The sequence below is a fragment of the Pedobacter antarcticus genome, assembly GCF_900103515.1.
GTDB classification, from domain to species: domain Bacteria; phylum Bacteroidota; class Bacteroidia; order Sphingobacteriales; family Sphingobacteriaceae; genus Pedobacter; species Pedobacter antarcticus.
This window is the reverse complement of the sequence record NZ_FNGZ01000007.1, coordinates 1-115343: the sequence shown is the minus strand read 5'-3', so window position 1 is coordinate 115343 and position 115343 is coordinate 1. Positions and strand designations below refer to the sequence as shown.

At 37.7% G+C, this 115343-nt stretch carries 110 protein-coding genes (1 of these 110 running past the window's edge); 63 read left to right on the top strand and 47 right to left on the bottom strand.

From position 1 onward, the window contains the following. The 5 genes from BLR53_RS14645 to BLR53_RS14625 all read left to right on the top strand — a co-directional run. Positions 1-514: the 3' portion of a TetR/AcrR family transcriptional regulator gene (locus BLR53_RS14645; protein ID WP_037441249.1), read on the top strand. Its footprint begins 107 nt before the window's first position; the window shows 514 of its 621 coding nt (coding positions 108-621); its start codon lies beyond the left edge, outside the window; the stop codon is at positions 512-514. Then, entirely contained in the window at positions 511-1827 is a 1317-nt protein-coding gene (locus BLR53_RS14640; RefSeq protein ID WP_037441246.1) for a TolC family protein, read from the top strand. The genes BLR53_RS14645 and BLR53_RS14640 overlap by 4 nt, the downstream gene beginning before the upstream one ends. A gap of 20 nt (positions 1828-1847) precedes the next feature. Beyond that, positions 1848-2912, top strand: coding sequence for an HlyD family secretion protein (locus BLR53_RS14635; protein WP_037441244.1), 1065 nt, complete (start codon positions 1848-1850; stop codon positions 2910-2912). Between the two features lie 5 nt (positions 2913-2917). Beyond that, positions 2918-4465, top strand: coding sequence for a DHA2 family efflux MFS transporter permease subunit (locus BLR53_RS14630; protein WP_037441241.1), 1548 nt, complete (start codon positions 2918-2920; stop codon positions 4463-4465). Between the two features lie 283 nt (positions 4466-4748). Then, the gene (locus BLR53_RS14625) at positions 4749-7334 is read left to right on the top strand and encodes a phosphoenolpyruvate carboxylase (RefSeq protein ID WP_074590777.1); all 2586 of its coding nucleotides are present in this window, start codon (positions 4749-4751) and stop codon (positions 7332-7334) included. Positions 7335-7470: 136 nt separating this feature from the next. Here the strand turns inward: BLR53_RS14625 and BLR53_RS14620 are convergent, their stop codons facing one another. The 9 genes from BLR53_RS14620 to BLR53_RS14580 all read right to left on the bottom strand — a co-directional run bounded on the left by BLR53_RS14620 (position 7471) and on the right by BLR53_RS14580 (position 15259). Further along, positions 7471-8055: a carboxymuconolactone decarboxylase family protein gene (locus tag BLR53_RS14620; protein WP_074590774.1), complete on the bottom strand. Its 585-nt coding sequence runs from the start codon at positions 8053-8055 to the stop codon at positions 7471-7473. A 73-nt stretch (positions 8056-8128) separates the two neighbouring features. Next, complete coding sequence (locus BLR53_RS14615; protein WP_037441235.1) at positions 8129-8674, bottom strand: peroxiredoxin; 546 nt, start codon at positions 8672-8674, stop codon at positions 8129-8131. Positions 8675-8815: 141 nt separating this feature from the next. Then, a complete protein-coding gene (locus BLR53_RS14610) occupies positions 8816-11161 on the bottom strand; it encodes a S9 family peptidase (RefSeq protein WP_074590771.1) in 2346 nt (781 codons plus the stop codon). Between the two features lie 80 nt (positions 11162-11241). Beyond that, complete coding sequence (gene ygiD, locus BLR53_RS14605) at positions 11242-12069, bottom strand: 4,5-DOPA-extradiol-dioxygenase (RefSeq protein ID WP_037441231.1); 828 nt, start codon at positions 12067-12069, stop codon at positions 11242-11244. Between the two features lie 84 nt (positions 12070-12153). Next, entirely contained in the window at positions 12154-12726 is a 573-nt protein-coding gene (locus BLR53_RS14600) for a YceI family protein (protein ID WP_037441229.1), read from the bottom strand. 78 nt (positions 12727-12804) lie between these two features. Next, positions 12805-13311 (bottom strand): DUF3347 domain-containing protein, encoded by a 507-nt coding sequence (locus BLR53_RS14595; protein WP_037441228.1) that lies wholly within the window; start codon positions 13309-13311, stop codon positions 12805-12807. Between the two features lie 7 nt (positions 13312-13318). Continuing rightward, entirely contained in the window at positions 13319-14131 is an 813-nt protein-coding gene (locus tag BLR53_RS14590; RefSeq protein WP_074590769.1) for a hypothetical protein, read from the bottom strand. Between the two features lie 9 nt (positions 14132-14140). Next, positions 14141-14680 (bottom strand): heavy-metal-associated domain-containing protein, encoded by a 540-nt coding sequence (locus tag BLR53_RS14585; RefSeq protein WP_037441223.1) that lies wholly within the window; start codon positions 14678-14680, stop codon positions 14141-14143. 180 nt (positions 14681-14860) lie between these two features. After that, a complete protein-coding gene (locus BLR53_RS14580) occupies positions 14861-15259 on the bottom strand; it encodes an HYC_CC_PP family protein (protein WP_074590767.1) in 399 nt (132 codons plus the stop codon). 160 nt (positions 15260-15419) lie between these two features. On the opposite strand from BLR53_RS14580, the gene BLR53_RS14575 reads away from it, so the two are divergent. Further along, on the top strand, positions 15420-16139 hold the full coding sequence (locus BLR53_RS14575) for a peptidylprolyl isomerase (protein ID WP_074590765.1): 720 nt from the start codon (positions 15420-15422) through the stop codon (positions 16137-16139). 13 nt (positions 16140-16152) lie between these two features. Beyond that, complete coding sequence (locus BLR53_RS14570) at positions 16153-16929, top strand: exodeoxyribonuclease III (protein WP_037441401.1); 777 nt, start codon at positions 16153-16155, stop codon at positions 16927-16929. Positions 16930-16949: 20 nt separating this feature from the next. On the opposite strand, the gene BLR53_RS14565 is transcribed toward BLR53_RS14570, so the two are convergent. From BLR53_RS14565 to lpxD, 6 genes are all read right to left on the bottom strand, one after another. Beyond that, positions 16950-17513, bottom strand: coding sequence for a 5-formyltetrahydrofolate cyclo-ligase (locus BLR53_RS14565; RefSeq protein ID WP_037441214.1), 564 nt, complete (start codon positions 17511-17513; stop codon positions 16950-16952). A gap of 98 nt (positions 17514-17611) precedes the next feature. Continuing rightward, positions 17612-18172, bottom strand: coding sequence for an elongation factor P (efp, locus tag BLR53_RS14560; RefSeq protein WP_074590763.1), 561 nt, complete (start codon positions 18170-18172; stop codon positions 17612-17614). 157 nt (positions 18173-18329) lie between these two features. Continuing rightward, positions 18330-18947, bottom strand: a complete 618-nt coding sequence (locus tag BLR53_RS14555) for an ABC transporter ATP-binding protein (RefSeq protein ID WP_037441212.1) — start codon at positions 18945-18947, stop codon at positions 18330-18332. 2 nt (positions 18948-18949) lie between these two features. Beyond that, entirely contained in the window at positions 18950-19735 is a 786-nt protein-coding gene (lpxA, locus tag BLR53_RS14550; RefSeq protein WP_037441211.1) for an acyl-ACP--UDP-N-acetylglucosamine O-acyltransferase, read from the bottom strand. Further along, positions 19732-21144 (bottom strand): bifunctional UDP-3-O-[3-hydroxymyristoyl] N-acetylglucosamine deacetylase/3-hydroxyacyl-ACP dehydratase, encoded by a 1413-nt coding sequence (locus tag BLR53_RS14545; protein ID WP_074590760.1) that lies wholly within the window; start codon positions 21142-21144, stop codon positions 19732-19734. The genes lpxA and BLR53_RS14545 overlap by 4 nt, the downstream gene beginning before the upstream one ends. A gap of 26 nt (positions 21145-21170) precedes the next feature. Then, entirely contained in the window at positions 21171-22217 is a 1047-nt protein-coding gene (gene lpxD / locus BLR53_RS14540; protein ID WP_037441209.1) for a UDP-3-O-(3-hydroxymyristoyl)glucosamine N-acyltransferase, read from the bottom strand. Between the two features lie 374 nt (positions 22218-22591). Here lpxD and BLR53_RS14535 point away from each other — a divergent pair, with 374 nt between their 5' ends. After that, positions 22592-23857: a site-specific integrase gene (locus tag BLR53_RS14535; protein ID WP_074590758.1), complete on the top strand. Its 1266-nt coding sequence runs from the start codon at positions 22592-22594 to the stop codon at positions 23855-23857. On the opposite strand, the gene BLR53_RS14530 is transcribed toward BLR53_RS14535, so the two are convergent. Next, positions 23803-24168, bottom strand: coding sequence for a hypothetical protein (locus tag BLR53_RS14530; protein ID WP_074590756.1), 366 nt, complete (start codon positions 24166-24168; stop codon positions 23803-23805). The two genes, BLR53_RS14535 and BLR53_RS14530, sit on opposite strands and share 55 nt — an antisense overlap. A 367-nt stretch (positions 24169-24535) precedes the next feature. Between BLR53_RS14530 and BLR53_RS14525 the strand changes: the two genes are divergently transcribed. The 12 genes from BLR53_RS14525 (at position 24536) to BLR53_RS14470 (ending at position 34167) form a co-directional block, all read left to right on the top strand. After that, entirely contained in the window at positions 24536-24913 is a 378-nt protein-coding gene (locus BLR53_RS14525) for a single-stranded DNA-binding protein (RefSeq protein WP_074590753.1), read from the top strand. Positions 24914-24957: 44 nt separating this feature from the next. Beyond that, complete coding sequence (locus BLR53_RS14520; protein WP_074590751.1) at positions 24958-26031, top strand: DUF932 domain-containing protein; 1074 nt, start codon at positions 24958-24960, stop codon at positions 26029-26031. Between the two features lie 52 nt (positions 26032-26083). Then, complete coding sequence (locus BLR53_RS14515; protein ID WP_074590749.1) at positions 26084-26566, top strand: DUF1281 family ferredoxin-like fold protein; 483 nt, start codon at positions 26084-26086, stop codon at positions 26564-26566. 11 nt (positions 26567-26577) lie between these two features. After that, positions 26578-26913, top strand: coding sequence for a molybdenum ABC transporter ATP-binding protein (locus BLR53_RS14510; protein ID WP_074590747.1), 336 nt, complete (start codon positions 26578-26580; stop codon positions 26911-26913). Positions 26914-26923: 10 nt separating this feature from the next. Next, on the top strand, positions 26924-27118 hold the full coding sequence (locus BLR53_RS14505; RefSeq protein WP_074590745.1) for a hypothetical protein: 195 nt from the start codon (positions 26924-26926) through the stop codon (positions 27116-27118). An 11-nt stretch (positions 27119-27129) separates the two neighbouring features. Then, positions 27130-27741, top strand: a complete 612-nt coding sequence (locus BLR53_RS14500; protein ID WP_074590743.1) for a PRTRC system protein E — start codon at positions 27130-27132, stop codon at positions 27739-27741. Between the two features lie 17 nt (positions 27742-27758). Next, positions 27759-27977: a PRTRC system protein C gene (locus BLR53_RS14495; protein ID WP_074590740.1), complete on the top strand. Its 219-nt coding sequence runs from the start codon at positions 27759-27761 to the stop codon at positions 27975-27977. 112 nt (positions 27978-28089) lie between these two features. Continuing rightward, the gene (locus BLR53_RS14490) at positions 28090-29169 is read left to right on the top strand and encodes a hypothetical protein (RefSeq protein ID WP_244889529.1); all 1080 of its coding nucleotides are present in this window, start codon (positions 28090-28092) and stop codon (positions 29167-29169) included. Beyond that, positions 29166-29891 carry a PRTRC system protein B gene (locus BLR53_RS14485; RefSeq protein WP_074590736.1) on the top strand — a complete coding sequence of 242 codons (726 nt, stop codon included), beginning with the start codon at positions 29166-29168 and terminating at the stop codon, positions 29889-29891. The genes BLR53_RS14490 and BLR53_RS14485 overlap by 4 nt, the downstream gene beginning before the upstream one ends. Beyond that, positions 29888-30694, top strand: coding sequence for a PRTRC system ThiF family protein (locus BLR53_RS14480; protein ID WP_074590734.1), 807 nt, complete (start codon positions 29888-29890; stop codon positions 30692-30694). The genes BLR53_RS14485 and BLR53_RS14480 overlap by 4 nt, the downstream gene beginning before the upstream one ends. A 342-nt stretch (positions 30695-31036) precedes the next feature. Next, complete coding sequence (locus BLR53_RS14475; protein WP_074590732.1) at positions 31037-32029, top strand: hypothetical protein; 993 nt, start codon at positions 31037-31039, stop codon at positions 32027-32029. Positions 32030-32172: 143 nt separating this feature from the next. Beyond that, positions 32173-34167 (top strand): ATP-binding protein, encoded by a 1995-nt coding sequence (locus tag BLR53_RS14470; RefSeq protein ID WP_074590730.1) that lies wholly within the window; start codon positions 32173-32175, stop codon positions 34165-34167. A 30-nt stretch (positions 34168-34197) separates the two neighbouring features. Here BLR53_RS14470 and BLR53_RS14465 read toward each other — a convergent pair whose 3' ends face one another. From BLR53_RS14465 to BLR53_RS14390, 16 genes are all read right to left on the bottom strand, one after another. Next, entirely contained in the window at positions 34198-34590 is a 393-nt protein-coding gene (locus BLR53_RS14465) for an ANTAR domain-containing protein (RefSeq protein WP_074590728.1), read from the bottom strand. 280 nt (positions 34591-34870) lie between these two features. Beyond that, complete coding sequence (locus BLR53_RS14460) at positions 34871-35167, bottom strand: helix-turn-helix domain-containing protein (RefSeq protein WP_074590726.1); 297 nt, start codon at positions 35165-35167, stop codon at positions 34871-34873. Then, the gene (locus BLR53_RS14455) at positions 35151-35459 is read right to left on the bottom strand and encodes a helix-turn-helix domain-containing protein (RefSeq protein WP_074590724.1); all 309 of its coding nucleotides are present in this window, start codon (positions 35457-35459) and stop codon (positions 35151-35153) included. The genes BLR53_RS14460 and BLR53_RS14455 overlap by 17 nt, the downstream gene beginning before the upstream one ends. 170 nt (positions 35460-35629) lie before the next feature. Next, positions 35630-35917 (bottom strand): molybdenum ABC transporter permease, encoded by a 288-nt coding sequence (locus tag BLR53_RS14450; protein WP_074590721.1) that lies wholly within the window; start codon positions 35915-35917, stop codon positions 35630-35632. Between the two features lie 125 nt (positions 35918-36042). Further along, the gene (locus BLR53_RS14445; RefSeq protein ID WP_074590719.1) at positions 36043-36492 is read right to left on the bottom strand and encodes a DUF3872 domain-containing protein; all 450 of its coding nucleotides are present in this window, start codon (positions 36490-36492) and stop codon (positions 36043-36045) included. Between the two features lie 12 nt (positions 36493-36504). Continuing rightward, a complete protein-coding gene (locus BLR53_RS14440; RefSeq protein ID WP_074590717.1) occupies positions 36505-37065 on the bottom strand; it encodes a conjugal transfer protein TraO in 561 nt (186 codons plus the stop codon). 21 nt (positions 37066-37086) lie between these two features. Continuing rightward, on the bottom strand, positions 37087-37980 hold the full coding sequence (gene traN / locus BLR53_RS14435) for a conjugative transposon protein TraN (protein ID WP_074590715.1): 894 nt from the start codon (positions 37978-37980) through the stop codon (positions 37087-37089). A gap of 24 nt (positions 37981-38004) precedes the next feature. Then, complete coding sequence (gene traM, locus BLR53_RS14430; RefSeq protein WP_074590713.1) at positions 38005-39321, bottom strand: conjugative transposon protein TraM; 1317 nt, start codon at positions 39319-39321, stop codon at positions 38005-38007. Then, positions 39308-39595 carry a nitrogen regulatory IIA protein gene (locus BLR53_RS14425; RefSeq protein WP_074590710.1) on the bottom strand — a complete coding sequence of 96 codons (288 nt, stop codon included), beginning with the start codon at positions 39593-39595 and terminating at the stop codon, positions 39308-39310. The genes traM and BLR53_RS14425 overlap by 14 nt, the downstream gene beginning before the upstream one ends. 21 nt (positions 39596-39616) lie before the next feature. After that, on the bottom strand, positions 39617-40048 hold the full coding sequence (locus BLR53_RS14420) for a hypothetical protein (RefSeq protein WP_074590708.1): 432 nt from the start codon (positions 40046-40048) through the stop codon (positions 39617-39619). Positions 40049-40059: 11 nt separating this feature from the next. Further along, on the bottom strand, positions 40060-40683 hold the full coding sequence (gene traK / locus BLR53_RS14415; protein WP_074590706.1) for a conjugative transposon protein TraK: 624 nt from the start codon (positions 40681-40683) through the stop codon (positions 40060-40062). A 21-nt stretch (positions 40684-40704) separates the two neighbouring features. After that, positions 40705-41700: a conjugative transposon protein TraJ gene (traJ, locus tag BLR53_RS14410; RefSeq protein WP_074590704.1), complete on the bottom strand. Its 996-nt coding sequence runs from the start codon at positions 41698-41700 to the stop codon at positions 40705-40707. Positions 41701-41702: 2 nt separating this feature from the next. After that, the gene (locus BLR53_RS14405) at positions 41703-42335 is read right to left on the bottom strand and encodes a DUF4141 domain-containing protein (protein WP_074590702.1); all 633 of its coding nucleotides are present in this window, start codon (positions 42333-42335) and stop codon (positions 41703-41705) included. A gap of 27 nt (positions 42336-42362) precedes the next feature. Further along, positions 42363-44867, bottom strand: a complete 2505-nt coding sequence (locus BLR53_RS14400) for a TraG family conjugative transposon ATPase (RefSeq protein ID WP_074590700.1) — start codon at positions 44865-44867, stop codon at positions 42363-42365. After that, the gene (locus BLR53_RS14395) at positions 44864-45196 is read right to left on the bottom strand and encodes a DUF4133 domain-containing protein (RefSeq protein WP_074590698.1); all 333 of its coding nucleotides are present in this window, start codon (positions 45194-45196) and stop codon (positions 44864-44866) included. Before BLR53_RS14395 ends, BLR53_RS14400 begins: the two co-directional genes overlap by 4 nt. Before the next feature lie 11 nt (positions 45197-45207). Beyond that, complete coding sequence (locus BLR53_RS14390; RefSeq protein WP_074590696.1) at positions 45208-45513, bottom strand: DUF4134 domain-containing protein; 306 nt, start codon at positions 45511-45513, stop codon at positions 45208-45210. Positions 45514-45718: 205 nt separating this feature from the next. Between BLR53_RS14390 and BLR53_RS14385 the strand changes: the two genes are divergently transcribed. Genes BLR53_RS14385 through BLR53_RS14375 form a run of 3 tightly spaced genes read left to right on the top strand, consistent with a single transcriptional unit; the run spans position 45719 to position 50032 of the window. Further along, positions 45719-46015 carry a helix-turn-helix domain-containing protein gene (locus tag BLR53_RS14385; protein WP_074590872.1) on the top strand — a complete coding sequence of 99 codons (297 nt, stop codon included), beginning with the start codon at positions 45719-45721 and terminating at the stop codon, positions 46013-46015. A 22-nt stretch (positions 46016-46037) separates the two neighbouring features. Further along, on the top strand, positions 46038-48119 hold the full coding sequence (locus tag BLR53_RS14380) for an ATP-dependent endonuclease (RefSeq protein WP_074590694.1): 2082 nt from the start codon (positions 46038-46040) through the stop codon (positions 48117-48119). Continuing rightward, on the top strand, positions 48101-50032 hold the full coding sequence (locus tag BLR53_RS14375; RefSeq protein ID WP_074590692.1) for a UvrD-helicase domain-containing protein: 1932 nt from the start codon (positions 48101-48103) through the stop codon (positions 50030-50032). Before BLR53_RS14380 ends, BLR53_RS14375 begins: the two co-directional genes overlap by 19 nt. Before the next feature lie 40 nt (positions 50033-50072). Here BLR53_RS14375 and BLR53_RS14370 read toward each other — a convergent pair whose 3' ends face one another. The 3 genes from BLR53_RS14370 to BLR53_RS14360 are packed head-to-tail and all read right to left on the bottom strand — an operon-like array spanning position 50073 to position 51924. Next, positions 50073-50708 carry a conjugal transfer protein TraD gene (locus tag BLR53_RS14370; RefSeq protein ID WP_074590690.1) on the bottom strand — a complete coding sequence of 212 codons (636 nt, stop codon included), beginning with the start codon at positions 50706-50708 and terminating at the stop codon, positions 50073-50075. A gap of 3 nt (positions 50709-50711) precedes the next feature. After that, positions 50712-51152 (bottom strand): DUF3408 domain-containing protein, encoded by a 441-nt coding sequence (locus tag BLR53_RS14365; RefSeq protein ID WP_074590687.1) that lies wholly within the window; start codon positions 51150-51152, stop codon positions 50712-50714. 4 nt (positions 51153-51156) lie between these two features. Further along, positions 51157-51924, bottom strand: a complete 768-nt coding sequence (locus BLR53_RS14360; protein WP_074590685.1) for a ParA family protein — start codon at positions 51922-51924, stop codon at positions 51157-51159. Positions 51925-52619: 695 nt separating this feature from the next. On the opposite strand from BLR53_RS14360, the gene mobA reads away from it, so the two are divergent. The 29 genes from mobA to BLR53_RS14215 all read left to right on the top strand — a co-directional run bounded on the left by mobA (position 52620) and on the right by BLR53_RS14215 (position 83657). Continuing rightward, positions 52620-53057: a conjugal transfer protein MobA gene (mobA, locus tag BLR53_RS14355; protein WP_074590682.1), complete on the top strand. Its 438-nt coding sequence runs from the start codon at positions 52620-52622 to the stop codon at positions 53055-53057. 2 nt (positions 53058-53059) lie between these two features. Then, positions 53060-54334 (top strand): conjugal transfer protein MobB, encoded by a 1275-nt coding sequence (gene mobB, locus BLR53_RS14350; protein ID WP_074590680.1) that lies wholly within the window; start codon positions 53060-53062, stop codon positions 54332-54334. 73 nt (positions 54335-54407) lie between these two features. After that, positions 54408-54782 carry an ArsR/SmtB family transcription factor gene (locus tag BLR53_RS14345; protein WP_074590678.1) on the top strand — a complete coding sequence of 125 codons (375 nt, stop codon included), beginning with the start codon at positions 54408-54410 and terminating at the stop codon, positions 54780-54782. Next, a complete protein-coding gene (merTP, locus tag BLR53_RS14340) occupies positions 54779-55372 on the top strand; it encodes a mercuric transport protein MerTP (protein ID WP_074590676.1) in 594 nt (197 codons plus the stop codon). Before BLR53_RS14345 ends, merTP begins: the two co-directional genes overlap by 4 nt. A gap of 6 nt (positions 55373-55378) precedes the next feature. Further along, on the top strand, positions 55379-55585 hold the full coding sequence (locus tag BLR53_RS20245) for a GDCCVxC domain-containing (seleno)protein (protein WP_074590674.1): 207 nt from the start codon (positions 55379-55381) through the stop codon (positions 55583-55585). A 201-nt stretch (positions 55586-55786) separates the two neighbouring features. After that, positions 55787-57787: a conjugal transfer protein MobC gene (gene mobC, locus BLR53_RS14330; RefSeq protein ID WP_074590671.1), complete on the top strand. Its 2001-nt coding sequence runs from the start codon at positions 55787-55789 to the stop codon at positions 57785-57787. Positions 57788-57868: 81 nt separating this feature from the next. Beyond that, a complete protein-coding gene (locus tag BLR53_RS14325; protein WP_074590670.1) occupies positions 57869-58198 on the top strand; it encodes an ArsR/SmtB family transcription factor in 330 nt (109 codons plus the stop codon). Between the two features lie 59 nt (positions 58199-58257). Beyond that, the gene (locus tag BLR53_RS14320) at positions 58258-58722 is read left to right on the top strand and encodes a DUF6428 family protein (RefSeq protein ID WP_074590668.1); all 465 of its coding nucleotides are present in this window, start codon (positions 58258-58260) and stop codon (positions 58720-58722) included. 19 nt (positions 58723-58741) lie between these two features. Beyond that, positions 58742-59356: an arsenate-mycothiol transferase ArsC gene (locus tag BLR53_RS14315; protein ID WP_074590666.1), complete on the top strand. Its 615-nt coding sequence runs from the start codon at positions 58742-58744 to the stop codon at positions 59354-59356. A 3-nt stretch (positions 59357-59359) separates the two neighbouring features. Beyond that, complete coding sequence (gene arsB, locus BLR53_RS14310) at positions 59360-60403, top strand: ACR3 family arsenite efflux transporter (protein WP_074590663.1); 1044 nt, start codon at positions 59360-59362, stop codon at positions 60401-60403. 215 nt (positions 60404-60618) lie between these two features. Beyond that, entirely contained in the window at positions 60619-61182 is a 564-nt protein-coding gene (locus BLR53_RS14305; RefSeq protein WP_074590661.1) for a helix-turn-helix domain-containing protein, read from the top strand. Positions 61183-61268: 86 nt separating this feature from the next. Next, positions 61269-63809 carry a heavy metal translocating P-type ATPase gene (locus tag BLR53_RS14300; protein ID WP_074590659.1) on the top strand — a complete coding sequence of 847 codons (2541 nt, stop codon included), beginning with the start codon at positions 61269-61271 and terminating at the stop codon, positions 63807-63809. Positions 63810-63830: 21 nt separating this feature from the next. Further along, complete coding sequence (locus tag BLR53_RS14295; RefSeq protein ID WP_074590870.1) at positions 63831-64085, top strand: heavy-metal-associated domain-containing protein; 255 nt, start codon at positions 63831-63833, stop codon at positions 64083-64085. Positions 64086-64256: 171 nt separating this feature from the next. Beyond that, positions 64257-64646 carry a hypothetical protein gene (locus tag BLR53_RS19975; protein ID WP_176763548.1) on the top strand — a complete coding sequence of 130 codons (390 nt, stop codon included), beginning with the start codon at positions 64257-64259 and terminating at the stop codon, positions 64644-64646. Between the two features lie 95 nt (positions 64647-64741). Continuing rightward, positions 64742-65611, top strand: a complete 870-nt coding sequence (locus tag BLR53_RS14285) for a DUF3347 domain-containing protein (protein ID WP_074590868.1) — start codon at positions 64742-64744, stop codon at positions 65609-65611. Between the two features lie 12 nt (positions 65612-65623). Further along, complete coding sequence (locus BLR53_RS14280; protein ID WP_074590654.1) at positions 65624-66145, top strand: DUF305 domain-containing protein; 522 nt, start codon at positions 65624-65626, stop codon at positions 66143-66145. A gap of 39 nt (positions 66146-66184) precedes the next feature. Further along, complete coding sequence (locus BLR53_RS14275; RefSeq protein ID WP_074590866.1) at positions 66185-66844, top strand: DUF3347 domain-containing protein; 660 nt, start codon at positions 66185-66187, stop codon at positions 66842-66844. Positions 66845-66846: 2 nt separating this feature from the next. After that, complete coding sequence (locus BLR53_RS14270) at positions 66847-67296, top strand: heme-binding domain-containing protein (RefSeq protein WP_074590652.1); 450 nt, start codon at positions 66847-66849, stop codon at positions 67294-67296. Continuing rightward, positions 67275-69590, top strand: a complete 2316-nt coding sequence (locus tag BLR53_RS14265) for a multicopper oxidase family protein (RefSeq protein ID WP_244889527.1) — start codon at positions 67275-67277, stop codon at positions 69588-69590. Before BLR53_RS14270 ends, BLR53_RS14265 begins: the two co-directional genes overlap by 22 nt. A 222-nt stretch (positions 69591-69812) precedes the next feature. Then, positions 69813-70220, top strand: a complete 408-nt coding sequence (locus tag BLR53_RS14255) for a Fur family transcriptional regulator (protein ID WP_074590647.1) — start codon at positions 69813-69815, stop codon at positions 70218-70220. A gap of 58 nt (positions 70221-70278) precedes the next feature. Then, a complete protein-coding gene (locus BLR53_RS20340) occupies positions 70279-70608 on the top strand; it encodes a DUF6660 family protein (protein ID WP_425312224.1) in 330 nt (109 codons plus the stop codon). 234 nt (positions 70609-70842) lie between these two features. Further along, positions 70843-75210, top strand: a complete 4368-nt coding sequence (locus BLR53_RS14250) for a CusA/CzcA family heavy metal efflux RND transporter (protein ID WP_074590645.1) — start codon at positions 70843-70845, stop codon at positions 75208-75210. Between the two features lie 6 nt (positions 75211-75216). Continuing rightward, positions 75217-76494: an efflux RND transporter periplasmic adaptor subunit gene (locus BLR53_RS14245; protein WP_074590642.1), complete on the top strand. Its 1278-nt coding sequence runs from the start codon at positions 75217-75219 to the stop codon at positions 76492-76494. 11 nt (positions 76495-76505) lie between these two features. Continuing rightward, the gene (locus tag BLR53_RS14240; protein ID WP_074590638.1) at positions 76506-77105 is read left to right on the top strand and encodes a methyltransferase family protein; all 600 of its coding nucleotides are present in this window, start codon (positions 76506-76508) and stop codon (positions 77103-77105) included. Next, positions 77105-79135 carry a heavy metal translocating P-type ATPase gene (locus tag BLR53_RS14235; protein ID WP_074590634.1) on the top strand — a complete coding sequence of 677 codons (2031 nt, stop codon included), beginning with the start codon at positions 77105-77107 and terminating at the stop codon, positions 79133-79135. The genes BLR53_RS14240 and BLR53_RS14235 overlap by 1 nt, the downstream gene beginning before the upstream one ends. A gap of 81 nt (positions 79136-79216) precedes the next feature. Next, entirely contained in the window at positions 79217-79528 is a 312-nt protein-coding gene (locus BLR53_RS14230) for a hypothetical protein (protein WP_074590630.1), read from the top strand. An 87-nt stretch (positions 79529-79615) separates the two neighbouring features. Beyond that, positions 79616-81787 (top strand): TonB-dependent receptor, encoded by a 2172-nt coding sequence (locus BLR53_RS14225; protein WP_074590625.1) that lies wholly within the window; start codon positions 79616-79618, stop codon positions 81785-81787. A gap of 5 nt (positions 81788-81792) precedes the next feature. Beyond that, a complete protein-coding gene (locus tag BLR53_RS14220) occupies positions 81793-82587 on the top strand; it encodes a cation efflux transmembrane domain-containing protein (protein ID WP_074590620.1) in 795 nt (264 codons plus the stop codon). A gap of 242 nt (positions 82588-82829) precedes the next feature. Continuing rightward, a complete protein-coding gene (locus BLR53_RS14215; protein WP_074590618.1) occupies positions 82830-83657 on the top strand; it encodes an RteC domain-containing protein in 828 nt (275 codons plus the stop codon). Positions 83658-83673: 16 nt separating this feature from the next. Here BLR53_RS14215 and BLR53_RS14210 read toward each other — a convergent pair whose 3' ends face one another. Beyond that, positions 83674-89058 (bottom strand): N-6 DNA methylase, encoded by a 5385-nt coding sequence (locus BLR53_RS14210; RefSeq protein WP_074590615.1) that lies wholly within the window; start codon positions 89056-89058, stop codon positions 83674-83676. Next, on the bottom strand, positions 89045-89482 hold the full coding sequence (locus BLR53_RS14205) for a DUF1896 domain-containing protein (RefSeq protein WP_074590612.1): 438 nt from the start codon (positions 89480-89482) through the stop codon (positions 89045-89047). The genes BLR53_RS14210 and BLR53_RS14205 overlap by 14 nt, the downstream gene beginning before the upstream one ends. 215 nt (positions 89483-89697) lie before the next feature. Here BLR53_RS14205 and BLR53_RS14200 point away from each other — a divergent pair, with 215 nt between their 5' ends. From BLR53_RS14200 to BLR53_RS14180, 5 genes are read left to right on the top strand one after another with little or no spacing between them, the layout of a single operon-like run. After that, complete coding sequence (locus tag BLR53_RS14200; RefSeq protein ID WP_074590608.1) at positions 89698-89886, top strand: helix-turn-helix transcriptional regulator; 189 nt, start codon at positions 89698-89700, stop codon at positions 89884-89886. Continuing rightward, entirely contained in the window at positions 89883-92894 is a 3012-nt protein-coding gene (locus BLR53_RS14195) for a type I restriction endonuclease subunit R (RefSeq protein WP_074590604.1), read from the top strand. The genes BLR53_RS14200 and BLR53_RS14195 overlap by 4 nt, the downstream gene beginning before the upstream one ends. Further along, on the top strand, positions 92887-94092 hold the full coding sequence (locus BLR53_RS14190; protein WP_074590602.1) for a restriction endonuclease subunit S: 1206 nt from the start codon (positions 92887-92889) through the stop codon (positions 94090-94092). The genes BLR53_RS14195 and BLR53_RS14190 overlap by 8 nt, the downstream gene beginning before the upstream one ends. A 4-nt stretch (positions 94093-94096) precedes the next feature. Beyond that, complete coding sequence (locus BLR53_RS14185; RefSeq protein ID WP_074590600.1) at positions 94097-95224, top strand: AAA family ATPase; 1128 nt, start codon at positions 94097-94099, stop codon at positions 95222-95224. Between the two features lie 14 nt (positions 95225-95238). Further along, positions 95239-96864, top strand: a complete 1626-nt coding sequence (locus tag BLR53_RS14180) for a type I restriction-modification system subunit M (protein WP_074590598.1) — start codon at positions 95239-95241, stop codon at positions 96862-96864. A 68-nt stretch (positions 96865-96932) separates the two neighbouring features. On the opposite strand, the gene BLR53_RS14175 is transcribed toward BLR53_RS14180, so the two are convergent. The 7 genes from BLR53_RS14175 to BLR53_RS14145 form a co-directional block, all read right to left on the bottom strand. Continuing rightward, on the bottom strand, positions 96933-97814 hold the full coding sequence (locus BLR53_RS14175) for an ORF6N domain-containing protein (RefSeq protein ID WP_074590596.1): 882 nt from the start codon (positions 97812-97814) through the stop codon (positions 96933-96935). Further along, positions 97814-99901 carry a type IA DNA topoisomerase gene (locus BLR53_RS14170; protein WP_074590594.1) on the bottom strand — a complete coding sequence of 696 codons (2088 nt, stop codon included), beginning with the start codon at positions 99899-99901 and terminating at the stop codon, positions 97814-97816. The genes BLR53_RS14175 and BLR53_RS14170 overlap by 1 nt, the downstream gene beginning before the upstream one ends. Before the next feature lie 6 nt (positions 99902-99907). Beyond that, positions 99908-101365: a DUF3945 domain-containing protein gene (locus BLR53_RS14165; RefSeq protein WP_074590591.1), complete on the bottom strand. Its 1458-nt coding sequence runs from the start codon at positions 101363-101365 to the stop codon at positions 99908-99910. Between the two features lie 100 nt (positions 101366-101465). Further along, positions 101466-101759, bottom strand: a complete 294-nt coding sequence (locus BLR53_RS14160) for a helix-turn-helix domain-containing protein (protein WP_074590589.1) — start codon at positions 101757-101759, stop codon at positions 101466-101468. A gap of 26 nt (positions 101760-101785) precedes the next feature. Further along, the gene (locus BLR53_RS14155; protein WP_074590587.1) at positions 101786-102139 is read right to left on the bottom strand and encodes a helix-turn-helix domain-containing protein; all 354 of its coding nucleotides are present in this window, start codon (positions 102137-102139) and stop codon (positions 101786-101788) included. 245 nt (positions 102140-102384) lie between these two features. Then, positions 102385-103230 (bottom strand): RteC domain-containing protein, encoded by an 846-nt coding sequence (locus BLR53_RS14150; RefSeq protein ID WP_074590584.1) that lies wholly within the window; start codon positions 103228-103230, stop codon positions 102385-102387. A gap of 358 nt (positions 103231-103588) precedes the next feature. After that, entirely contained in the window at positions 103589-104818 is a 1230-nt protein-coding gene (locus BLR53_RS14145) for an HD domain-containing protein (RefSeq protein WP_037441208.1), read from the bottom strand. A gap of 101 nt (positions 104819-104919) precedes the next feature. Between BLR53_RS14145 and porX the strand changes: the two genes are divergently transcribed. Genes porX through BLR53_RS14130 form a run of 3 tightly spaced genes read left to right on the top strand, consistent with a single transcriptional unit; the run spans position 104920 to position 108174 of the window. Next, positions 104920-106473 (top strand): T9SS response regulator signal transducer PorX, encoded by a 1554-nt coding sequence (gene porX / locus BLR53_RS14140; protein WP_074590582.1) that lies wholly within the window; start codon positions 104920-104922, stop codon positions 106471-106473. A 7-nt stretch (positions 106474-106480) separates the two neighbouring features. Continuing rightward, positions 106481-106906, top strand: a complete 426-nt coding sequence (gene tsaE / locus BLR53_RS14135; RefSeq protein ID WP_074590580.1) for a tRNA (adenosine(37)-N6)-threonylcarbamoyltransferase complex ATPase subunit type 1 TsaE — start codon at positions 106481-106483, stop codon at positions 106904-106906. A gap of 41 nt (positions 106907-106947) precedes the next feature. Next, positions 106948-108174, top strand: coding sequence for an alanine dehydrogenase (locus BLR53_RS14130; protein WP_037441195.1), 1227 nt, complete (start codon positions 106948-106950; stop codon positions 108172-108174). Positions 108175-108177: 3 nt separating this feature from the next. On the opposite strand, the gene BLR53_RS14125 is transcribed toward BLR53_RS14130, so the two are convergent. Then, positions 108178-109350: an MFS transporter gene (locus BLR53_RS14125; RefSeq protein ID WP_037441192.1), complete on the bottom strand. Its 1173-nt coding sequence runs from the start codon at positions 109348-109350 to the stop codon at positions 108178-108180. A gap of 54 nt (positions 109351-109404) precedes the next feature. After that, positions 109405-110733: a D-alanyl-D-alanine carboxypeptidase/D-alanyl-D-alanine-endopeptidase gene (locus BLR53_RS14120; protein WP_074590577.1), complete on the bottom strand. Its 1329-nt coding sequence runs from the start codon at positions 110731-110733 to the stop codon at positions 109405-109407. Between the two features lie 97 nt (positions 110734-110830). Here BLR53_RS14120 and BLR53_RS14115 point away from each other — a divergent pair, with 97 nt between their 5' ends. The 3 genes from BLR53_RS14115 to BLR53_RS14105 all read left to right on the top strand — a co-directional run bounded on the left by BLR53_RS14115 (position 110831) and on the right by BLR53_RS14105 (position 114699). After that, positions 110831-113338: a zinc-dependent metalloprotease gene (locus tag BLR53_RS14115; protein ID WP_074590862.1), complete on the top strand. Its 2508-nt coding sequence runs from the start codon at positions 110831-110833 to the stop codon at positions 113336-113338. Positions 113339-113479: 141 nt separating this feature from the next. Then, on the top strand, positions 113480-114403 hold the full coding sequence (locus BLR53_RS14110; protein ID WP_051759908.1) for a hypothetical protein: 924 nt from the start codon (positions 113480-113482) through the stop codon (positions 114401-114403). A 104-nt stretch (positions 114404-114507) separates the two neighbouring features. Beyond that, positions 114508-114699, top strand: a complete 192-nt coding sequence (locus tag BLR53_RS14105) for a cold-shock protein (RefSeq protein ID WP_037441187.1) — start codon at positions 114508-114510, stop codon at positions 114697-114699. Between the two features lie 392 nt (positions 114700-115091). Here the strand turns inward: BLR53_RS14105 and BLR53_RS14100 are convergent. Next, on the bottom strand, positions 115092-115343 hold a 252-nt coding region (locus BLR53_RS14100), incomplete at its 5' end, for an integrase core domain-containing protein (RefSeq protein ID WP_143007859.1).

The window sequence follows — 115343 nt, the reverse complement described above, 5'->3', positions numbered from 1 at the left end:
CGCAAATCTCTCCATGATCAGTTACTATTTTGGTTCGAAGGAAGGTGTGTTTCTAGAAATTATGAGTGAACGTATCAAAGGCTTCAATGCGGAACTAATCCGTATTGCAACAGAGCCGGTCACTGCTAAAGAAAAAATGCTATGGATCATCGAAGGTTACACCAGAAGGATTCTTTCTGGCATTGCTTTTCATAAGATCATGCACAGAGAGCTCACCCTGGAGCAAAGGCCTGAACTATCTACTAAAATTAAAGAAGCAATTAAAACTAACCTCCGGGTAATCGAAGAGATTATAGAGGAGGGTATAAATGCCGGAGAATTCCGGCAAACAGATACCCGGATGGTCATTTCCACCATTATGGGGACAATCAGTCATGTTGCCCTGACTCCATCCAAACTTATTCCATGCAGTGTTCTGGATATCAGTAAACCAGAAGAAAGAGAATTGATCAGCCAGAGAGTAATCAAACATCTGCAGGAATTAATAATCATGTATTTAACACCCCAACAATGATAAACAGAACGCTAAAACTGAGTTGCCTCGCGCTCTTAATGCCGGGTATACTTTATGCCCAAAATCTTAAAAAGATCACACTCCCAGAGGCTGTTCAGCTGGGGATTGAAAACAGCAAGAATCTTAAACTCTCGCAAAACAAAATAGAAGAAGCAAGAGCAAGACTAGAGGTCGTTAAAGACAATGCGCTGCCAACAGCAGATGCAAGTTTCCTGTACAATCATGCTGAAATTCCAACACACAAATTATCGATTGGAGGTGCGACTCCTTTTACACTGCCCAACCGTGCCGATGCATTTATCGGAACAGCAGCAGTGCAAGAGTTAGTTTATGGTGGTGGTAAATTAAAATACGCGAGAGAAAGCACACGTCTGCTGGCAGAGGTTGCTGGGCTGGATGCCGATAGAAATAAGGAAGAAGTGAGTTATGCAGTAATTGATACTTATTTCTCTTTATACAAGCTGATGCAAAGCAAAAAAGTTGTTGCGCAGAACCTGGCCTCTATTGCGAGTCAGCTAAAACAGGCTCAGCGTTTCTTTGAGCAGGGTATTGTCACCAAAAACGATGTACTGAGGTTCCAGTTACAACAATCAAATATTACCCTGACCGACCTGGAAATTGAAAGCAACCGCAAGGTGGTTAATTATAACCTGGATATTCTTCTGGGTTTACCAGAAGATACAGAACTGGAAATCAGCAATCCGGAATTGACCAGCCAGCAACTTGCCTCCCTGAGCTCATATATGGATCGCGCATTGTCCAGCAGACAGGAACTTCAACAATTGGATCTGCGTAACCGTGCTGCCGAATCAGACCTTAAGTCTGTTAAGGCGAATACACTACCTACCGTTGGTGTGGGCGCAAATCTATACTATATTAATCCAAGCGGTAAATTTATCCCTCCGGTTAATCAGTATATCATGCCCGTTACTTTGGGTGCTACATTATCCTGGAATATCGGAAGCCTCTGGACGAATAAAAACAAGGTAAGTGAATCCAGAATCCAGCAGAAAAACATCCAGATCCAAAAAGAGATAGAGTCTGATCAGGTAAAAACTGAAGTAAATAGAAATTATCAGGGCTACCAACTTGCGCTCAACAAAATCAGCATACTGGAAACCTCCATTGCCCAGGCCGTAGAAAATGACCGCTTGCTGGAATCCAAATACAAAAATAATGTCGCTTCTGCCATCGACAGAATTGATGCAGAGACATTGCTTTACCAAGCTAAAATAAATCTGGAAATCGCTAAAGCAGATGCCGGATTAGCTTACTACACTTTATTAAAATCAACAGGAAAAATTTCTCAATAATATCATAATCATCTAGAGTAATGACAACAGAATCGACAACGGAACCAACAATTGAGGCAAAAAAGAAAAGCAAAATTGTTCCTATAATATTAGCTGTGCTGATAGTTATTGGCGCCATATTCGGCATAAAAGAGTACATGTATTACAGTAAACACGTAGATACCGACGATGCACAGATCGATGGAGACATCAGTCCGGTAGTTGCACGCGTGGGAGGTTATGTGAATGAGATTAAATTCGAAGAATATACCCGTGTAGAAGAGGGACAGGTACTGGTTACCCTTGATGACAGGGATTACAAAGTGAAACTGGAACAGGCTATGGCCGGACAACAGGGCGCAAATGCCAACGTAGGTGTTTCAGAATCTCAAATTGTTGCAACTTCGGCCAATACAAGTACAGCCAAAGCGAATATTGAATCTGCTAAAGTAAAATTATGGCAGGCGCAAAAAGATTATGAACGTTACGCCAATCTGGTAAAAGACGGTTCAATCACCCAGCAACAGTTTGATCAGGCAAAAGCAACACGCGACGTTGCACAGGCCAATTTTAATGCATCACAAGATCAGTATACTGCTGCATTAAAACAGGTTGGGACAACCAAATCACAATTACAAGTGAGCAGTAATGGCGTTACACAGCGTCAGGCAGAGGTAGATTTCGCGAAATTACAGCTTTCATATACCGAAATCAAAGCACCAGCGACAGGATTTGTCTCTAAAAAAAGCATTCAGAAAGGTCAGCTTGTTCAGGCAGGTCAATCTTTATTCTCTATTATCAATGAGAACAGTCTATATGTAACTGCAAATTTCAAAGAAACGCAGTTAGAAGAGATTCGTACAGGCCTTAAAGTGGACATTGTAGTAGATGGGTATCCTGACCAGAAAATAGACGGTGAAGTTTATAACTTCTCCCCCGTTACAGGTGCTAAGGGCTCATTACTTCCTCCAGATAATGCAACTGGTAACTTCGTAAAAGTAGTACAGCGTGTCCCGGTAAAAATCAAAATTAAGGCAACTAAAGAAATGCTTGACAAATTACGTCCGGGCATGAGCGTTAAAGTTTCCGTTTCCACAAAAGACTAAATCAAATGGCCGAGCAAGGTTTAAAAAAATGGATAATTACGTTTACGGTAATCACCGCTTCATTACTGGAGCTGATTGATACGACAATTGTAAACGTAGCCTTACCACAAATTCAGGGTAACCTGGGAGCAACCTTAGAGGACGTAGCCTGGTTATCGACAGGTTATGCCGTAGCTAACGTTATCGTTCTGCCGATGTCAGGTTGGCTGGGGAGCAGATTTGGACGTAAAAATTACTTTCTAACATCAATTATAGTATTTACCATAGTCTCATTCCTCTGTGGTAATGCAACTTCACTGGAAGAGCTGATCTTGTTCAGAGTGCTGCAGGGCCTTGCCGGAGGTGGATTAATTTCTACCGCACAAGCTATCCTTCTGGAAACCTGGCCAAGGGAAGATGTCGGAATCGCTACAGCGCTCTTTGGATTGGGTGCTGTTGTCGGCCCTACTGTAGGGCCAACAATTGGTGGATATATTTTGGATATCAGCTCCTGGCCCTGGATTTTCTATGTGAATATTCCCGTCGGAATTCTCGCCGCCTACTGTACCTATACATTTATTCGAGCGACCCCTAAAGATGGTCAGGGGCAGCCTGTAGATTGGTGGGGCATTGGTTTACTTGCAGTTGCAGTCGGTAGTTTGCAAACTGTACTTGAAAAAGGCGAAAGTGAAGACTGGTTTGCCACACCCTATATTATTGCGCTGACAGTAGCGTCAGTATTTGGCTTATTGCTCTTCATATGGCGTGAACTCACTACGGATCACCCGATTGTAAACTTCAAGATCATGCGTCACCGAAGTTTTTCCATCGGGATGTTCACTTCATTTATCCTTGGTTTCGGTTTATATGGCTCCGTATTTGTATTTCCGGTATTCTGCCAGAACCTGTTAGGGTTCTCGCCATTGCAAACCGGTGAATTACTTTTCCCCGGCGGACTTTGTACAATAGCGATGATGCCTTTTATCGGGATATTCCTTAAAAAGGGAATCCCTGCACAGTTTATGGCTACCATAGGTATGTTCCTGTTCTTTGTGTTCTGCGACATGCTAAGCAAGTCGACCTTATCTTCGGGTACGAACGACTTCTTTCTGCCGCTGGTTATCCGTGGCGTTGGAATGGCACTGCTTTTTGTTCCTTTGACAACTCTGGCTATTCAGGATTTAAAAGGAGCTGAAATCGGACAGGGTTCGGGTTTAAATAATATGATGCGTCAGCTGGGTGGATCATTTGGTATCGCTGCACTGACTACTTTAATCCATACCCGTCAGGGTTTTCACCGAAACAACCTTTTAGTGAATATCAATGAGAGTAATCCTGCATTTACAGAACGTTTCCAGGCTTATATCTCTAATTTCATGGCGAAAGGATACAGTATGTTTGATGCCAAAATTATGGCGACCAAAGCTGTCGAAGGTGTGGTAACCAAACAAAGTCTGCTGCTAACTTATAGTGACGCTTACTGGGTTGCAGGACTAGTGTTATTATGTTCGATCCCGCTGCTATATCTGCAGAAATTTAAAAAGAATGTAGAAATACCGGTAGATGTTCATTAAAACAAACCCTATTCAGGGCACGTTCAGATAGTGCGTGAATGGTAATTATATCTAAAAAAGAAAGGCTGCCCTTCTGGACAGCCTTTCTTTTTTTTCAAAAAAATCACAATTTCTGCTTTGTCGCTACACAACAAACTGGTTTTATATAATTAAATATGCTAAACCTTAACGGAAGCAATTTATAGTAAATACTTAGTTTGGCAAAATAATTTTATTTTAAAATTTATTCTATAGATCTTCCAGTCATTTTCCTTAGATTAAGCTCCCAAAAATAAAGCTTAATATGACGCAGAAACAGAAAGTGACTAGCCAGAAAGAGGCCATATTTAATAATGAAGTTGTATCAAGATTTGAATTGTACAACAGCCTGTTCCTTACTTTGCCCTTTTATAAGGTCAAGGATACAGGAACTCTTCTACCGCTTTTCATTAAGTATTGTGAAGATGGAGTCAAACAACATCAGACACCAGCCGAAATTATCACTGCTTTCTTTGAAAAATATACGCAAGCCAGCTCCGCAACAGATGTAAATGACCTGTTATTCCGTTTTATACAGTATATAGAACGTCAGGTGGTACTCTTTGATGCAGTAGAAGATGCTTCTTTCCAAAAACTGAATACAGCGGAAGACCAGGGTTCACTAAGTTCGCTGCTCCGTAAAAGTGCATTCAATACAGAACTGCATGACCGCACAGCGAAACTTATCGAAGATTTTTCACTTCGGCTGGTATTAACTGCACATCCTACTCAGTTTTATCCGGGCAGTGTACTCTCTATTATTACCGACCTCACCACAGCCATCAAAACGAATGATATTGATAGTATCAACCAGCTGTTGCAACAATTGGGTAAGACCCCATTTTTCAATAAAAAATCTCCGACACCAGTAGATGAAGCACTTAGCTTAACCTGGTATCTGGAAAATGTGTTCTATTTCGCTGCTGCAAATATCCAGTCCGAAATAGACAGTGCGCTGGAAGAAATTCAGATACCGAGCAAAAAGGTCATAGAAATGGGTTTCTGGCCCGGTGGTGATCGAGATGGCAACCCCAACGTGCAGGCTAAAGATACCCGCGAAGTGACACGCATGTTACGTCAGGTTCTTTTCCGCTGTTACTACAGGGATTTCAGGAAACTGAAACGCCGTATTACGTTTCGTGGTGTAGAAGAAAAAATACATCAGATACAGGATGTACTCTACAAAAATGCATTCGATCCCGCGATCGAACCAAAAGATATCTCTGCAGAACTTGCGGCGGGATTACAGGATATAAAAGACACACTGTTAGAATTTCATGACGGGCTATTCGCTGATCTGGTAGATGACCTGCTGCGTAAGGTCGCTTTATATGGCAGTTACTTCGCTTCTCTTGACATCAGACAAGATAGCCGGGTACTTCGTGATGTACACGCCTGGTGCCGTCAGCATAAACCGATCCTGTCATTGTTCCCGGAAAATTATGATGAACTCTCAGAGGACGAGAAAATCGGTCACTTATCTTTTAAAAGTGCGAAAATACACCATGGTGAAGACACAGCACCGCTAATTAGCGATACGCTGGATACGATTACGGATATCCGCACCATTCAGCAGCAGAACGGACCACTGGCCTGTCACCGCTTTATTATCAGTAACTGCCAGCAGGCTTCAGATATCCTGCAGCTAATTGAATTATTCCTTTGGAACGGTTGGACAGTGGAAGATCTGGACATCGACTTTGTACCGCTTTTTGAAACCGTGCATGACCTGAAGGATGCACCTGCCATTATGGAAACACTTTATAAGCATCCATTCTATCAGGAGCACCTTGCCAGAAGAGGTAATCAGCAACAGATTATGCTGGGCTTCTCAGATAGTACAAAAGACGGAGGTTACCTGATGGCCAACTGGTCAATCTTTAATGCCAAGGTTGCATTAACAACAGTTTCAGAACAGCATAACGTTAAACTGGCCTTCTTTGACGGCCGAGGAGGACCTCCATCGAGAGGCGGAGGTAAAACACACCGTTTCTATGCTTCTATGGGTAAAGAAATAGCAAACAATCACTTGCAGTTAACCATCCAGGGGCAGACTATCAGTTCTCAGTATGGCTCTATTGACAGTGCAGGATTTAATATCAGCCAGCTTGTTAACGCCGGTATATCATCGGGGCTAAGAGAAAAACATAATATTCTGCTTGATCCCGAACATAAAGATGTACTTGACCAAATGGCTGATGACAGTTTTGAATCATTTGTGGCTTTACGTCAGCATCCTTTATTCCTTACTTACCTCGAACGTTACTCTCCATTAAGCCTGCTGTCCAAGATCACCATCAGCAGCAGACCGGTAAAACGGAGTTCAGGAGAGAAGTTAAGGCTGGAAGATCTACGCGCAATCAGCTTCGTAACTGCTTGGGGGCAACTTAAACAAAATGTCCCTGGTTTTTATGGGATCGGAACAGCTTTAAAAAATCAGGAAGACGCCGGCAACTGGGATCAAATAACGCGGACCTATCAGGAAAGCGGGTATTTCAAGACCATTATAGATAACTGTATGATGTCGATGAGCAAGTCTGACTTCTCCATTACAGCGCATTTTGCCAAAGACCCGGAATTCGGAGCCTTCTGGACTATGCTTCACGAAGAATATGAGCGCTCTAAAGCCATGTTACTAAAACTGGCAGGCCATCAGACTTTGATGGAGAATTACCCTGTTGAGAAGCGCTCTATCGCGGTCAGGGAGAAAATTGTACTTCCACTGGTACTCATACAGCATTATGCACTTGAAAAACTGCAGGAAGAAGCAACAGCTTCTACAGCAGCTTATGAGAAACTGGCAATCAGAACCGTTTATGGTATTGTCAATGCAGGCAGAAACTCTGCATAGCAAAGACAAAATCAAAAGCCCTTTCTGCTACTGCAGTGCCCCAAAATGTTAGACACTTTTTGGGGCACTGCAGTAGCAGAAAGGGCTTTTTCGATACAGATTTGTATTTCAGACCGCGGCCAGCTAAGACTTAGCCTTAATAAATAACTTTTCCGGCTGAAGTTACGATCGAGGCGATGCGTACTGCATCAAATACACGCTCTTCAGATGCGCCTAAATGCAGGATAGAGTTTTCGTGAGCATTCACACACATTTCACATCCATTTACCGCTGACACCGCCAGGCTCATCAGTTCAAAGAACTCTTTACCTGTTACCGGGCTACTCATTAACTGCATGCGTACGCGTGCAGGGATCTGTGTATATTTTTCTTTCCCTGTAAAGTGACGGAAACGATAAAACACGTTATTTAGTGCCAGTAAAGAAGCGCAGCCTGCTGCTTCAGCTATTTCCTCAGGAGTAGCATCTTTGGAAATTGAATATTGCTCAAAGAAATCAATAAGAACTTTGTTATTATTGTTCACTGCGATACTTAATGCGACTAAACCACATTCTTTTTCCGACAGATGGGCAGAAGTTAAAGTACTGCTGAAATTGAGTTTCAGGTCCCTTACATATCTGGAGTTACCTTTTTCAAGCAAGGTTAAGCTCTCATTTCTATATTCAGCTGGCAGGCCGACAATAGCCAGCAGCTCTTGTACAGTTTCAGTTATTTCAGACATTATTTTTCAAATTATAGGGTACAGAAAAGCCCCTGCAAAAAGCATTTACAGGGGCTTTTTGAATCAAAATTAATTAAACAGTTAAAGTCGCTTCACCTTTTTCCCAGTTGCATGGGCAAAGTTCGTCAGTTTGCAAAGCATCCAGCACACGGATAACTTCTTTTACATTACGACCAACGCTTAAATCGTTAACACTAGCCCAACGGACAATACCCTGTGGGTCAATGATGAAAGTAGCACGGTAAGCAATTTTTTCAGTTGGCTCTAAAATATCAAGTGCTTCAGCTAAAGATTTTGAAGTATCAGCCAGCATTGGGAATTTCAAACCACGTAAATCATCATGGTTATTTCTCCACGCTAAGTGAACATTTTCTGAATCAGTAGAAGCACCGATCAGCGTAGTGTCACGGTCACGGAACTCACCGTAGTTCGCATTGAATTCAGCGATCTCAGTAGGGCAAACAAATGTAAAATCTTTTGGCCACCAGAACATACAAGTCCACTGGTTATTCTCATTTACTAATGCATCAGAAGTTAATGTTTCGAATTCTTTTCCTTTTTCTAAACTTACAACAGCCGGTTTTGAAAATGCCGGGAATTTTTCACCTATGTTAATCATAATATTCTTTTTTTTCGTTGCACAAAAATACGTCAATAAATGGGATTTATCAACCGTATTCAGGACTTTACAGATACTTAATATTGATAGACAGATAGACAAAAACTATATGTATACCAGCGGCCTATTAAGCCCATAAAACTACTTTTTAAGCGTCGTTTCAAATAATTTAAAGATTCGCTTGTACTCATCTGTCCAACTCGAAGGCTGTACAAATCCATGGTCTTCAACTGGGTAAACCGCTAGCTCCCAATTGTTCTTACCCAGCTCGATAAAACGCTGGCTCAAACGTACAATATCCTGAAAATGAACGTTCACGTCTACCATACCATGCGCCATCAATAAATTGCCTTTTAACTTGTCAGCAAAATAAATTGGGGAACTCTGTTTATAGGCAATCGGGTCGTTAGCCGGCTCATTCAGAATATTTGCGGTATAGCCATGGTTATAATGTGCCCAATCTGTAACCGAACGCAGTGCAGCACCGGAAGCAAAGACATCAGACTCATTAAATAGCGCCATCAGTGTAATAAAGCCGCCGTATGAACCACCATAAAGGCCTACATGCGCAGGATTGACATTGTATTTTTCTACCAGTAATTTAACGCCGTCTGCCTGATCGGTAAGATCCTTTCCACCCATATGGCGGTAAATGCCCGTACGATGATTTCTGCCGTATCCAGCACTCCCGGTATAGTCAATATCTATTACTGTATATCCCTGATCAGCCAGCAGATTATGGAACATATATTCTCTGGAATACTGGCTCCACCAATAGTGTACATTCTGCAGATAACCGGCACCATGCACAAAGACAACTGCCGGACGGTTAGGGTGCGGTTTAACAGCAGGATATATGCGTGCATATACATCATCGCCATAACGGTTTTTAAACGACACCATTTCCGGCTCTTTCCATTGATAGGCTTTAAATTCTGCTGAAGTAGAAGCCGTCACCTGACGTGCCTGAGCACCTGGTTTATTTTCCTGAACGTACAGTTCCCATGGTTTATTCATATAGGAATAATTGATGGCAAGCCATTTTTCATCAGGTGAAAGCGTAACCTCATTACCGCCTTTCATACTGGTAATCCGGACCGGCTCTCCCCCCTGCACACCAATTTTATAGAAATGTGAAATCCCCGGATGCTCAATATTACCGGAAAAATAAAGTGTTTTTGCATCAGCAGATAACTGCAGGTTTTTCACTTCCCATTTACCATTTGTGAGTTGCTTTTTAGTTCCCGCAGCCACATCAGAAATGTAAATATGCGAATATCCACTAGCCTCACTCTGGAAAGCTATTTTTTGATTATCGATCCAGAAAATCCCTCTCGCACCAATTCCAGGACCCGCAATCCATGCTTCGTCCCGCTGTCTGTCTACCAGGCTCAGTTGTCCCGTAGCAGCATCTAGTTTCAGAATCCAGAAATCTTTGTTGTCCTGTGATCTCGCTGCTATAACAGCAGTATTCCCTTTCTGATTCCAGAAGGGCCCGAATATATTAATAGCTCTGTCTGCATTTTTACGTTTGGCGGCTTCCAGCTTCTCCGGATAATCTTTCAGATAATCAGGCAGATCCTTTATTCCGGGTATTTGTGCAGTCTGAATCTGGTAAACCGTGTCACGCTCCCTGTCATAGACGTAAGGAGTGTATACAGGAAGAGGTTCCCCAACCTTGGTTCTGCCGGGAATATCTGTTGTATAACCCGATTCAGTAACAAAAGCAGGGACAATGGTCTGATGGCCTTTCTCCGGCATGCTCACCAACCTGTAAGTTATGAAACGTGCATCCGGGCTAACAACCAGTCCATTTAAAGCTGCGTCTTTCAAATCAATTGCACGCAAAGGTTTTTCCGGAATCAATGCTGCTCTAAAGCCAAATGGTTCAGCTTTCTTTTGCTTTTTTAATACGTCAAATAATTCCAGCTGATCTTTTTTTAACCATCCATCCTGACTATCTGCGGCTGTTTTTGCTTCTCCTTTTTTGTTCCTGACAAAATTTGTCAGTTGCTTTAATTCCCCGGTACGATGATTTAAAACAAATAAATTATCCCCTCTCTGGAAGGCTACAGAACCATTTGTAAGAAACGCTGCATTGGATTCTCTTTCTACTGTCTGCGTAAGGCGAACTTTACGCCCGTTTTTAACTTCAAGCAGGTAAAGATCCCCTCCTTGCTCGACTAATCCGAGTGATCGGTCTGAATTGTAGGTATATTCGAGCTGAATAGCTGCGTCAGCTACTTTGAGGTCGGCCTTGACTGGCTGCGTAGATCCGATCTGTACTTTATACAGTTCATCTTTCTCTTTATTTTCCGGATTCCAGTCAAAATAGACTGCTTTACTATCACCGGACCACCGATAATTGGAAGGAGCTGTTCCGAGCCATTTCTGGTCCCGCATAATATAGTCCACTGTCAGTGGCTGAGTTTGCTGCGCAGAAGCTGCAGTAGTACCCAGTAAGAAAAACAAGTAAAATTTCTTCATCAGTTTAGGTTATGCCTGCAATTTAGTAGAAAAATGGCCTGCAATAACGCTGAAGAGAAAGGTTTTATAAATGTTACAGTCTATCCGATTCGGACGGAAGTCATCGTTAACGAGCCACCTACAGCTTGGTCATTGAATAAACTTACCTGATCCTGCGGTAACTGCAAACCAAGCGCATAAAGTAAAGGCAGATAATGTTCCGGAGTGGGTATAGCGAGCATTGCGGCTTTACCGAGCTGCTGATAGGCCATGAGCGGGCGGTGGTCTCCATTCATAATCAACTGTTTAAACTGCTCATTTATATCCAGTGCCCAGTCATATCCGCCACCATCAATCATACTCCAATTCATCATGCGTAGATTGTGCACCATATTTCCACTGCCCATAATCAAAACTCCTTTTCTGCGCAGTGCAACCAATTCTGCAGCCATCTCATAATGTGCTCTTGGATCTTTTCTGTAATCAATACTGAGCTGCAGAATAGGAATATCAGCCAGAGGAAACATGTGCTGTAAAACTGTCCAGGCACCATGGTCCAGGCCCCAATCATGATCGAGCTCTACTTTTGTACTAGAAATTAACCCTGCCGTCTCAACAGCAAGCGCAGGATCGCCGGGGGCAGGATACTGTAAATCAAATAACGCTTGCGGAAATCCCCCGAAGTCATGAATAGTCTGAGGAAAGTCCATTGCAGTAACTGCAGTACCATTAGTAAACCAATGTGCGGAGACCACAATAACGGCTTTTGGTACCGGTATCGTTCTTCCCAATTCAGCCCAGGAATTACTAAAAGCATTGGTTTCTATGCCGTTCATCGGAGAACCATGTCCGATAAAAAGAACAGGCATTAAAAGGTCCTGTACCGGCAGGCTGGCATTCATTTGACGGATTGTTGAAAGATTAGCCATGATTAAAGGTATGTCATAAATGAAAAAGGGGGATGGAAAAACTTAAAAGCTTCTCCATCCCCCTTTTGAGGTTATTCAAAAAGCTTATTTAGCTTGTGCAAACTCAAGATTTAGATTAATTTTAATATCCTTTGCTACAGCCATTCCAGTCGGATCGTACTTAATGTTAAATGCAGTACGGTCTATAGTTGTACTAGCTTGAAATCCAGCGATCGTTCCACCTTGCTGATTTTTAGCTGTTCCGCCATAAACAACATTAAATTTAACGTCTTTGGTTACATCACGGATTGTCAGTTTACCATTAAGCTCGTAGTTATTATCTTTCAATTTTTTGAAAGACGTACTTACGAAAGTCATTTCAGGATATTTTTCGGCATTAAAGAAATCGTCAGATTTTAAGTGCTTATCACGCATCTCTACAGTAGTACTGATACTGTTCACATCTACAGTGAAATTGATCTTAGCATCTGTAAGGTCTGCTTTTGATGCTTCGATAGTTCCTGAAAACTTGTGAAACGCACCATTAACAAATGATATTCCCATATGTCTTACTTCGAAATTAACGAAGGAATGCATCGGGTCGGTGGTCCATTTAGTTTGTGCGAAAGTTGCTGCACTAAGGCTAAGCGCCACAAAAAATAAGAATAACTTTTTCATAATGATAGGGTTTATTTTAATACCCGCAAAGCTACGGCCAATAAAGTCCCGCCAGATTGATCTATGATAAGAAATACATTACTTCAATGTAGCGGTAACTGAACCACAGTCGTACATAGCACTTCCATAATATGGATTCTGTACAGCTTTGACCTCATTAAGCCAAGTATATTTACCCATCGGACAAAACTGAACGTAAACTGCGTCATTATTCAATTTCAGCCCCTTAACCAACGCAAGCATTGGTTCACTTACGCCCATAAAACTTTTACGCTGCTCTTTCAGGTCTTTCGATCCGGCAATTTCTCCTGCACTTTTTACAGCTGGAGCTGATTCTTTCATCCATAGTTGATGTTGGGCGTCGGAAGAAAACCCAGTATGCGGGACCTCTTTAATTACCTCCTGTAGCTTAGACGCTGCCACTGATGCTGCAGGCGCGTCGTCTTTCGCAAGTGCATTTTTTAGTACATAATACTGTTGGAGAACAACATTGAACTTCGTTTGAACTTCGGATTTCTGAGCCATTACAGGCTGCATAAAAGCGCTTAATAACAGCGCAAAACAAATTACCAGTGATTTTTTCATTTCTATTTTATTTTAAAGCATTAAAAAAGTTAAACTCAGCACGAACCAGGAACATGTTTTTAGTAAAGCGGTTGTCCATTTTACCGGCTACTTCAAAGCGGTAACCCAGATCTATTCTTGTCCGGCTATTCAGGATAACCTGCAACGCAGGGGCCAGGTCAAGATAAGAATGTCCGGTTTCCGGATTGGTTTTACCCAACATTTCGAAATACAGGTTAAAGTTCGGCTGATTATAGTTTTTGTAGACAAAAGGTAGCATCAGATAACCAGAAGACAGGCTATAGCCCAGCATCTGGCTGGCAACCGGAAGATTTGTATTTCCCCGCAGTTCGCCCAGATCAAACGCCTTTGTATAACTTACTGTCGCTGAAAGTGCCAGTTTGTGAAGTAACTGTGTAAAGATCAAACCTCCCTGGACACCACTATTGTCCCCTTCGAGGTTAATATCTTCGGTATAAACCTTTCTTTTACTGGTACTCAATCTTCCAAAAGCAGCAGCCCTGAAGTGCTGCTGCGCATCATCAATAGAAAGAAAACGATATTTACCATAAAGACTTCCTCCCTCGAGCCTGTACCGGTTATCCATGTCCGACAAAAATGCCTGACCGTGAACCATCAGCTTTTTATTAAAGCTTAGCATGAGTTCAGGCATAGTTCGGTTTGCCCTGCTGTTAAAAGAACCCTCCTGGGTAACCCTTATACCGATAGATTTGGCGGCCATATTACTCGCAGGTTCCGTAAAAACATAAAGCTCCTGTGCGCGCAGCCCGGTTTGAAAAAGCAGCAACATTCCTACTGCAACAAACAATAATTTCCTCATCTCTGCGACTTAAATACTCAGGTGATAAACCCTGGTTTCTTTACCCTGGATAACTTCTTTTCCCGTAGCATAACTGTCTACTTTAAGCTGAGCAGCTTTTTTACGGAATGCAGAGGAAGAAATAAAGTCTTTATCCAGTACCTTTACAACCACCGGACCATTCAGGGTTTTACTTTTTGCATTGACAATCCTGAATACTGTTCCATCGAGCTGAGCAAGCCCCTTTTCATCTATTGCTGTCTGATTGAAATGGATGGTAGCAGAAAGATCTCCGATAGAGAAGCCCGCATCCTGAACTTTATTTTTAATTTGATCCAGGTTTACGTCCTGATCCTTTTTAAAATTGATGACAAATACATTCCGGTTCAGGTCCGGAGTAATATCTTCAATAAAACTCAGGCTTTTCAAAGAAGTTTCAGTTGCCCTGGAGCACATAGAGCATGTTAAACCGTTAACTTGCAGTTCAGCTTTTGAAATTTCTTGTGCTGAAGTTTTTAAACCTGTAAATAATAATGCCGAAGCAGCTATTGCATATGCGATAAGTTTCATCTGTATATTTTTTAGAATGATCCTGTCTGGGTTACAAAATCTGGATTTAGCCTATATCCGACCAGTTTTTGACGTGAGAAAACGACGGTATAAGTTCAGACTTAAAGTCCTGACAGTTTAAATAATTGAATTGAAAGAGAGGTTCAGAAAAGGAACCTTAACAAGCAAAATATTCCTGGTCTAATTCCGGAATACACAATTATAGGCATACAGAGAAACTCTACTGGATAAAGGGGGTACTTTATCTGCCTTTCCACTAAATAATACTGGTAATACTGCACGAATCATTTCTGAAAGAAATGGTGCAAGGAATAAAGTTACGCCATAATTTTTAGGCAGGCTAACTTTAACTCCGGATTCATGGCTGTCTTTAATCTTCGCATCAACCGCTGTATTTTTACAGCAGGTATTAGTTTGATCAGGCTTCTCTGAGGCCTTACAACCTTTACAGTGTTCCTTTGCAGTAAACTGGACAGCAGCAAGATCACCCCCGCAGAAATGCAGGCTAAGGGCTATACCAATTACGCTAATCAGGTAAAAGGCACATAAACCCATGGCTATTTTTTGTCTCAGTTTCATGATATGCAAATGTAGGGGATATAACGAGTAATTCCAAATAAGCTAATTAGCTTTAAACCCATCAGGTTAAGGTTATAGTCATTGCAGGGACATATAAAATGACTAATAATTTGTATTCCCCTCCATTCAGCTGTAAATTCGTTAAAATTTCAAGGCCTTTATGAAATACATCTATACCTTTTTACTCTGCTGTTTGCTTGGACAGGCTTACGCTGCAAAACCAGTTCACCAGTACATCAGGATTAATACCGCAGATGGCGAAATTATCATCATGCTTTATAACAGCACGCCAAAACACAGGGACAATATGGTAAAACTGGCTAAAAGCGGGTTCTATAACGGAACCTTGTTCCACCGGGTAATAGCCGGATTTATGATTCAGGGTGGAGATCCTGACTCCAAAGCAGCAAAGCCAGAAGCCGAATTAGGCGAGGGAGATACAGGATACACGGTTGATGCAGAATTCAGAGACAGCCTCTTCCATAAAAAAGGAGTCCTTGCTGCGGCAAGAGACAACAATCCGGCAAAAGCATCAAGTGGTTGTCAGTTTTACCTTGTACAAGGTAAGATATTCAACCCGGCAGGGCTGGACAGCCTGGAGAACGGCCGTTTAAAATTTAAAATCCCCGCATACCAACGTGAAATCTATCAGACCGTAGGCGGAACGCCTCATCTGGATAGAAATTATACTGTATATGGTGAAATTATTACGGGTATAGCCGTGCTGGATAAGATCGCAGCCTGTCAGACGGGACCAAATAACAGACCTGTGTCTAATCAGGAAATGCAGGTAAGCCTATTAAAAAGAAGACAGGCAAGAAAGCTGGAACGGACTATGAAACGTTCGCCAGAAATTAAGCCAATAGCTTTTAATCTTTAAAATAACCTATAAAATGAAGATAATCACTTATAATGTGAACGGAATACGTTCTGCTTCCACCAAGAATTTTTTCGGCTGGCTGCAATCCACAGATGCAGATATGGTTTGTTTGCAGGAGGTAAAAGCAATGCCGGAACAAATCCCGGAGATTATAGCCCTGATTGAAAGCCTGGGATATCATCATTACTGGTTCTGTGCAGAAAAAAAAGGATACAGCGGTGTTGCATTACTAACGAAGATCAAACCGCTCCACGTTGAATACGGTTGCGGAGAGGAATGGATTGATAAAGAAGGCCGCATTTTAAGAGCCGATTTCGAAGACTTTTCATTGATGAGCGTGTATTTGCCGTCTGGATCGTCCGGTGATGAGAGACAGGCTAAAAAGTATGTTTTCATGGATTTTTTTGAGCAATACATCACCAATCTGCGCCTTACGCATCCGAACCTGATCATTTCCGGGGACTATAACATCTGTCACTCGGCAATTGATATTCATAACCCGAAGTCAAATGCGAAATCTTCCGGGTTTTTACCAGAAGAAAGAGCATGGATGGATTTACTCGTTGGCAGTGGTCTGACCGACACTTTCCGTCATTTCAATAAAGATCCCCATCATTATACCTGGTGGAGCTACCGAGCCGGATCAAGAGCGAAGAACCTCGGTTGGCGTATTGATTACCACCTTACTACCCCACCGATGCTGGAAAGACTTAAAAATGTACGTATTCTACCCGACGCTATCCATTCTGATCATTGTCCGGTTTTACTCGAGCTGGAAAGCAAAACATAACAATTAAACAAGCTAAAAGCTTAAAAATAAACAATGGTATCCGGCGTAAGGCAACAATCCAGCCGGATATCATTTTCATGCACGTCGCTGATTTCTCCTTCAGGTGCAAAAAATGAGACCCCAACTTTAAGGGCTCCGGAAGTCTCCAGAAAACGATCATAGAATCCCTTTCCATATCCTACGCGATAACCATGCACATCTACTGCGAGCAAAGGCACTAAGACAAGATCAATTTCTGCTGAGTATTCCTGGTCGTCTATAGGTTCCCAAATCTGAAACTTATTTTTCTGAAGCATTTCCCTCCCGGCAAAAACATGGTGTGTCATCAAAAAAGTTTCAAAATCTGCCCGCGGGATTACTATCTTAATTTTAGGATGCTCAAGCTGAAGCCAGTCAATAAAAAGGAAGGTATCGGGTTCATTTTTATCTTCAATCGGCAAAAAAAGATGAATGGTGTGGATCCCTGAAAAATCCAGTCTGCAGAATTGTTCAAGCAGTTTTTCATTGAGCAGGCGAATATTTTCGGGGTTCAGCGTTTTTCGACGCAGCAATTCCTGCTTTCTGATCAAAGATTTAAGTGCCATACTCAAAGATAAACAGAAATGGCCTAAAAAAAATATGGCTTCGGGAACCACTCCGAAGCCAAAATCAACCTAAACCTAAAACTAAACTATGAAAATTCTTACTTTACTCTTTCAACATATTCACTTGTGCGGGTATCAACACGAATTTTATCGCCCTGATTAATAAACATGGGGACTTTAATCTCCACACCCGTCTCAACAGTTGCATATTTCAATGCGTTTGTTGAAGTATCACCTTTGACAGCTGGTTCCGTATAGGTAATTTCCAGCTCTACATGAGAAGGTGTCTGCGCCATAATCGGCTCCTCACTTTCAAATGCGATGATTACATTCATTCCTTCTTTCAAAAATTTAACAGATTCTCCGAACAACGTTCTGGGTATGTTAAACTGTTCAAAAGAAGTGTTATCCATTACCACCAGAAATTCTCCATCTTCATACAGATATTGATAGTCACTGGTTTCAACGCGGCAAATAGATACTTCTTCATCAGTACGGAATCTATATTCAACAAGTTTCCCTGTTTTGATATTCCGCATCTTAGCCTGGTAAAAAGCTCTCAGGTTTCCGGGCGTACGGTGAAGAAACTCTTCGACCTGTACTAACTCACCATTGAAACGCAAAATATTACCACTTTTTACTTCTGATGCTTTTGCCATTTTAATTGAAATTTAAGCTTACAATCTTTAGCGCCATTTCGTGCCGCAAAGGTAAAGACAAATTATGAATTCTACAATACTAATATTTAAATATTCTTTTAAATGCATTTGGGTGCTCTAACATGACATTTGTCTTGCAATTTGACCCCTAATACAGCTATTTATAATCAGAAATCTGCAGGTGATGATCGCAAAATTTATACTCATTCTCCTGATTTGACCCAATGATCACCATCTTTTTTGCTGCAAACTGCGCAATGAGGTCCTGATACCAACTCACACCCTGAACATCAAGATTAGAGGTCGGTTCGTCAAGCAATAGCAAAGGAGCATCTGTACAGCAAGCCAGCGCCAGTTTCGTTCTTTGCTTCATTCCAGAAGAGAAATATTTAAGAGCTTTGTCTTCCGAACGGCTCAATCCCAGGAGATCCAGAACAGCCCTCAAATTGAGACCCGGAATGAGATCTTTAAACTTGAAATGAAACGCAATTGTCTCCTGTAGGGTGAACTCCTCAACCAGATCTAAATAGGGTGCAGCAAAGCTACTTTGACGATACCATTCGGCTTCCGGGATAGCAATACCATCTGCGGAATAAGAAACCTCACCTTCGGACGGAGACAGATTACCAAGAATCAGGCTAAGTAAAGTCGATTTACCTGAACCATTTGGACCCAGAATGGCGTATTTCTGACCACCAGCAAACGTATAGCTGATATCTCTGAATATCCACTCCTGGTTAAACCTTCTGCCCGCTGCCGATAGCTTAATATCCATGCTTAGCTACCGGAACCGAAACCTTTCATCACACCCCTGTTAGAATTACGGATAAAATCAACGATCTCATCCCTGATCTCTGTAGGTGCGAATTCAGCCTCAATTTTATCAAGTGCTTTAGTTACATTATTGTGCTTTACGAAAAGAACCCTGTAAATCTCCTGGATTTCGTTGATCTTCTCAGACGAAAACCCTCTTCTTCTAAGTCCTACAGAATTGATACCTGCATACGAAAGTGGTTCCCTTGCGGCTTTAACATAAGGAGGCACATCTTTACGTACCAGTGAACCACCGGTAATAAAGGCATGTGAACCTACTTTAACAAACTGATGAATAGCAACCAGCCCGGCAAGAACCACGTGGCTACCGATAGTAATATGGCCTGCCAGAGTCGTACTGTTAGAGAAAATACAGTAATCACCAACTTCGCAATCATGCGCAATATGGCTATAAGCCTGAATCAGGCAGTGACTCCCGATTACAGTCTTCCATTTATCTTTAGTTCCACGATTAATCGTTACACATTCTCGGATAGTGGTATAATCACCAATCTCCGCAGTTGTAACTTCACCTGCGAACTTTAAATCCTGAGGAACACCGGAAATTACAGATCCTGGAAAAATATTACAGTTTTTTCCTATCCGCGCACCATCCATGATGACGACATTTGACGCAATCCATGTTCCGTCTCCGATCACAACGTCTTTGTGAATCACAGAAAAAGGTTCAATGGTTACATTTTTACCGATTTTTGCATCCGGATGTATATAGGCTAAGGGTTGTATCATGATACGCGTTCGCTTTCTTTAACTTTTGAAATTTGTGCCATCATTTCGGCTTCCACAACAACTTTCTCACCCACCATTCCGACACCTTTCATTTGCGCGATACCCCTGCGGATTGGCTCCATCAGATCGCATCTGAAAACGATAGTATCTCCAGGTAGTACCTGGGCACGGAAACGTACTTTATCTATTTTAAGGAAATAAGTCAGGTAGTTTCTTGGATCAGGAACAGTGCTGAGCACCAGGATTCCACCCGTTTGTGCCATAGCTTCGATCTGAATTACGCCCGGTAAAACCGGAGCGCCAGGAAAATGCCCCTTAAAAAACTCTTCATTCATAGTAACGTTTTTTACGCCGACTACGTGTGTCTTTGAAAGTTCGAGGATCTTATCGATAAATAGAAAGGGTTGTCTGTGTGGCAGAATATCCATGATCTGAACCACGTCATACAAAGGTTTCACCCCAGGATCATAAACGTGCTGCACTTTTTTGTTTTTTTCTTTTTTAATTGCTGCTTTAATCTTTTTAGCAAAGGCAACATTAGCTGCGTGTCCCGGACGGGCAGCCATAATATGACCTTTCAGGTGCATCCCCACAAGGGCAAGATCACCGATCATATCTAATAATTTATGTCTTGCAGGTTCATTCTGATAACGCAGTTCCATATTATTCAGGACACCCTGAGGAGCTACATCAATTTTTTCCCTGTGAAATATTTTAGCCAGGTGATCCAGTTCTTCCCTGGTCACTTCTTTATCTACGATAACGATAGCGTTATTTAAGTCGCCGCCTTTGATCAGATTATTCTGCAGCTGATATTCAAGCTCATGCAGGAAACAAAAGGTCCGGCAGGATGCGATTTCGTTCTTAAATTCTGCAATACTTGGAATCACTGCATGCTGACTCCCAAGTACAGGTGAATTATAATCAATCATACAGGTAAACCTGTAATCATCAAGCGGCATAGCTACGATTTCTACCTTACGTTCTGCTTCTGTATAAATAATATTGTGCGGAATCTGGAAGTATTCACGATCTACACTTTGCGCGATTATTCCGGCTCTTTCCAAAGCCTCTACAAAAAGAATAGCGCTGCCATCCATAATCGGCGTTTCAGGCCCATCAAGCTTCATCAGCACATTATCCAGATCCATACCCACCAGAGATGCCATTACATGCTCTACTGTACTGATACTTGCTCCATTCTGGCTAATTGTCGTACCTCTTGCCGTGTCCGTAACATTATCGCAGTCTGCATCTACGATCGGTTCTCCAGGAAGATCCGTTCGCTGGAATTTGAACCCGTGATTTTCAGGTGCCGGACAAAAAGTCAAAGTGACATTAGCTCCTGTATGCAGACCTACGCCCTTTACAGAAACTTCGCTTTTAATGGTTTTTTGTTTAACGTTCATTATTGTTTTGTGTAGTTCTTTTATTACTATGATTGGGGCGTGGTATTCAAGCTTGTTTCCAGCTTTGCGATTCTCTTTTCCATATCCGGAAGATGCCTGAAGAGTACAGATGCTCTCATCCAGTTACGGAGTGGCTGTGCAGGAGAACCATGCCATTGTTTGTTTTCCTCACTAATACTAAAATTAACCCCCGCCTGGGCACCCAATTGAGTTCCTTTCGCAAGTGATAAATGGCCTGCAATTCCTACCTGTCCGCCGACGACAGAACGCTCCCCTACCTTGGTACTGCCAGAAATACCCGCTTGTGCGGCTACAACTGTGTTTTCACCTATTTCTACGTTATGTGCAACCTGAATCAGGTTGTCCAGCTTAACACCTTTACGGATAAAGGTAGAACCCATTGTTGCCCGGTCGACTGTCGTATTCGAACCAATCTCAACGTCATCTTCAATAACTACGTTTCCAATTTGCGGAATCTTACTGTAACTACCGTCAGGTTGAGGTGCAAATCCGAAACCATCGCTGCCAATCACTGTATTAGAGTGAATAATTACACGATTGCCGATCACAGAACGATTATATATTTTCACCCCTGGATGAAAAAAGCCGTTTGAGCCGATTACTGTATCAGCACCAATAAATACCTGGGGGAAAACTTTCGTGTTATCGCCAATGACTACATTTTCAGAAACATAGGCGAATGCACCAATAAATACATTTTTACCGATAGTAGCCGATGGGTGTACAAAAGAAGGCTGTTCTATCCCGCTTTTCTCACTAACCATGGTCAGCGCCTCATTGTATTTCTCGAGTAATACCGAAAAAGCGCTATAAGGATCCTTAACCCGGACAAGCGTACAACTTAACTTATGGGCTGGCGCAAAATCCAGACTGACAATTACTACGGAAGCATTTGTCGAATATATATAATGTTCGTACTTAGGGTTCGACAGAAAACATAAGGTCCCTTTCTTTCCATCCTCTATTTTTGAAAGTTCAGAAACCACGGCGGTTTCATCTCCTTCAACTGTTCCACTTAAAAAGTCGCTTATCTGCTTGGCAGTAAATTGCATCCTACAAAGTTAAATGTTAAATTGATATGAACAAATAATCCCACAAGTCATATTTTCAAACGCTGCACTTTGTCCAGCATGCTAAAAACGGAATTATTATTGGCTTTTTTTGTTAAAAAGAATTAATAAAAAGCAAAAGTAAGCAAAACGGCGAAAACCGTTACTATATAGTGGTTTATAAAGTGGTAGTACAAAGTTGGAAGACTGTGTACTTTAGTTTTTGGGCTTGAAATGACAAGGTTAGGTTACTAAATCGTTACTGGTTAATACCTAAATAAAATACTATAACCGTTTATACTTCAGTTATTTGCATCATTTTTCATATTTACTTGTAACTCAATGAAAGTTAATTTTAAACATTAAATTTTTGAGTTATGGAGAAGACAAAAAAATCCACGTTCAAACTACTTTTCTACCTAAAGAAAAATGAACCGAAGAAGAATGGAACAGTTGCAATTATGGGGCGTATTACCGTTGATGGTAAACCAACATCTTTCAGTACAAAATTAGAAATAGATCCTAAAATATGGGATTTAAAACACGGTAGGGTTTTAGGCAAGAGTACCCAAGCATTGGCAATCAACCTTAAATTGGATAAAATAAGATTGCGCATAGACCAGCATTATGATGAAATGTTTAAAGATGAAGGTTTCGTTACGGCACAAAAACTAAAGATTTCCTTTTTAGGTATCGGTGTTATGGCCGATACAATTCTTACTGTTTTTGCAGATCACAATGGCGACTTTAAAAAAATGGTCGATAAAGAACAACGTTCTGCAAGCACTTATGCGAAATATGATATTGTTTATAGACACTTAGCTGAGTTTATCCAATTGCGTTATTACAGACCCGATATGGCTTTCAGAGAACTTACACCAGATTTTATTCGTGAGTTCGACTTCTTTCTGCGTGTAGATAAGGAATGTACGCATAATACCGTATGGGTTTATACGATGCCTGTCATCCGAATGGTAGAGCTTGCTATTAAAAAAGGACTAATCAGAAAAAATCCTTTCGAAGATTACGAGATTACGATGAACGAGAAAGATCGGGGTTATCTGCTGAAAGAAGATGTGGAGAAGATTATGGTTCATAAAGTAGATGCAAGGTTTGACTTGGTCCGGGATTTATTTGTATTCAGTTGCTTTACAGGTTTATCTTATGCCGATATTAAGAAGTTAAAGCGAAGCAATATCCAATCATTCTTTGACGGGCATCAATGGATCATAAGCAGGCGTAAAAAATCAGACATTGCATCAAATGTGCGTTTGCTTGAAATACCTAAAAGAATAATTAATAAATACGTGGGTGTTATGAGGAATGAACTTGTTTTCCCTATACCATCTAATGCTACTTGCAACACCCATATCCGCAAGGTTGCAGGGCAGGCAGAGGTTTTTCCAGAGCATAAAATTGGTTTTCATACAGCCAGGCATACTTTCGGAACAATGTTTCTGACCGAGGGTGTTCCACTTGAAAGCCTTAGCAAAATGATGGGGCATAAAAACATTTCTACCACACAGATTTATGCTAAAATTACCAGCCAAAAAATCAGTAAGGATATGGATTTGGTTTCAGATAAATTTCAATCTATGGAACGTGCATTTTTAGCTATTAAGGAAGAGCTTGTTGTTGGATAGATTTTATAATCCTTTAGGTAAGATTTAGAAGCAGAACTTAACGGTTCTGCTTTTTTTATCCCCACACTTTTTATCCCCACACTTTTTATCCCCAAAGCACATTTATTTTCTTTACTCAAGCCCTTCGCATAAAAGAGCTTTGTTGGATATACTGAAAAAAATATCGAAAAATTCAGGGCAAATCCCAAGCAATATTTTCCAATATCCTTTTGGTGGCTTTCATAGCCACAAACACTTAAAATGGTTAAGAATTCTGCCAGATAAATGCTGGTTTTATAATCATATAGACCATTTCTTAATGCCTTTTCCATTGGCTTCCACATAGGCTTTTATCCAAGAGCCAGTATGCTGTTTTGTCCCATTTCAAGAGCAAAGGTATTTCCGTGTTCTTAACGCAGCATCAAGGTCAAGCCCTGCGGGTTTGCCAAAAAATCTCCACCCATTCGGGTCGTATTTTTTGTCAAAACCTTGCTGTTGCTAAACACGAACCTTTTATGCTCGTGAAACGAAACAAAGCATACTCCGGCTCTTTAAACGAATAAAAAAAATGTCAGAAATGAAAAAATACAGCATTAGAAATGGTAAAAGAGAAACGAAACTTCAGCACCTCCTCTCATTACCGAATAAATCAAAAAAAATAAAATCAGAACAAAATCAATAACGCAAAAAATAGAAATTATGAACATCACAGGACGATTGACGAGAGATGCAGAGGTACGCACAACGTCACAGCAAAAACAAGTAGTAAACTTTTCAGTAGCAATCAACGACAGCTACCGTAACAAACAGGGCGAACGCATAGAGCAGACAACCTATTTCGATTGCTCCTATTGGATAACGCCCAATGTTGCCAAAATCCTAACAAAAGGCTCGTTGGTGGAATTATCGGGCAGGGTAACCGCAAGAGCGTGGACAGGCAATGACGGAGAAGCACACGCAGGACTGAATTTTCACACCTCCCAAATCAAACTGCACGGAGGTAGCAGGAGAACAGAAACTGTACAAGCCACCACAGGAACAAGCTATAAGAAAACAGAGGACGACCTCCCATTTTAACAACGAGTATTCAAACAATTTTAAAATTTTAAAATCATTTTATCATGGCACATAATATCAATTTCAACGAGAGAACAGGACGTTATTCATTCTTTAGCGTACAACAAAAAGCGTGGCACGGTTTGGGGCAAATCGTGGAGCAATACCCAACAAGCGAGGAAGCTATCAAACACGCAGGGTTAGATTACGAAGTTGTAAAATCACCACTATTTACCAAAGGTTCGGGTATTATCGAAACGGCAAACGGCATTGAGATAGGCAGTAGTGAATTGGAAGTACCTAACTATTTCGCCAACATACGCACCGATAACAATGCAGTATTAGGTGTGGTTGGTAAGGATTACCACATCGTACAAAACCGTGAAGCCTTTAATTTCTTTGATGCTATTGTAGGCGGTGGCGAGGGTATTCTGTATGAAACCGCAGGAGCGTTAGGCAACGGAGAGCGCATATTTATCACAGCCAAATTGCCCGACTATATCCGTGTAGGTAATGGTGATGATGTAACAGAAAAATACATTTTCCTAACTACTTCGCACGATGGTAGCGGAAGTATCACAGCCGCATTTACACCTGTCAGAATTGTTTGCCAAAATACGCTGAATGCTTCGCTACGCAGTATGACCAATGTAGTCCGTATCAAACATACTTCGGGAGCAAAACAACGTATCGAAAACGCCCATAAAATTATGGGACTGGCGAACACTTTGAGCAACCAATTAGAGGGTATTTTTAATGAGTGGGCAAGCGTAAAAGTAACAGACCGAGAAGTAAGAAAGCTAATCCAATTAGCACTTTGCCCAAATAAAGAAACGCTTGACTTAATTAAAAAAGGTGCAGAAGATGAAATTTCAACCTTGTTTAAAAATACCGTTGATGATGCTTTTTCTTATGCGATGATAAGCGACACGCAACAAATGGATACCACAAAAGGCACATTGTTCGGAGCGTACAATGCCGTTACAGGCTACTATCAGAATGTACGCAATTACAAAAATGATGAAGCCAAGTTGCAGAGTATTGTATTGGGTGGTACTGCCCAACTCAAATCACAGAAAGCATTTGACTTGTGTACCTCTTTTGCAACGGATGGTGCGGAAATCTTAAACCTTAATTAAATAACTATAGGCTACCGCTTTAAACGGTGGTAGCCTTATAAAAACTAACATTATGGCAAATTGGTGCAGTAATACAGTTGTTTTCGAGGGCACACCCGAAGCAATCGAACAGATACAGAAGCTATTCAAGTTAATGGCAGAACAAGAACTAAAAGAAAACTGTGGACAATTACCCGACTTTATTTCGGAAGATAACGGAGGTTATTTCTTTGCTACCTACCAGTACGAAGGCGATACAGACGTATTTCAATACGAAACAAAATGGTCACCTAATATAGAAGTGGTACAAAGAATAGCAGAACACTATAAAGTGAATTTCATACAGGATTATGAGGAATTGGGTTGCTTGATATATGGTAGAGCAACATGTGCTGACAAGCTACTCACAGATATTTATTTGGAAGACGAGGATTTTGAGAAATTTCAATTTGACCAAGAAACCGATACTTATCATTTTGAGGGTAAAGAATACAACAGCGATTGCGAGATTTTGGAAACCTTGTTAGAGCAGAAAATAGCCAATCATCAACCTTAAAAACAAGAATAATGGAAACGAAAATAATAGCCACCAAGTTTGTCCGCTATGATGTACCCGAATTGGAAACCCTACAATTTGCAAAGGTTTATCTATTGAGAGAGAAACTGAACAAAGGCGAAAAAATGAACCGAGCCGAAAAGAATTGGCTTGCAGAAGCAGTAAACCGAAATGCCTATTTCAAAAAAGCAGTTCCCTTGCAAGGTTATAGGTTTGGTTTTGAAGATGTTTTGAAAAACTATGTAGTGAAGCAATACGGCAATTGGGCAGAATACAATGCACCCGATAAGACAAGCCTTAGAAGCATCGTATATGGTAGGATTGAACAAATAGCACAAATTAATTAATCCAACAGCTATGAAAATAACAGACATAAATGGTTGTCAAATCGAAGTAACAGATTTAAAGGAAGCCATAAAAATAGCAAGACGATACAAAGAATATCGCCACGAAGACAGCAATTTTTCGGAGTTTGACAAAAGGCAAAAAACCTATTGGTCGGATATGTACGAGAAACTAAGAGCAATCAAAGCACAATTAACAACATCTTAAATTTTACAGCAATGAATACTAATTTTTTCAATCAGATAGCACAGTTGGACTTTACAGGAGTATTACAACTGAACATTTCAAAAGGAGTAGAAAATAACCTAATCGTTTCGGTTATCCTCAACAACGAACAATGCGGAGATAACGCCAAAAACTTAATTCCGCCACTAACATTTAACGCAACACCCCAAGAGTTTGACGATGGTTTTTTTGAGCAGATAACCGCACCCATCAAAACCGTTTCGGGTTTAATGGTGGATATGGGAAAATTTCTAAAACAATTAGAAGAAGTCAAAAAACAATCGGCTATGGAGAAAGAAAAAGCCGATAAACAGAAGAAAGAACAGGAAGCCAAAGACAAGAAATTTAAAGACGGAATGGCAAAGGCGGACGAGTTAGAAAAAGAGGGCAAATTCCGTGAAGCGTGGATGAAAGTACCCGAGATAACGGAGTTTCCCGAAAAAGCGGACGAGATACGCAAACGTAAAAACGCATTGTCTGACAAGTTTGCAACACCGAGCCTTTTTGGAGTAATGGAAGAAGCAAAACCCGAACTGCAACAGACGGAAGAAGTTACAGTAGATTATCCTACTGATGAAACTGACGAAGAAGAACAAGAGTATTAATCCAAAAAATCAGATTTATGTTATTAGCAACGCAATTAGAGCGAGTTTTCATACTCAAAGATAAAGGACAGGACATCAAACTGACCGACCCAGAACCACGTTGGAGCGTGGAAGCCGTAATGAATTTTTACGCCAATATGTACCCTATTTTGACAACGGCAAAAGTATCAGCACCGCAAATAAAAGACGATGCGGTTGAGTACAAATTTGAAAGCGTAATGGGTACAAAAGGTTAAACCAAAAATAAAAACGATGAATTATGCAACCACATATCCTATCGGGAATTATCAGCATACCCGAACAGAAACGACAACGGCAATTACACCGACAGTTAAACGAGTTCGCACAATGGATGCAAAGACCAAAAGATGCAAACGAAGTGCAGAAAGACAAGCGGAAAGCAGTACCAATAGCGATGTTGCCAATGGTTTTCTAAAGTCGGCATTCCTGCCTAAACTGAAAACGGAACAATCCGTACAAACTTGTAAGAAAACAGTAAAAACAGAGCGGAATTTTTATCAATCCCTTTCCAAACTTGCCGAGCATTATGGCATTGAGCCGATGCAGACACAGATTTACGGTTATCCCTACAATATAGCTTTGGCGATGTGGGATATAGAAACCAAGTTAAAACGTACCCATTTAAATTGGGATAGTTTGCAATTGGTACAGGATAGTAAGAAAACCTTTTTTGTTAGCGAGGAACGATACGATACAAGAACGACCTTGTATTATATCCCTATCGTTCCACTCTTTAAAATGCTCAACGACAAAAGGCGTAAAAAGACCGCTCAATTATTGGTTTCCGCATGCAGTTATCTGTATCACATTGTGGATATTCCGTATTACAGACAAGAAAATAGCTACCTATTTTGGATGTATGAAATGATGACCGATTGGGTGGAACAAGACGATGAAATGGGCGAAACAGAAAGATACAAAAGCGAGTTAAGGCAAGCCGAACAAATTGGCGACAAGATGGAACAGAAATTATTCAACCGTATCAATTTAGAATTATTTGAACAGCGTTTGAACAACTTCAAAAGCCTTGATGAATTTGACCAAGAATGTTGGCAATTGGCTTGTAAAGTTTTTGAACTTTTTACGGAATATCCAACAACAAGTATTTTCAAAAACGCACCCATTTCCGAACAAGACCCTTACAATGATGATTATGACAATGAAACCATTGGAATGGAAAAGTACATTTCATTTGTAGCAGATACCAAAGGTTGGTTATATGAAAGTCTTTCGGATAGCATTAACAATGAATTTAATGAGTACGGAGCAATGGCAGAACCCACCATTAGCAAACACTTTGACGGAAGTGAAATAACGGCAACCAACCTTGATTTTGAATACCGCTTGTTTCCGATACTGAACGATTTATGCGGTTTATTAGATGAATATAAAACGACAGCAGAATGAACAATTTAAACGACATCACCGAGAATTTTGGAACATTATATTTTCCAAAATCTGCTTTGGTTTTTTATGAAACCAAAGGTGTAAATACAGATATGTATGTGGAGCATTTTGATATGGATAGAAACGGAAACCCTATCAATGCACACCCTTTGACCGTAAAAGAAGCCAATGTATTGGCAAAATCATTACAGACCGATGAAGAAAAGAACAAAGCCTTTTTAAAGCCAAAGGGAATTTTGCCAACCAACATTTTACACATCAATTCGAGCGAAAAAGGTACGGTACTTTGGTACACCAAAGCACAGCAAAGACAACTGTATTTTGTGAACGGTTTGGGTATTCCCAATGGCAAGGCTAAAGTACCGCCATTGGTTTGGTTTGCCAATAAAAACAGCCTTTCGGTTTTTGCATTGTCAAGTGACAGAAGACCAACAGAAAAAACGCTTTTGCATTACGCCCCTTTTTTCAATTTGTATGAAAACGGCAACGTTTGTATGGGAACCGTAAATATTGATATTCAAAATTCGGCTTCGGTGGAGGAATTTATACAGGCTTGGGGAAGTTATTTTTTCAACAGTTATTTCAGCCATTTATTGGGGAATTACAATCCGATAAAAGGAAATTGTGTAAGACTATGGAAAGACCTAATTGGTACAGAAAACCCCTTTCCAAAAGAAGTATTGAAACCAAATAACAAAACACTTAAAAACCTATTGCAATGAACACCGAAAAAATAACAGTCCATTTTACGGACAACAGTTTACTCAATCCGACCAATCCGATTTTGATAAATGTAATGGGTACAGGTGGAACAGGTTCAAAGGTTTTAACCGCCTTAATGGAAATGAACCACAGTTTAATTGAGTTGGGACACGCAGGACTACAAATCCGCCTTTGGGATGATGATGTAATTACCCAAGCAAATTTAGGAAGACAGCGTTTTGCAGAATGTGAAATTGGATTGTACAAATCCGTGGCATTAATCAACAGAGCCAACCGATTTTCGGGAACAAATTGGAAAGCCGAAACGGTAAAATTTGAAAAAGACCGTTTAGATAAATTGCCCGAAAATGCAGGAGCAAGTATTTATATTTCTTGCGTGGACAGCGTAAAAGCAAGGTTTGGGATTGCGGATATTTTGAATATTCTGAACAACGGTAAAGCCTATTCCAACCGCCCACGTTATTGGTTAGATTTTGGTAACAGCCAGCACACAGGACAAGTGCTACTATCTACAATAGGAACAATTAAACAACCCAATTCCGAGAAATACGAAACGGTGGCAAGCCTGCCATTTATTACTGATGAATTTGGCGAACTTTTAAAACAGTCTGAAGAGCAGGACGACACGCCAAGTTGCAGTTTATCTGAGGCATTAGAAAAGCAGGATTTGTTTATCAATTCGTCATTGGCACAAATGGGTTGTTCTTTGCTTTGGGGCTTGTTTCGTTATGGAATGACCGAATACAGAGGTTTTTTTCACAATCTGAAAGATTTTAATACCCACCCGATAAAAGTTGCCTGACCCGAGAAATCGGGCGACAAAAATGCAATTCCTCACTTCGGTCGGAAACGCATTTTTGTATTTAATTAGGTGCAACCCCTTTGTCAAAATGCACCGCTCCACAGTTCCCTTCCTCTACATTTCACCAAACAGGTTGCGTTATTATTGCGTGGGATATTTGTTATCCCATTTTTGGTTTTAGCGAACTTCTTTTCTTTTCACATCTGCGACCAAAGAAAAGAAGCAAAAGAACGTCGCTTTTTTATGTCTGGTTTTTGACTTAGCGTTTTTTAAATGATATTTTTAATTCATTAAATTTGTTGCTATTTCGTCTTCAAAAAACCACCCTTAAAAAGCTCATCAATGATAGAAACGTCGATTGCTATATCTGTAAACCGAAAATCAGATATTGAAATAATACAACAAAAAATTATTGAAAAGAGCTTGCAGTTCCCTGTTTATATCTGTGAATATGAAAATAGCTATCAAATAAACTTTACCAGTGATTATGAAGAATGGGAATTGGATACTGCGATACTAAATTGTTTCCCTGATTACGAATATACTACAGACCTTGAAAGAGGACGCAAAGAAATCAGAGTTCAAATTTCAAGATGCCAATCAGAACTTTGTACTGATGGCTGGGGAAGACCACTGGAAAGTCCTTTAGATGAAACTAAATATCTTATTAAAAAATCAGTCAATAAACCTGCAAATTTCAATCCTAAAATCAAGGTTTTATTTGAAGATAAAGAACAATATTATTATGTGAATGTTGTGGATGGTATAAACAAAGCAACTGATGAAAAGGGATTTCTATTATTAGATAATTTCAAAAATAAAATTGAAGATAACACTGCTGAAATATTAAAAGATAGACTTTATAAATCTCAACTCGAAGCCTTTCATTCAGGATATAATAAATTGTCTGAATTGGTAGATGGCGATTTTAGATTGCATCTGGAGAACAAAAAGAAAAAAATTAGAGAAATTGAAAAATTGCCAAGAAAAATTATCAGGGATTTTATAAAGGCTTGTAATAGTTTTGATGAGGTTGCTATATCTAAAAACCTTGATAAAGAACTTGTTTATGAGAAGCGGTTGAATTGGAAAACCATTTTACAAACGGATGGAATAGCTGAATTTAAAGAATATCTAAATTCATCAGAGCAAAGCTTGTGCAGTAAAAATTTCAAAATCAGATCATCCTGGACTTTCAATTTACCGAATATAAATATTGGCGTAAAATATTTCCCTATTTCTACCGATATAGAGAAACAATCTTTTCAAAAATATGGACAGATTAACTTCACTTTGGAAAACAATATGATTACCTGCATTATTGACGAAAGCTAAATACTTTAGCTTTTTTGATAACTGATACAATTGCCATCTAGTTTTTTTTATAAATTTACAAAAAGTAATATCTCTTTGTTCAAAAAAAATACGAGAAGCTATCAAAGTGTCCTACAACTAATAAAACAAACTGACAACCCATAATGAGTAGAATTAATATACAAGGAACTATTGATAACATACGCAGTAAATCAAATATTTACACTCCTATTATTGAAGCCATTGTAAATTCTATACAGTCAATTGTGTTGAAGAAAATTGAAAATGGCAAAATTGAAATAATTCTACACAGGGAAAAAGTACTCGAAATTGATAATTCCATACCAAGCGTAAAAACAATTGAAATACGAGATAATGGCATTGGCTTTACCCAAGAAAACAGAGATAGTTTCGATACATTTTACAGTGAGTATAAAAAATCTATTGGTGGAAAAGGTTTCGGCAGGTTTATGTATGTTAAGTATTTCAACAATGTCTATGTAAACAGTGTTTTTAAAGATAGCAACGCAACATTAAATTCTCGTTATTTCCGTTTTGGGAGAGAATATGAGATAATTGTGGATGAAAAAGTTGAGTTGAGCAAAGCTGTTGATACTTATAGCAGTGTAACACTCGAAAACATTAAATCTGGACAGAATTTTGACAAGCAAATAGAAACAATAGCTCGAAGAATTCTTGATAAAATATTAATTTATTTCATTAATGACACTTTCACTCCCCCAACTATTATTTTAAAGGAAGCAGAGGGAAATCATTCCATTGTTTTAAACGATTTTCTTACCGAAATCAATGAAATAAAACTATGGAAAAGTAAAGATTTTGTTCTTGAAGACGATAAGCAACAGAAATTTGATTTTGTTGCAAAAGTTTTCAAAATTTATTACCCCGGAAACCAAAAAAGCAAAGTTAGTTTGGCTGGTCATAATCGAGAGGTTACCGATACTCCTTTACATAAATATATTCCTGAGTTTGAAGATGAATTTTTTGAAGAGGATGAGAATAAAGTAAAAAGGAATTATATCATCAAGACTTACATTTTAGGAGATTATTTGGATAATAATGTATCGCTGGAGAGAGAAACCTTTGATTTTCCAAAAGACACCAAAGATATGTACTTCCCATTCGGACAAGCAGATTTGGAAAGGAAAGCAAGCGAAATATCGAAAGAAGCATTTGGAGAAGATGTTCAGGTACGTGTTCAGAAAAAAAGTGAACAGATTAGAAATTATGTCAATGAATTAGCTCCTTGGCATAAACCATATCTGAATGAATTAGATATGTCTTCAATTCCTTATCATCTAAAAGATGAAAATATAGAACTTGCCTTGCAAGAGGTCAAATTTAGAAAAGAACAAAAAACTAGAGCTGAACTTAAAATTCTTTTAGCAGATCCTGAAGTTTCTCATAACGGACAAATGGCTGAAGCTATCTCGAAAATTTCAGAAATAGGAAAAAGTGATTTAGCTCATTATGTTTTTAACAGAAAAATTGTTTTAGATGCATTCCGCCAATTATTAAAGCGAAAGGAAGACGGAAAAGGAGAATTGGAAAAAGATATTCATAATCTGATTTTCCCGATGGGTAAAACTTCTGAAAATTGCGATTATCAAGAACACAATTTATGGTTGTTAGATGAGCGATTGATTTTTTCAGAATATGTAGCATCAGACAAGAAAATATCAACAAAAAAAGATGCTTTAGGAGAACCTGATCTGGTTGTTTTTGACAAAAAGCAATCTTTCAGAAGCGGAGATAATAATTATAGTAACCCACTTACCATTTTTGAGTTTAAACGTCCCAAAAGAGATGCTTATAAAACTGATGATGACCCAATTATGCAAATTGGAAAATATGTAAAAGATATTCGGGCTGGAAAATACGAAATGCCTGAAGGACTTGAAAAAATTAAAGTCAACGACTTTACTCCAGTTTATGCTTACGTTATTTGTGATTTGACCTCTAAAATAAGAGAGTTTGCAGAAGAACTACATTCTTTGACAAAAAGCCCCGATGACGAAGGTTATTTTGGCTTTTTAAGAGGTTACAATATGTACATTGAGGTTATAAGTTTCAAAAAAATGATGGATGATGCTACCCTTAGAAATAAAATTTTCTTCAAAAAGCTACATCTGGAATAACAGTTTCAAGAAGGTAGACTTATATTCTAATCAGCCATTGCAAACTTTCTCGATAGCTTTTTTAAAATCGCTTCTATCGCTACCAACCAAAAGATAACTTTCAAAGCCGATTTTCAAAATAGCCTTAACAATTTTTTCTGTATCAATATCACTATGGGCAATAAGTTTGATGGAAGGATGTTGTGTCCTCATTTCTTGAAGTTGTTGGAGAATGACCTTGCTGTAAAAATCAAGGTCAATTACGCATACTTGTGGGAGGTTTTTTAATGCTGATAATTGAAATAATCCGTCTTTAATATTCTCTGACCGGAACAATATTTCTGTTCCTGAGGTAGCAAGACTTTTACAAATCTCATCCAGCACTGGGCTTTTATCATTGATAAATGCTACGCTAATTTCTTTTTGGTGGGCATCTGTTTCCATAACATCGATTTTATTGTTAGTGGACACCTTCAAAAAATAAGGCGCAGGCCACTACACTTACCGCACATTGAGGTACTGGTATACCCGACAACGAATAAGCGAGCACCTACGCCTATGGCATAGGTGTTCTTTCTTATTGTCCCGTTGTCTAAAAATTACCAGTTTTCAATGTGGGACTTAAAGTAAAAACACTTTAAGATTTTCTATATTTCGTTACAAAGATACTAAACTGCTTTTGATACTCATCATACCTTTAAAGCCAATTGGGTCAAAAAATTGATTAATAACCGGCTTTATTGGTTACATAATTCTGCTCTAGTGCAGTGAGTATATCTGATTGTTTAAAAATAATTTTGCCCCCTATTTGGATAAAGGGCAGTATTTTGTCATCCCTATATTGCTGTAATGTGCGTTTGCTGATGTGCAACATTTCACATACATCCTGACCAGACAGGTATATCTCACCGTTCATTACAGGACGGTAATATTTTAGTATTTCCTCAATATAGGTTTTCAATAAGATTATCATTTCGTGATGGTCTATAATTTCTTCTGCTTCATTAGTCATTAAATCCATCGGTGTAGGTGTTATACGGCTGTCCGGCTTCGAGCAAAGTCTTTACATCCGAGAGTTTATAATAATTTTTGCGGTTTAATCTGGAGTAAGACAATATGCCCTTATCCTTATAAGTCTGTAAAGTACGTTTAGTAATCTTCATCATCAAACACACTTCCTGGTTATCTAACCACTTTTCTTTATTGAAAATTGAGGCATATTTTTTAGTAGCATCTTTGGTCATTTCCAAAAGATCCTTCAACTCATTTTTCATTCCATCCAAAGCGGATTTCTGTATTGCGATTACTTCCATTTCTTCTCAATTTTCTGTGGAAGTTGAATTTATAAAGGATTGAAAAGAGATTTGGAAAGTTGGAATTGATTGGCTTTGAAAGGAAGTATTTGGCTTTTACTAACCGGCAAAAAAAAATCGGATAACCTTTTGGGTTATCCGATTTTTTTAGAACCTTATTTTAAAAATGATTATCTGCGTTGGTCGGTCGGTTCAGTTTTTATCTCTACACTTTGCTTTTTCTTATCATCTTTTTCACGGGAATAAACCCATAATGACAATAGTCCGAAGATAATCAGTGCATAAGCTATCCACTTGCCAACACGCTCAATAAACTTAATGCCAACCGATTTTTCATAAGAGGAAAAGCTTTCAGCACCTATAGGGCTTCGCCTGTAAAACTTTCTACGATTAATCCAGTAGCGAAGCGCCATGCCTAAAACCAAAAATAGTATCCCTATAACTAATGATGCAACCATAATAATAGCTATTACATTTCTACATATGAATTTACAAAAAATATTTGTTTCACTACATCACAAAAATATAAAATGTGAGCGTGGTAGCATAAAAAAATCCTGCCTTGCGGACAGGATTTTATTTATTAATCACTACTATTGAACTGAAAATTCAGTTTCTTTTCATTTCCAAAACTATCAGAAATCCATACATCAAATGATTGCGACACAGTGGACGTAGAAGTATAATACAATCGAAACTGCTCTGTTGGTAAAGGATATAAATCGTTTGGTAGATACGCAGGTTCATTATAATATCTTAAAGTTCCCTGTCCATCAAACTGAAAGTAACGGATAAAATATTGTGTATTGCTGTAATTACCGCTTCGTTTTATTGTCATCCTTATTTCTACGGTTTGCCCATTCGATACGTCTTTGGGAACAGGCATAACCTGTACTTCAAAAGGAAAATCGTTCCGTATTTCGAGTTCGTCATCTTTGCTACAAGATACCAAAGTAACCGAACTTGTGAGGATTGCCAACAATACATATAGTGGCAGTAATCCTATTTTGAATTGATTGAAAAATGCTGTCATTATTATACGTTTTTAAAAGTTAAATCTTAATGCCACACCTGCGGACGGACGGAATTGTTTCATATCTGTACCCCATAAAACCTTTGTACGTCCTTGCAGGACTAACACAAATCGGTCGGATAGATACGTTTCAAAAGTCAGCCGACCACCAGCTCCGTAAATGAAATTGTCCTCACTCACTATTTTCGCTCCGTCATCCAACATTGCTTCGCCACGGTTGATGGCTTCATAACCGATTACGCCAGTTATTCCGGCATTTAGCGTTATGTTTTTTCGGGCATCACCCAAGAGGAATAAACTGTAACCGCCTTCGGCTGTGTAAGTTTCTTGCGGAATATGCAAGTCTTTATAAGAATGGTATTGGTGCGTATATTCCAATGCCCAAAATTGGTAATTGCCGTTTTTGCCATTTATAGTCATTGCTAAATTGATATAATAATCGTTTCCGATTTTATCGCCAGATAATACACCGGCACTTACTTCCAAGCCTTTTTGCTTAGGTAACATTCGTTGTGCTTGTGCAATCGTAATGCCCATTAATACGAACATTACGGTATAGATATACTTTCTCATATTATTACTTTAAAAGGGTTATTAAAATTTCAGGTGCATATCATTAATTAGTCGAGCCTTGATTAAATCTGAATTCTCTACCTGAAGCGTTTGGTGTCTGCCACCGTTTTTCTCAAAGATTTCAATCAGCAAAACCTTGTCATCGGCAATGGTAAACTGGTCTAAAAGGAATACGTTTTGTTCGATTGCTTTCCCGCCAATCTCATTCAATGGCTTATAAGTACGTAATGGTATCATTGGTCTTTCCTGCACTACGGTACGCTTGGCTACTTTTTTATCTACTACTTTGAAATTGATAAAATCAATTCCGAAAGGCACATTGGTACGGTTTCTCAATTCTGTATGGAAATAGTATTTGCCATTGTGTATGTAAATTCCTTTTAGGATAAACTGAATACCGAAACTTTTAGCACCGATATGCTTTACAATTCGCTGGTCTTTTTTGTAAATCGTTTCCAAAAGCAAACCTGACAATGATGGCGAATTGTTACCCAATTCTTCAAAAAGCACATCATTTCCATTTTCCTTATCCACTGCTTTTTGCATTGTCAGCAGATCGTAACTCAACGCTTCCGGATAAGCACTATAATATACATTGAAGCTGTAAAATCGACCGTCATTGGTAATTACCGAAAAATTGGTTTCCGTTTCGAAATCTTTTACCGATGCTTTTACACGAAGTACGTTTTCCGCATCTTCTGCTTTTCCTGCAATCAGGTATTCGCTTCCCAAATCCACATAACGTATGGCGGTTGGGAAAATCAAATGAGTAGTCTTGTCATAAGTTACTTGCATTTGGTACGGTTCTATCTTGCCTAAATTTAGCGGTGCTTTTATACTGTCTTGTGCAAAAGTGTTTACGGCAAAGCCGATGATAAGGGCAAAAGCCCAAAAAGTTTTTATATGATTTTTCATTTTCTTAATTATTTGAGTTCAATATTATTTTTTAGAAACAAGGAAAACTTGATGTCCTGCTTTTAGCGTAACTTTTGGTGTTCGTATTTTTTTGGCGAAATAACCCGAAATACCTTGTACGGCACTTTTACTGAGGTCGGAACCAATCTGTTGTCCTGTTGACGAGTTCATACTGAAGCTTGAACCTGTGGCATTTCCCATATTGGCTACGATGTCGGTAACTGCATTACGTTCTGGCGAACAGGGAACGTACAAACCCTGCTGACCATCGAGGTCGTAGATGGTTATATCTACTGGGATAATATTGCCCTCAAGCTCAATAGATGTAACTTTTAACTGTAACCTGCCACCTTGAAACTTTCCGATTGCCGTTAAAATTGTTCCCTGCGGAATGGTACGGTTTGGCGTTTGTGCAGGTTCTAACAAACGCAGTCGTACACCGCTTTCGCCAATAATGGTCTGTGTTTCCTGTATGCTGGCTTTTACGCTATTTTTTGGTTGAGCGACTTGCTCTACTGTTCCAGCAGTATAGAAACCTCGGTTTTTTTTTTCGCTCCAGTCGGCTAAAAAAGCACTATCCGTAGGTTCTCTGTACAAAGCCGATACAGCTTTCTTTCTTGTAGGTGTGAATGCTACAAAATATTCTTTCTGAGAATTTGAAGAAGAACCTCGGCTAGCACTGTCGGTGCTTACAGGTTTTTCGGTATTTCCTCCCGAAGGCAGATACTTTGAAGCCATCTGATACGATTTTTCCATCAACGTCAATTGGTCATTTACAGTTACACCGACAGGTATATCTTTTTCAGCCAATTTTTCTTTTAGTTCGTCCAATTGCCTGCGTAGTTCTTGTGTTTCGCTGTTATTATCCTGATAAAATGAACCTAATGTGCTTTGTGCATTTCGGTAACTGTTTAGTGTAGAAGTGCCCGATTTTCCAGTCATCATACCATTGTTTTGGTCTTCTTCGGGCAATTCTTCTTTAGTCTGCTGTGTGCTATCGGTATTCCAATAATCCGATAGCGTAGTTAGGGCATTTCGGCTTTCCTGGTCTTTCTGTTCCAGCATATCTTGCTCATAAGCTTTTTGTTTATCATCCTGCATTCCTGCTTCGGTAGCCTGTGGAAAAGCATCGTTTAGTCCGATGTTTTCCATTTCTTTTTTATCTGCCGAGGGTTTAAATATCAGGTATAAACAACCCATAAAAACAATCCCCATTAAACCAAAAATGAGTGGTTTTTTAAATCGTTCAATGGCACTCTTTTTATCCTCCGTAAGGTTGGATACTTTGTTTTGGTCGCCTTCCTCAACCAGAATGCTGACCCTTTTTTCATTTTCTTTCATAAAATTTATTTTTAAAAATTGTTGTCAATGTGTCCTTCAGCTTTTCAGGACTTTCTTTCTTTTTGAGAACAGGATTTTCGATATGCTCAATGACCAAATTGTTATCGGCTTTGCCTGCATCATACCATACTTTTAAAATAACTCCTGCGGTAAGCAGTAGATAGCCTATAAAAAAGTATAAGGTGTATTTATGCTGTTTTCCAACGGGTAATGCCCGCCATCGTTCGTCCAACTTGTTAAAATACCTATCCATATTTGCTCTTAATTTTTTCATGTCTTAAATTATTATTGGCTATCACATTTTAAACCCTCTTTTTTGGGAAGAAATGTGTTGTTTAGGATCTTCAGATACTTGGGCTACGGCTTCCTTTAATGTAGGAACCGAACCTGTTGAAAGATTTGTTAGTTCTGATTTCTTCAATAGTTGTCCGTAGCGGTCTGTCCTTTCAATGTCCATCTTTTGTACATCGAAAATGCCGTTTTTATGTCTTATCCACATATTACATTCAATCCTCGGCTTGTCATCTCCATTCCATTGGAGGTAAGTCGATAATAAAAAAAGTTCATGTCTATTCGGTTTTTTCGTACCGTTGTGAGAGGCTTCCAAGTATTCATTAATGCTTTCTTTTAACTTGCCCGGATAAGATGCTTCCGTTTGGAAGTAACTGTTGTATCCTTTATCTGTCAGTGTTTTCACGAATGTGTCTAAATCAAGTAACTGTTTCATAATCTTTGATTTTAACGTTGAATAACTTCAATGTCCTTATTCTCTACCACGGCAAATTTTTCAATATTGAAACCTTGCGGGTTATTATCTGAACGGACAGAGTTTACAAGGAAACAGGACGTTACCAAGCTTCGCTTTGTCACATTGCTGGAACGGATGATGAATTGCTTAGCGTAAGTACGCACTGCATAAGGATGATTGTCGAAATTGCAGACCACACTATCCACCTCGATACGTTGCTGTACATTACCCGATATGATACGGTTGTAATAGCCTTTTTCGGAAAGATCTTTGTAATAATCAAAGGCACTTTTATCGGCAAGATTGAACGCCCGTTTCATATTGCTTTCAATGGCATTTTTGTCGGGTGCAAGTGTAAAAAAGAGTTCGTGAAAACGTCTTACGTGTTCCCTTGCCTCAACTGGACGGTTGATGGACGCATCTTGCGAAAGAGCCAACATCAATGATTTCCCATTGTCCAGTACATAAACTTTTTGGCGTTGTTCTGTTGCAAAGCTGTAGGACTGCCATACGGCATATCCTACAACGCTAATGCATAGAACGGCAAACACAATGGCGTACAGCCTTATCTGTCTAAAGCTGTTTTCGATATTTCTGAGTGTTTTAAATTCCATTTCTTAAGTGATTAATTTTATTTACTTATTAATTAGCCTGCCACCAATATTTCCTGCAACAGACCCAGCTCCAGCTCCGGCAAGATTTCCCGATTTCATTGCAGTTTGGTTAACATTACGGGTAAAGTTTCCGGCACCCCCTGCCTGAATAATCCAACCCGTTACCGTTGGAATTGTAAAATATCCTACAATACCGATAATCATAAAAATGATATACACGGTATTACTTGTATCGGGTATATAGGTTGGGTCGGCAAGCATTTCGATATCCCGTTCCAATATCAGCGATTGTATCCTTGCTAACATCGAACTGAACAAATCTGAAACTGGAAGCCAGAGGTAAACACTTATATACCTTGTAAACCATTGCGAGAGCGTGGATTGAAAACCGTCCCACACGGAAATAGCAAAGGCAATTGGTCCGAGTATGGACAACACTATCAGAAAAAATGTTCGTATGGTATCAATAACCAATGCAGCCGCCTGAAAAAGTATTTCCAGTAAATTGCGAAACCATTCCTTTATTGCTTTCTCAATCTTGTAGGCTTGCCTGTCCATATACATTCCTGCCATTGTTCCCACATCAGAAGGCGACCAGCCCAATTCCTCCAATTTCTTATCGAATTCCTCATCCGATGCCATATAAGCAGTTTCGGGATTTCTTACCATTGCTTCGTATTCCAATTGGTCTTTCTGCTGTTGCAATTTATTGAGGTCAAGTACCTGGTCTTCGAGAATGGAATGGGTTCCTGTTACTATCGGATTGAGAATTGCATTGATGGTTCCCAACACGATTGTTGGGAAAAACATAATGCAAAGTCCCAAAGCAAACGGACGTAACAATGGAAACATATCAATTGGTTCGGCTCGGCTTAAAGCCTGCCAAACCTTTAATGCCACATAGAACAAAGCGCCTAATCCGGCCACACCTTTAGCTACTCCTGCCATATCACCGGCAAGTGGCATCATATCATCGTACAGCGAACGCAGTACTTCGTGAAGATTATTCCATTCCATTTTTACCAGTATTTTTGGTTAGAAGTTCCATACAAATCAAGCACTCTCTTGGCATCGTTTTTCTTTTTCGCTCTCAAATAGCTGACAGAGATATTCTTGTTGGTGTAATAGCGAACAAGGCTGTGATAGTCTTTCACTTCCTTGTACACACGGTCGATAACATCCATACGCTCTTTGTCATTTAGTGAAAGGCTGGATGAGGTTATGATCTGCTTCAATTCCTTTAGCAGTTCCGTACTTTCATTTAGCAATGAAGAATAACCATTACCGATGGCTACCAATTCCTGTGGCGAAAAATTTGGATCGTTCATCATCTTGCCAAAATTCTGCACATACATTTCCGAAACATCGCCTACCAACAAAACAGTCTGTTGCACTTTTCTGGCATCTTTTACAAGGTTGTTTATAGCTTGTAGTTTGTCGTAATACTCTTTGCCTTGCTTATAGACTTTTTCTACTTCCTTGAAATTCTTAATCACATTGCTTACAGTGGAAGAAGTCTGTATAATTTCGTTTGCACTATTGAGTATGCCAGAAGCCAGATTTGCAGGATCTGTAACCACGAATTGTGCTTTTGCGGACGGTGCTACGGCAAGCGTTAATGCCATACACACCATAAAAATGATTTTTTTCATTTTCTTAAATTTTAAATTGTTAATGAATTATTGATTTGCACTATCACGCCGTTGCATAGCGATGTGCTTAATGGCGAGTTCTACATTGCCATCCAGTTCAGATGCGAGTTGCATCACTTCCAGTTTTTCGGTTTCTTCGGTGGTGTATGCGAGATATTCCTCCAAACTAACTTCTGTGGCATATACCGCAGAGTGTGTTCCGCCCAAGCCAATCCATACTTCCTTGTAAAGTCGTGATGGGTCGTTGTTCATATTGATAGAAAGTACTTGCGCTTTTTCCTTATCTGTAAGTCCTAGCATTGCCTGTATATCATCGAACTTGTTCATATACTTTCGCTGGTCGAGCAGGATTTTACAATCGCTGTTGTTTATGATACTTTCCTTTACAATGGGCGATTGGATGATATCGTCCACTTCTTGTGTTACCACAATGGCTTCGCCAAAAAACTTCCTTACCGTTTTGAATAAATACTTGATGTATTCAGCCATTCCTTCTTTGGCGATGGCTTTCCAGGCTTCTTCAATCAGGATGAGTTTTCGGATACCTTTTAGCCTTCTCATTTTGTTGATGAAGACTTCCATAATGATGATGGTCACAATTGGAAAGAGGATTTTATGGTCTTTGATGGCATCAATCTCAAACACAATAAAGCGTTTGGAAAGCAGGTCTAATTGTTTATCAGAATTCAACAGATAATCATATTCGCCACCTTTGTAATAAGGTTCCAAAACATTGAGAAAATTGGCAATGTCAAAGTCTTTTTCCCTTACTTGTTTTTCTTCCAATACCTTACGATAATCGCCTTTCACATATTCATAGAAACCATTGAAGGATGGAAAAATATCATCTTGTTTAATGCGTTCGATGTAACCGCTTACGGCATTTGATAATGCAACTTCTTCCGAACGGGTCGGTGGTTCATCATCACGTTTCCAAAGGGTAAGTATTAAGGTTTTAACACTTTCTCTTTTTTCAATGTCAAACACACCATCATCGGTGTAGAAAGGATTAAAGGCAATAGGATTATCTTCGGTATAAGTAAAGTAAACGCCGTCTTCGCCTTTGGTTTTGCCTTTGATGAGTTCGCATAAACCCTGATAAGAATTGCCAGTATCAACCAACAAAACGTGAGCACCTTGCTCATAATATTGGCGAACCATATGGTTAGTGAAAAACGATTTTCCACTTCCCGAAGGACCCAGTATAAACTTGTTCCGGTTCGTGATGATACCCCGTTTCATCGGTAAATCCGATATATCCAAATGAATAGGCTTTCCGGTCAATCGGTCAGCCATCTTAATGCCAAATGGCGATGGCGAATTGTCGTAATTGGTTTCTTCTGTAAAAAAACACAAAGCAGGTTCAATGAACGTGTAAAAACTTTCCTCACTCGGAAAATCGCCTGCATTACCCGGCATTCCTGCCCAATATAGTGTTGCTACATCCGTAGTGTTGTGGCGTGGTTTGCATTCCATTAATGCCAAAGCGCTACCACTATCATTTTTTATTTGTTTGAGTTCGTTGGCATCATCTGACCAAGCCATAATATTGAAATGCGCTCTGATGGATGACAGTCCAAAACTATGTGCCTCATTCAGGTATTTTTCTATCCACTCTTTGTTGATTTGATTTGCCCGACTGTAGCGAGCCAACGAGTGCATATTTCTTGCAGACTTTTCAAACTTTTGCAGGTTGGCTTCGCTATTATCCAAAAACAAATACTGGTTGTAAATATGATTACAGCTTAACAGCAATCCCACAGGTGCAGCAAACGACAAACGGCAGTCGCTTCGGTCGGTAGATAGTTTTTCAAAACGGGTATCAGCAGATACTGTTCCGGGTAAATCGTCGGTATCAGATAAAGTGTGCAGGCACAATCTTTTGTTACCAATACGAATTTCTTCGCCACCCAATGCAATGTCTTGCATCGGTGTTCCAACTTCTCTTGATAATGTTAGGTATTGCTCCAATAATCCCTGCTTTCCATCTGTACCTATGATTTCGTCTTCGGTCAACCGTTGCAGTTTGATAAACCCGCTATCGTTTACGATACGTTCAAATTGTGCTATGGCTTCCATAAAGCGATGTATCACTTCCTTATCCCTGATTTCCTTCGGTATCAGTGTTCCTCTGCAAAGCGAACTGAAATTACTCTGCATTCGCATACGCTCTTTGCTCGTTTTAGTTAGGAACAGATAACAATAATGGTTCAGAAAAGGACGTTCATTGAAATGGCGTTGGTAGGATTTTGCTAGAAAACTTTGGTCATCTTTTGCCAGATCTGGCGCATAATTTTCTTTGATGTACCAATCCTGTTTATGGACTATCGTGAAATCTGGCAAGGTTTTGATAGCCTTATGCCAAGCGGAATGGATAGCTTCATATTCAGCAGAAGCCACGGTAAACAGCTCCGGCAGATGTACTTCAAAGCAGGCAGTAATGTCCGCATCTTTTGACAGAATACAATTGTTCTCTACCGCCAATAATGGAAACTTGCTTTCCAGTGTTGTTGATTTTGCTGTATTTATCATCGTACATTAGGTTTAGTGGTAAATTTTAAATAACGATGTACAGGCTTGCGACAAATGATGTAGCGAGGATGCCGTTTATTAGCCGCTATTTTCATTAATCCGTATTCGCCATATTTTCTGTTCAGCGAGAAGGTTTGCCACACAATCAGCGAAGCACCACCTGCTCCAAGAAAAAGACAGATGTAAGAATTAACCCCGATCATATATAGTATCATCACCAGGATTAATGTGCCGAGCAATCCACCTGCGAAAATGAACAAGTATTGCGCTTTCAACCCTTTAAATTCCACCGTTCTTCCAATACCCTTATTGATGTTATAATTACTCATAAGGCAGGGGATTAAAGAAAGAATGAACGAAGGACGGTTGCCGCTACGATGAGGAAAATACACGCACCGAACCACGAAGCCGCCGTTTTGCTCGTATCAGGATCACCCGAACTGAACTTGTTGTACACTTTAACACCTCCGATGAGACCTACTACGGCACCAATGGCGTAGATGAGTTGTGTGGCAGGATCGAAATAAGACGTTACCATTTGGGTTGCTTCGTTGATACCGGCTGTACCATTTCCTTGTGCGAAGGCACCAATTCCCGACAGCATAGCCACGGCTGCCAGCAAAGCTTTTTTTCTCTGTTTTTTCATAATTGAAACACATTAAATTGTTATTCTTTCCCACACCTTGCGGGCTTTCGTGACAAAGGTGTTTCAGAAATAAAGGCGTTATAACAAAGTGACAGTCAAAGGAATTGTTTGGCTGTGGGTGGCATAATTGGGAAACTTAAATCCTTATTTTTTTAAAGTTTTTTTGTTATATTTGACTTATTTAGACAAGTCTTATAAATTCAAAATGACATTTGGAAAACGCATAAAAGAATTGAGAGAAAGTAAAGGTTTATTCCTTAGAGAAGTTGGCGCAGCTTTGGAGTTAGATAATGCTTTTATCAGTAAGGTAGAAAACGGGGAAAGGTTGTTGCCAAGAAAACATATTGAAAAACTTGCAAAATTTTTCAATACCGATATTAATGAACTATTGGTTTTATGGCTGTCAGATAAAATAATTGAATTGCTACTAAATGAACCTGTAGCAGAACAAGTTTTAAAAATATCGCAAAAAAGATTAAGAAAAGATGAGAATAAAAACTAATCAAATACTATAACCAACTATTATGAAGATAAAAAAAATAGAAGTTGAAAATTTTCGATTACTGAAGACTTTTTCAATGGACCTTGAAAATGAACTTTCTCTTGTTATCGGAAAAAACAATACAGGAAAGACTTCTATTCTGTCAGTTCTGGATAAATTTATAAATGAAAAAAGTAAATTTTCTTATGATGATTTGAATATTGATTTTAAAAACGAATTAGAAAGTTTAATCAAATCGGCTGATGTTCCCGATGAATTCTCTCCTAAAGGTATTAAACTGAAAATCTATATTGAATATAACGATACTGATGATTTATCTAATGTTAGCAGAGTATTGATGGATTTAGATCCTGACAATAACAATATTGTTTTAGGTTTTGAATACACTGTAAGTTATGATGCTTTTTTAAAAATAAAAGCTGACTATGCAATCTTCGCAGCCAGTGAAAATGCGAAAAATGCTAAGAAGAAAGAATATAAGCCACGGGAACTAAAAGATTTTTTAAAGCAAAACATAGAAGCTTATTATAAAATTCATAAATTTTCTTTTGAATACGATACGACTGCAAATAAGATTACCGAAACTAAGCCAATCGACCTTGTTAGTGAAAACATTAATTTAAAGGATATTATCAACTTTAAGTACATAAGTGCAAGAAGAGATGTAACAAATAAAGAAAAAGAAAACACACTCTCAAAACAAACGTCAAGTCTCTATAAAAAACAAGAAGACAGTAGTGATAAGGATCAAGCTACTGAAGATTTTAAAGACCAGCTTTCAGAAACAGATAGTACGTTAAGCGACATCTACAAAGATTTATTTAAAGACGTAATAAAAAAAGTACAAGATTTTGGTGGCGTTAAGTTGAATGATACTGATATAGCAATTATTTCAACATTACAACATCGAGAATTACTTGAAGGAAATACTACAGTAGTATACACTCACGATGACCATAAGTTACCAGAGCATTACAACGGTTTAGGTTATATGAACCTAATAAGTATGATTTTTGAAATTGAAATTTTGGTACAAGATTTCAAAAAAGATAAGGACAAGAAGCCTGCCGATATTAATTTACTTATTATAGAAGAACCGGAAGCTCATACCCATCCCCAAATGCAGTATGTCTTTATAAAAAATATAAAAAAACTACTTGGAGAAGGTATCAAAAGAAATGATGGTATAGATAGAACATTACAGTACTTAATTACAACGCATTCATCACATATTGTTGCAGATAGTGATTTCGATGATATAAAATATTTGAAAACAATAGCAAAGAATAATGTAACTGCGAAAAATCTTAAAGATTTAAGAACTCAATATGATGCCGACCCAAAACAATATCAATTCTTAAAACAGTACCTAACAATTAGCAGAGCTGAAATCTTTTTTGCTGATAAGGCTGTTCTTATTGAAGGAGATACAGAAAGGATTTTAATACCAACTTTTATGCGAAAAGTTGACTTAGAAGAAGCTGCACGTTTAGAAGTGGAAGGAAACGAGGATACATTCTTACCGCTTCTATCTCAAAATATATCAACTATCGAAGTCGGTGCATATTCACAAATCTTTGAGAAGTTTATTGACTTCTTGGGTATTAAATCATTGATATTAACAGACATTGATGCAATGAAGGTCGTAGGGAAAAATGACAAAGAACAAGATGTTTGGGGAGCGTGTCCTGTTAATGAAGGTACCAAAACAAGCAATTCTGCAATAAATCATTTCCTAAAAGCTGTAACGTGGGACGATTTAAAAGCCTTGGCAGTTGGCGATAGAACAATTACTGTTGGGAGTTCTACAATTTGTATATGTTACCAACAGGAAGAAAATACTTATCACGCAAGAAGTTTTGAAGATGCTTTTATACATCTTAATAGAGAATTTGTAAAAGGAAATAAAGCTACTTTTCAGGGAATAAAAAATGCTTCTTATTTTGATGATGACACGAAAAGCCCCTATGTCTTAGCAGATAATTGTATTAAAAAGAAAACCCATTTCGCTTTAGATATTTTATATCACAGTGATGAAAAATTTAATAATTGGAATATTCCGGCTTACATTAAAAATGGCTTGTTATGGTTGAAGAAAGATTAAATTTAGAACTCGAAGTACAAGAAATATTTCAATCAATTGATGCAGGTAGAAATTTCCTTCTTAGTGGTGGAGCTGGTAGTGGCAAAACCTATTCTTTAGTAAGTGTAATTCGTCAGGCAATTTTAGAAAATCCAACTGCTAAAGTTGCTTGTATGACTTATACGAATGCGGCTGTTAAAGAAATTGAAGAAAGGGTTAATCATAAAAACCTAAACGTATCTACAATCCACGATTTTCTTTGGGATAATATAAAACACTTTCAAAAAGAGCTTAAAGTAGCTATTATTGCATTGGCTAATGATGAAGAGGTTAGTAGAATTTCCATTGATGATGCAAACCCTATTCCTAATACTTACTATGAGGGTCTAGAAGATGGAATACAATACAAGGAATATGTCAGGTTAAGAGATGGTATTATATCCCACGATGAATTGCTTTTGGTTGCAAACTATCTTTTTGACAAATACCCAAAGCTTAGCAGTATTGTAAAGGATAAATTCCAATTCATCTTTATTGATGAATACCAAGATACAAGCAAAGCTGTTGTAGATACCTTTCTTACTCATTTCAAGAAAAGCGAAAGGAAGAATATTATTGGTTTCTTTGGCGATGCAATGCAATCAATTTATGAAGATGGTATTGGTAATTTAGATGAATACAAAGGTCAAGATGCAGATAAAGTAAAAGAAATTCTAAAGAAACAGAATAGAAGAAATCCTCAGCTTGTTATCAACCTTGCTAACAAACTTCGGACAGATGGTATTATACAAGAACCCTCAATCGATATTAATGCACCCAATATGGTTGAAGGTTTAGTAAAACAGGGGACAGTTTTGTTTTTATATTCAACTGATGGCAATATTGAAAAAGTAGAGAAATCCTTAAGGGAAAATTATGGTTGGGATTTCAATAATACGAAGCAAACAAAAGAACTCAATCTTACACACAATTTGATAGCTAGTAAGGCAGGGTTTAGAGAATTAATGGATATTTACGATAGTGACCCTATCATTGGATTAAAGACGGATATCCTTAATAAAATAAAGGATAACAAGAAAAATAATAGACCGGAAATTGCAATAGATGATAATGACACTTTTGATGTTGTAGTCGATAAATTTCAGTTGAAAAACATACAAAGAAATTTAAAGAAAGATATTTTATTAGCAGACCCAATAAAGGCAGAATTATACAATCAATTAAAGGACAAGCTATTTTCTGAGGTAAGGAAAATTTATATGAATAAAGACGCTCTGACTGACGATAAAAAACAAGATAAAGATGATGAAAACAAGAAAGGGTCAAAAAGAGATAATTTGATTAAACATTTGTTCAAAATCCAGAATAGTATATCTCTTTATAAAAACAAGCAGTATAATGAATTTTTGAGAGTAACGGATTACAGAATACACATAAGAAGTATTGCCAACAAAAGATTGTTGAAAGAGAATATCGATAATCTTATAAATGTTGGAGAAAAAACAATTGAGGAAGTTATTACTGATGCTCACGAAAAAGGTATTTCCTTGATAGATGACAGATTACTTGTATTTAAGGAGAAGAACCAATATTTATATAACCGTGTAAAAGATGTCAAATTTAATGAGTTTCAAAAGTTGTATGAATATTTAGAAGGTCAAACTCCATTTTCTACGCAACATAAAACTAAAGGTGCTGAATTTGACAATGTCTTAGTTATTCTCGATAATGGAGGATGGAATAATTACAATTTTGAAAAAATGTTCTTGGGCACAGCTACCCCAAGTGTCTTAGAAAGAACTCAAAAATTATTTTACGTTTGTTGTACACGAGCTAAAGAAAATTTAGCCGTATTCTTTCATAATCCAGATGCACAAGTAATTGCAAAAGCAAATGGATGGTTCGGGAACGATAACGTAATTAATATTGATTAAGCGGCTATTGTTAATTAAAAAATGATATCGGGGAGTTTGCTCACACAAACTCCCCGATATCAAAATCTCTCAAATCATTTTTCCGCAAAGTGGAAGAACTGGCTTCCGTTTCAGAAGAAAGGCTACTGTCCAATAGCTCTGCTATTTTACGAGAAGCGCCTTCCATAGAATTTTCCAAAAGGCTGAATAATTCGGTTCCCTGTATTTTCTGAACTATAGTTATCGCTGTTTCCTTTTGAGACGGCTCCAATTTTTCTTTTTGTAGCAACATCCCCACGGAGCTTAGTTCTTCAAAGGTAACCCCTTGGGCAAAACCGTTATCGTCACTGGATATTCCGTACCTGTTCCATTCTTCTTCCTCATCTTCAAAATCAGGCATATTTCTGAAAACTTCATCCAGTTCTTCCTGCGGAATTTGAATACCTACGTTTTCATTTTCGTCGTATTCTATGTCAAAATTATCTGGATTTATTTCCAGTTCTTCAACTTGGCTTTCGGTGGCATTGTTTGGCACCGAAAGGCTTCTCTTAGGTCTAGGTTGCCCCATAATATCGGGCAGTTTAGGGTTGCTTTTTTCCTGTATCGGTTTTCTTTCTGAATTTTTTTTGATTACAATCTTGTCATGCACAAGCAGGGCAATCACAATCAGCAGGCATATCACAATTACTATTTCCATAACTTATAAAATGGGTTTGTATTTATCATCATAACTCTTGGTAATCTGTTTACCAAATTCCTGAAAATGGTAATCCAGTAAATTGTCTAAATAACCGTAAATTGATATTTTGTCTTCGCCTATCACTTGTACAATACGTGACAATTTTTCGTGAAAATCTGGTCGAATATATACCGTTTTTCCATCTCGGGCATTCGTGTCTGTTCTTTTGAAAAAGAGGCTTTCGTAATCTGTTTCGTTTGTTTTTTTAATTTTGGTCTTTTCCTTCACAGTAGGTTTCTCCAATAGTAATTTTTCGGGCTGAACATATTCCTTTTCGAGGGCTGCAACAGTTTGTTCTATGGGTAACTGTAATCCCTCTTTTTTTACGCCATCTACCATCAGGCTCATCATCAGTTCCTCGTTAATATCGGGCGTATGTTTTTTTTTATTTTCTTTTTCCATTAGACTATAATTGAATGATTTTTAAAAATTCATTTACAAATTGATCTAACTGACAGGCTTTCATCAAGCGTTCATCAGGTGGCATTACCGTAGAGCGGAAAACGGCTTTGCTGTTTACTTCACTTTCTTTGCGAAAACGGGTGCTGTTTTTGATTTGGCTCTGCATCAGGCTTAATCCTAATTGGTCGATGAGTTGGTTATAAACCTCATATAAAGGTGTACTTTCCCTGCCATCAACCTGGTTCCAAAACAGATTGATGGTTTCTATGGAAGTTTCGCCTTTTTTCATAATCACATCCTGCAAAAGCTGTGTAAAAATCAGTGTGCTTTCCATTACCACTCGGTCTGCCGTGATAGGTGTAAAAATGTGGTGCATTCCTGCCAATGCATTCAAAATACCAGGCGTGTTAACCGTTCCGGGCAGGTCAAAAAAGACCACATCAATCGGCACTGAAGAACTACTTAAAAATTCGTGAGCGGTTTCTAATACACTATCAGCTTTGGATTGCATAATCGGATAGGCTTTTTTGTTGATGGTGGTAAATTGTTTGTAAGCCAGCTTTTTTAAAGCTTCGTTTTCCATTACCATCGCCAAATCACGAGCCTTCATTTTCATCAGACTGTGCTGGGGAAAATCGGCATCAAATACGGCTATATTATAACCCAACCGATAGTGCATCGTACTTGCAACCAATGTTGTAAATGTACTTTTTCCCACACCGCCTTTTTGAGATGAAAAGGCGATAAATACTGTTTTGTGTTTTGCATTCATATTTTAACTGTTTTTAAAATTTATATTCTCAATTACTTAGGTGCGTATATAGGTTTGTAGCTCTATACAGAATTATAGAGATAAGCAGGTAATTACGTACTAGGCTATTTATGTACTTGAATACATTTTTATGGCTGTAGACAAATAGATTTGTACAACCATAATTACTTATTTATGTATCTGCTTTTTTGCATACGCAATTGCATATTTAAGTATTTCAATAAGCGCTTTTTTACATCTGCACATTTGTATTTATTTACATTGGTAATGATGTACTTACGTTGTTACCTCCATAGCTAACTATGTCCCTATATGTGTTTGTAAGTACAAATAAATGCAGATAAATAGGTGTTTACATTATCGTGGTAGTGTTTGGCTTCCAAAGGCAGAATTTGTCCTAGTATCACATTGCAATACTCTTATCAACAGTTGGTTACTTTGTAAAATGAATTTTACTAACGGATTTATACAAAGCATCTTGATAAAATGGACACGAAGCAGAACGGCATCGAGCCGTTTTTCCCTGCTACATTTAATCCGTCCCGAAGGGCGGATTTTTGTGTTCATCAGAACACGGCAAGTTGTGTTTTGAGCATCTCGAAACGATTTCGGATGCTCAAAACAACTTGCCCTGCCGGGGGCTGAAAAACACCTTCCGAAGTCAGGGTTTTGTGTAAATTATAAATGGATTTGTGATGAACGAAAACAACAGAAAACAATTAAAAAAAACCGGACGCCGACCTAAAGAAGACCCGGCGAAGATTAGATATACAATTTCCTTTAATGAAGAAGAGCACAGCCGATTTCTTTCGCTCTTTGACCAGTCGGGAATGCTGGTAAAGGCACATTTTATAACGTCCTGCATCTTTGAAAAAACGATAAAGACCATTCAAATTGATAAAGGAACAGTTGATTTTTATATGCGATTGACTTCGTTTCACAGTCAATTTCGCTCGGTCGGTGTAAATTATAACCAAGTTGTAAAGCTATTGTACAAGAATTTTTCAGAGAAAAAAGGATCTGCCTACCTCTATAAATTGGAAAAACAGACGATTGAAATGGTATTGTTATGCCAAAAAATCATTCAGCTAATCGAAGAATTTGAAGCAAATCATCTAAAAAAACAGGTCTAAAAATGATAGCAAAAATTGGAAGGAGCAGTAACTTATATGGTGCTTTGGCATACAATAATCTTAAAGTGGAAAAGGAAAACGGACAAATTCTGTTTGCCAATAAGATAATTGAAACACCAAGCGGGCATTATTCTGTAGCACAATTGAGCCAATCTTTTACGCCTTATCTTATTGCAAATCGAAATACCGAAAAACATACGTTGCATATTTCGCTCAATCCCGACCCGAAAGATAATGTTAGTGATGAAAAATTTAGAGAGTTGGCAGAGCAGTATATGCGTGAAATGGGTTATGGCGAACAGCCTTTTGTCGTGTTCAAGCATACTGATATCGACAGAATGCACATACATATTGTTTCGGTTTGTGTGAATGAAGAAGGCAAAAAGATTTCAGATAAATTTGAGAAAATGCGGTCTATGAATGTGTGTCGAGAACTCGAAAGGCAACACGGATTGGTATCTGCAACAGATAAGGAACACAAGCAGAACGATAAGATTTTTAGCCCTGTGAATTACCAGAAAGGTGATGTAAAAAGTCAGATAGCTTCGGTACTTCGCCATTTACCGAAATATTACCAATATCAGACATTGGGCGAATACAATGCATTGCTTTCGTTATTCAATATTACTACTGAAAAAGTGACAGGCGAACTACAAGGTAAACTCCAACAAGGACTATTATATTTCGCATTGAACGATAAAACTGAAAAAGTAAGTCATCCTTTCAAAGCTTCCTTATTCGGGAAAAATGCAGGGCTTTCAACTTTGGAATTGCATTTTGCGAAATGCAAAGAGGTTTTAAAAGACCACCGGACAAAATCAACCATTAAAGCTGCCGTAACTATTGCTCTAAAATCAATAAGTGATGAGCAGGCTTTTAAGAAGCAGTTAAGTGAACAGGGCATTAATGTAGTGGTGCGTAGAAATGATACAGGACGTATTTACGGAATAACTTTTATAGACCACAATTCTAAAACGGTTTGGAACGGTTCACGTTTAGGCAAAGAACTTTCTGCCAATACCTTTGATGCTTATTGGAATAATAATATCAAACCCGATATCAAAGAACCTGTTGAACTACAATCGAAAATATCAAGACCGAACGATGCAAATCTTCCTGCGGAAAAACCTCATCATTTATTCGATTTCATGAATACTGAAAAACACGAAGACGGCTTGATTGAAGCATTTGGCGGATTGTTACCCGAAGCACAGGGCGAAGATTATGAGGAACAGGATTTTGCTAACAAAATGAAGAAGAAAAAAAGAAGACTGTAATAGGTTAGATTTTTAATTCTATTTGTTATATTTAAGTACTTGCTTAAATAAACGAATTAGCTATCTTTGCACTATGGACAATAATTCTTGCATACGACAACAAGCGGACATTAAACAAATAAACCGTTGTAAAGACAGAGTTTCAGAACTCAATGGTTCGTTTGACTATTTATCGAACGGACTTGAATTAGCGGGAAACAATGTAAGGCTGAAAATCCTCTTTCTGCTTTATGAAGAAAAACGGCTTTGTGTTTGTGACATAAGCGACATACTTGGTATGACAATTTCAGCAGTTTCACAGCACTTACGAAAACTCAAAGACAGAAAACTCATTGAAGCAGAACGAGAAGCTCAAACCATTTTTTACTCATTGGCTAAAGAGTATGAAAAAATGCTGAACCCGTTTTTCAAAATCCTTGGCGAAAACAAAATTTTGGAAACAATATGAAAACAGACAAAAAATTAATTGGTGCAGGACTTTTGACTGCAATTGCAGCTTCTCTTTGTTGCATCACACCCGTATTAGCTCTTATTGCAGGAACAAGCGGTCTTACTTCCACTTTTTCTTGGCTTGAACCTTTTCGACCGTATTTTATTGGGTTGACAATTTTGGTTCTTGGTTTTGCTTGGTATCAAAAGTTGAAACCCAAAAAGCAAATAGATTGCAATTGTGAGACAGAAGAAAAACCAAAATTCATTCAGTCAAAAATGTTTTTAGGAATTGTAACAGCATTTGCAATCGTAATGCTTGTCTTTCCATACTACTCAAGCATTTTCTACCCAAAGACAGAAAAGCAAATTATAGTGGTGGACAAATCCAATATTCAAAAAGTAGAATTTACGATTAGCGGAATGACTTGTGCAAGTTGTGGCGAACACGTAAACCATGAAGTAAATAAATTGACAGGAATAATAAGTTCAAACGCCTCATACGAAAAAGAAAACGCAATCGTAAAATTTGACAACTCAAAAACTAACATTTTTGAAATTGAAAAAGCAATAAACTCGACAGGATATTCTGTAACCGACAAAAAATAAAATGAAATGGAAATCAAATTGCAATCAACAATAATCTGCCCCAACTGCGAACACAAGAAAGAAGAAACAATGCCGACAGATGCTTGCCAATATTTCTACGAATGTGAAAAGTGCAAACAAGTTCTTAAACCAAAACAAGGAGACTGTTGTGTTTATTGCAGTTACGGAAATGTTCCTTGTCCACCCATTCAGCAAGACAAAAAATGTTGCTAACGGACAGAAAACAAAAAAGGTTAGCAACTAAAAGTGTCTTTTATTTTGATCCTCTATAAATGTTACTATACAAAGTGGTCATAGGAGCTACACCTCTTATCTCTCCGCCAAACAGTACCATGCACCGCCATTGAGTGCCACATTCTTATAACCACTCTTTAGACCTTTTAAATTCACGCCCTAACATTAAAAATTAAAATAATGCAGGGAGAAGATGATTTAAGAGGACTTGCCAAGATTATGGCATTTATGCGGGCAGTCAGTATTCTTTTGGTACTGATGCACCTTTATTGGTTCTGCTACGGTTTCTTCATAGAACGTGGCTGGACTTTAGAAGTAATCAATAAAATATTAGGCAATTTCCAACGAACAGCTGGTTTGTTTTCGCATACCTTATATACCAAAGTTTTTGCAATTGTATTGCTGGCTTTGAGCTGCTTGGGAACTAAAGGCGTAAAGAATGAAAAGATAACCTGGACTAAAATTTACGTAGCTTTGGGCGTTGGTTTTGTGCTGTTCTTCCTGAATACACCGTTGTTAAAGCTATCTCCGGTAATAAGCACATTCCTGTATATCCTTACTATCTCGTTAGGTTATATCGCTTTGCTGATGGCAGGTGTTTGGATGAGCCGTTTGCTTCGTACTAACCTTATGGACGATGTTTTCAATAATGAGAACGAGAGTTTTCAGCAGGAAACCAAATTGATGGAAAATGAATATTCTGTCAATCTTCCCACAAAATTTTATTACAAAAACAAATGGAATAACGGCTGGATAAACATCGTCAATCCTTTTCGGGCAACCATTGTTTTAGGAACGCCAGGTTCCGGAAAATCGTATGCTATCGTAAACAACTATATCAAGCAACAGATTGAGAAAGGGTTCTCAATGTACATCTACGATTTTAAGTTTGATGACCTTTCCACCATTGCCTACAATCATTTACTGAAGCATCGGGACAAGTACAAAGTTCAACCCAAACTCTACATCATCAATTTTGACGATCCACGTAAGAGCCACCGTTGCAATCCTCTCAATCCCAACTTTATGACGGACATTTCCGATGCTTACGAAGCCGCATATACCATAATGCTGAACCTCAATCGTAGCTGGATACAGAAGCAAGGCGATTTCTTTGTGGAAAGCCCGATTATATTATTGGCTGCTATTATTTGGTATCTGAAAATCTATGAGGACGGTAAGTACTGTACATTCCCACACGCCATTGAATTGCTGAATAAAAAGTATTCGGACGTATTTACTATTTTAACTTCATATCCTGATTTGGAAAATTATCTTTCGCCGTTTATGGATGCGTGGCAAAGTGGCGCACAAGACCAATTACAGGGACAGATTGCATCAGCAAAAATTCCTTTATCAAGAATGATTTCGCCACAATTGTATTGGGTAATGACTGGCGATGATTTTTCTTTGGATATTAATAATCCCAAAGAACCCAAGATTTTGTGTGTTGGTAATAATCCCGACCGTCAAAATATTTATTCGGCAGCTTTGGGATTGTATAATTCAAGGATTGTCAAACTCATTAATAAAAAAGGGCAATTAAAGAGTTCTGTTATTATTGATGAGTTGCCCACTATTTATTTTCGGGGATTAGATAATCTTATTGCAACTGCCCGAAGTAATAAAGTGGCAGTTTGTTTAGGCTTTCAGGATTTTTCGCAATTGATAAGGGATTATGGCGATAAAGAAGCAAAGGTTATCCAAAACACTGTGGGCAATATATTTTCGGGTCAGGTAGTTGGCGAAACGGCAAAGAGCCTTTCGGAAAGGTTCGGAAAAGTTTTGCAGAAACGTCAAAGTTTATCAATCAATAGAAATGATACCTCAACTTCAATATCGACACAATTAGATAGTTTAATTCCGGCTTCCAAAATCTCAACATTAACCCAAGGTATGTTTGTAGGTGCTGTTTCGGACAACTTTGACGAACGCATCGAGCAAAAGATTTTCCACGCTGAAATTGTCGTGGACAATGAAAAAGTTGCCGCAGAAACTAAAGTATATCAGAAGATACCGGAAATCCTATCCTTTGTTGATGAACACGGGGAAGATAAAATGAAACAGCAAATTGAAAGTAATTACCGTCAGATAAAAATAGACATTGTTCTAATTATTGCAACTGAATTGGAAAGGATTAAGAATGATCCGAATTTGCAACATTTGGTGCAACAGGGGTAAACTTCACTAAATATTTTTTTTAAACAATTTTGGCAGTTAAAATATTAATCGTAATATTGCGATGTAAAATTATAGATAAAAATGGGAGTTACAAAAACTGAAATATTTACGGAACAGCAGAACCGTTTAGCAACTTCGCTAAAGGCATTGGCTCATCCTGCACGCATAGCTATCCTACAATATATCATTAAACAAAATACCTGTATTTGTAATGACTTGGTAGAGGAATTGGGATTGGCACAAGCTACCATTTCGCAGCATTTGAAAGAACTAAAAAACATTGGTATTATTAAAGGAAATATAGAGGGAACCAGTGTATGCTACTGCATTGATGAAAATGTTTGGCAGCAGATTAAGAAGGAACTCAACACTTTCTTCGTTGACGATATAGGTATTGATAAATGTTGCTAAGCATTTATTTTGACTAAATTAATCGTAACAATGCAATATAACAATTAAATAATGGAATTATGAAACTATCAAAAATCAAAGAAATCTTACCAACATTAGAGAATGTTGAATTTCAATTAGAGAACGGAACATTTGTTCCTGAACATTTCCACGTTACCGAAGTGGGGCAAATCAATAAAAAATTTATTGATTGTGGCGGTGTAATCCGCAATGAAAAAGTAGTCAACTTTCAGTTGTGGAATGCTGACGATTTCGAACATAGATTGAAGCCAACCAAGCTATTAAACATCATCAAACTATCCGAAGAAAAATTAGGCATGGAAGATGCTGAAATTGAAGTAGAATATCAAAGTGATACTATCGGGAAATATGATTTGGATTTCAACGGAAAAACATTCGTACTGAAAAGTAAAACAACAGCTTGTCTTGCTCAGGATGCTTGCGGTATTCCTGTCGAAAAGCAAAAAATAAAATTATCAGCGTTGAATAATGCTTCCTGCACACCTAATTCAGGATGTTGTTAAACCCTTTAAATCAATCAAAATGTATAAGAATTTAGTTGAAACAATAAACAATGTTACTACTTTTCAAAACATCAGTGAAGAACGCAAAAATATATTACGACCACTGATAGATTTTGTACAGCAAAAAGTAAACAATAGTCAGGAAATAAGTATCAACTTCATTTGTACCCATAATTCACGAAGAAGTCATTTGTCGCAGGTTTGGGCACAGGTAGCAGCAGCGTACTATACTATCCCAAATGTACATTGTTATTCAGGCGGAACAGAGGAAACGGCATTATTCCCGAAAGTGGCAGAAACATTGACACATCAGGGATTAAGTATTTTCAAAATAGCAGATACCGACAATCCTGTATATGCCATAAAGTATAGTGATAATTCTTTGCCGATTGTTGGTTTTTCCAAAAAATATGATAGCCCTTTCAATCCTGTATCAGCGTTTGTAGCTATTATGACCTGTTCACAGGCAGACGGCGGATGCCCTTTTATTGCAGGAGCAGAAAAGAGAATACCTATCACATTTGAAGACCCTAAAATTTCAGACAATACACAGGAACAATCAAAGGTATATGCTGATAGAAGTTTACAGATAGCAACGGAAATGTTCTATGTTTTTTCAATGATTAAAATGTAGCCGATGCAACCAAAACTAAAATTCTTAGACAGATACCTTACCTTATGGATATTCCTTGCAATGGCAGTAGGTATAGGATTGGGATATATTTTTCCCGGTATTTCAAAAATTACAAATGCGCTATCCGTAGGCACTACAAATATTCCGTTGGCAATAGGTTTAATATTGATGATGTATCCGCCATTAGCAAAGGTTGATTATTCATTATTGCCTATGGCGTTTAAGGATAAAAAAGTAATTGGTATATCCTTATTACTGAATTGGGGTATCGGTACAGTGCTAATGTTCGGGTTAGCCGTTTTATTTTTAAGGAATGAACCCGATTATATGACAGGTTTGATACTGATAGGTTTGGCAAGATGTATCGCAATGGTAATCGTTTGGAGTGACTTAGCTAAAGCAAACAGAGAATATACAGCTATGTTAGTTGCATTAAACAGTATCTTCCAGATATTTACTTACAGTTTTTTAGTTTGGTTATTCATCAACGTATTACCTGCAAAATTAGGATTAGCCAATTTCAATGTAAGCGTATCAATGAAAGATGTTACCGAAAGCGTACTGATATACTTGGGTATTCCATTCTTGGCAGGTTTTTTAAGCCGCTACTTCCTTGTAAAATCAAAAGGTATAGAATGGTATAATCGGAAATTTGTACCCAAAATATCGCCCATTACATTGTATGCTTTACTGTTTACCATAGTATTGATGTTCAGTCTGAAAGGCGATAAAATAGTAGAGTTGCCAATGGATGTAGTAAAAGTAGCAATACCGTTAATCATCTATTTTATACTTATGTTTTTCGTGAGCTTCTTTATCAATAAATCTCTTAAAGTTCCTTACGATAAAAACACATCCATCGCATTTACAGCCACAGGAAACAATTTTGAATTGGCAATAGCCGTAGCAATATCGGTTTTCGGTATTCATTCGCCACAGGCATTTGTGGGCGTTATCGGCCCATTGGTGGAAGTTCCTGTACTGATATTATTGGTACGTGCAAGTTTGTGGCTAAAGAAAAAATATTATGACCAAAATGCTCATTGATGCTTTGAATAAAGAAATGGGATAAAGAAAGTCAGCAAACTACTTGGCCAGTTTTTCATTTGGTAGATACAAATTTAAGCAATATTAAAAATGAAGAATTGGACAACGCAGTGGATAAATACATCAATTGACAACTGTTCTACAATTACAAGAAAATATTAATTGTAATTTTATAGAGCCTATTTTAAGCTAATTTCAAATAAAGCACAAAATATATGACAACACTCTTTATAAAAAATATGGTTTGCAACCGTTGCATTATGGTAGTGCAGAATGAATTGGACAAGCTTGGCTTAGACGTAAAAAATATAAAGCTCGGCGAAGTAACATTAGATAAAGAGCCAACAACCGATGAAAAAAATAAATTGGATAAAGCCTTAATTCTATTAGGATTTGAACTCATTGATGATAAAAAAAGCAGGGTTATCGAAAAGATAAAGAACGTCATTATTGACTTGGTTCATCATCAGGACAACAATACCAAAACTAACCTTTCAGATGTATTAAGCAGTCAATTGCACCACGATTATAATTACTTATCCAACCTGTTTTCAGAAGTAGAAGGCACTACTATCGAAAAATATTTTATTGCCCAAAAAATAGAGAAGGTAAAAGAATTATTGGTATATGATGAACTATCTTTGAGTGAAATTGCTTTCCGTTTAAATTACTCAAGTGTAGCCTATTTAAGCAACCAATTCAAAAAGGTAACAGGACTTACCACAAGTTATTTCAAGCAAATACGAGAGGATAAAAGAAAACCTTTGGATAAGGTCTAAGTAAATCTTACAAATCATTCCCAAAATTCCACAACGAAAAAATGGAAACAATATGGAACTTTGTATCATAATAAAACTCATACAAAATGGTACACAAATATCAAGTAACAGGTATGACCTGTGGAGGTTGCGAAGCAAAGGTGAAATCGGCTTTATTAAAGGTTGAAAATGTGACAAATGTTGAAGTTTCAAAAGATGAAAACTCAGCTACCCTGACAATGGATAAACACATCCCAACTACACAATTGCAAAAAGCATTAACTGCTGTTGGAAAATATACCATAGAAATGAGCAATAACAAAAGCCCACAACATACCACGACAAATGAACCAGTGGCAAAATCCTGCTGTTCCGCTCATTCTCACGATGATAAAAAAACAATCGAAGTGACTAGCAATATAAAAGGCAAATACTATTGCCCAATGCATTGTGAAGGCGATAAAACCTATGATAAAGCTGGCGATTGCCCTGTTTGTGGAATGCATTTGGTAAAAGAAGCAGAATTGGATGTAAAGAAAACGATGTACACCTGTCCAATGCATCCCGAAGTTATTCAAGATAGTCCGGGTTCATGTCCTATATGCGGAATGGATTTAGTACCCATGGAACCAAGCGATTCCGAAGAAAAAAAAACCTATCTGGATTTGCTTAAAAAAATGAAAATTGCAACCCTCTTTACGGTGCCAATTTTCATTATTGCCATGATGGAAATGGTGCATAACAATCCGTTATTTCAAATAATGGACAGCAACATGTGGAACTGGGTGCAATTTCTGTTTTCAATTCCTGTTATTTTCTATGCTGGTTGGATGTTTTTTGTACGAGCTTGGAAATCCATAATCACTTGGAATCTAAATATGTTTACCCTTATCGGAATAGGAACTGGAGTTGCATTTTTGTTTAGTATTGTAGGAATGCTGATTCCGAATATCTTTCCGGAAGAATTTAAAACCGAACACGGAACCATTCATCTTTATTTTGAAGCAGCAACAGTAATCATTACACTGGTCTTGTTGGGACAATTGTTAGAAGCAAGAGCACATAGCCAAACCAGTGGAGCTATAAAAGCGTTATTACAATTAGCACCAACCGAAGCTACTTTGATTGGTGAAGGGGGCGATAAAGTGATTTCCATTCATGATATTAAGAAAGGTGATTTATTACGCGTAAAACCAGGAGATAAAATTCCAGTTGACGGAAAAATAACCGATGGTGAAAGCAGTATTGATGAAGCAATGATTACAGGAGAACCAATTCCCGTTGACAAAAAGAAAGACGATAATGTAATTTCGGGAACAATCAACGGGAACAAATCATTTGTAATGATGGCCGAAAAAGTAGGTTCTGAAACATTACTTTCTCAAATTGTACAAATGGTTAACGATGCTTCTCGTTCAAGAGCACCCATTCAAAAATTAGCCGATAGTATTTCTAAATATTTTGTACCCATTGTAGTAATCATTTCAGTAATTACCTTTTTTGTTTGGGCACTATTTGGTCCAGAACCAGCGAAGGTTTATGGATTTATAAATGCCATTGCAGTTTTAATCATAGCTTGTCCTTGTGCTTTAGGTTTAGCCACGCCGATGTCTGTGATGGTGGGTGTGGGCAAAGGAGCACAATCTGGAGTATTAATTAAAAATGCCGAAGCCTTAGAAAATATGAATAAGGTGGATGTTTTAATAACAGATAAAACAGGAACGCTAACAGAGGGAAAACCTTCGGTAGAAAAAATTTACGCATCAACTAATAACGAGGATGATTTATTGCAAAATATAGCTTCCTTAAACCAATACAGTGAACATCCATTGGCACAAGCAGTAGTCAATTATGCCAAAACAAAATCTATTTCATTAATTGAAGTCAAAGATTTTGAAAATGTTACAGGAAAAGGAGTTACAGGAACGGTTACCAATAGAAAAGTAGCATTAGGCAATAAAAAACTAATGGAACAGGTTAAGGCAACTATTTCTGACGATTTAGAAAACAAAATTATTGCAGAACAAAAACTTGGTAAAACGGTTTCTTACATTGCTGTTGATGGTGTTACAGTTGGTTTTGTTTCAATTACCGATGCGATAAAAACTTCGAGTGCAGCAGCGATAAAAGAACTAATGCTTCAAGGTGTAGAAGTAGTTATGCTTACTGGTGACAATGTTAATACAGCCAAAGCAGTAGCGGATGAATTAGGTTTATCTTCCTATAAAGCAGGATGCTTACCCGAAGATAAACTCAACGAAATTAAACGTTTACAAGCAGAAGGGAAAATTGTAGCTATGGCTGGTGATGGTATAAATGATGCTCCGGCATTAGCACAAGCCAATATCGGAATAGCTATGGGAACTGGAACCGATGTAGCCATAGAAAGTGCCAAAATAACTTTAGTAAAAGGCGATTTATTAGGTATCGTTAAAGCAAAAAATTTGAGCCATGCTGTTATGAAAAACATCAAGCAAAACTTATTCTTTGCCTTTTTCTACAATGTGCTTGGTGTTCCAATTGCAGCAGGTATTTTATATCCGTTTTTTGGAATTTTATTATCTCCAATGATTGCAGCTTTAGCAATGTCTTTAAGTTCTGTATCGGTAATCGTAAATGCATTGCGATTACGCAGTTTTAAACTTTAAATGAATTATTCAATAAACAAAATGGAAAAGAATAATCAAGACTTACGATTCAAAACAAATATTAACTGTGGTGGATGTGTAGCATCTGTAAAACCTCATTTGGATAATGCCGATGGTATATTCCATTGGAAAGTAGATACAACTAAAGACAAGGTGCTGCTTACCGTAAAATCAGAAGGAATTACACAAGAACAGGTAATTGAAACTGTACAGAAAGCAGGTTTTAAGATAGAACCATTAAACAAAGATAAATTCCTTATCCTAATACCTGTTTAGTTATTTGACTTATAACAAACACTTTAGGTAATTAACTGTATATTTTTTAATAAGCATAAAAAGGACTATGCAGACTAGTGATTTAGACATTTTATCTATAATTCTGTGTTTGCAGTTCACGAAAGTGCAAAATATAGCAATTAAAAGAAATAATTTCATAATTTTGTAGTGTTGAAAAATTTGAGTAAACATATCAGCTTTGTCATCTTACTGTGTTTGGGCTTTTTCCTAATGCCAAGCATAAGCTATGCTTGTGCAAAAAAAACAACTAAGACAGAGCAAAAGTCCTGCTCAAAAGACCAATCTGCAAAAGCAGAACATAAAAGCAGTTGCAAGGACAAGTCCTGTAAAAAATGTAAAGATGGTCACGACTGCGACGGCAATTGTAAGCACAGTTCTTGTGGATGTAGCACTTCTTCATCTTCGGTAAGCTTACAAATCCCCATCGATTTAAAAATAACAAACCCTTTTGCCGAAACTAAAAAGCAAAAATTCGGTTTCAAAGAAGCCTACTATTCTTCAGGCTACTCTTCCATTTGGCAACCGCCTAAAATAAGCTAAAACGATGGCTTGTTAGCCATACGTGTGCCTTGTCGAAAGCTGAATTCAGTTTTTGCAAATTCTTCGTATATCTTATTAAATTAAAAAAAATCAAAATGAAATCAATTTCAAAAATATTGATGGTAATCGCCGTATTACTATCAGCCGTAAACAGTTTTGCACAAATCAAAAATGCAAAAACAGAAACCGTAAAAATATATGGCAACTGTGATATGTGTAAAACCACAATTGAAAAAGCAGGAAACGTAAAAAATGTAGCCACAGTAGAATGGAATAAAGATACCAAAATGGCTATTCTCAACTATGATGATAAAAAAACAAGCAAGGATGAAATTCTGAAACGTATTGCTTTAGCAGGGTACGACAGTGAAAAATTTTTAGCACCTGATGATGTTTATGCTAAACTATCCGAATGCTGCCAATACAACAGAGAATTAAAACCAGTTGCAAAAGTTGAAGTTGCAAGTATGGATATGAAAGCAGAACACGGTAACCACAACCCAAAAGAAATGGCAACTACCCAAAACGTACCACAACTGAAAACTGTTTTTGACAACTATTTTTCAGTGAAAGATGCTTTGGTAAAAACTGATGCAGGTACTTCATCTGCAAAAGCTTCTGAACTGGTAAAAGCAATTAAAGCAGTAGAAATGACAAAACTTTCCAACGAAGAACATACCGTTTGGATGAAAGTAATGAAAGATTTAACTGCTAATGCAGAAAAAATTGCTGTAGCAAAAGATGTTACCAAACAAAGAGAAATTTTTGCTTTACTGGCTAATAATATGTACGAATTAGCCAAAGTTTCAAAACAAGAAACACCTGTTTATTATCAGCATTGCCCAATGTACAATAATGGTAAAGGAGCAAATTGGCTAAGCAAAGAAGAAGCAATTAAAAACCCGTATTACGGCTCCAAAATGCTTACTTGCGGAAGCGTACAGGAAACTATTAATAACAAATAAAACGCTATTGTTATGGAAAGTATGGAAAACCAACACGAAATGCAACATAACCATAAGAATGAAAAGCATAATACTAATCACTCTTTAACAATGTACAAACGCTTTGCTGTAATGGCTGTTGCTATGTTCGTAGCAATGTACTTCATTATGTATGCAATGATTGACGGCTTACAGAACCTTATCCTGAACATCAATAATTTATATATGACATTGCTGATGGTTTCTGCAATGTTGATTATAGAACTATTGATAATGAAAGGAATGTATGAAAACAAAAAAATCAACTGGGCAATCATAACGGTTTCCTTTGCGATTGGCATCTTTTCTTGGTTTGGTATTCGGGAGCAATTATTTGTGGGCGATAAAGAGTTTGTAAAAGGTATGATACCACATCACGCAGCAGCAGTATTGATGTCTGAAAAAGCTAAGCTTACCGACCCCGAATTGATACAGTTACAAAAAAACATACTGGAAACACAGGCACAAGAAATCGAATTTATGAAGCGTAAGCTAAATGAATTTGAAAACAAATAAATAAGATAAATTTCTTCAATAATATCAAAAATGAATAAAATGAAAAATATAATTTTCTCAATCATTACATTAGTAACAGTTGCAGCGGTAACAATTTCCTGCAATCAATCTTCAAATAAAAATAGCGACCAGCAAGCTAATGATAGCACAACAATTGCTGCAACTCCGGAGTTACAATCACCTACACACAATGATACGGTAGCAACTGTTACTTCAACGGATACGTCTTCTCAAGAGGCAGAAAAATCCGATGTGAAGCAAGCTCAAAAGTTTACTATCGCACCTATAATTAAGGATTATTTGGCTTTAAAAAATGCACTTGTTGCAGATAATGACAAAGCAGCTGCTAATGCAGGAAAGCAATTGTTTACTACCTTAAAAAATGTGGATATGAACGCTATCCCAGCGAATAAACATAAAGAATATATGGAAATAGCGGAAAATGCCAAAGAAAATGCAGAGCACATTAGTGACAATGCTGGTAAAATAGACCACCAGAGAGAACATTTAGCATCGCTAAGTAAAGACGTTTCTGACCTTATCACATTATTTGGAACTACCCAAAAATTATATCAGGATTATTGCCCAATGTACAATGATGGAAAAGGTGCGATTTGGATTAGCGAAGCTAAGACTATCAAAAATCCTTATTATGGCAGCAAGATGCTTACGTGTGGCTCTGTAAAAAAAGAGTTCTAAAAATGAAGAGAGTATTAAAGATAATGTTGGCAATAGTGCTGTTTATTTTTATTGCTATTCAATTTTATCAGCCTGCCCTTAATGTAGATAAAGGGCAGGTTTACACAACTGATTTTACCCAAGTATATAAAATGCCTGTTGAAGTAAAAGCGATGTTTCAAACCTCTTGCTACGATTGTCATAGTAACAACACTAATTATGCTTGGTATGACTATGTACAACCTGCAAGAGCATTGGTAGAAAACCATATCAAAAACGCAAAACAGGATTTGAATTTTTACGAATGGGGTACATACTCAAATCGGAAACAGGAAAGATTATTAAACTCAATTAAAGAACAAATCGAAACTAAGCAAATGCCTTTATCATCATATACAATAATGCACAATAATGCAAAACTGAATGATGAGCAAATCAAAGTATTAACCAATTGGTTAAAAAAGCAGGAATAAGTTTCATTAATAAAAATATTAAAATGAATATACCCAGAAATATTACTATCAGATTGCTACAGGCAGTTTTCATACTGTTGTGTTCGCAATCTCTTTTTGCACAAAAGGTAGTCCGTTATGACCTTTATGTAAAAGACACACTTGTAAACTATGCAGACAAAGAAAAAAGAGCCATTGCTGTAAATGGTCAAATACCAATGCCTACCCTAACATTTACGGAGGGAGATACTGCCGAAATTGTAGTACACAACCAATTAAAAGAAAGTACATCATTGCATTGGCACGGTGTGTTCTTGCCCAATAAGGAAGATGGAGTGCCCTGGCTTACACAAAAACCGATTGAGGCAGGTACAACATATACCTATCGTTTTCCTATTATCCAACACGGAACGCACTGGTATCACTCCCATTCTGGTTTGCAGGAGCAAATTGGGATGTATGGAAGTTTCGTAATGAAGAAAAAGGATGATGATAAATCTTTTAGAAAAGGAATTGATGATCTACCTACCATTCCTATTATTTTAAGTGAATGGACAAACCTTAATCCCGATAACATCAACCGTATGTTGCATAATGCCAATGATTGGGCAGCGATTAAAAAAAATGCGACACAATCTTATGCAGAAGCTATCAAAGAAGGTCATTTCAAAACAAAAATTAAGAACGAATGGAAGCGTATGTTGGCAATGGATGTAAGCGATGTTTATTATGACAAAATTTTAATCAACGGAAATCATTCTACTGATTTAAAAACGGTTGATGGCAAAACGTTAAAAGCAGGCGATAAAGTACGGTTACGAGTATCAAACGGTGGTGCTTCTTCTTATTTTTGGTTGAGGTATGCAGGCGGAAAAATCACCGTAGTAGCCAATGATGGTAATGATGTAGAGCCTGTAGAAGTTGATAGATTAATTATTGCAGTTTCTGAAACTTATGATGTGGTGGTAACCATTCCTGAAGATGGTGTTGCCTATGAATTTTTAGCAACTACCGAAGACAGAACACAGTCAGCAAGCTATTTTGTAGGTAATGGCATCAAACAGCTCATTTCACCACTTCCAAAATTGAAATATTTTGAAGGGATGAAAATGATGAATGATATGATGAAGATGAACGGCGATTTGGACGATATGGGAATGAAAATGAGCTTGAACCAAATGGATATGAATGTGGTAATGTATCCCGAAATCACAGGAGATAGTAAGCAGAAAGAAGACCACAGCCAACACAATATGAATATGGAAAATGATCCCAACCGTTACAATGCAAATGCTTTGGGAGAAATCAAAACGCTGAATTATGCAATGCTACAATCTCCTTCCAATACCTCACTTCCTAAAGATGCGCCAGTAAAAGAATTGAAATTTACTCTTACCGGAAATATGAACCGTTATGTGTGGAGTATGGATAATAAAATACTTTCAGAAGTTGATAAAATACCTGTAAAAAAAGGAGAAATTCTACGAATTACCATTCATAATAACTCAATGATGCGCCACCCAATGCATTTGCATGGTTTTGATTTCAGGGTAATCAACGGCAAAGGCGAAAAATCACCACTTAAAAATGTCTTAGATATAATGCCAATGGAAACGGATACCATTGAGTTTTTAGCAAACGAAGAAGGAGATTGGTTTTTCCACTGTCATATCTTATATCATATGATGTCGGGAATGAACAGGGTTTTTGCAGTAGATGATTATCAAAATCCGAATTTACCCAACAAAAAACAAGCCTATAACAAGTTGCAGAGAGAAAGCAATATGCCGCACTTTATGGCGCAGAATGATTTTGCAACTAATGGTAATGATGGTGATGCAATGCTCCAGAACTCAAGATGGTCTTTAGGTACAGAATGGCGTTTAGGCTATAATGATATGCATGGTTATGAAGTAGAAACTCATTTAGGAAGATACATTGGGAAAATGCAATGGTTTATGCCGTTTATTGGTTTTGATTGGCGATACCGAAAAATGGGAATGGATGAACACGAAACAAATTTATTCGGACAGAAAAACGAAAAAGATACCCGCAGAGCCTTTAGTTTAGGTTTTATGTATACTTTGCCAATGTTGGTAAACTTTCAGGCAGAAGTATATCATGATGGAATTGTTCGTTTGTCATTAATGCGGGAAGATATTCCAATTTCCAAAAGAATAAGAGCAGGATTTATGGTTAATACTGATATGGAATATATGGCAGACCTAAAGTACATCATCAACAAAAACATTGGCATCCGTACACATTACGATAGCGATATGGGTTTTGGAGTGGGGCTCGCACTGAATTATTAGTAAACAGTGTATATAATACGAATTAAGGGTTAAAACCATCAATTAATTTGCGGTTTATTACAAAAAATTAAATATTGCAAAACCATAACTATTAAGACCCAACCCTTAATTCGTATTAATAAGAAATTATATTGTAGATTAAATAGCAAAACCGTTAGTTTGAACACCCATTTTAACATAGCCTCTCGATTTTGGAGTAAATGGCAATAGAAATTGATCATTATGAAAAATGAAGAAAATATTTTACAACAAAGAAATATTAAACCCACAGCAATGCGTTTGTTGGTAATAGAAAAATTGTTGAAACAGCAATATGCCATCAGTCATAAGGAATTAGCAGAACAGTTTGAAAATGCAGATAATGTTACGCTATTCAGAACGCTGAAAACTTTTTTAGAGCACAAACTTATCCATACTATTGACGACGGAACAGGAGTTGCGAAATATGCACTTTGCCAATCTGGGTGCAGTTGCAAACCTTCAGAACAGCATACACATTTTCATTGCTCCAAGTGCCAGCGAACTTTTTGTCTTACCGATACCGAAATTCCAAACATCAATATTCCACTAAATTTTAAATTAGAAGGCATCAATTTGGTACTTAAAGGACGGTGTGACAGATGCAACTAAAATACTATGAAACTTTGCAATCCAATTGCAAGAAATAATTTTCTATATTTGCGTCATAATGAAATTTTTTTTATTCATATTCAGCATTTATTTCTTGGCATTATCGGTAATGCCTTGTACTGATGCGTGTGGTATGAACACAAACAATACGTTTAAAAAAGACTTTATACAGAGAGGGAATAATCATCAATCAGACAACAGCAGTAGTTGTAGTCCTTTTTGTAATTGCAGTTGTTGTCGAGTAAATATTACTTCTTACAGTTTCAAACCTTTTGAAATCAAGCAACCTAAACCCACTTTTATCGATAAAATAATCGCACTTCGTGATTTTACTTTAATTTCCTTCTACTCAGGAAGTATTTGGCATCCTCCCAAATTTACTGTTTAATTTTTTCAGATTTTCTTAATGCTATTGATGGTTTGTTGCAAGCCTCAGTAATTGTATGCCTTTTATTGGCTTTACGGTACTGTTAGCCTGTTCGTGTTATGTATTTTCTATGAATGTTTGTTTATAGAAATAATTACAGGCATTATCCACTTCATCCGATAGTTATTTGATTATCTGTTGGCTTCTTATGGCAAGAGGCAATAATTTATTTATCAAAAAATTAAACAGATACACGTGTTAGATAACATTATAAAATTTAGTATTCAGAACAAGCTCGTCATTGGGATAATGACCTTGTTACTCATCATTTGGGGAGTGTGGAGTGCCACAAAACTACCCATTGATGCCGTACCCGATATTACTAATAATCAGGTGCAAATAATTACGGTTTGCCCTACATTGGCAGGGCAAGAAGTAGAACAATTAGTAACCTTCCCTATTGAGCAAAGCATTGCCAATATTCCAGATATAGAAGAAACAAGGAGTATTTCAAGATTTGGCTTATCGGTAATTACAGTAGTATTTAAAGATAAAGTAGACATTTATTTTGCCCGTCAGCTTATCAATGAAAAACTAAAAGAAGCAGAGGAAAATATACCTAAAGGTATTGGCAAGCCAGAACTTGCACCAGTAAGTACCGGATTGGGAGAAGTCTATCAATACATCATCCATCCGAAAAAAGGCAGTGAAAAAAAATACAATGCAAAAGACCTACGCACAATGCAGGATTGGATTGTAGCAAGGCAATTATATGGAACTCCCGGAATTGCCGAAGTAAATAGTTTTGGTGGCGAACTGAAACAATATGAAGTAGCAGTAAATCCCAATCGCTTAAAAGCTATGGGGGTAAGTGTTACCGACATTTTTACCGCATTAGAAAAAAACAATCAAAATACTGGTGGTGCATATATCGACAAAAAACCAAACGCTTATTTCATCCGAGGTATCGGTTTGGTAACTTCATTGGATGATGTAAAAAATATCAGTGTAAAAAATGATGGCGGCAGTATTCCCATTTTTATAAAAGACGTAGCAGATGTACGTTTCGGAAGTGCTGTAAGATACGGAGCAATGACCTACAACGGCGAAGTAGATGCAGTTGGCGGTGTGGTAATGATGTTGAAAGGCGAGAACAGCAATGAGGTTGTAAATCGCATCAAAGAAAAATTGCCTATTATTCAAAAATCCTTACCCGAAGATATAATTATTGAACCCTATTTAGACCGTACAGATTTGGTTGACAGAGCTATGAGTACCGTTGAAAAGAACCTGATAGAAGGCGCACTGATTGTCATTTTTGTATTGGTGATTTTCTTAGGAAATTTTAGGGCAGGATTGATTGTAGCATCCGCTATTCCTTTGGCGATGTTGTTTGCATTGGCTTTAATGAATGTGTTTGGCGTAAGTGCCAATTTAATGAGTTTGGGAGCAATAGATTTTGGATTAATTGTAGATGGTGCGGTAATTATTGTAGAAGCCACATTGCATCATTTAGGTTTAAGGAAATCTACACAAAGGCTCACACAGCAAGAAATGGATAATGAAGTATTTACCTCAGCTTCCAAAATTCGTAATAGTGCAGCCTTTGGTGAAATCATTATCCTTATAGTTTACATTCCTATTCTTACATTGGTAGGTGTAGAAGGTAAAATGTTCCGTCCTATGGCACAAACAGTAGGTTTTGCAATATTCGGAGCATTGATATTATCTTTAACATATATCCCGATGATGTGCGCTTTGTTCTTATCTAAAAAGCCGATGCTCAAAGAAACCATTTCGGATAAAATGATGAATTGGTTGCAAAAAATGTATCAACCATTATTAGAAAAAGCCATCAAAATAAAATATTGGCTAGTAGGAATTACCGTTGGTATATTTGTTTTTAGTCTTTTCTTATTTAGCAGAATGGGTGGCGAATTTATACCACAATTACAGGAAGGAGATTTTACATTTGAATTTAAAATGCCTCTCCAAGCCTCTCTATCTCAGAGTATAGAAACTTCAATGCAAGCATCAAGAATTATCAAACAATTTGACGAAGTAAAAGTGGTAGTTGGCAAAACAGGTGCGGGAGAAGTACCTACTGACCCAATGCCTCCGGGAGCGACAGATTTAATGGTTATTTTAAAACCGAAAAGTGAATGGAAATCACACAGAACCTATGATGAATTGGGAGAGGCAATTGAAGATAAATTAAAAGTTATCCCAGGGGTTTTTGTTGAAAAGACCCAACCTATACAAATGCGATTTAATGAATTGATGACAGGAATAAAACAAGATGTTGCTGTAAAAATATTTGGCGAAAATTTGGACAGTCTTTCGTTATATGCAAAAAAAGTAGAAAAGGCAATAATAAATGTACACGGGGTTTCAAGACCTCAAATAGAACAAGTTGATGGTTTGCCGCAAATTAATGTAGAATACGACCGTACAAGATTAGCCAATTACGGCATCAATGTAGAAGATGTAAACAATGTAGTAAGCACTGCATTTGCAGGAAAAAGTGCTGGTGTAGTATATGAAAACGAAAGAAGATTTGAACTGGTAGTTCGGTTGGATAGTGTTTACCGTAACAGTATCGAAGATGTAAACAATTTGATGATACCAACTTCAACTGGCAATCAAATTCCACTTTCGCAAGTAGCAACTATTGATTACAAATTAGGACCGGCACAGATAAGCCGTGAAGCAGGAAAACGTAGAATTGTAATCGGATTCAACGTTGCAGACAGGGATGTACAAAGTGTGGTAGAAGAAATTCAGCAAAAATTAAATACACAGGTAAAATTACCACCGGGCTACTATTTCACGTATGGCGGTCAATTTGAAAACTTGCAGGAAGCCAGTAACCGATTAATGATAGCCGTTCCGGTTTCTTTGTTATTGATTTTTGTATTGCTCTATTTTACGTTCCGTTCCTTTAAACAAGCAGGCTTAATATTTACAGCTATCCCAATGAGTGCAATCGGTGGTATATTGGCTTTATTACTTCGTGGTATGCCGTTCAGCATCAGTGCAGGAATTGGATTTATTGCTTTGTTTGGTGTAGCAGTACTCAACGGAATTGTATTGATAGGCACTTTCAACCAATTAGAAAAAGAAGGTGTAAGAGATGTTTTCAAACGAGTAATAGAAGGAACTAAAATCCGACTGCGACCAGTATTGATGACAGCAACTGTAGCCAGTTTAGGATTTTTACCAATGGCATTAAGCAGTAGTGCTGGTGCAGAAGTACAAAAGCCTTTAGCCACGGTAGTAATTGGCGGATTAGTTACAGCAACATTCCTTACCCTATTTGTACTGCCATTACTCTATATCATTTTCAATTCAAAAATTAAATTAAAAAGAAAGCCACAAGTGAAACCCATTGTAACCATCATTGTATTGCTTTTATCAATGGTAGGCTTTACAGCAAATGCACAGACAAAAAGTTTAACTAACGTTGACGATGCGATAAATATTGCACTTCAAAATAATCAAACCATAAAAGCTTCAGATTTAGAAATTGATGCCAGCAAAGCCTTAAAAAAAACTGCTGGAGAATTACCCAAACTTGATTTTAATGCACAGTTGGGGCAGTACAGCAGTATCAAATTCGACCAGTCTTTTCAGGTGTCGCAAACCATTCCATTTCCATCATTATTTGGAGCAAAAAAACAATTGATTAATGCCGAAATAAAAGGTAAAGAATTACAGAAAAATCTTTCAGTGTTGGAGTTGAAAAATCAAGTACGTACTTATTATTATCAAATTTTGTACTTGCAACACAATGAAAAACAGTTACAGCAATTGGATAGTTTGTACAACGATTTTATTAAAATAGCCCAGCTTCGTTATAAAACTGGTGACACCAAAAAAGTGGACATCAGTACAGCGGAAGCTAAGAAAGGCGAAATCAATTTATTGTTAAAACAAAATGGAGTGTTCTTATCCAATGCTGTTGCCAATCTGAAAACATTGATGAACACAAAAGACGATTTTACCATTGCAGAAAACGGAATATTTCAGCCTCTACAAATCAGTAATTTGTTGGATAATGAAGCCGTAGCAAATCATCCTGCCATTCAATCTTTGTATCAGGATGCCATTATTGCCGAGCAAACCAAAAAGGTAGAACGTTCGCAAGGTTTACCAGATTTTACGATTGGCTACGTCAATCAGTCTATGATTGGTTTTCAAAATGTAAACGGAGCCGAACAATTTTTCAATGGTGGAAACCGATTTAGTTCTGTAAACATTGGTATTGCTATTCCCATCACTTACGGTGCTACCAAAGCCAGAATAAAATCTTTAGATTACAGAAAACAAGCAGCCGAAGCCAATGCACAGCAACAGCAAAAAACATTGGCTACGCAAATGCAAAATGCCTTGCAACAATACCAGCAAGACATACAGCAATTCAATTATTTTGAGAAAGAAGCATTGCCAAATGCCAAGGAAATTGTATCAGCAGCACAATTGGGTTACAGAACAGGCGAAATCAGTTATGTAGAATATCTTTTTGCGCTGCAAACTACCACCGATATTCAGCTGAATTACCTCAAAAGTATTCAACAGGTAAACCAATCTGTAATCACTATTTATTCATTCATCAATCAATAAGAAAAAATGAAATTCAATATAAATAAAATCACGTTTATAGCAACGATAGTTGTTTTAATATTTAGCTTTTCGGCTTGTAAAAACGATAAGCAAAACGAAGGTCAATCTACAGGAGCAAAAGCAACCGAAAAAGCTGAAGCTCCTCACGAGGAAGAAGCACCAACCATTACCACACTTACCGAAGAACAAATAAAAGCGGTAGGCATACAATTAGGCGTAGTAGAGCAAAAAGAATTAACGGCAACCATCCGAGCAAATGGTTTGCTGAAAGTTCCCAATAACAACAAAGCCAACGCAACTTCTTTGTATGGTGGTGTAATAAAAACACTGAACGTACAAATTGGAGATTATGTAAAAAAAGGACAAGTAATAGCCACTATTGCCAATCCGCAGTTTATACAATTGCAGGAAGAATATTTGAGTACTGCCAGCAGAATTACTTTTGCAGAACAAGAATTATCAAGGCAAAAAGAACTTTTCGAAGGCAATGCAGGAGCGAAAAAAAATCTACAAAGTGCCACAGCCGAACTCAATAGTTTACGTACCAGAAGAGCTTCCTTACAACAACAGATACAATTAATGGGCATCAATCCAGGTTCTGTTTCAAATGGTAATCTAAAATCGGCATTGGTTGTAACCAGTCCTTTGAATGGTACGGTTAGTAACGTTTCCGCTAAAATAGGGAGCTATGTAGATGTTTCTTCACCTGTTATAGAAATTGTAGATAACAGTTCCTTGCATTTGGATTTGAATGTTTTTGAAAAAGATTTGCCGATGCTCAAAGTAGGGCAAACTATTCATTTTAGAATAACCAACAATGCAGTAGAAGACTATAATGCTAAAATATTTACAATAGGCTCATCTTTTGAAAACGAAAGCAAAACAATTGCCGCTCACGCCGTGGTACAAGGCAGTAAAACAGGACTTATAGACGGAATGAATGTTACTGCCATTGTAAGCCTTAACAATGTAACTACTCCAGCTGTACCCAATGATGCTATTGTAAATGCCGACGGAAAATATTATATTTTTGTGCAAACCGATAAAAAAGCAGAAGAACATCACGAAGAAGGCGAAGAAGAAGGAAGTCAAAAAGAGGGCGAAGAAAAAAAACATAAAAACAGTAAGAATTTTGAAAAAGTAGAAGTACTGAAAGGCGTGTCTGATATGGGTTATACCGCAGTAACTTTTGTAAACGAAATTCCTGCAAATGCAAAAATTGTAACAAAAGGAGCATTCTTTGTAAATGCAAAATTGAGCAATACTGGTGGTCACGAAGACTAAAAAAAGAAACAATGATTTGGCTAAAATTTTATTTGCCTTTGTATTTGGTGTTGTATATGATGGTAGCTTTTGCGCTACCGTCATATCGCACCTATAAGCAAACAGGCATCAATCCTATAACATTCGGCAAAACGGATAACGCACACGATTACATTGGTTTTGTAATGAAAGTATTGATAGCCTTGCTTTTTATAGCGGTATTCATTTATTCATTCAACGATAAAGCATATCAGTATTTAGTACCCATTTCTTATTTAATGAAAGATGTGTTTATGATAGTTGGATCAATATTGATACATCTTTCACTACTCTGGATTTCGGTAGCTCAATATCAAATGAGCAACAGTTGGCGTATTGGTATAGATGAAAACAATAAAACCGAATTAATAACAAAAGGCTTATTTTCTTATAGCCTAAACCCGATATTCTTAGGAATGATAATCAGTGTTGCAGGAATATTTTTCATACTGCCCAATGCGCTTACATTTTTCCTGATACTATCCACTTATATTGTTATCCAAATTCAGATAAGATTAGAAGAAGAATTTTTAGAAAAACAACACGGACAAGAATATTTATCCTATAAACAAACTACTAAAAGATTACTATAATGGAACACAAACATAAATATGATGCACAAGGCAAACAGCTTTGTTGCACACCTCAAGAAGAAAAAATAAATACCGATGCTAAAATGCTATTGGAAAAACATCACGACGATGATGGACACAACCACGAACACACCGATGATGACGGTCATAACCACGGAAGTACCGATAAATCTACCTTTCAAATGTTTTTACCTGCTATCATCAGTTTCGTATTATTGATGATAGCCATTGCTTTCGATAATTGGGTGCCGCAATCTTGGTTTACAGGTTGGGTAAGAATTGTTTGGTATGTAGTAGCGTATGCACCAGTTGGATTACCCGTAATTAAAGAAGCATTTGAAAGCATCAGAAAAGGCGATGTATTTTCAGAGTTTTTATTAATGAGTATTGCAACCATCGGAGCTTTTGCCATTGGCGAATACCCTGAGGGTGTTGCTGTAATGTTGTTTTATGCCGTTGGCGAAGTATTCCAGACTTTGGCAGTAACAAGAGCGAAAGCTAACATTAAAACGTTGCTCGATCAAAGACCAGATGAAGTAACTATTTTAGAAAATAATCAAGCTAAGACCATAAAAGCAGAAACCGCAAGTATTGGCAATATAATTCAATTAAAACCCGGAGAAAAATTAGGACTAGATGGAGAATTATTATCCGAAACCGCTTCATTCAATACAGCAGCACTAACAGGAGAAAGTAAGCCCGACACCAAAACCAAAGGTGAAACCGTATTGGCGGGAATGATAAATTTAACGACCGTTGCACAGGTAAAAGTAACGACTGCTTATACTGATAGCAAACTTTCTAAAATTTTGGAATTGGTACAAAATGCCACTGCACAAAAAGCACCAACAGAATTATTCATTCGAAAATTCGCAAAAATATACACACCGATTGTTGTATTGTTGGCAGTGCTAATTACCATAATTCCTTATTTTTTTGTGAGCGATTATGTATTTAGTCAGTGGTTGTACAGAGCATTGGTGTTTTTGGTTATTTCTTGTCCTTGTGCTTTGGTTATCAGTATTCCTTTGGGTTATTTTGGTGGAATTGGAGCAGCTTCCAAAAATGGAATTTTGTTTAAAGGAAGCAACTTTTTAGATGCCATTGCCGATATTAAAAACGTAGTGATGGACAAAACGGGTACAATGACCGAGGGCGTTTTCAAGGTACAAGAAGTGGTATTAAAATCTGAATTTAATAAAGATGAAATCCTGAAAATGGTCAACGCTTTAGAAAGCCAAAGTACACATCCGGTCGCGACCGCTATTCATCAATACGTAGGCGAAATTGATAACTCAATAAGGTTAGATAATACCGAAGAAATTGCAGGTCACGGTTTGAAAGCCAATGTAAACGGAAAAGAATTATTGGTAGGGAATTTTAAGTTGCTGGATCAATTTAACATCAAATATGATTTAGACCCAGCCACAATTGTTTATACCTTAATTGCCATTGCTTACGATGGAAAATTTGCAGGATATATTACCATTGCAGACAGCATCAAAGAAGATGCACAGCTTACAATTGACAAACTGAAAGCATTAGGTGTAAAAACCACAATGTTGAGCGGAGACAAAAGCACCGTAGTAAAATTTGTTGCCGATAAATTAGGAATTAATAATGCCTTTGGCGATTTACTACCTGAAGATAAAGTAAATAAAGTAAAAGAAATCAAATCCAAAAACGAAACCGTAGCATTTGTAGGCGATGGTGTGAACGATGCTCCTGTGGTAGCATTGAGCGATGTAGGTATTGCAATGGGTGGTTTAGGTAGTGATGCTACCATTGAAACCGCAGATGTAGTCATTCAGGATGATAAACCGAGTAAAATACCGATGGCAATCAATATCGGTAAACAAACTAAGAAAATTGTTTGGCAGAATATCACTTTGGCATTTGTAGTAAAAGGAATTGTATTAGTTCTGGGAGCAGGTGGTTTGGCTACAATGTGGGAAGCCGTTTTTGCTGATGTGGGAGTTGCATTATTGGCAATTTTAAACGCTGTACGCATACAACGGATGAAATTTTAACGGACAAGTCAATTTATGAAAAATAGGGAGTGATTTTAATTGAGGGAGAAGTTGTAACGTAGTTTTTAATATATTTGTAAAATGAAGCATTTATCATTCATATTAGCATTAATAGTCTTGGTCTTATCGACCTTGCCAGGCTTTATGGAAGATAAATGCTTTGACGTCATACATCAAACAACAAATAGTCAGGAAGAAGATAGCGACGGTTGCGGTATGGAATGTTGCTCGCCTTTTTCTAAATGCAATACTTGTACCGGATTTGTAATTACTTCTTTTTATGCTTTAACGACAAATTCTGCCCAACAACCTGAAAAGAAATTAAGTGTAATAACTGCCTCAGCTGTTTCAGACTTCCTCTCTTCCATTTGGCAACCGCCTAAGATTAATTAATGTTTTTAGTGTCTTCGGCACAATAACAAATTGCGGTGCTACAAACCGTCAATTCTTATTTTTTAAACATTAATAATTTTTCATATAATGAAAAAAATACTCTTTATGTCATTTTTTATGACACTAAATCTCTGTGTCTTTGCACAAAACACATTTAATGCTGTTGTTAGAAACAGTGAAAACAAAAATCCTTTGATTGGTGTGACAGCATCTATAAAAGGAACCTCGCTTGCCGCTACATCAAACGAAAACGGTCAAATCATAATAGTAAATGTTCCTGACGGTGTACAGGAAATACATTTTAGTTACGTAGGCTTTTATGAACGTATTGATACACTGGGATTTCCATTAAAGGACACCAGCGTTATTGAAATCTTACTCAAAGAAAATTCAGAAGAATTGGATGAAGTGGTTATATCTTCTACAAGAAGTACAAGGAGCATACAAAATATTCCTACCCGTATTGAATTTATAGGAAGTGAGGAATTGGGAGAAAAAGGAAATATGAAACCTGGGGATATTCGTATGCTTTTGGCGGAAAGTACAGGTATTCACGTACAAACCACATCGCCCACAAGTGCCAATGCAAGTATTCGTATTCAAGGGCTTGACGGACGATATACGCAAATTCTAAAAGACGGTTTTCCTATTTATTCGGGTGCTTCAAGTGGGTTAGGTTTGTTGCAAATTCCACCGCTTGACTTAAAGCAGGTTGAAGTTATCAAAGGTTCTACATCTACGCTGTATGGTGGTGGAGCAATAGCAGGTTTGGTAAACCTGATTTCCAAGACACCAACGGAAGAAAGGGATTTGCGTTTTCATTTAAACGGAACATCAGGCGGAGGTTTAGACATCAACGGTTTTTACGGACAGAAGTTTAAGAAAATCGGAACAACCATATTTGCTTCGCATAATAGAAACGGAGCTTACGACCCTGCAAAAATTGGTTTTTCTGCCATTCCAAAATTTGAACGTTTTGTACTGAACCCTAAATTGTTTGTTTATTTCAATGATAAAACAAAAATGAATTTCGGTGTCAATACAACTATCGAAAACCGTTTGGGAGGTGATATGCTTTACATCAAAGGAAAAGGAGATAATACAAACCAATATTTTGAGGAAAATAAAACACAACGCTATTCCACTCAATTTGTTTTCGACCACTTAATTAATGAAAAAAGTTCTTTTCAAATTAAAAATAGCGTGAGTTATTTTAATCGAAATACAACCATTCCAAGCTATCAGTTTGAGGGAACACAAACCGCAAGTTTTACCGAAGCCAACTACACCAACAGTACAGAAAAATCGGAATGGGTAGCAGGGGTTAATATTTGGACGGACAATTTTAAAGAAAAGCAGATTACTGCATTTCCGTTGAGGGATTACAGCCAAAACACATTCGGAGCTTTCGTTCAAAATTCTTTTAAGGCTACTGATTGGCTTCAATTAGAAGCAGGTTTAAGAACGGATTACGTGATAGATTACGGAGCTGTATTTTTACCAAGAGTATCGGCATTGTTTAAGATTGCAAACGGATTGACTTCACGTATTGGAGGTGGATTTGGGTATAAAACACCAACCATTTTTACAGAAGAAAGTGAACGCCTACAATATCAAAATGTAATGCCTATTGACGACAAGACCAATAAATTGGAAAAAAGTTATGGAGCAAATGCAGACATCAATTACCGCACCTATATTGGAGAAGATTGGTCATTTAGCATAAACCAATTATTCTTTTACACCTATTTGGATAATCCTTTGTTACTTGAAAATTCCTCGGCAAATCTGTATCAGTTCGTTAATTCTCCGGGCTACATCCATACCAAAGGAACAGAAACCAATATTAAAATTGGTTACGATGATTTGAAATTATTTTTGGGATACACTTATACAGATGCTCGATTAAACCAAAATGGAACGACTGTAGAAAGTCCTTTAACGCCAAAACACCGCATTAATTCCATCCTGATGTATGAAATAGAAGACAAATGGAAAGTTGGTCTGGAAGCCTATTACTTCAGTCCTCAAAAACTGAATAATGGAACTACGGGCGAAGGTTACTTTATTACCGGATTTATGGCTGAAAAGATTTGGGAAAGATTTTCTCTGTACATCAACTTTGAAAACTTCCTTGACACCCGACAAACACGCTTTGGTAGCATTTATACAGGAACAATAACCAATCCGGTTTTTAAAGACATTTATGCACCTTTGGACGGATTTGTGATTAACGGAGGAATAAAATTCAAGCTTTAAAACAAATGGAAAAAACCATATTCAATATAACTAAAATGGATTGCCCAAGCGAGGAGCAATTAATCCGTATGAAACTGCAAGACTTTGATACGGTAAAAGGATTGGAATTTGATATAGCCAATAGAAAATTGGACGTTTATCACAATGGAAACCCAGAGCCAATTTTTTTGGCTTTGGGAACACTGAACCTAAATACGACCGTGGTTTCAACTGAAAAAAGCAATTTTGTTGTTGAAACAGATACAAGCAACAAGCAACGGAAATTACTTTGGATCGTGTTGATTATCAACTTCCTGTTTTTTGGACTGGAAATGTTGTTCGGTATTTTTTCAGGCTCAATGGGATTGATAGCCGATAGCTTGGATATGCTTGCGGACAGTGCCGTTTACGCATTGGCTTTAATAGCTGTGGGGGGAACAATCGCCCTAAAAAATAACATCGCCAGATTTGCAGGATACTTCCAAGTCTTACTTGCTATTGTAGGTTTCGTTGAAGTGATCAGACGTTTTATGGGAATTGAAGCTATGCCCGATTTCAAAACAATGATTGTCGTTTCAGTTTTAGCATTGATTGCAAACGTATTTTGCCTTTATCTCTTACAAAAGAACAAAAGTAAAGAAGCGCATATGCAGGCTTCGATGATATTCACATCAAATGATGTCATTATCAATTCGGGAGTTATTGTTGCTGGTCTTTTAGTTAATTGGCTCAATTCAAGTTATCCTGATTTGATTATTGGGGCTATTGTATTTGTAATTGTAGCAAGGGGAGCTTACAGAATATTGAAGTTAGCGAAGTAAATCCCTATATCTATAGTTGCCTTTATCTTAGAAGAATAGGAGATAATAGAAATAAAAAAAGAGTGTTCAGGAATTGTTCTAATAAACATTCCTGAAATCTTTTAACCGATTATGGAAGAAGCTAAGCTATTGCAAATAGGCTCTATAATAATTTCAAAAAAAATCATTAGATGTGATATAGCCTACAAATTACACAGTTTATTTTTTTTCACTAACTCAAATATAGACTTCAAAATAGCCAGATGAACAAATTTTATACAGAAACACTACACAAGCTGGAAACAGAAATCAACGATTTGGAGATTGAAACCGATCACTCTATACAACGGATAGAAGCCGTTATAGATATCATTCTAAAATACTTGTCGGAAGTAAAGAAATATGTTCTAAACAGAGGATTTAAGAATATTGGGGAAGAAATCCATTTTTTTAAATATCAAAAACCTACTATCGTTTCAAAACTAATTTATTATAATGCCATTTATAAAATCGAAACAAAAAAGCCTTACGGTTCAAAACCTATTAAAAAATACCTTAATGATGAATTGAGAAAACTTAAAAGGTATTTTGACAACAACCTTGAATTTTATAAATACTACCGGACGAATAACTCATTTATTGATGATAAGCTGTTTGTTCGGGGCAAGTACGATATTAAGCTAAGTTTAGACACATTTTATTTTGAAGCAGACCATAGTTTTTCTACTTCACACGATTACAAAGTTGCAAAAATTATTGCCAACGACCTGATACAAGTCTATCTTGAAGACCAGCTTCACAACACGGCGTATAGAGATAAATCAACAGACCTGCCGAAATTAAATTGGACAGGGAGCAAAACAGCAATGATAGAATTGATTTATGCACTGTATTCGCAAGGTGTGTTTGACAATGGAAATGCAGATATTAAGGTTATTGCCAAAACATTTGAACGTACTTTTAATCTTGATTTAGGCGACTTTTATCATACATTTATGGAACTTAAATCCCGAAAAATAAACAGCACCAAATTCCTTGACAGCTTACGGGATGCTTTGATTAGAAAAATGGACGAACAGGACGAAATGTAGCAAATTCTTTTGCATATTACAATACTCCACGTGGTAAATGAACACCTTTTATCCGTACAATATTCTCCGAAATGCTTGGCGTTTGCTTTTGTTTTTCGGTTTGTTCCGCAGGTTCCTCTTTAGTTTCCTGCGTAATTGATAACTGTATCTTTCGTTCAACGGCGGCCAGTTCGGTTTTGAGTTCGCTCAATCGGCTTTCCTTAGACCACGTACCATTTATGACCTCCTGAAGAATAGGTAGGTCTTTTTGTATTTCCGTAATTTTCTTTTGCTCCTGCTCAATATATCCAGGCAATTTTTCCAGTGCGTTAAGGAAGTTCATAGCAGCTAGCTTTTCATCTTTAGCGATTAGACCATTGTTGTAGGTATATTTGATATTTCCCTCGCCTTGCATCAAAAAACGATTTACACGAATATCCACACCGTCTTTTTGTGACATTTCCGTTTTTACCAAAAGCTGAAAACCATAAAGACTTCCGATTTCCTCGTAATCACCACCTGTACGGGCTTTATCCGCAAGCTGGTTGAGTTTTGCACCGATTTGTTTTATATCCGCATTGGGCGGTAAACCGTCCAACTGAACAGGATTGGTAATAATACCGTCAGAACGTTTTTGGATACGTTCTTGCAGATTATTCCAATCTAGGCTCATACGGTCATATCGGGATTGGGCTTTGTCCAATTCAGCCGTATAGTCTTCCAATTTGTACTTCGCACTATACTTTGAACGGTTGAAAGCCTGTTTTTCGCTTTCCAATCCGGCAATCTGTTTTTCTAATTTGGCTTTATCCAACAAGTCTGTATTTCCTGAAAGGATAGCCACATATTCCGAGAAATTCATTCCCGATTTTTCGTCCATACTTCCTTCATCAATGGTACGTTTGCCGAGGTTATTAGTTTTAAGCTGGTCTATAAAAAGTTGCTTGTTGTACAAGAGATTGAACTTATAGCTATCCAACGATTTTTCTGTAGCATAAATAATTACATCCACTTTATTGTTTGCGAAATGCTTAGCAATTTCATTACCCTTTCGTATTGCTCTTCCATCCCTTTGGGTAAGGTCGCTTGGTCGCCAAGGCGTATCTAAATGATGAACTGCAACGGCTTTTTTCTGTGCATTCACGCCAGTTCCAAGCATACTTGTAGAACCGAAAATCACACGAATTTTACCCTCGTTCATATCCTTGATAAGTCCTTTACGCTGGTTATCGTTTTTGGCTTCCTGTATAAAACGGACTTCGTGTGCCGGAATACCGTGATTTTCCACAAGTTTGCGTTTTATTTCAGAATATACATTCCATTCGCCAGGCTTGTAGGTGCCGAGGTCGGAAAAGATAAACTGTGTACCTTTCTGTGCATTGAATTTGTTGTAATATTTCGCAATGTTTGTCGCACAATGGGATGCTTTATTGTCGGGATGGTCATCATATCTACCGCCAACCATTCGCATATCTAAAGACATTTTTCGGGCATAGTCGGTAGCGATAAGCATTTTTGCTTTTTCTTCTCGTTGCGATAAAGGTGCTCTTCCCAGCAAAGTCGCATTACCCGATTTTGCAAAATCCATCAGATTTTGGATAAATGCTGTCTGGTCGGGTGTTGGTGGAATGTTATACAGTATTTCGTTCTTTTCAGGGCGGTCAATACCAATATCTTTTGCCGTTCTGTAATCTGTAATTTCAGAGTAGAATTGTGCCAATTCTGGCACTTTAATAAAGTATCGGAAACGTTCTTTTGCTACAATATTGTTGGCAACCGAGAATTCATAATCCGTAGTTTTTCTTGCATAAATAGCAGACCACGCATCGAAGCAGTTAATTCCTTGCTTTTCCAACGCTCTTGGTCTCAGGCATTTGAACAAAAGGTACAATTCTGTAAGTGAATTACTGATTGTTGTTCCGGAAAGGAAAGTCGCACCCATATCCGCTTGTATTTTGTCTTGAATGGTTCGAATTGCAAAAAGCAGGTTCATTGCTTTTTGGCTTCCATCTACATTTCCCAATCCTGCAACCCTTGTGTGGCGTGTGTTGAACATCAAATTTTTGAATTGATGGCTTTCGTCCACAAACAAATGGTCGATGCCCATCATTTTGAAGTCCACTACATCATCCTTTCTGTTATCAATATCGTGTTGCAGGGTTTTCAGTTTTACCTCAAGATTTTCTTTCCGTTTGATAGCACCCGCAAGCATCCCTCGTGTAACTTCACTGCCTTCTGATTTTAGAGCATCGAGATTTCGCTCTACACTGTCTAATTCAATTTCGAGAATTTCCTTTTGCATTTCGGGCGATTGCGGTATCATGCCAAACTGGTCGTGGGTTAATATCACACAATCCCAATCGTTGTTTTTAATATCCCCGAAAATCCGCAAGCGTTTTTTGGGCGTAAAATCTTCTTTGCCAGGGTAGAGAATTTTTGCGTGTGGATAGGCGGATCTGTAAGCTTCTGCAATTTCGTGAACGTTACTTTTTAGCCCGATAATCATCGGTTTGTGTGCCAAACCTAAACGCTTCATTTCTTGTGAAGCCGTACACATTACCAATGTTTTTCCAGCACCAACTTCGTGGTCGCAAATAGCACCGTTGTTCAGCTTTATCATCCAAACAGTATCTTTCTGGCTCGAATACAAGTCTTCAATACCTAATGATTTTCTATCCAAACCCGGAAATTCCTGATGGCTTCCATCATAATTCGGTCGTACAAAACAGTTGAATGTGTTGTTATACTGGTCAGTCAACCTATTTTTAAATTCATCGTTTTGAGCGTGAAGCCAATCGGTAAAGGCGGTGCGGATTTCGTCAATCTTGGTGTTCGCCATCTGTACGGCTTGCATATCCCTGACCTTGACTTCTTGGTCACCAACCTTGATTTTTTTAGTAATGTCTGGTGTGGTGTTTACGAGTGCGTGTTTAAGCAAAGCAATCCCATCAAAGGTTCTACTCTCTGATTTTACGGCATATTTATCCCATATATGCACATTCTTTTGATTGCACTTTACCGAAAAATCATCCGAACTTTCGGAATAATGGATATTGACTTCCGTATCAAACAAGTGCGAAGCAAAACGGGCATAAATCCCTGTGGGTATCCAGCGTTCGCCGAGATTGAAATCCAGTTCTTCAAACTCAATGCGTCTTGGTTTGGCTTCTTCCAAAACCGTAAGACTTGCTTTGGCATCTGCATCATCGGGACTACTTTCAAGATAGGCTTTGGCCTTTTCAGATTTCTCTACTATATTTCCAGCAATCCATCGTTCGGCTATATCATATTCGTTTTGTAAAGGATTATAGAAAATACGACCGTGTAGAGCTTCTTTCAAAGCATCGGCAGGCATACTGCTGATTTCGGACATATAATCCAAATCCACCTTGCCGTATTTGTTCAGTGATGATGCTAAAGCTTCATCGGGATTGTCTGTTGCTAAAGTGGTAGTAGAAAAAGTAACAGGACGACTGAATATATCCGCCTTATGCACCACACCACCAACTACACGTTCCAGATAAGGAATTTCTTTCCCTGCACTGTCTGTTTTAATCAATTTGATATTTTCGGCACTGTTCAGATTGCCATATCTTTTTACAAAAACATCATACAAATTATTCAGCGTTTCCCTTTCTACTATATGTTCGTTTTGCTTTTCGGCTTCCTTTTGATACAAATCGAGATAGCTATCTCTTACTGAAATGTAGGCTTCGGCTCTTCCTTTCTGGAATGATGGTAATTGCAAGGGATGGAACATTGCCGTTGCTCCATTTTTATCAACATCTTGCAAATGACCAACCCAACCATTATCTATAACAAGACAATCACTTCGATGAAATGATTGTAATCCTTTGCTGTATAGAGCAGGTTCGGGAATGGTACTGACAACGGTTTGCTTTTGAGCCTGACCATTTCCGTTTAAGCCCGAAAACAGGTCGCCGATAACTTCCTCATTTTTGCTGACAGTTGAAGTATTTCCATTTGAAATTGGAGGGACATAAGGTGGCTGTATCGCCGAACTGAACAAGTCTGCTTGGCGAACAATATTGGCTCTTCGCTTCGTGGAAGTTTGCCTTTGAGTTTGAGTACCTTTTTTTGGTGGAGCAATAACCGCTACTGGTTCGTTCACATTTTCAAACAAGTCGAAAATGCTTAATTGTTTTAACTCCTTTGGATTTTCCTGAACGGTTACAGGTGTTGGTTTAAGTGTTATAGGCTCTACAATGGGAGTTGTAACAGTTGTTGTAATTGGAATTTGTATGTTCGGCTCGCCTTTGTATAAACTCAAATTCAGATGATTTTCAAAATCTTCTGAAAGCATTTTTTTAAGGTCTTTGGTAATTCCGGTAACGCCATCTTTATGCGTATAAATTAAGGCTGGTTTTCCATAAGGGTCGGTGTCTAATTTTCTATCTGTATGAACAATTCTTGTGCTATCCTGAAAAAAAGCATTGTTTGGTGTATTATATTCTGTTGTATTACTTTGGCAAAACAGTTCTTCCACTTCGGTCAGACTTTGTTTTGCCGTATTTTTTTGCAGGATAATCAGGTCGCTTCCAACTTCTGTACCTGCATATTCAGTAAACAGATTATTTGGCAATCTAACAACCGAAACCAGATTACTATTCTGCATCAACGCCCTGCGTATCGGTTCGTTTTTTGGGCTATTTAGAATACCCTGCGAGGTAACAAATGCCAACAAGCCACCGTCACGGAGCATATCCGTTCCTTTTAAAAAAAAATAATTGTGGATGCTTCGGGATGCCTGTATTTTTGCTTCGTCCTTACTTCGGGAATACGAAAGGTCAAATATTGAAGTATCGCCAAAAGGGATATTACTTGCAATTACATCATAAGTGTTTTGTTCCTTTTCGGGTATTTCCTCAAAACCACTTATACGGATATTGCTTTCGGGATAAAGCTGTTTTAAAATCTTTCCAGTAAGCAAATCCTTTTCATAAGCAGTTACATTGGGTTGCTGGTTTTCGGAAAAGGATTGTATGAAAGAGCCGATACCTGCGGAAGGTTCAAGGAATTTTTGAATGTTCAAACCGCTATCACTCAATGTTGAAGAAATTGCATCTATAACCTGTGGCGGTGTATAAAAAGCCGTCAGCACCGAACTTTTCATACTGACCACATACCTGCGGTATTGCTTTTCGTCTTCGGAATTTTCTTTTAATAGTTGGTGGAGCTCCTGTGTAAATGGAAATAAATCGTGTTCAGTTTTACGCCAATTATTGATGTCTATTTCATTTTCTATGGGGTTCAAAACGAATTTAAGACCGCCAAATCCGCTGTATTGCATCATTAGCAGTCTTTCGCCTATGGTAGCTTGTCGGTTCTCCTTTTCAATTTTGAAAGCAATTCGTAAGGCATCAATGTTCTGTTGGAGATGTTGCTTTTTACTGAAGCCCATTTTCCGCTATCCATATTGCGATGGTTCCGGTTATTTCGGTGTAGAGCTGGTCATACTCATAACCATAAGCGAAGTCATCAGTTAGTTCATAGTTGGAGAAAATAGGTTCACAAACACGGAACATTTTTAAAGTAAATGGTCGCAATTCTTCATCTGCCATTATGGTGTCGAACTCATTACAAACCACCTGAAACACGGTATCGAACTTAGAAAAATGTAAACCGTCAAATAGAATATAATTGGCGATTTCGTTACATTTTTCAATATCATTTCCCGATTGAAAAGCACCTTCATAGGCATTGGTAGCCCAAGAGGAACGCTGGTTTATAAATTTTTCGTCATGAGCCTTTTCTGGAAAGCTGGTGTTTAATAATTCTTGTAGTCGTAATCTAAAATACGACAGTTCTTTTTGTTGTGTATCCATGCTATAAATTGTTTATGATTTTGCTTGACTGATAAAATTAGTGTTGGAAGTAATGGTTTTCGAAAAAGTGGTAAGGTTTGGCGTTGAAAGGTAGAATTTGGCTGAAGTAATCTTTTATAATTCTTTTTAAAACCTCACGATATTATGGTGAGTATTTACACTTTTTGCTATTGTATATTCACTATATTTGACACTGTAATTTAATTAGGCACCGAATGAACCGAATTAAAGAAATTTTGAAAGAGAAAGGTATCTCACAAGCTTGGCTTGCAAAAAAACTAGATAAAAGCTACAACACAATTAATGAGTATGCTAGAAATGTGAGACAACCAAGTATTGAAGATTTGTACCGAATTGCAAAAATTCTGGACGTTAACGCTAAAGATTTATTGACAGAAGAATGACTAAAGAAAAAAATATAGAAGACAGCTTAATAGCTAAACTTCAAGATTTAAAATATACCTATCGTCCTGATATTAGTGATCGTAAAAGTTTGGAGCAAAATTTCAGACAAAAATTTAACGAACTAAATCGGGTGAATTTATCTGAACCTGAATTTAATCGTTTACGTGATGAAATTATTACACCTGACGTATTTGCAGCTTCCAAATTATTAAGAGAAAAAAACACTTTCATCCGTGAGGATGGTACGCCTTTGCAATATACTTTAGTAAATATTAAAGACTGGTGTAGAAATGAATTTGAAGTAATTAATCAATTGAAGATTAATACTGAAAATAGTAACCAACGTTACGATGTTATCATATTGATTAATGGAATTCCAGTTGTACAACTAGAGCTAAAGTCTTTACATATTAGCCCAAGACGTGCCATGCAGCAAATCGTTGATTATAAAAATGATGCAGGAAACGGTTACAATAATTCATTGCTTTGTTTCATGCAGTTGTTTATCGTAAGTAACCGTAGCAATACGTATTACTTTGCTAACAATAAAAATCAGCACTTTAGTTTCAATGCAGATGAACAGTTTTTGCCTATTTATAAATTAGCTGATATAGATAACAAAAAAATAGACAACCTTTTTGATTTCTCAGACAAGTTCCTTTCTAAATGTACATTAGGCGAAATGATTAGTCGTTATATGGTATTGGTAGAGAGCGAACAGAAAATGTTGGTGATGCGTCCTTATCAAATTTATGCTGTACAAGCGATAGTAGATTGTATAGAACAAAATCGTGGTAATGGCTATATATGGCATACAACAGGTTCTGGGAAAACGCTAACTTCTTTTAAAGCCTCTACTTTATTAAAAGACAATCCAAATATTGAGAAATGTCTTTTTGTGGTGGATAGAAAGGATTTAGACAGACAAACACGTGAGGAATTTAATAAATTTCAGGAAGGAAGTGTTGAAGAAAATACTAATACTGAGTCATTAGTAAGACGTTTATTGTCTACCGATTACTCGGACAAGGTCATTGTCACTACCATTCAAAAATTGGGATTAGCATTAGATGCAGAAAATAAGAATAATTACAAAGAGCGTTTACATCCGTTAAGAGATAAACGTGTAGTCTTTATTTTTGACGAGTGCCACAGGTCGCAATTTGGTGAAAACCACCAAGCAATTAAAGACTTTTTCCCAAATGCACAACTTTTTGGGTTTACAGGTACACCTATTTTTGATGAAAATGCGTCCTATACTACTAGAGAAAACGAATCTGGCAGTTATAAGACAACCAATGATATTTTTGAAAAACAACTACATTCTTATACCATTACTCACGCCATCGAAGATAAAAATGTTTTAAAATTTCATGTGGATTATTTTAAGACAGATGGTGCAGATGCTGCTAATTTATCAGAAAGTCAAAAACAAAAAGCCATTGTAGAAGCTATTCTTCAGAAACACGATGCAGTGACCGATCAGAAACGTTTCAATGCTATTTTTGCAACTGGATCTATCAATCACGCTATTGCCTACTACCGTTTATTTAATGAGCTACAAAACCAGAAGTTGGAAGCTGATGCAGATTATCGGAAACTAAATATTGCTTGTGTATTTTCACCACCTGCCCAAGCAGTAGCTAAAGATGGAGAAGGTAACAATAATAAAAATGTGGCCGACATTAAGCAATTGCAAAATGATTTGCTACAAGAACGAGAAGATAACAAAGTAGATCCTGAAGGTAAAAAGAAAGCTTTAATCGAGATTATTACCAACTACAATAAGCAATATGGAACCAACCATAGCATAAGTGAATTTGATTTGTATTATCAAGACATACAATCGAGAATAAAGAACCAAAAATACAGTAATACTGATTATCCGCATGAAAATAAAATAGATATTGTGATCGTGGTAGATATGCTTTTAACAGGCTTTGATTCTAAGTATCTGAATACTTTATATGTCGATAAAAATCTGAAACATCACGGTTTAATTCAAGCATTTTCTAGAACCAACAGAGTTTTGAATGACACCAAACCTCATGGAAGTATTTTAGACTTTAGACAACAAAGAGAATCTGTGAATGAAGCAATTGCATTGTTCTCAGGTGAAGATACAGGACGTTCAAGGGAAATATGGTTAGTAGATCCTGCACCGAAGGTAATTGAGCGATATGAAGATGCGTTAGAAAATTTGAATAAAATGATGCATTCTTTCGGTTTGGAATGTGTGCCAGAAGAAGTAAATAATCTGAAAGGTGATGCGGCAAGAGCCGAATTTATTAATAAGTTTAAAGAAGTACAAAGATTAAAAACACAATTAGACCAATACACAGATTTAACGGAAGAACAGGCTGGTAAAATCAATCAATTGTTACCCGAGGACGATTTGCGTTCTTTCCGTAGCATGTATATAGAAACCGCACAACGATTAAAAACCAAGCAAGATAAAGCGGCTAAAAAAGGCGATGAAGACATTGAACCAAATGTAGAACAATTGGATTTTGAACTAGTCCTTTTTGCTTCTACGATTATTGATTACGATTATATTATGGGATTAATTGCCGAGATGACGCAAAAGAAACCATCTAAGCAAAAAGTAACCAAACAACAATTAATAAACCTTCTAACATCCAATGCAAACCTAATGGATGAACGGGAGGATATTATTGCCTATATCAATAGTTTGGATATGGACAAACCGCTAGAAGAAAGTAATATACGGGAAGGTTACGAATTATTTAAAAGAGAAAAGAACAACAAGGACTTAGCAATAATAGCAGAAAAGCACGGAGTAACTTACGAATCGTTACAAGCGTTTGTAGCCGAAATTATGGATCGAATGGTTTTTGACGGAGAAAAACTAACGGATTTTCTTGCACCATTAGGTTTAAATTGGAAAATTCGTGCCCAAAAAGAATTAGCATTAATGGAAGATTTAGTGCCTTATCTAAACAAATTAGCCCAAGGGCGTGAAATATCTGGATTACATTATGAATAACATACCTCAAATACGTTTTCCTGAGTTTAAAAATGATGGAGAATGGGAAATGATAAAATTGGAGGATTTTTTAGATTATTTACAACCTACAGAATACCTAGTTAGTGATACTAATTATAATCATAAATATAAAACTCCTGTTTTAACGGCAGGGAAAACCTTTATATTAGGTTATACTAATGAAAATGAAGGAATATTTAAAAATAATTTACCTGTAATTATTTTTGATGATTTTACAACAGCATCAAAATTTGTGGATTTTCCTTTTAAAGTAAAATCATCAGCAATGAAAATCTTAATTGCAAAGCAAGATGCGCATATTAAATTTGTTTTTGAATCAATCCAAATACTTAAATATGAAGTTGGTGTTCATCAAAGGCATTGGATTTCAATATTTTCAAAATTAAGAATTTCTGCACCCAAGCCACCTGAACAAAAAAAAATAGCAGATTGCTTGTCTTCCTTAGATGAATTAATTACAGGTTATGAAGGAAAACTAAAAGCATTACAAAATCATAAAAAAGGTTTAATGCAAAATCTTTTCCCTCAAGAAGGTAAAACAGTACCTAACTATCGTTTTCCTGAATTCAAGAATGAGGGAGATTGGGAGGAGAAGAAATTAGAGAATTATATTGAGCTATTTTCAGGGATTGCGCTTAAAAGTGAAGAATTAAGTGATGATGGTAGTGGAGTTCCAATACTCAGAGGAATTAATATTACTGAGGGATACATAAGACACTCAAAAGATATCGATAAATATTTTTTAGGTAATACAGAAAATCTTAAAAAATATTTAATTAAAGAAAATGATATTGTAATAGGTATGGATGGATCTAAAGTTGGGAAAAATGTCGCACTTATTCAAAAGGAAGATGAAAATTCAATATTAATACAAAGAGTAGCAAGAATAAGATCAAATAAAAAATCTGATATTAAATATATATATCAACATTTTTTATCAGATAAATTTAGAAACTACGTGGATAATGTCAATACAAGTTCGGGTATACCGCATATAAGTTCCCAGCAAATAAAAGATTTTAAAATTGGATTTCCTTCACTTTCAGAACAGCAAAAAATCGCAGATTTTTTATCAACAGTTGATGAATTAATTACTGAACAAATCAAAAAAATAGCGCAATTAAAATTACATAAAAAAGGATTAATGCAAGGGTTATTTCCTAAAATAGAAGAATAGTATCATGGAAAACATAGCTAATACCCTTATTAAAAATACAAAAAATATAAATCTTGTTTACGCATTCAATGGTACAGGGAAAACTAGATTATCTATTGCACATAAAAATGTAACAAAGGCTAGTAATAACGATACTCATGTTGGTGTATATTATAACGCTTACAGTGAAGATTTATTTGTATGGGATAATGATATTGAGAATGGAGAGATTGATATAAAACTCATATTAAAAAAGTGTAGTTTAAATGATTTTCATTCAGGGATTGATGAGTTGAAAGTGCACGAAAAACTTGCGCCTTTTAAACCACAATTCGATTTTAGATTTGAATATTTTCCTAATCGAGAGGAAGGAATAAATATAATAAGATTTCATCTTAAAACTGATGAGAATATAGTTCCTGGAGAGGAAGAAAATAACAAAGAAGAAGAAGAAAAAGAAATAAGTTTTACTGATTCAATCAAAATTTCTAGAGGAGAACAACAAGCATTCATCTGGAGTTTTTTTCTTGCACTATTTGATGTTGAGGATTTAACGGGAGATGGCAAACAGGAAGGTCATTTTTTTATAGATGATCCAGTGTCAAGTTTGGATGATCATAATATTTTTGTAACCATTTCTAGTCTGATGGATTTAGTTGATAAATATTATAAAACCAGGAAAATAATCATTACAACTCATCACATAGGTTTCTTTTCTATTTTCGCAGACTGGCTAACTAGAGGCGAGAAAGCAAATAAATATGATAATCAAGTAGACTTTTTTAAACTAAAGAAAAAAGACGGAAATATAGAATTAGTAGGACCACGACGGGAAGTTTTTTTATACCATTTAGAACTTTTAAAAACGGTAAAAGAAGCAATAGATTCAGATAGTGTTATGGTATATCATTTTGCTATTTTACGTCAAATATTAGAAAATATTGCGTCTTTTTTAGGAGTAAGAAACTTTTCGCATGTATTGAAAGAGATTGGAATTACTGATGCAGATAAGTTAGCTCAGATTATCAATATAATGTCGCATAAAACGGTGTTCAGATACGAATTTAAAGAGCCCGTGGAAGACAATAAACAAGATATAATTAGAATTTTTAACGGTATACAAACAAAATATAATTTTGTTTTACATATATAATTCCTGAATAGGTTATGACTCAAAAAGAACAAACAGAACTAGGGAAAACCCTTTGGAATATAGCAGATGATTTAAGAGGGGCAATGAATGCGGATGATTTCCGTGATTATATGCTTTCATTTCTATTTTTGCGTTATATTTCAGACAATTATGAGAAGGCTGCACAAAAAGAATTAGGTTCTGATTATCCAGAAACACCAGACGATGTGTTGAAGAAAATTGGTGCTTCAACACCTTTGGAAATTTGGTATAATGAAAACGCTGAAGACGTCAAGGCTTTTGAGAAACAAATGCGCCGCAAAGTACATTATGTAATTGAGCCTAATTTTTTGTGGGAAAGCATCTATGAACTAGCAAGAACACAAGATAAAGATCTTTTAGAAACCTTACATAATGGTTTTGACTACATCGAAAACGAATCTTTTGAAGGTAATTTTTCAGGATTATTCTCAGAGATTAATCTAAATTCAGAAAAACTTGGTAAAAATTATACAGAGCGTAATAAGAAACTTTCGACTATCATTACCAAAATTGCTGAAGGAATTTCCAAATTTTCTACAGATTCAGACATATTAGGAGATGCCTATGAGTATCTTATAGGTCAGTTTGCCGCAGGTTCTGGAAAAAAAGCAGGAGAATTTTATACACCACAGCGTTTGTCTGATATTCTTTCTGAAATTGTAACTTTGGATGCACAAGATCCAACTTTAGGCAAAAAGAAAAAACTAGATAAGGTACTTGATTTTGCTTCTGGATCAGGGTCATTACTATTAAATGTCCGTAAAAAACTGAACGATGAAGGAGGGACAATTAGTAAAATATACGGTCAGGAAAAGAATATTACTACGTACAACTTAGCACGTATGAACATGCTTTTACATGGAGTAAAAGATACTGAATTCGAAATTTATCATGGCGATACCTTAACTAATGATTGGGATATTCTAAATGAAATGAATCCAGCTAAAAAAATGCAATTTGATGCAATTGTTGCTAATCCCCCATTTAGTTTAAAATGGGATGCATCGGAAACGATGGCTGATGATTTTCGTTTTAAGAATTATGGTCTAGCGCCTAAATCTGCTGCTGATTTTGCTTTTCTTTTGCACGGTTTTCATTACTTAGGTAAAGAAGGTACAATGGCAATTATTTTGCCACATGGGGTTCTTTTTAGAGGTGGTGCAGAAGAACGCATTAGAACCAAACTTTTAAAAGATAATAATATTGATGCAATTATAGGATTACCTAGCAATTTGTTTTATTCTACTGGTATTCCTGTATCTATTATTGTTTTGAAAAAATGCAAAAAACATGATGATGTATTAGTTATTAATGCAAGTGAGTATTTTGAGAAAGGGAAACGCCAAAATAATTTATTACCAGAACATATTGAGAAAATTGTAGAAACCTATAAATATCGTAAAGATGAAGAGCGATATTCTCGTAAAGTTTCATTAGGAGAAATTGAAAAAAATAATTTTAATCTTAATATTTCTAGATATGTTTCCACTTCCGAAGATGAAATACAAATCGATCTAAAAGCTGTGAATAAAAATTTAGATGAGATAAATAAAAGTATTAAAATAGCTACTGATAAACACAATGAGTTTTTAAAAGAATTAGGCTTAAATAATATTTAATTTCAGAGATGCTTCCATCTTGATTAAAAGATTAATCTGAAACAATAAACCCTCCAAATTTGGAGGGTTTATTGTTTATTTAAGATTTTGAGCATCCTGCCTACTTCAATATCCATTCTCGAAAAGGCAAACCATTTTTTGCCTAGGTCTTTTAGTGATGCTCCAATATGGTAAAGTTCCACATTGTCAATAATCATAAATCGGTCGTGAACATCGGAGAAAACCTCAATTTCAATGGGGAGATACTGACTGTTGTACCGTTGTAAATCCAATCGTAATTGATTACTGATGCTTTTGGTATAAATTGTTACGGTTACATTGTCATTCCGTTTGCCCAATAAGGTCAATACCGTATCATCCACATAATTATCCAGCAGGATAATAGAGTTTTTGGCACTTCGGATAATATCGGAAACAAAGGCATAAGCATCAAAAACCTGCCCGTTATAAAAAACACCTTTTTCGCTGTGGAGTTTATCACTTTCCAAAGCTTTAAAAATCTCTTCGAATTTCTGGTCGGCTTCTAATTGTTTGAGTTCAATCTTATCCAAACGATGAAAAAGCGAAGCATTGCTGATGAGCATCCTACGCATTTCTACAAAAGCGTTCATAATTTCAATACTGACTTTTATGGCAATTTCTGAACGAAGTACAGCAGAAAGCATTGCAATGCCTTGCTCGGTAAAAACATAGGGCAAATAACGTCTTCCACCATAATTTAAACTTGAGGTTCCAAACTGGAACCTCAAGTTTTCAACTTCCTCTTCGGTCAGTTGAAAGCAAAAAGAAGCAGGAAATCGTTCAGTATTTCTTTTTACGGCTTTGTTGAGGTTCTTTGTTTCTACCTGATATATCCTTGCCAAGTAGCTGTCGAGCATAACTTGTTGGTCTCTTACGGTATAAATCTGATTTTCAATTTCCTGCTTACTAATGATAGCTTTATTTTCCATTACTTTTTATAATTCTTGTTTTTCTCAAATTCAAAGGAACTTTCGGCTTTATCATTCAATACGATATAGGCATCGAATTTCTTTCCAGCTTTGCTTTTCATCCCTTTAAGCAGAGCCGTTTTGCCTTTATTGACGAGGCTTTCAATATCAGCAATGCTGATTTGTAGGCCACAAACATTGCGGAACTGTACCCAATTACAAACTTCATCAGGGCATTTAACAATCTTATCTCTAATAATCAGTTGCTGGGTTTTACATTTTGGGCAAATAAGTTGAGGCAGGTTTCCGTGGGCAATGGAAGTTTGCAATAATTCATTAGTAATAGATGAAGCGTATTCTTCCATTTCCTTTTGAAAAGTCCCAGCATCCGCTTCATTGTTTTCGATTTTTAGCAAGGCTAATTCCCATTCGGCAGTCATTGCTACGTCAGCAATTTTTTGGTCTTTGACCAATTCATAAACCTGCAATCCTTTTTCAGTCGGGATTAAAGATTTCTTTTCCCGTTGGATATAATTTCGGGTAAATAGTGTTTCAATTATTGATGCCCGTGTTGCAGGTGTGCCAATGCCTATATTTTGCAGAGCTTTACGTTCTTCTTCATTTTCTATCCCGTTTCCGGCAGTTTCCATAGCCGATAAAAGCCCAGCTTCAGTAAATAATACAGGTGGTTTAGTTTGTTTTTCTAAAACGAAGGCTTCTTTTATTTTAAGTTCATCGCCCTTTTTCAATTCGGGCAAATCTTGCAAAGGTTCGGCTTCATCATCTGCGAAACTTCCTTTTATAGAGCGCCAACCTGGTTCGGTTATCTTACAACCCTTTGCAGTAAAATCATAATGTATGGCTTGTAAAGCAATGTCGGTAATCTCTTTCGTACAAGCTTGAGAAATCGCTTCCAGCAGTCGAAAAGCAATCATATCGTAAACGGCATTTTCTTTTGCATTTAATGCCGATGGAATTTTTTCGGTAATCAATAATGCGTGATGGTCGGTTACACGCAAATCATTCACGATGCGTTTATTGAAACGTCCCCATTTTATTTTAGACAAGGCTTGTTTGCAATTTTCCCTGTCTTGTAACGCTCTTACAAGATTGGGGATTTCAGCCCACATATCTTCGGGAATATATTTGCTTCCGCTACGAGGATAAGTGATGAATTTCTTTTCGTAAAGGCTTTGGGCAATGTTCAGCGTTTCTTCGGCAGAAAGGTTTAGCTTTTTATTGGCTTCTTTTTGTAAACCTGTCAAGTCAAAAAGCAAAGGTGGTTGTTCCGTGACGTTTTTGATTTCTACGGATGTAACCGTTGCAGTATTTCCGTTTCTTTCGATAGTTCGCAATGTATCGTCTGCCAGCTTTTTATCGTCCCATTTGGTTGTGGAAAGGCTTTTAAAACCAATCATTTCTTTGTGATGCAACAATTGTATCTGATAATATTTCTTTATTGAGAATTTTTTGTTGTCGAGATAACGTTTGCAGATCAAGGCAAGCGTTGGTGTTTGCACTCTTCCGAGCGAATAAATCCCATTTCCTGCTACAATGCTCAATGCCTGCGTAGCATTAATTCCTACAAGCCAATCGGCACGGCTTCTGCCTTGTGCAGATTGGTACAATCCGTCAAATTCCTTTCCGTTTTTCAGGTTATCAAAGCCTTGTTTAATTGCCTTTTCAGTAAGTGAACTTATCCATAATCTTTGAAAAGGTTTGTTGCATTTGAGGTATTCATAAATGTACCGAAAGATGAGTTCGCCTTCACGACCTGCATCAGTAGCTACAATTATGCTATCACATTGCTTAAATACTTGCTCAATTATTTTCAATTGCTTTAATGCGCCTGTATCAGCTACATAACTTTTGTCCTTTTTTACTTTACGAACGGTTAATAAAAATGGGTTGGGAAGTATCGGAAGCGAAGCTTTCTGAAAACCTGATATTCCGTAATCTTCGGGCATTCCTAATCCAATTAGGTGTCCAAATGCCCACGTAACACAATAGCCGTGGCCTGTCAAGTATCCATCCTTTTTTTCGGAAGCACCCAACAAGCCGGCTATTTCTCTTGCTACGCTTGGTTTTTCTGCAATTATTGCTTTCATAATTTACTACATTTTTCTGCCTTTAGATTTAGCAGGTGCTTGAGGTTTTTCCTGTTGCTCTTGCTGTTTTTTATCTTTTGGCGTTTGTTGTTTCGGTTGTATAGGCTCTTTGATATTCTTTGTTGCTTCATTGGTTTTACCATCCGAATTAACCGCAGTTTGCGTTTTATGAGCTTCAGTAGGTTTCGCTTGTTCTTTGAGTTTATCGGGATTTTGAAAAGAAAAATTGGTTTTGTTGGTTTCCTTATTCAAAGTAATATAACCTTGGTACGGTTTACCTTGCTTGTCTGTCAAGCCACTGATGTAAACAGTCTGACCATCTTTGAACTTATCATATTGCTCATTATCCAATTCCTTACCTCTAAAAATTCTCGGAACTTCCTGCGAATTATTTTGCTGGTTGTTTTGTCCGTTGCTTTGCGTTTGCTGATTGGTATTGCCTCTATCGAACAGAAATTCAACATAACGTTTATCTGCATTGAACTGAACCGTAGCTTCAAACTCAGTTCCCTTTTTAGAAATCATTCCCTCTAAATGAAGTGGTTTGCCGTCCATTAAAGTTTGTCTTTGCTCATCATTCAGCTTTACCCCTTTTATTTCATCGGGTATTTTTATGTATTCTATTTTCAGTGCAATCAATTCATTGGTTAACCTATCCACACTAATAATTGACGGAATGGTTTCGCCTGTTTTTGGATTTTTCAAATCAACCACACGTCCCATATTTCCTGCATCGAGTAAGTTTTTCTTGTCTTCATCAGTAAACTTGTGTCCAAAAAACTCAAAGTTTAAGTTCGGTTCTTTACGGATACCGTGAATGGCGACCACTACCTTACCTTCATCATTATGTTGCAAGGAAAGACGGGCATCCATTCGGGTAACGGCAGTACCGAGATTAAGGCTTACAGGTACAAGTTCATTGGTTTTAAAACCTTTCAATAAAGGTTCAAGTAGGTTCATTTTTTCAAGGCGTTCTTTGCCTAATCCAAGATTGTTCATTGTTTCCCAATCAATTTGTTCCGGCTTGTAACGGTATTCGTTATTTTCCGGTGCTTTTTGTGTTGTTTCCATATTATTTTGATTTTCTTGTTTATGTTCAGGCTCAACTTTTACTTCGTCTTTTTTCATTTGTTTTTCGCCTTTTGGAGTAGGATGATCTACCTGCTTCTGAAATTCTTTTGCTTTCTCTAAAGCTTTATCGGCAGGTACTTTGAAGAATGTAAATTTGGTAGGATCTTTCAGTTGTCTGTAAAAATTGGAAAAGAAATTAGAAATCAAATCACCCTGTTTGTCCACCCGCATAAATTCGCTTTGGTTCTTTTTTGTGGGATCAACGGTTTCCATTTTTCCGTTTTTGTCGATGCTTTTTACAGCTTGGATTTTCATTTTTTCCTTATCCAGCACCAACAAAATGTCCGATAGTTGTTCGGGTTCTTCTTGCTTATTTGTAGTTTCTTCGCTCATAATCTGAATATTTTAAGATTTCAATTCCGAAAATAAAAGAAGCATTTACTGCATTGCACTAAGTGGCATTCAAAGGCGGTATTTGTCATTCAAAGGCATTTTATTTAGGTGTCGGAGGATTAAAACTTTCTCTTATAAATTGATGAACATCCGACAATTTGTAATACAATTTTCCGCTTATGGTATAATAAGGCAGTTTCCCGTTAGAGCGGTAACGTTGCAATGAACGATTGCTGATTTTAAGCATTTGAAGCAAATCCTGATTGTCGAGCAATTCCTCGCCATCAATACTATTTCGTTTCTTTTGAAAGTCTTCGATATGATCGCCAAGCATATCAAGCCTGTCCATTAGGCGTTCCATCCACGCCAAAAATTCCATTCTGTCAATATTCATAGAATTATACTTTTAAGGGTTCGTACCTATTTTTTATCTGTCTTTAGTTTCCTGCCTTTTTCGATATAGCTTTTGCCTGTTGCTATAAGTTCCTTTACATACTCATCACTGCTTTGAACAGCATTGGCATTGAGCATATCTTTGATAGCACCAATCGTGTAGAAGTATTGTCCATAGATTTTTGAATAAGCAATCTCACCTTTGGTACGCATACGCCAAAGCGTTTTTTCGCTAATGTGCAGGTATTGACATACCTCGTGATTGTTGAGCCACAGGTCATCATAATTGGTCACTTCCAATCTTTTCAGATAATCAGCGATAGCAGTGATACGATTGTTTAGCTGATCCCACGCTTCTTCTTCAATGGTTATTATTTTCATTGCATAACTTTTAAAGTTTACTATGCAAAGTTGAAAAGAGTGGCAGAGTTTGTCTGCCAAGCCTTGCCAATTGGTTTGGCGGTTTTTTGAAAATTTTTACAATTAGGGAAAGCCTTATCAGTAAAGGATTTTAGGGGATTTTGATTGTTTAACAATAGTATTTTCCAAACTTTACCAATTGGTTGATATGGGCAAAAAAAAAGCAGTACGATGATGTACTGCTTTGAAATGATAGCTCAATTAAACTAAAGGTCTTTATCCATATATTCTTCAAGAGAAAACTTAAGCTGGTCTAAAAATGAAGTCCTGGAACCACTTCGGGTTTTCATTCTATGGAAAGCGTGATGTAGGTCGCCGAGAGGAATACGGAAAAGTATTTGAAACATCAGACTAATTTTTCGGATACCGATTTTTCCGTGAGAAATTACGCCCGAAGCATAAAGGGCATATATCAATTCGATTATAGCATTTTTGCTATCTGTCCAAAATATATCTTTGGAACTTTCCGGCTTTTGCAATATCACATCGGGGTTTTCATCGGGGTTGATTTTTGTGAGCAGATAAGTGTAGAGCAAATCATTGGAGATAATCCTTGCCGTTTTATAATCGAAGAAAGTCGAGAATTCCGAATCTATTTCAAATACAATGCTGTTAAGCCCATCGTGGTAGTTAATGTTTCCACGTTTGAAGTAGTTATCATCACGGTCTGTCCGTCCTGAACGGTAATATCTGTAAAAATCCGAATTACAGAGGTGTTCAATGTATTCCCGTTTTAGATTTGCCAACTGTCCAGAAAAATAATTATAATACATTTTACCGTTACTAACAGGGCAAGTGGTTTCAATGCGATATATCTTATTGTAATAAATCAGCTTACCAAGTATTTGGGGTTTAATAGAACGAAAAAAACGGATTTCTTCCTCATCGTTTTTAAACCCTTCCTCAATAAGGTATTTCTTAACTGAACCTAAAAGATCCTGAAGATACAGGGTCATTTCGTAAGCCTCATCAATCAATCTTTTGCTTTGTGATAAAATCTTATCCTCCTTATTGTGAATTTCTAAAAGGATTTTGTCTAAAGAATATTTCATAGCTAATAAATTTTGTGATGCTTGCCAAATTTGAGATTTGGTTTACGTCTAATTAATTCACAAAATTTCAAACATTTAATGATAATAATTCCACAGTTTCACCCCACTGGGGAGAAATTTTTTCTACCGATGAAGGCAAAAAAACATCAAAATTTCTAAAAACTATAATAGTTAGGTCATGAAAAGGAGTTTTAAATCACATAGATTTATTATATTTGCTACTGATTTACAAAGAAATTGAGTAAAAATGAATGCAATGAGCACCATTACTAAATCGTTACCGACAACGATTTCCAACAGTGTAAACCCCTCTATTTAAGCTCCTTTTTGCTACATTAATTTTTTTTAAAAAAAAATGCTAAATTATTGTAGGATAACACAGGATGTGTTTCCTGACGGTTTTATCTAAGGATTTAAGGTTAGCCAAATCTGACGCTTTTGCAATATCCAGTATATCAAGATTTTTCATCAGAATACTGATCGTGCTCCCTCCACCGGAAATATGATAGGCCCGGTTGCTGATCTGGTCAGTGAATACAAAATAGGCTGCTTCTTCAGCACTGATTTTATAGGTGATCATTGCATGATCGAGCAGACGTTGTATCCGTTCGGGATCAGGAGAAGCATTAGAAATTTCTGTTTTATATAAATTCCTGCTAACCAGCATCCGGCAAAGCAGGGACAGAATCCGGTCCCCGTTGTCCTGCCAAACCTTTACCGAGGTAAAGATATCCTGATCATCCAGCCTTGTGAATTGCTCCAGATGTAAAGGATCAGCAAAAAAATTGGCTGAAGACAATTCATTTTCTAAAAAGTGTGACAATGCGGGGGTAGCAAATAAACTTACACCATTCCTTGAAAGCTCTTTAGCCCTTTTGAGAATTTTAACCAGCAATTGCTCTCCGGAAATAACCGTTTTATGCAAATACACCTGCCAGTACATCAATCGCCTTGCAATCAGGAATTTTTCAATACTGTAGATCCCTTTTTCTTCAATAACCAGATGACCGTCTGCGAGATTAAACATCTTTATAATACGATCAAAACTGATCACTCCCTCACTTACCCCTGTAAAAAAACTGTCCCTGTTAAGATAGTCCATACGATCCAGATCTAACTGACTGGAAATCAACTGGTGTAAGAATTGTTTTCGATACCCGCCCCTGAAGATTGAAATTGCCATATCCAGACGTCCGTCGAATTCCACATTCAGCTTTTCCATAATTTGCATGGAAATGTCCTCATGTTTTATATCTCTGACTAATGAATGCTCCAGCGCGTGCGAAAAAGGACCGTGCCCAACATCATGCAATAAAATTGCAATGGTAGCGCTCTCCTCCTCTTCCACGCTGATTTCATGCCCTTTACCTCGTAATACTTCTATTGCCAAACTCATCAGGTGCATGGCACCAAGCGCATGATGAAAACGGGTATGCAATGCTCCCGGATAAACCAGGTGGGTCATGCCGAGTTGCTTGATATAACGAAGCCGCTGAAAATAAGGGTGAGACACCAGATCAAAGATCAGTTCGGACGGAATTTTGATAAACCCGTAGACCGGATCATTTATGATTTTCTTTTTGTTCAATCAGGTAAAATAAATTATACGGTACAAAAATTGCTATTTTTATCGGTAATCAGAAAGAGATCACTTTTTTTGAAGAATTATTTACACTAGACACTCAAATAATGCAGGAAACCAAGATTTTATGGGCCGATGATGAGATCAACTTATTAAAACCACATATATTATTACTGAACGAAAAAGGATACCATGTCACTACCTTCACCAACGGCAATGATGCGTTAGAAGCATTTGGTAAAGAGCACTTTGACTTAGTTTTTCTTGACGAGAATATGCCAGGTATGAGCGGATTGGAAACTTTGTCTGCCATAAAGAACATTAAAAATGACGTTCCCGTGGTATTGATCACTAAAAGTGAAGAAGAGAACCTGATGGAAGATGCTATCGGTTCTAAAATTGACGATTACCTGATCAAACCTGTAAACCCTAAACAGGTATTACTAACTATCAAAAAAATCATAGATAACAAGAGGTTGATCAGCGCAAAGACCTCCATGGCTTATCAGCAGGATTTCAGAAGACTAGGTATGACACTGAATGATAAACTGAGCTATGAAGAATGGGTAGAAGTTTATAAAAAACTGGTTTTTTGGGAACTTGAACTCGAAAAACTAGATGATCCGCAGATGCACGAGATTCTCACCATGCAGAAGTCTGAGGCGAATACACAGTTTTCTCGCTTTATAGAAGATAATTATCTTGGTTGGGTAAACGGTAAAGAAAAACCTCCGCTGCTCTCTAATGAGCTGCTGAAGAAAAAAGCTTTCCCGCATATCAACCCCAATACACCAGTTTTCTTCATCCTCATTGACAATCTGCGTTATGACCAGTGGAAAATCATTAACCCGCTGATCACAGAACATTTCAGACTCGATGAAGAAGATATATATTCCAGTATCCTACCGACAGCAACGCAATATGCCCGAAATTCTATTTTTTCCGGTCTGATGCCGCTGGAAATGGAGAAAAGATTCCCTAAGCTTTGGCAGAATGATGACGAGGAAGGTGGCAAAAACATGCACGAAGAAGAATTCCTCGCCGAACAGATCAAACGCAGTGTACGTCATGACTGTAAATTCAGCTATCATAAAATATTAACTTATGATGACGGTAAGGCGCTAACAGATCAGGTAAATAAACTGATGCAGAATGAGTTTAACGCTATCGTTTACAATTTTGTTGATATGCTTTCTCATGCCCGTACTGACATGGCTATGATTCGTGAACTGGCAAACGATGACGCAGCTTACCGTTCGCTTACTTTAAGCTGGTTTGAACACTCGCCACTTTTGGAACTGCTCAAAAAGCTTTCTCAAAAAAGAGTAAAAGTAGTTATTACAACTGATCACGGAACCATAAGAGTTAAACATCCGAGTAAAGTAATCGGAGACAGGAATACGAATACTAATCTGCGTTACAAACAGGGACGGAACTTGAATTATAATGCTAAAGAGGTGTTCCTGATTAAAAATCCACATGAGGCACAACTGCCTAAAATCAATATTAGTTCTAATTATATCTTTGCAAAAGAAGACCGTTATTTTGTTTATCAGAATAACTACAACCAGTTTGTGAATTACTATAATGAAACCTTCCAGCACGGTGGGATTTCATTGGAAGAGATGATCATTCCGGTTGCAACTTATAGCTCAAGATAAAATAAATATGCAATTAGTTATACAAGATCTGAATGGACTCAGTGCTGCCGCAGAAGCAGTGCTGAGTTTTGCCGGAGACCACCGGATAATTATTTTTGATGGTGAAATGGGTGCCGGTAAAACCACTCTTATTAAGGCCATCTGTGCCGCATCAGGCGTAACTGACATTGTCAGCAGCCCAACGTTTTCCATTGTCAACGAGTATGAATCCCCTAAAGGACCCATTTATCATTTCGATTTTTATCGGATAAAAGATATCAGAGAAGCCTATGATATAGGTTATGAAGAATATTTTTATTCCGGTAATATCTGTCTTATTGAATGGCCGGAACGTGTTGAAGAACTCCTTCCGGAAATCTATATCCATGTGCAACTGGTTGCAGATAGCCCAGATCAGCGAACCCTAACCTGCAGTCTGGCAGGGAATATTTAAATAAATTTCTTAATTTCAATCGCGTATAAAACTACTGCATAATGAGTACAGGATTAAGGGAAGAAATGGCATCAATTGCTCAAAAAGGCATGTTACAGCCAAAGGAAATGCTATCGGAATTGAAACCGAAGCATAACAGGCTTTATATTGGTATTCCAAAAGAGATCTCTTTTCAGGAGACCAGGATTGCATTAACCCCGTTGTCTGTGGCCCTGCTCGTCAACAATGGCCATAAAGTAGTTTTGGAAAGCGGAGCCGGAACAGGTGCTAATTTTTCTGATAAGGACTACAGTGAACAGGGGGCCATGATATCCTTCGATAAAAAAGAAGTCTTCCAGGCAGATATCATTGTCAAAATTGCCCCGCCGACACTGGAAGAAATTCAGCTCATGCATAAAGGGCAGACCTTGATCTCAGCGCTGCAGATGGGCGATCTGAAAGAAAGTTACCTGAAAGCTCTTTTACATAAAAAAATAAATGCGCTTTGCTTTGAGCACCTGCGTGATGAAGGAAATATCCTCAGCGTGGTTCGTGCGATGAGCGAAATTGTTGGTGCAACTTCTATTTTTATTGCGGCAGAATACCTGAGCAGTGTAACCGGGGGGAAAGGGCTCATGCTCGGTGGTTTTACCGGAGTTCCTCCGACAGAGGTTGTCATTCTGGGTGCAGGCACAGTTGGTGAATATGCGGCTCGTACAGCGTTATCACTTGGTGCAGAGGTCAAAGTATTTGACAGCTCCATCTATCGCCTCAGAAGACTCCAGAACAATCTTGGCAGCCGTGTATTTACATCTGTCATGCAGCCGATTGTATTGGCTAAAGCTGTGACTACCTGCGATGTTGTCATCGGTGCGATCAGAGCGACAAATGGACGCAGCCCTTGTATTATCATGGAAGAAACAGTTGCAAGAATGAAACCCGACAGCGTGGTAATCGACGTTAGTATAGATCAGGGAGGGTGCTTTGAAACTTCCAGGGTAACCAATCACAAAGACCCTGTATTCCGGCTGCACGATGTTATTCACTACTGTGTTCCGAATATCGCATCCCGGGTACCCCGCACAGCCTCTTATGCTTTGACCAATATCTTTACGCCGATTCTCGTGGATATAGGCGATATGGGCGGATTGATGGGCATGGTGTGGAATAAACCCGGAATTAGAGAAGCCTTGTATATCTACCAGGGCCATCTCACCAGTAAAGACCTTGCCAACCGTTTCAACCTGCCTTTCAAGGATATCGAACTATTGGTTGTATCCAACCAGTAAATGCTAACTGGCCTTAACCGGCTTCCAGATAAATTGCAGATAGACCAGCGCGAGCAGGGTTACCCCTGTACACAGAAAAAAGGTATAAGGTATGGTGCCGATATCGTCAATAAATATCCAGCCAGCCAGTAACGCACCGAATCCAATTCCTGCTTCAAGGGCTATATACATGGTTGCCATCGCTTTTCCCCGGTGTTTTGGGTCACTCAGATCTATGGTCCAGGCATTTGCAGAAGGCGAAAGCATACCCGTTGCCACGCCGTAAAGCGCAGATGCAGACATTAACGAGAATACTGACGTAGCCAGTCCAATCCATAGCAATGCCACAGAGAGCAGTACGAGGCTTATTTTCATAATTAAAATTCTTCCATAAGTATCAGAAGCTTTTCCGGCTACAAAGCGGATCAATAGAGACGTCAGTGTAAAAACCATAAAAAACAATCCTTTATTTGCTGTACCAAGAAAGGACCCCCAGTCTCCAATAACCGTTAAAATCACGCCATAACTTATATAACTCAGTAAAGTGATCAATGCCGCAGGAATGACCCGCCATTCGATAATATCACTTCTTTTGATTTTAAAGAGTGACAGACTAAGCTTTTGTTTCTCTTTTAAAGTCTCTTTCATATTCCATAAAATCACGATAGACATCAACGCAAAAACCGAAGAACAGTAAAAGAGAATATCGATAGAGAAATGATTGGTGATTAAACTTCCTATTGCCGGACCGATCGCAAGCCCAGTACTAAAGCAGATTCCATGTACCCCCATAGCTTCTCCCCACCTGTTTTCCGGAACGAGATCTGCAACGTAAGCGGCAGTTGCAGTCGGCTTAAATCCGGTAGAAAAGCCGTGAATTAACCGTAGAAATAAAAACCCGGCTACTGTTGTCAGTACCGGATAAAGAAACCCACAGATAAAACAAACTACAGAGCCTACAGCCATTACAGGCACGCGGCCGATTGTGTCAGTAAGTTTCCCGCTGAACGGCCTGGAGAAGCCGGCTGTTAAAGTAAATAACGCGATAATCAATCCTTTATAAGACGCACCGCCCATTGCACTCAGGTATGCAGGTAATTCAGGAATAAGCATGTTGAAGCTGGCGGAAAACAAAAAGGAACTCAGACAGACTAGTCCGAACTGTAAAGTATAAATCGTATCCGCAGGTTTTTCCATAGGCAAAGCTAGTAAAAAACCTGATCAGATTAACCGGAACAGCTTATAATACGCTTAATAATGGTCATGAATATAGCTCATTAGCCGGACCAGTTCCTTCCGTACCTCAACCGCAGAACCTGTAAAATTATTATTCATAAATGAGAACAAGTAAGTTTTTCCAGTTTTCGTCTTAACAAAACCACTTTGATTATACACACCCGAAAGCGTACCTGTTTTCCCATAGACAAATGGCTCATCAGTGGCAGGATAAGCATTTTTGAGCGTTCCTGTCTTTCCTCCGGAAGGTAGCATGGAATATAACTTGTCACGGTCTGCTACAGCCGAATCTATCAGATGAAGCACTTTAATAACGTCCCGGGGAGTGAAAAGATTCATCCTGGATAAACCTGAGCCATCAACCCATTTAGGTTTATCCGGCAGCCCTGCCAGCTCATGACTAAGCGCATGAGCTATCGCATCTTTCCCGTTGAGTTCTGCCTGAAAGCTATCTGCACATAATAAAAGAAGGTGTTCTGCAATAAAATTATCACTAGGCAGCATCATTTCACGCAATACATCTTCTTTACGTGACTGAAAAATAACAGCAGCCTGATCTGGCAATTTCTTTTTAACCAGACTTACAGGTTTCTGTAGCACATCTGACAACAAATTAACCGTCAAAGTACTGCTTGTCTGGTAAGGAATCTGCTGCTGGTACCCTGCAGGAACCTGCTGCCGGGGGGCCTGAAACCGATTGGCCTTCCAGTCCCTGCGCACAATAAATTCGGCAGGTTTAAATGTGCTGTCTGTGAAAAGATCCGTCCGGAACAGTCCGGGAGACAGTTCAAGTTTTCCAGACACTGCCTGGAGAGAAATCATATTGTCACTTATAGGCAACTCGGTAATCTCGGCCTGATAATAGTCATTATAGTCATCCCATGACCATCCTTCTCCATAAACACTGCCAGTATAACGGCCGGCTGCGAAATACAAAGTCTTATTACTAGACTTCAAAAAATCCAATGCCCCCCGAGCTTTTAACTTGCCTTGAAGCAGAGAAGGATCTCCTGTTCCCCAGAAGATCAGTGAATCTCCGGATATGATATATTTCATAGCCGGAAGGCTATCAGGAAGCATTTTCCATGCTGTATAAAAAGTGAACAGTTTGGTATTGGATGCAGGCACAAAATACTGGTCTGCATTCTTTCCATATAAGATGCGTCCATCTTCAGAACTCGCTAGTGCAAAACCGGTAAGGTGCCCGCGCATTAACTCCGAGTGTGCAAAGAAGTGGTCTATTTTTTTATTCATCTGGCGCTGAACCGCACATGCCTGGAAAAAAAAAGGCAGTAGAAGGAATAAAAACCAGCGTTGAAAAGAGACCGGAACCAATAGTTTCATTCAGTTAATTTAGGTATTTAAACGACATTTACTATTACACGGCTAAATTACATCCTCTTTTTTGGCAATAAGGCATCTGATTAATAAATTGCCGGCTATGAACGTTCCTACCAAACTACTTACCCTGGCGGGTATCGGTATGCTCTGTATACTGAATAGCAATCCGGCTATAGCCCAGAAAAAAAACAAGAAAGATAAAAAGGGCATCCCAGCGGCAGCTCCGGTCGTAACCCCTAAAAAAGAGGGCATTAAATCTTTCAGTGATCTGATTAACGACAAAGCTAAAGTAAAAAGAGGCATTTTTAATACTTACAAACAAGATGAAAAATGGTTTTTTGAGATTCCGGACAGCCTGCTCAACCGGGAAATGCTTGTGGTCACACGCTTAAATAAAGTACCCGCAGGGGTTAGTGTCGGCAACCAGCAATACGGGGGAGAGCAGCTTAACGAGCAGGTCTGGCAGTGGGAACGCAGAGGTAAACAGCTATTTATCCGGGTTCCCGGATATGCGGTTCGGGCGGACAGCACCTCTGATATGTATCAGTCAGTCAGGAATTCAAATTTATCAACCATTCTGGCCAGCTTTGATATCAAAGCCTACAATAAAGACAGTACCGGCGTCATTGTAGACGTAACCGATTTTTACAACGGCGATGTACAAGCAATAGGTGCGACAGACAAATTGCGCAAAGCTTATAAAATTTCGGCGCAGGATCCGTCAAGATCATATATAGACACCATTAAATCGTTCCCCCTGAACATTGAAGTGGTAACCGGAAAAACCTACCGGTCGGCCGAATCTCCTATTGATAACAGCCTGGGTGCTATCACCTTTGAGTTTAACACCTCTATGCTCCTGCTGCCTGCTGTACCGGTTAAGGCACGGATCAGGGATGCCCGCGTCGGTTATTTCGGTCAGTCTCAGATTGATTATGGAACTCAGGCACATAAAGCCGAGCGCACAGCTTATATCCATCGTTGGAACCTGGTACCTAAAGATACGGCAGCTTACCTTCGCGGAGAATTATCTGAGCCTGTAAAACCTATAACTATTTATATCGACCCGGCAACCCCTAAAAAATGGGTTCCTTACCTCATTCAGGGTATTAACGACTGGCAGGTCGCTTTCGAGGAGGCCGGATTTAAAAATGCAATTATTGGAAAACCTGCTCCCTCAGCAGTAGAAGATCCGGACTTCAGCGTAGAAGATTCCCGGTACTCCGTTGTCCGCTATTTCGCATCTAACATTTCAAATGCCTACGGCCCGCATATAGCTGACCCGCGTACCGGACAGATCCTGGAAACACATATTGGCTGGTATCATAATGTCATGAACCTGCTGAGAAACTGGTATTTCGTACAGACTGCAGCAATAAATCCTGTAGCCAGAAAAGCACGTTTTGACGACAAAACCATGGGCGAGCTGATCCGATTTGTGTCTTCACATGAAATCGGACATACCCTGGGTTTACCACATAACTTTGGCTCGAGTTACGCTTATCCGGTAGATTCCCTGCGCTCCAAAAAGTTTACTGATACCCACGGAACCGCTCCTTCTATTATGGATTATGCACGTTTTAATTATATCGCACAACCAGGAGATGGAGTAACGAAATTACATCCGGAAATCGGGGAATACGACAAATGGTCAGTAAAATGGGGATATACCTGGTTTCCCGGAAACTTGAGTCCTGAAGCAGAAAAACTTAAACTTGATGAGTGGACTAAAGAAAGAGCAGGAAATCCTATCTATTACTACGGCCGCCAGGGTACCTCGCTCGACCCTCGCCTTCAAAGCGAAGACCTTGGCGATAACGCCATGAAGGCAGGAGCTTATGGAATTGCCAATCTGAAACGTATCCTCCCGAATATAGAAAAATGGACCTACGAAAAAGGTAGTGATTACAGCGACCTCAGAGAGATTTATACCGAAGTAATTGCTCAATATAACCGCTACATGGGCCATGCACTGACGAACGTCGGCGGTATGAATGAAAATTTCAAAACCTATGATCAGAATGGACCGGTCTACACTTATCTGGGTAAAGCTAAACAGAAAGAGGCTTTAGCATTTTTTAATGCACAACTTTTCAATACGCCACTTTGGCTCATTAACAATGAACAACTGAGCAAATTTGACAACGGAACTATGCTAAACAGAATTAAAGCTGTACAAACAGGTACCTTGAATAGTCTACTGAACCCTTCACGCCTTGCAAGGCTGCTGGACAATGAAACAAAAAATGGAATTTCGGCATCATACACGCTTCCTGAGCTATTTTCCGACCTTCGTACAGGTATATTTACAGCAGGCCGTCCAGACGCGTTTAAACGCAATCTACAACGCGCTTATATCGGGCAGCTGAATTCATTAATGCAAAAGGAAATGGAAGCTCCTGCAGCATTTCCTGCTGATGCACTGGCCAGTTTCGGAATGACACCAGTGGTGGTATCCCTATCAGATATCCGTCCGTTGGTCCGGGCAGAACTAAAAACACTTTTACTCAACTCCCGTCAGCGTGCAGCAACAGCAGATGTACAAATCCGAGCACATTATGAAGATCTCAACAACAGAATTAATGAGGTACTGAACCCTAAAAAATAATTTTTCAATCAGATTTAAAACCGTATAGCTATCAGCTATGCGGTTTTTTTTTGCCAGGACTTTTATACCCCCCGTCAAAAGATTAGGTTAAACGGTAAAGGGCAGATATATTTGTCTGTAAATTCCGTTCGTTATATGCAAATGAGATACTTATCATTCTTAACTTTCTGCCTGATTACAATGCTGATGGCCTGTCAACAGGAAAAACCAGTTAAAAAAGAAATTAAAGATTTTAAATCAGGTATTGAGTCCGTAAAAGGAATCCGTTATACAGAAGTAAAAAGACGTTTCAGCAACGGCTTGTCATTTGACACGACAGGATTTCAGCAGGAACCGAGCTGGATCATTGAATTCTATTCTGCCGACACTGTACTTGCATGGGATCCCGCACAGCAAAAAATGCAGGGTTTCCATCTTCATCATGACCATAAAGACGTTTATAATTTTGCTAAAGAATGGTTCCGTTTTAAATCTGTAAGTAAAGACAGTCTGGTTTTCCAGCGTCTTCAAGTTACCAGTAAAGCAATCGCAGACGATATCCGTTCAGATGTAAATATGACTTTTTATGCAGACTCGTATATCAAAAAATTGAGCAGCAGTGCTGAGGTGCTGCAGCGACCAAGTAAGGCGGACACTACGTTTATAAAACAGATGATTGAACGCGCAGAGCGAAATCCAACTAATGCAGACAGCGTTTTTGCAGGAAGAATTCCTGTTCAGCTAATTCCCAGGGATAATCGTATCCAGGTTCAAAAGATCAGTACAGTTGACAAACTAAATGGCCGCACTGAAGCTTATGACTATCTGTATCCACGGTTTCGGATTATTATTCCGGATTCTTATAAAGACTTTGGTTTCGAATTTAACGTATTGGTAGATAGCAACGGTAAAATGCACCTGGGTAAATTTTATATGAATATGCCGGAATACAAAGAAAGCCGGAAAAAGGTACTCCAGGGGATTATCGATGTGTACCTCACTAGTTTATTAATAATTAAACCAGGCACTACATTAGGGCTCCCTCATTCCAGCGAAATAACAGTGTCTGTAAAAGGAAAAAAATAGCGCTAATACCCTGTGAAATAACATAATTAGCAAAAAAATGTCCATATGCAGATTATAAAAATAAAATCACTACATTGCAGACTTAATTATTAATACTTAATACAATGCAAGAAGGAACAGTAAAATTTTTTAATGTAACTAAAGGTTTCGGATTTATCGTACCAGCAAACGGCGATAGCGAAATTTTTGTACATTCAACAGGCCTAATCGATGAAATCCGTGAAAACGACAAAGTAGAATACGATGTTGAAAGCGGTAAAAAAGGTTTAAATGCGATCAACGTTAAAGTAATCTAGAATTATTTATAACCATTCGTAGAAGCTTCCTGGTATCAATCAGGAAGCTTTTTTTATGCGCAATCCCCGCGTATTCAATCCATGGATTCAATTCTCGCCCCCGCGCGTTAAGCTTAACATACTCTTTCGTTCGGGTCATTTAGTAATTACCCTTGTCATTTCTGCTTCTGTTTGCTAACATTCAACCGGGTTTATATGAATAAAAACGAGTTTAATCGGGTCAACCTCGGGTTAAGCCCCTATTTAATCGGGTCAACTACGAACAACACCCGAACAAGACTCTAACGAGATACCCCCGTGGCTTTGAGTTTGTCTTATCCTGAAATGGCTATACAGTTTACTGAATTAATTTTAGATAGACTATACACGCAAATTTGTTATTCCTGTATCAATTATACAAGTTGCTTTTCATTTGGTTTGCACCATTTAGGTTTCCATCTTTTTTTCAATGGCCCGTGTTTCAGGTGTGCCTGCTCTGGAGTTAGATAATCACAACTAGCATGGGGCCTTAATTGATTATAGGTTTGGATATTTTCTCTTATCTTTTGGGTAGTTTCCCTAAAACCAACTTTTGAGCTATGCAAATCAAATTCTGATTTTAGTATCCCGTTTACCCTTTCTGCAATGGCATTTTCATAAGGACT

What these genes read in the sequence shown, in the direction of transcription:
- BLR53_RS14125 (WP_037441192.1), bottom strand. Translation starts at nt 109,350, where the DNA reads ATGGAAAAACCTGCGGATACGATTTATACTTTACAGTTCGGACTAGTC.
- BLR53_RS14515 (WP_074590749.1), top strand. Translation starts at nt 26,084, where the DNA reads ATGGCAAATTGGTGCAGTAATACAGTTGTTTTCGAGGGCACACCCGAA.
- BLR53_RS14520 (WP_074590751.1), top strand. Translation starts at nt 24,958, where the DNA reads ATGGCACATAATATCAATTTCAACGAGAGAACAGGACGTTATTCATTC.
- mobA (WP_074590682.1), top strand. Translation starts at nt 52,620, where the DNA reads ATGAACGAAAACAACAGAAAACAATTAAAAAAAACCGGACGCCGACCT.
- BLR53_RS14300 (WP_074590659.1), top strand. Translation starts at nt 61,269, where the DNA reads ATGGTACACAAATATCAAGTAACAGGTATGACCTGTGGAGGTTGCGAA.
- BLR53_RS14110 (WP_051759908.1), top strand. Translation starts at nt 113,480, where the DNA reads ATGAGATACTTATCATTCTTAACTTTCTGCCTGATTACAATGCTGATG.
- BLR53_RS14130 (WP_037441195.1), top strand. Translation starts at nt 106,948, where the DNA reads ATGAGTACAGGATTAAGGGAAGAAATGGCATCAATTGCTCAAAAAGGC.
- BLR53_RS14395 (WP_074590698.1), bottom strand. Translation starts at nt 45,196, where the DNA reads ATGAGTAATTATAACATCAATAAGGGTATTGGAAGAACGGTGGAATTT.
- BLR53_RS14620 (WP_074590774.1), bottom strand. Translation starts at nt 8,055, where the DNA reads ATGTCTGAAATAACTGAAACTGTACAAGAGCTGCTGGCTATTGTCGGC.
- BLR53_RS14585 (WP_037441223.1), bottom strand. Translation starts at nt 14,680, where the DNA reads ATGAAACTTATCGCATATGCAATAGCTGCTTCGGCATTATTATTTACA.
- BLR53_RS14555 (WP_037441212.1), bottom strand. Translation starts at nt 18,947, where the DNA reads ATGGATATTAAGCTATCGGCAGCGGGCAGAAGGTTTAACCAGGAGTGG.
- BLR53_RS14635 (WP_037441244.1), top strand. Translation starts at nt 1,848, where the DNA reads ATGACAACAGAATCGACAACGGAACCAACAATTGAGGCAAAAAAGAAA.
- BLR53_RS14305 (WP_074590661.1), top strand. Translation starts at nt 60,619, where the DNA reads ATGACAACACTCTTTATAAAAAATATGGTTTGCAACCGTTGCATTATG.
- BLR53_RS14210 (WP_074590615.1), bottom strand. Translation starts at nt 89,058, where the DNA reads ATGGGCTTCAGTAAAAAGCAACATCTCCAACAGAACATTGATGCCTTA.
- BLR53_RS14280 (WP_074590654.1), top strand. Translation starts at nt 65,624, where the DNA reads ATGGAAAGTATGGAAAACCAACACGAAATGCAACATAACCATAAGAAT.
- traM (WP_074590713.1), bottom strand. Translation starts at nt 39,321, where the DNA reads ATGAAAGAAAATGAAAAAAGGGTCAGCATTCTGGTTGAGGAAGGCGAC.
- BLR53_RS14465 (WP_074590728.1), bottom strand. Translation starts at nt 34,590, where the DNA reads ATGGAAACAGATGCCCACCAAAAAGAAATTAGCGTAGCATTTATCAAT.
- BLR53_RS14405 (WP_074590702.1), bottom strand. Translation starts at nt 42,335, where the DNA reads ATGAAAAAAATCATTTTTATGGTGTGTATGGCATTAACGCTTGCCGTA.
- BLR53_RS14325 (WP_074590670.1), top strand. Translation starts at nt 57,869, where the DNA reads ATGGGAGTTACAAAAACTGAAATATTTACGGAACAGCAGAACCGTTTA.
- BLR53_RS14230 (WP_074590630.1), top strand. Translation starts at nt 79,217, where the DNA reads ATGAAGCATTTATCATTCATATTAGCATTAATAGTCTTGGTCTTATCG.
- BLR53_RS14180 (WP_074590598.1), top strand. Translation starts at nt 95,239, where the DNA reads ATGACTCAAAAAGAACAAACAGAACTAGGGAAAACCCTTTGGAATATA.
- BLR53_RS14440 (WP_074590717.1), bottom strand. Translation starts at nt 37,065, where the DNA reads ATGAGAAAGTATATCTATACCGTAATGTTCGTATTAATGGGCATTACG.
- BLR53_RS14390 (WP_074590696.1), bottom strand. Translation starts at nt 45,513, where the DNA reads ATGAAAAAACAGAGAAAAAAAGCTTTGCTGGCAGCCGTGGCTATGCTG.
- BLR53_RS14220 (WP_074590620.1), top strand. Translation starts at nt 81,793, where the DNA reads ATGGAAAAAACCATATTCAATATAACTAAAATGGATTGCCCAAGCGAG.
- BLR53_RS14590 (WP_074590769.1), bottom strand. Translation starts at nt 14,131, where the DNA reads ATGAGGAAATTATTGTTTGTTGCAGTAGGAATGTTGCTGCTTTTTCAA.
- BLR53_RS14490 (WP_244889529.1), top strand. Translation starts at nt 28,090, where the DNA reads ATGGATGCAAAGACCAAAAGATGCAAACGAAGTGCAGAAAGACAAGCG.
- BLR53_RS14625 (WP_074590777.1), top strand. Translation starts at nt 4,749, where the DNA reads ATGACGCAGAAACAGAAAGTGACTAGCCAGAAAGAGGCCATATTTAAT.
- tsaE (WP_074590580.1), top strand. Translation starts at nt 106,481, where the DNA reads ATGCAATTAGTTATACAAGATCTGAATGGACTCAGTGCTGCCGCAGAA.
- BLR53_RS14170 (WP_074590594.1), bottom strand. Translation starts at nt 99,901, where the DNA reads ATGAAAGCAATAATTGCAGAAAAACCAAGCGTAGCAAGAGAAATAGCC.
- BLR53_RS14190 (WP_074590602.1), top strand. Translation starts at nt 92,887, where the DNA reads ATGAATAACATACCTCAAATACGTTTTCCTGAGTTTAAAAATGATGGA.
- BLR53_RS14630 (WP_037441241.1), top strand. Translation starts at nt 2,918, where the DNA reads ATGGCCGAGCAAGGTTTAAAAAAATGGATAATTACGTTTACGGTAATC.
- BLR53_RS14185 (WP_074590600.1), top strand. Translation starts at nt 94,097, where the DNA reads ATGGAAAACATAGCTAATACCCTTATTAAAAATACAAAAAATATAAAT.
- BLR53_RS14255 (WP_074590647.1), top strand. Translation starts at nt 69,813, where the DNA reads ATGAAAAATGAAGAAAATATTTTACAACAAAGAAATATTAAACCCACA.
- BLR53_RS14105 (WP_037441187.1), top strand. Translation starts at nt 114,508, where the DNA reads ATGCAAGAAGGAACAGTAAAATTTTTTAATGTAACTAAAGGTTTCGGA.
- BLR53_RS14535 (WP_074590758.1), top strand. Translation starts at nt 22,592, where the DNA reads ATGGAGAAGACAAAAAAATCCACGTTCAAACTACTTTTCTACCTAAAG.
- BLR53_RS14570 (WP_037441401.1), top strand. Translation starts at nt 16,153, where the DNA reads ATGAAGATAATCACTTATAATGTGAACGGAATACGTTCTGCTTCCACC.
- lpxD (WP_037441209.1), bottom strand. Translation starts at nt 22,217, where the DNA reads ATGCAATTTACTGCCAAGCAGATAAGCGACTTTTTAAGTGGAACAGTT.
- BLR53_RS14270 (WP_074590652.1), top strand. Translation starts at nt 66,847, where the DNA reads ATGAAGAGAGTATTAAAGATAATGTTGGCAATAGTGCTGTTTATTTTT.
- BLR53_RS14200 (WP_074590608.1), top strand. Translation starts at nt 89,698, where the DNA reads ATGAACCGAATTAAAGAAATTTTGAAAGAGAAAGGTATCTCACAAGCT.
- BLR53_RS14500 (WP_074590743.1), top strand. Translation starts at nt 27,130, where the DNA reads ATGAATACTAATTTTTTCAATCAGATAGCACAGTTGGACTTTACAGGA.
- BLR53_RS14215 (WP_074590618.1), top strand. Translation starts at nt 82,830, where the DNA reads ATGAACAAATTTTATACAGAAACACTACACAAGCTGGAAACAGAAATC.
- BLR53_RS14525 (WP_074590753.1), top strand. Translation starts at nt 24,536, where the DNA reads ATGAACATCACAGGACGATTGACGAGAGATGCAGAGGTACGCACAACG.
- BLR53_RS14175 (WP_074590596.1), bottom strand. Translation starts at nt 97,814, where the DNA reads ATGGAAAATAAAGCTATCATTAGTAAGCAGGAAATTGAAAATCAGATT.
- BLR53_RS14420 (WP_074590708.1), bottom strand. Translation starts at nt 40,048, where the DNA reads ATGAAACAGTTACTTGATTTAGACACATTCGTGAAAACACTGACAGAT.
- BLR53_RS14485 (WP_074590736.1), top strand. Translation starts at nt 29,166, where the DNA reads ATGAACAATTTAAACGACATCACCGAGAATTTTGGAACATTATATTTT.
- BLR53_RS14120 (WP_074590577.1), bottom strand. Translation starts at nt 110,733, where the DNA reads ATGAAACTATTGGTTCCGGTCTCTTTTCAACGCTGGTTTTTATTCCTT.
- traJ (WP_074590704.1), bottom strand. Translation starts at nt 41,700, where the DNA reads ATGGAATGGAATAATCTTCACGAAGTACTGCGTTCGCTGTACGATGAT.
- BLR53_RS14450 (WP_074590721.1), bottom strand. Translation starts at nt 35,917, where the DNA reads ATGGTTGCATCATTAGTTATAGGGATACTATTTTTGGTTTTAGGCATG.
- BLR53_RS14115 (WP_074590862.1), top strand. Translation starts at nt 110,831, where the DNA reads ATGAACGTTCCTACCAAACTACTTACCCTGGCGGGTATCGGTATGCTC.
- BLR53_RS14475 (WP_074590732.1), top strand. Translation starts at nt 31,037, where the DNA reads ATGATAGAAACGTCGATTGCTATATCTGTAAACCGAAAATCAGATATT.
- mobC (WP_074590671.1), top strand. Translation starts at nt 55,787, where the DNA reads ATGCAGGGAGAAGATGATTTAAGAGGACTTGCCAAGATTATGGCATTT.
- BLR53_RS14150 (WP_074590584.1), bottom strand. Translation starts at nt 103,230, where the DNA reads ATGAAATATTCTTTAGACAAAATCCTTTTAGAAATTCACAATAAGGAG.
- arsB (WP_074590663.1), top strand. Translation starts at nt 59,360, where the DNA reads ATGCAACCAAAACTAAAATTCTTAGACAGATACCTTACCTTATGGATA.
- BLR53_RS14235 (WP_074590634.1), top strand. Translation starts at nt 77,105, where the DNA reads ATGGAACACAAACATAAATATGATGCACAAGGCAAACAGCTTTGTTGC.
- BLR53_RS14445 (WP_074590719.1), bottom strand. Translation starts at nt 36,492, where the DNA reads ATGACAGCATTTTTCAATCAATTCAAAATAGGATTACTGCCACTATAT.
- BLR53_RS20340 (WP_425312224.1), top strand. Translation starts at nt 70,279, where the DNA reads ATGAAATTTTTTTTATTCATATTCAGCATTTATTTCTTGGCATTATCG.
- BLR53_RS14595 (WP_037441228.1), bottom strand. Translation starts at nt 13,311, where the DNA reads ATGAAAAAATCACTGGTAATTTGTTTTGCGCTGTTATTAAGCGCTTTT.
- lpxA (WP_037441211.1), bottom strand. Translation starts at nt 19,735, where the DNA reads ATGATACAACCCTTAGCCTATATACATCCGGATGCAAAAATCGGTAAA.
- BLR53_RS14615 (WP_037441235.1), bottom strand. Translation starts at nt 8,674, where the DNA reads ATGATTAACATAGGTGAAAAATTCCCGGCATTTTCAAAACCGGCTGTT.
- BLR53_RS14365 (WP_074590687.1), bottom strand. Translation starts at nt 51,152, where the DNA reads ATGGAAAAAGAAAATAAAAAAAAACATACGCCCGATATTAACGAGGAA.
- BLR53_RS14575 (WP_074590765.1), top strand. Translation starts at nt 15,420, where the DNA reads ATGAAATACATCTATACCTTTTTACTCTGCTGTTTGCTTGGACAGGCT.
- BLR53_RS14240 (WP_074590638.1), top strand. Translation starts at nt 76,506, where the DNA reads ATGATTTGGCTAAAATTTTATTTGCCTTTGTATTTGGTGTTGTATATG.
- BLR53_RS14545 (WP_074590760.1), bottom strand. Translation starts at nt 21,144, where the DNA reads ATGAACGTTAAACAAAAAACCATTAAAAGCGAAGTTTCTGTAAAGGGC.
- porX (WP_074590582.1), top strand. Translation starts at nt 104,920, where the DNA reads ATGCAGGAAACCAAGATTTTATGGGCCGATGATGAGATCAACTTATTA.
- BLR53_RS14460 (WP_074590726.1), bottom strand. Translation starts at nt 35,167, where the DNA reads ATGGATTTAATGACTAATGAAGCAGAAGAAATTATAGACCATCACGAA.
- BLR53_RS14385 (WP_074590872.1), top strand. Translation starts at nt 45,719, where the DNA reads ATGACATTTGGAAAACGCATAAAAGAATTGAGAGAAAGTAAAGGTTTA.
- BLR53_RS14155 (WP_074590587.1), bottom strand. Translation starts at nt 102,139, where the DNA reads ATGAAAATAATAACCATTGAAGAAGAAGCGTGGGATCAGCTAAACAAT.
- BLR53_RS14275 (WP_074590866.1), top strand. Translation starts at nt 66,185, where the DNA reads ATGAAAAATATAATTTTCTCAATCATTACATTAGTAACAGTTGCAGCG.
- BLR53_RS14225 (WP_074590625.1), top strand. Translation starts at nt 79,616, where the DNA reads ATGAAAAAAATACTCTTTATGTCATTTTTTATGACACTAAATCTCTGT.
- BLR53_RS14565 (WP_037441214.1), bottom strand. Translation starts at nt 17,513, where the DNA reads ATGGCACTTAAATCTTTGATCAGAAAGCAGGAATTGCTGCGTCGAAAA.
- BLR53_RS14380 (WP_074590694.1), top strand. Translation starts at nt 46,038, where the DNA reads ATGAAGATAAAAAAAATAGAAGTTGAAAATTTTCGATTACTGAAGACT.
- BLR53_RS20245 (WP_074590674.1), top strand. Translation starts at nt 55,379, where the DNA reads ATGGAAATCAAATTGCAATCAACAATAATCTGCCCCAACTGCGAACAC.
- traN (WP_074590715.1), bottom strand. Translation starts at nt 37,980, where the DNA reads ATGAAAAATCATATAAAAACTTTTTGGGCTTTTGCCCTTATCATCGGC.
- BLR53_RS14360 (WP_074590685.1), bottom strand. Translation starts at nt 51,924, where the DNA reads ATGAATGCAAAACACAAAACAGTATTTATCGCCTTTTCATCTCAAAAA.
- BLR53_RS14530 (WP_074590756.1), bottom strand. Translation starts at nt 24,168, where the DNA reads ATGGAAAAGGCATTAAGAAATGGTCTATATGATTATAAAACCAGCATT.
- BLR53_RS14160 (WP_074590589.1), bottom strand. Translation starts at nt 101,759, where the DNA reads ATGAATATTGACAGAATGGAATTTTTGGCGTGGATGGAACGCCTAATG.
- BLR53_RS14315 (WP_074590666.1), top strand. Translation starts at nt 58,742, where the DNA reads ATGTATAAGAATTTAGTTGAAACAATAAACAATGTTACTACTTTTCAA.
- BLR53_RS14400 (WP_074590700.1), bottom strand. Translation starts at nt 44,867, where the DNA reads ATGATAAATACAGCAAAATCAACAACACTGGAAAGCAAGTTTCCATTA.
- BLR53_RS14640 (WP_037441246.1), top strand. Translation starts at nt 511, where the DNA reads ATGATAAACAGAACGCTAAAACTGAGTTGCCTCGCGCTCTTAATGCCG.
- BLR53_RS14285 (WP_074590868.1), top strand. Translation starts at nt 64,742, where the DNA reads ATGAAATCAATTTCAAAAATATTGATGGTAATCGCCGTATTACTATCA.
- BLR53_RS14370 (WP_074590690.1), bottom strand. Translation starts at nt 50,708, where the DNA reads ATGGAAATAGTAATTGTGATATGCCTGCTGATTGTGATTGCCCTGCTT.
- BLR53_RS14470 (WP_074590730.1), top strand. Translation starts at nt 32,173, where the DNA reads ATGAGTAGAATTAATATACAAGGAACTATTGATAACATACGCAGTAAA.
- mobB (WP_074590680.1), top strand. Translation starts at nt 53,060, where the DNA reads ATGATAGCAAAAATTGGAAGGAGCAGTAACTTATATGGTGCTTTGGCA.
- efp (WP_074590763.1), bottom strand. Translation starts at nt 18,172, where the DNA reads ATGGCAAAAGCATCAGAAGTAAAAAGTGGTAATATTTTGCGTTTCAAT.
- BLR53_RS14205 (WP_074590612.1), bottom strand. Translation starts at nt 89,482, where the DNA reads ATGGATACACAACAAAAAGAACTGTCGTATTTTAGATTACGACTACAA.
- ygiD (WP_037441231.1), bottom strand. Translation starts at nt 12,069, where the DNA reads ATGGCTAATCTTTCAACAATCCGTCAAATGAATGCCAGCCTGCCGGTA.
- BLR53_RS14510 (WP_074590747.1), top strand. Translation starts at nt 26,578, where the DNA reads ATGGAAACGAAAATAATAGCCACCAAGTTTGTCCGCTATGATGTACCC.
- traK (WP_074590706.1), bottom strand. Translation starts at nt 40,683, where the DNA reads ATGGAATTTAAAACACTCAGAAATATCGAAAACAGCTTTAGACAGATA.
- BLR53_RS14195 (WP_074590604.1), top strand. Translation starts at nt 89,883, where the DNA reads ATGACTAAAGAAAAAAATATAGAAGACAGCTTAATAGCTAAACTTCAA.
- BLR53_RS14295 (WP_074590870.1), top strand. Translation starts at nt 63,831, where the DNA reads ATGGAAAAGAATAATCAAGACTTACGATTCAAAACAAATATTAACTGT.
- BLR53_RS14425 (WP_074590710.1), bottom strand. Translation starts at nt 39,595, where the DNA reads ATGAAAAAATTAAGAGCAAATATGGATAGGTATTTTAACAAGTTGGAC.
- BLR53_RS14245 (WP_074590642.1), top strand. Translation starts at nt 75,217, where the DNA reads ATGAAATTCAATATAAATAAAATCACGTTTATAGCAACGATAGTTGTT.
- merTP (WP_074590676.1), top strand. Translation starts at nt 54,779, where the DNA reads ATGAAAACAGACAAAAAATTAATTGGTGCAGGACTTTTGACTGCAATT.
- BLR53_RS14600 (WP_037441229.1), bottom strand. Translation starts at nt 12,726, where the DNA reads ATGAAAAAGTTATTCTTATTTTTTGTGGCGCTTAGCCTTAGTGCAGCA.
- BLR53_RS14320 (WP_074590668.1), top strand. Translation starts at nt 58,258, where the DNA reads ATGAAACTATCAAAAATCAAAGAAATCTTACCAACATTAGAGAATGTT.
- BLR53_RS14580 (WP_074590767.1), bottom strand. Translation starts at nt 15,259, where the DNA reads ATGAAACTGAGACAAAAAATAGCCATGGGTTTATGTGCCTTTTACCTG.
- BLR53_RS14495 (WP_074590740.1), top strand. Translation starts at nt 27,759, where the DNA reads ATGTTATTAGCAACGCAATTAGAGCGAGTTTTCATACTCAAAGATAAA.
- BLR53_RS14345 (WP_074590678.1), top strand. Translation starts at nt 54,408, where the DNA reads ATGGACAATAATTCTTGCATACGACAACAAGCGGACATTAAACAAATA.
- BLR53_RS14610 (WP_074590771.1), bottom strand. Translation starts at nt 11,161, where the DNA reads ATGAAGAAATTTTACTTGTTTTTCTTACTGGGTACTACTGCAGCTTCT.
- BLR53_RS14165 (WP_074590591.1), bottom strand. Translation starts at nt 101,365, where the DNA reads ATGAGCGAAGAAACTACAAATAAGCAAGAAGAACCCGAACAACTATCG.
- BLR53_RS14375 (WP_074590692.1), top strand. Translation starts at nt 48,101, where the DNA reads ATGGTTGAAGAAAGATTAAATTTAGAACTCGAAGTACAAGAAATATTT.
- BLR53_RS14455 (WP_074590724.1), bottom strand. Translation starts at nt 35,459, where the DNA reads ATGGAAGTAATCGCAATACAGAAATCCGCTTTGGATGGAATGAAAAAT.
- BLR53_RS14480 (WP_074590734.1), top strand. Translation starts at nt 29,888, where the DNA reads ATGAACACCGAAAAAATAACAGTCCATTTTACGGACAACAGTTTACTC.
- BLR53_RS14505 (WP_074590745.1), top strand. Translation starts at nt 26,924, where the DNA reads ATGAAAATAACAGACATAAATGGTTGTCAAATCGAAGTAACAGATTTA.